The 115,343-nt window shown below is 64.6% G+C and carries 93 protein-coding genes and 4 pseudogenes (2 of these 97 only partly in view); 51 read left to right on the forward strand and 46 right to left on the reverse strand.

All coding sequences use genetic code 11. The features are described from left to right. Together bcsZ and bcsC are read left to right on the forward strand one after the other, a co-directional pair. Positions 1–794: the 3' portion of a cellulose synthase complex periplasmic endoglucanase BcsZ gene (gene bcsZ, locus V3314_RS14195; RefSeq protein ID WP_338459145.1), read on the forward strand. It extends 322 nt beyond the left edge of the window; 794 of the gene's 1,116 nt are visible here — the last part of the coding sequence; the start codon falls outside the window, past its left edge; its stop codon occupies positions 792–794. Further along, the gene (gene bcsC, locus V3314_RS14200) at positions 782–4,300 is read left to right on the forward strand and encodes a cellulose synthase complex outer membrane protein BcsC (protein ID WP_196188202.1); all 3,519 of its coding nucleotides are present in this window, start codon (positions 782–784) and stop codon (positions 4,298–4,300) included. Before bcsZ ends, bcsC begins: the two co-directional genes overlap by 13 nt. A 58-nt stretch (positions 4,301–4,358) precedes the next feature. On the opposite strand, the gene V3314_RS14205 is transcribed toward bcsC, so the two are convergent. Beyond that, complete coding sequence (locus tag V3314_RS14205) at positions 4,359–5,276, reverse strand: LysR family transcriptional regulator (protein ID WP_046613933.1); 918 nt, start codon at positions 5,274–5,276, stop codon at positions 4,359–4,361. A gap of 120 nt (positions 5,277–5,396) precedes the next feature. Here V3314_RS14205 and V3314_RS14210 point away from each other — a divergent pair, with 120 nt between their 5' ends. From V3314_RS14210 to dapA, 10 genes and pseudogenes are all read left to right on the forward strand, one after another. After that, complete coding sequence (locus V3314_RS14210; protein WP_046613932.1) at positions 5,397–6,155, forward strand: 5-oxoprolinase subunit PxpA; 759 nt, start codon at positions 5,397–5,399, stop codon at positions 6,153–6,155. Positions 6,156–6,245: 90 nt separating this feature from the next. Beyond that, complete coding sequence (locus V3314_RS14215) at positions 6,246–7,133, forward strand: allophanate hydrolase subunit 1 (protein WP_135002071.1); 888 nt, start codon at positions 6,246–6,248, stop codon at positions 7,131–7,133. Then, the gene (locus tag V3314_RS14220; protein WP_046613930.1) at positions 7,130–8,101 is read left to right on the forward strand and encodes a biotin-dependent carboxyltransferase family protein; all 972 of its coding nucleotides are present in this window, start codon (positions 7,130–7,132) and stop codon (positions 8,099–8,101) included. Before V3314_RS14215 ends, V3314_RS14220 begins: the two co-directional genes overlap by 4 nt. Positions 8,102–8,321: 220 nt before the next feature. Continuing rightward, entirely contained in the window at positions 8,322–9,194 is an 873-nt protein-coding gene (gene icmH, locus V3314_RS14225; RefSeq protein ID WP_196173385.1) for a type IVB secretion system protein IcmH/DotU, read from the forward strand. A gap of 14 nt (positions 9,195–9,208) precedes the next feature. Beyond that, on the forward strand, positions 9,209–11,287 hold the full coding sequence (gene tssI / locus V3314_RS14230; protein WP_338459148.1) for a type VI secretion system tip protein TssI/VgrG: 2,079 nt from the start codon (positions 9,209–9,211) through the stop codon (positions 11,285–11,287). Further along, a complete protein-coding gene (locus tag V3314_RS14235; protein ID WP_153670594.1) occupies positions 11,287–12,210 on the forward strand; it encodes a hypothetical protein in 924 nt (307 codons plus the stop codon). The genes tssI and V3314_RS14235 overlap by 1 nt, the downstream gene beginning before the upstream one ends. Then, positions 12,207–12,500, forward strand: a pseudogene (locus V3314_RS14240) (toxin VasX); the annotation flags it as partial. The gene V3314_RS14235 and the pseudogene V3314_RS14240, both read left to right, overlap by 4 nt. Before the next feature lie 124 nt (positions 12,501–12,624). Next, positions 12,625–13,443: a DUF6708 domain-containing protein gene (locus V3314_RS14245; protein ID WP_338459149.1), complete on the forward strand. Its 819-nt coding sequence runs from the start codon at positions 12,625–12,627 to the stop codon at positions 13,441–13,443. Next, the gene (locus V3314_RS14250; protein WP_046613925.1) at positions 13,440–13,697 is read left to right on the forward strand and encodes a PAAR domain-containing protein; all 258 of its coding nucleotides are present in this window, start codon (positions 13,440–13,442) and stop codon (positions 13,695–13,697) included. Before V3314_RS14245 ends, V3314_RS14250 begins: the two co-directional genes overlap by 4 nt. Positions 13,698–14,084: 387 nt before the next feature. Then, entirely contained in the window at positions 14,085–14,951 is an 867-nt protein-coding gene (gene dapA, locus V3314_RS14255; protein WP_135002067.1) for a 4-hydroxy-tetrahydrodipicolinate synthase, read from the forward strand. A gap of 201 nt (positions 14,952–15,152) precedes the next feature. Here dapA and V3314_RS14260 read toward each other — a convergent pair whose 3' ends face one another. After that, complete coding sequence (locus V3314_RS14260) at positions 15,153–16,892, reverse strand: NAD(P)H dependent flavin oxidoreductase family protein (RefSeq protein WP_338460317.1); 1,740 nt, start codon at positions 16,890–16,892, stop codon at positions 15,153–15,155. A 15-nt stretch (positions 16,893–16,907) separates the two neighbouring features. Between V3314_RS14260 and V3314_RS14265 the strand changes: the two genes are divergently transcribed. After that, positions 16,908–18,407, forward strand: a complete 1,500-nt coding sequence (locus V3314_RS14265) for a PLP-dependent aminotransferase family protein (protein WP_046613922.1) — start codon at positions 16,908–16,910, stop codon at positions 18,405–18,407. Positions 18,408–18,621: 214 nt separating this feature from the next. On the opposite strand, the gene V3314_RS14270 is transcribed toward V3314_RS14265, so the two are convergent. The 3 genes from V3314_RS14270 to argC form a co-directional block, all read right to left on the reverse strand. Continuing rightward, a protein-coding gene (locus tag V3314_RS14270; protein ID WP_235431436.1) for an IS3 family transposase occupies positions 18,622–19,973 on the reverse strand; the annotation gives its coding sequence in 2 pieces (ribosomal slippage) (positions 18,622–19,496 and positions 19,496–19,973; 1,353 coding nt in all). 104 nt (positions 19,974–20,077) lie between these two features. After that, positions 20,078–20,764: a GNAT family N-acetyltransferase gene (locus tag V3314_RS14275; RefSeq protein ID WP_046615464.1), complete on the reverse strand. Its 687-nt coding sequence runs from the start codon at positions 20,762–20,764 to the stop codon at positions 20,078–20,080. A gap of 79 nt (positions 20,765–20,843) precedes the next feature. After that, positions 20,844–21,785, reverse strand: coding sequence for an N-acetyl-gamma-glutamyl-phosphate reductase (argC, locus tag V3314_RS14280; RefSeq protein WP_338459150.1), 942 nt, complete (start codon positions 21,783–21,785; stop codon positions 20,844–20,846). A 107-nt stretch (positions 21,786–21,892) separates the two neighbouring features. Here argC and V3314_RS14285 point away from each other — a divergent pair, with 107 nt between their 5' ends. Further along, positions 21,893–22,774 carry a LysR family transcriptional regulator gene (locus tag V3314_RS14285; RefSeq protein WP_046615462.1) on the forward strand — a complete coding sequence of 294 codons (882 nt, stop codon included), beginning with the start codon at positions 21,893–21,895 and terminating at the stop codon, positions 22,772–22,774. A 117-nt stretch (positions 22,775–22,891) separates the two neighbouring features. Here the strand turns inward: V3314_RS14285 and V3314_RS14290 are convergent. Further along, a pseudogene (locus V3314_RS14290) lies at positions 22,892–23,097 on the reverse strand (4-oxalocrotonate tautomerase family protein). Positions 23,098–23,113: 16 nt separating this feature from the next. Continuing rightward, positions 23,114–23,242 (reverse strand): annotated as a pseudogene (locus V3314_RS14295) (3-oxoacyl-ACP reductase); the annotation flags it as partial. Positions 23,243–23,358: 116 nt separating this feature from the next. On the opposite strand from V3314_RS14295, the gene V3314_RS14300 reads away from it, so the two are divergent. Continuing rightward, complete coding sequence (locus V3314_RS14300) at positions 23,359–23,631, forward strand: hypothetical protein (RefSeq protein ID WP_046615461.1); 273 nt, start codon at positions 23,359–23,361, stop codon at positions 23,629–23,631. 119 nt (positions 23,632–23,750) lie between these two features. Here V3314_RS14300 and V3314_RS14305 read toward each other — a convergent pair whose 3' ends face one another. After that, complete coding sequence (locus V3314_RS14305; RefSeq protein WP_338459151.1) at positions 23,751–24,401, reverse strand: TIGR04211 family SH3 domain-containing protein; 651 nt, start codon at positions 24,399–24,401, stop codon at positions 23,751–23,753. 205 nt (positions 24,402–24,606) lie between these two features. Here V3314_RS14305 and V3314_RS14310 point away from each other — a divergent pair, with 205 nt between their 5' ends. Then, positions 24,607–25,086: a VOC family protein gene (locus tag V3314_RS14310; protein ID WP_015270715.1), complete on the forward strand. Its 480-nt coding sequence runs from the start codon at positions 24,607–24,609 to the stop codon at positions 25,084–25,086. Positions 25,087–25,152: 66 nt separating this feature from the next. Here the strand turns inward: V3314_RS14310 and V3314_RS14315 are convergent, their stop codons facing one another. After that, the gene (locus V3314_RS14315; protein ID WP_046615459.1) at positions 25,153–26,901 is read right to left on the reverse strand and encodes a BCCT family transporter; all 1,749 of its coding nucleotides are present in this window, start codon (positions 26,899–26,901) and stop codon (positions 25,153–25,155) included. 317 nt (positions 26,902–27,218) lie between these two features. Here V3314_RS14315 and V3314_RS14320 point away from each other — a divergent pair, with 317 nt between their 5' ends. From V3314_RS14320 to V3314_RS14335, 4 genes are all read left to right on the forward strand, one after another. Next, positions 27,219–27,536 carry a hypothetical protein gene (locus V3314_RS14320; RefSeq protein ID WP_046615458.1) on the forward strand — a complete coding sequence of 106 codons (318 nt, stop codon included), beginning with the start codon at positions 27,219–27,221 and terminating at the stop codon, positions 27,534–27,536. 8 nt (positions 27,537–27,544) lie between these two features. Next, positions 27,545–27,745, forward strand: coding sequence for a DUF1289 domain-containing protein (locus tag V3314_RS14325; protein ID WP_012271937.1), 201 nt, complete (start codon positions 27,545–27,547; stop codon positions 27,743–27,745). Positions 27,746–27,795: 50 nt separating this feature from the next. After that, on the forward strand, positions 27,796–28,437 hold the full coding sequence (locus V3314_RS14330; RefSeq protein ID WP_025338811.1) for a LysE family translocator: 642 nt from the start codon (positions 27,796–27,798) through the stop codon (positions 28,435–28,437). A 167-nt stretch (positions 28,438–28,604) separates the two neighbouring features. Further along, positions 28,605–29,393, forward strand: coding sequence for a transporter substrate-binding domain-containing protein (locus V3314_RS14335; RefSeq protein ID WP_135003101.1), 789 nt, complete (start codon positions 28,605–28,607; stop codon positions 29,391–29,393). A gap of 21 nt (positions 29,394–29,414) precedes the next feature. Here V3314_RS14335 and V3314_RS14340 read toward each other — a convergent pair whose 3' ends face one another. The 4 genes from V3314_RS14340 to V3314_RS14355 form a co-directional block, all read right to left on the reverse strand. Continuing rightward, positions 29,415–30,434 carry an XdhC family protein gene (locus V3314_RS14340; protein ID WP_046615456.1) on the reverse strand — a complete coding sequence of 340 codons (1,020 nt, stop codon included), beginning with the start codon at positions 30,432–30,434 and terminating at the stop codon, positions 29,415–29,417. 146 nt (positions 30,435–30,580) lie between these two features. Beyond that, a complete protein-coding gene (locus V3314_RS14345) occupies positions 30,581–31,924 on the reverse strand; it encodes a cytochrome c (RefSeq protein ID WP_338459153.1) in 1,344 nt (447 codons plus the stop codon). A gap of 17 nt (positions 31,925–31,941) precedes the next feature. Further along, positions 31,942–34,191 (reverse strand): molybdopterin cofactor-binding domain-containing protein, encoded by a 2,250-nt coding sequence (locus V3314_RS14350; RefSeq protein ID WP_046615454.1) that lies wholly within the window; start codon positions 34,189–34,191, stop codon positions 31,942–31,944. After that, positions 34,191–34,646 carry a (2Fe-2S)-binding protein gene (locus V3314_RS14355; RefSeq protein ID WP_338459155.1) on the reverse strand — a complete coding sequence of 152 codons (456 nt, stop codon included), beginning with the start codon at positions 34,644–34,646 and terminating at the stop codon, positions 34,191–34,193. The genes V3314_RS14350 and V3314_RS14355 overlap by 1 nt, the downstream gene beginning before the upstream one ends. A 384-nt stretch (positions 34,647–35,030) precedes the next feature. Between V3314_RS14355 and V3314_RS14360 the strand changes: the two genes are divergently transcribed. Next, positions 35,031–37,220, forward strand: a complete 2,190-nt coding sequence (locus tag V3314_RS14360; protein ID WP_085599080.1) for an OsmC domain/YcaO domain-containing protein — start codon at positions 35,031–35,033, stop codon at positions 37,218–37,220. A gap of 288 nt (positions 37,221–37,508) precedes the next feature. Next, on the forward strand, positions 37,509–38,321 hold the full coding sequence (locus V3314_RS14365; RefSeq protein ID WP_338459156.1) for a class I SAM-dependent methyltransferase: 813 nt from the start codon (positions 37,509–37,511) through the stop codon (positions 38,319–38,321). A gap of 58 nt (positions 38,322–38,379) precedes the next feature. Here V3314_RS14365 and V3314_RS14370 read toward each other — a convergent pair whose 3' ends face one another. Then, positions 38,380–38,679 carry a hypothetical protein gene (locus V3314_RS14370; protein ID WP_108479861.1) on the reverse strand — a complete coding sequence of 100 codons (300 nt, stop codon included), beginning with the start codon at positions 38,677–38,679 and terminating at the stop codon, positions 38,380–38,382. A 164-nt stretch (positions 38,680–38,843) separates the two neighbouring features. On the opposite strand from V3314_RS14370, the gene V3314_RS14375 reads away from it, so the two are divergent. Next, positions 38,844–39,272: a DUF2231 domain-containing protein gene (locus V3314_RS14375; protein ID WP_108479860.1), complete on the forward strand. Its 429-nt coding sequence runs from the start codon at positions 38,844–38,846 to the stop codon at positions 39,270–39,272. Continuing rightward, the gene (locus tag V3314_RS14380) at positions 39,269–40,561 is read left to right on the forward strand and encodes a sorbosone dehydrogenase family protein (RefSeq protein WP_108479859.1); all 1,293 of its coding nucleotides are present in this window, start codon (positions 39,269–39,271) and stop codon (positions 40,559–40,561) included. The genes V3314_RS14375 and V3314_RS14380 overlap by 4 nt, the downstream gene beginning before the upstream one ends. Before the next feature lie 47 nt (positions 40,562–40,608). On the opposite strand, the gene V3314_RS14385 is transcribed toward V3314_RS14380, so the two are convergent. Continuing rightward, positions 40,609–42,741, reverse strand: a complete 2,133-nt coding sequence (locus V3314_RS14385; protein WP_338459157.1) for a TonB-dependent siderophore receptor — start codon at positions 42,739–42,741, stop codon at positions 40,609–40,611. 227 nt (positions 42,742–42,968) lie between these two features. Between V3314_RS14385 and V3314_RS14390 the strand changes: the two genes are divergently transcribed. Both V3314_RS14390 and V3314_RS14395 read left to right on the forward strand, forming a co-directional pair. Further along, on the forward strand, positions 42,969–43,550 hold the full coding sequence (locus tag V3314_RS14390) for a hypothetical protein (RefSeq protein ID WP_046615446.1): 582 nt from the start codon (positions 42,969–42,971) through the stop codon (positions 43,548–43,550). A 291-nt stretch (positions 43,551–43,841) separates the two neighbouring features. Then, entirely contained in the window at positions 43,842–44,360 is a 519-nt protein-coding gene (locus V3314_RS14395) for a DMT family transporter (protein ID WP_046615445.1), read from the forward strand. Here the strand turns inward: V3314_RS14395 and V3314_RS14400 are convergent, their stop codons facing one another. Next, positions 44,361–45,269, reverse strand: a complete 909-nt coding sequence (locus V3314_RS14400; RefSeq protein ID WP_338459158.1) for a LysR family transcriptional regulator — start codon at positions 45,267–45,269, stop codon at positions 44,361–44,363. 254 nt (positions 45,270–45,523) lie between these two features. Here V3314_RS14400 and V3314_RS14405 point away from each other — a divergent pair, with 254 nt between their 5' ends. Both V3314_RS14405 and V3314_RS14410 read left to right on the forward strand, forming a co-directional pair. After that, entirely contained in the window at positions 45,524–46,738 is a 1,215-nt protein-coding gene (locus V3314_RS14405) for a YeeE/YedE family protein (RefSeq protein WP_338459159.1), read from the forward strand. A gap of 175 nt (positions 46,739–46,913) precedes the next feature. Continuing rightward, positions 46,914–47,262 (forward strand): annotated as a pseudogene (locus tag V3314_RS14410) (hypothetical protein); the annotation flags it as partial. 169 nt (positions 47,263–47,431) lie between these two features. Here the strand turns inward: V3314_RS14410 and V3314_RS14415 are convergent. Beyond that, entirely contained in the window at positions 47,432–47,761 is a 330-nt protein-coding gene (locus V3314_RS14415; RefSeq protein WP_023660807.1) for a hypothetical protein, read from the reverse strand. A 203-nt stretch (positions 47,762–47,964) separates the two neighbouring features. On the opposite strand from V3314_RS14415, the gene V3314_RS14420 reads away from it, so the two are divergent. After that, positions 47,965–48,714 carry a FadR/GntR family transcriptional regulator gene (locus V3314_RS14420; protein ID WP_046615442.1) on the forward strand — a complete coding sequence of 250 codons (750 nt, stop codon included), beginning with the start codon at positions 47,965–47,967 and terminating at the stop codon, positions 48,712–48,714. A 169-nt stretch (positions 48,715–48,883) separates the two neighbouring features. On the opposite strand, the gene V3314_RS14425 is transcribed toward V3314_RS14420, so the two are convergent. The 11 genes from V3314_RS14425 to V3314_RS14475 all read right to left on the reverse strand — a co-directional run bounded on the left by V3314_RS14425 (position 48,884) and on the right by V3314_RS14475 (position 61,676). Then, the gene (locus V3314_RS14425; protein WP_046615441.1) at positions 48,884–50,464 is read right to left on the reverse strand and encodes an aldehyde dehydrogenase (NADP(+)); all 1,581 of its coding nucleotides are present in this window, start codon (positions 50,462–50,464) and stop codon (positions 48,884–48,886) included. 167 nt (positions 50,465–50,631) lie between these two features. Then, complete coding sequence (gene garD / locus V3314_RS14430; RefSeq protein ID WP_338459160.1) at positions 50,632–52,185, reverse strand: galactarate dehydratase; 1,554 nt, start codon at positions 52,183–52,185, stop codon at positions 50,632–50,634. A gap of 78 nt (positions 52,186–52,263) precedes the next feature. After that, a complete protein-coding gene (locus V3314_RS14435) occupies positions 52,264–53,625 on the reverse strand; it encodes an MFS transporter (RefSeq protein WP_046615439.1) in 1,362 nt (453 codons plus the stop codon). A 102-nt stretch (positions 53,626–53,727) separates the two neighbouring features. Beyond that, positions 53,728–54,639: a 5-dehydro-4-deoxyglucarate dehydratase gene (kdgD, locus tag V3314_RS14440; protein WP_338459161.1), complete on the reverse strand. Its 912-nt coding sequence runs from the start codon at positions 54,637–54,639 to the stop codon at positions 53,728–53,730. A gap of 451 nt (positions 54,640–55,090) precedes the next feature. Beyond that, positions 55,091–55,900 (reverse strand): type 1 glutamine amidotransferase, encoded by an 810-nt coding sequence (locus V3314_RS14445; RefSeq protein ID WP_046615437.1) that lies wholly within the window; start codon positions 55,898–55,900, stop codon positions 55,091–55,093. A gap of 490 nt (positions 55,901–56,390) precedes the next feature. Further along, complete coding sequence (locus V3314_RS14450) at positions 56,391–57,173, reverse strand: amino acid ABC transporter ATP-binding protein (protein WP_046615436.1); 783 nt, start codon at positions 57,171–57,173, stop codon at positions 56,391–56,393. A gap of 22 nt (positions 57,174–57,195) precedes the next feature. After that, positions 57,196–58,440, reverse strand: a complete 1,245-nt coding sequence (locus V3314_RS14455) for an FAD-binding oxidoreductase (protein WP_046615435.1) — start codon at positions 58,438–58,440, stop codon at positions 57,196–57,198. A 16-nt stretch (positions 58,441–58,456) separates the two neighbouring features. Then, on the reverse strand, positions 58,457–59,167 hold the full coding sequence (locus V3314_RS14460; protein ID WP_025338833.1) for an ABC transporter permease subunit: 711 nt from the start codon (positions 59,165–59,167) through the stop codon (positions 58,457–58,459). Further along, positions 59,164–59,883 (reverse strand): ABC transporter permease subunit, encoded by a 720-nt coding sequence (locus V3314_RS14465; RefSeq protein ID WP_046615434.1) that lies wholly within the window; start codon positions 59,881–59,883, stop codon positions 59,164–59,166. The genes V3314_RS14460 and V3314_RS14465 overlap by 4 nt, the downstream gene beginning before the upstream one ends. Positions 59,884–60,028: 145 nt before the next feature. Then, positions 60,029–60,781 carry a transporter substrate-binding domain-containing protein gene (locus V3314_RS14470; protein WP_046615433.1) on the reverse strand — a complete coding sequence of 251 codons (753 nt, stop codon included), beginning with the start codon at positions 60,779–60,781 and terminating at the stop codon, positions 60,029–60,031. A gap of 22 nt (positions 60,782–60,803) precedes the next feature. Next, positions 60,804–61,676 carry a MurR/RpiR family transcriptional regulator gene (locus V3314_RS14475; protein ID WP_046615432.1) on the reverse strand — a complete coding sequence of 291 codons (873 nt, stop codon included), beginning with the start codon at positions 61,674–61,676 and terminating at the stop codon, positions 60,804–60,806. 143 nt (positions 61,677–61,819) lie between these two features. On the opposite strand from V3314_RS14475, the gene V3314_RS14480 reads away from it, so the two are divergent. The 9 genes from V3314_RS14480 (at position 61,820) to V3314_RS14520 (ending at position 78,286) form a co-directional block, all read left to right on the forward strand. Further along, the gene (locus tag V3314_RS14480) at positions 61,820–62,845 is read left to right on the forward strand and encodes an Ldh family oxidoreductase (RefSeq protein WP_085599050.1); all 1,026 of its coding nucleotides are present in this window, start codon (positions 61,820–61,822) and stop codon (positions 62,843–62,845) included. 233 nt (positions 62,846–63,078) lie between these two features. Further along, entirely contained in the window at positions 63,079–64,275 is a 1,197-nt protein-coding gene (locus V3314_RS14485) for an amino acid aminotransferase (RefSeq protein WP_046615430.1), read from the forward strand. 346 nt (positions 64,276–64,621) lie between these two features. Continuing rightward, the gene (locus tag V3314_RS14490) at positions 64,622–65,902 is read left to right on the forward strand and encodes a serine/threonine transporter (protein WP_046615429.1); all 1,281 of its coding nucleotides are present in this window, start codon (positions 64,622–64,624) and stop codon (positions 65,900–65,902) included. A 164-nt stretch (positions 65,903–66,066) separates the two neighbouring features. Beyond that, on the forward strand, positions 66,067–66,567 hold the full coding sequence (tpx, locus tag V3314_RS14495; protein ID WP_046615428.1) for a thiol peroxidase: 501 nt from the start codon (positions 66,067–66,069) through the stop codon (positions 66,565–66,567). A 349-nt stretch (positions 66,568–66,916) separates the two neighbouring features. Continuing rightward, the gene (locus V3314_RS14500; RefSeq protein WP_046615427.1) at positions 66,917–68,239 is read left to right on the forward strand and encodes an MdtA/MuxA family multidrug efflux RND transporter periplasmic adaptor subunit; all 1,323 of its coding nucleotides are present in this window, start codon (positions 66,917–66,919) and stop codon (positions 68,237–68,239) included. Next, complete coding sequence (locus V3314_RS14505; RefSeq protein ID WP_338459162.1) at positions 68,236–71,334, forward strand: MdtB/MuxB family multidrug efflux RND transporter permease subunit; 3,099 nt, start codon at positions 68,236–68,238, stop codon at positions 71,332–71,334. The genes V3314_RS14500 and V3314_RS14505 overlap by 4 nt, the downstream gene beginning before the upstream one ends. Further along, on the forward strand, positions 71,331–74,438 hold the full coding sequence (locus V3314_RS14510) for an efflux RND transporter permease subunit (protein ID WP_046615424.1): 3,108 nt from the start codon (positions 71,331–71,333) through the stop codon (positions 74,436–74,438). Before V3314_RS14505 ends, V3314_RS14510 begins: the two co-directional genes overlap by 4 nt. Further along, entirely contained in the window at positions 74,435–75,922 is a 1,488-nt protein-coding gene (locus V3314_RS14515; protein WP_046615423.1) for an efflux transporter outer membrane subunit, read from the forward strand. Before V3314_RS14510 ends, V3314_RS14515 begins: the two co-directional genes overlap by 4 nt. Positions 75,923–76,195: 273 nt before the next feature. Beyond that, positions 76,196–78,286 carry an EAL domain-containing protein gene (locus tag V3314_RS14520; RefSeq protein WP_135002760.1) on the forward strand — a complete coding sequence of 697 codons (2,091 nt, stop codon included), beginning with the start codon at positions 76,196–76,198 and terminating at the stop codon, positions 78,284–78,286. Here V3314_RS14520 and V3314_RS14525 read toward each other — a convergent pair. After that, positions 78,283–78,543 (reverse strand): DUF1652 domain-containing protein, encoded by a 261-nt coding sequence (locus V3314_RS14525; RefSeq protein WP_046615421.1) that lies wholly within the window; start codon positions 78,541–78,543, stop codon positions 78,283–78,285. The genes V3314_RS14520 and V3314_RS14525 overlap by 4 nt on opposite strands. Positions 78,544–78,817: 274 nt before the next feature. Beyond that, complete coding sequence (locus tag V3314_RS14530) at positions 78,818–79,465, reverse strand: DUF1345 domain-containing protein (protein WP_046615420.1); 648 nt, start codon at positions 79,463–79,465, stop codon at positions 78,818–78,820. Between the two features lie 324 nt (positions 79,466–79,789). On the opposite strand from V3314_RS14530, the gene pgm reads away from it, so the two are divergent. From pgm to V3314_RS14550, 4 genes are all read left to right on the forward strand, one after another. Continuing rightward, positions 79,790–81,427 (forward strand): phosphoglucomutase (alpha-D-glucose-1,6-bisphosphate-dependent), encoded by a 1,638-nt coding sequence (gene pgm / locus V3314_RS14535; RefSeq protein WP_046615419.1) that lies wholly within the window; start codon positions 79,790–79,792, stop codon positions 81,425–81,427. A gap of 79 nt (positions 81,428–81,506) precedes the next feature. Then, positions 81,507–82,016, forward strand: a complete 510-nt coding sequence (locus tag V3314_RS14540; RefSeq protein WP_046615418.1) for a sigma-70 family RNA polymerase sigma factor — start codon at positions 81,507–81,509, stop codon at positions 82,014–82,016. Further along, positions 82,016–82,960, forward strand: a complete 945-nt coding sequence (locus tag V3314_RS14545) for a FecR domain-containing protein (protein ID WP_046615417.1) — start codon at positions 82,016–82,018, stop codon at positions 82,958–82,960. Before V3314_RS14540 ends, V3314_RS14545 begins: the two co-directional genes overlap by 1 nt. A gap of 66 nt (positions 82,961–83,026) precedes the next feature. Next, the gene (locus tag V3314_RS14550; RefSeq protein ID WP_338459164.1) at positions 83,027–85,432 is read left to right on the forward strand and encodes a TonB-dependent receptor; all 2,406 of its coding nucleotides are present in this window, start codon (positions 83,027–83,029) and stop codon (positions 85,430–85,432) included. Between the two features lie 158 nt (positions 85,433–85,590). On the opposite strand, the gene V3314_RS14555 is transcribed toward V3314_RS14550, so the two are convergent. Both V3314_RS14555 and V3314_RS14560 read right to left on the reverse strand, forming a co-directional pair. Further along, positions 85,591–86,007 (reverse strand): RidA family protein, encoded by a 417-nt coding sequence (locus V3314_RS14555; protein ID WP_015270679.1) that lies wholly within the window; start codon positions 86,005–86,007, stop codon positions 85,591–85,593. After that, a complete protein-coding gene (locus tag V3314_RS14560) occupies positions 86,007–87,326 on the reverse strand; it encodes an NAD(P)/FAD-dependent oxidoreductase (protein ID WP_046615415.1) in 1,320 nt (439 codons plus the stop codon). The genes V3314_RS14555 and V3314_RS14560 overlap by 1 nt, the downstream gene beginning before the upstream one ends. Positions 87,327–87,697: 371 nt before the next feature. Between V3314_RS14560 and V3314_RS14565 the strand changes: the two genes are divergently transcribed. After that, positions 87,698–88,375, forward strand: coding sequence for a DUF1028 domain-containing protein (locus V3314_RS14565; protein WP_046615414.1), 678 nt, complete (start codon positions 87,698–87,700; stop codon positions 88,373–88,375). Continuing rightward, positions 88,368–89,528 (forward strand): acetylornithine deacetylase, encoded by a 1,161-nt coding sequence (gene argE, locus V3314_RS14570; RefSeq protein WP_085599027.1) that lies wholly within the window; start codon positions 88,368–88,370, stop codon positions 89,526–89,528. The genes V3314_RS14565 and argE overlap by 8 nt, the downstream gene beginning before the upstream one ends. Before the next feature lie 123 nt (positions 89,529–89,651). Here the strand turns inward: argE and V3314_RS14575 are convergent, their stop codons facing one another. The 3 genes from V3314_RS14575 to V3314_RS14585 all read right to left on the reverse strand — a co-directional run bounded on the left by V3314_RS14575 (position 89,652) and on the right by V3314_RS14585 (position 94,023). Continuing rightward, positions 89,652–90,920 (reverse strand): carbohydrate porin, encoded by a 1,269-nt coding sequence (locus tag V3314_RS14575; protein ID WP_046615412.1) that lies wholly within the window; start codon positions 90,918–90,920, stop codon positions 89,652–89,654. A gap of 128 nt (positions 90,921–91,048) precedes the next feature. Further along, on the reverse strand, positions 91,049–93,466 hold the full coding sequence (locus tag V3314_RS14580; protein WP_196174426.1) for a glucose/quinate/shikimate family membrane-bound PQQ-dependent dehydrogenase: 2,418 nt from the start codon (positions 93,464–93,466) through the stop codon (positions 91,049–91,051). 206 nt (positions 93,467–93,672) lie between these two features. Further along, positions 93,673–94,023 (reverse strand): cupin domain-containing protein, encoded by a 351-nt coding sequence (locus V3314_RS14585; RefSeq protein WP_338459165.1) that lies wholly within the window; start codon positions 94,021–94,023, stop codon positions 93,673–93,675. A gap of 117 nt (positions 94,024–94,140) precedes the next feature. On the opposite strand from V3314_RS14585, the gene V3314_RS14590 reads away from it, so the two are divergent. Together V3314_RS14590 and V3314_RS14595 are read left to right on the forward strand one after the other, a co-directional pair. Next, complete coding sequence (locus V3314_RS14590) at positions 94,141–95,046, forward strand: LysR family transcriptional regulator (protein ID WP_085599021.1); 906 nt, start codon at positions 94,141–94,143, stop codon at positions 95,044–95,046. 105 nt (positions 95,047–95,151) lie between these two features. Continuing rightward, positions 95,152–96,351: an MFS transporter gene (locus V3314_RS14595; protein ID WP_046615408.1), complete on the forward strand. Its 1,200-nt coding sequence runs from the start codon at positions 95,152–95,154 to the stop codon at positions 96,349–96,351. Between the two features lie 57 nt (positions 96,352–96,408). Here the strand turns inward: V3314_RS14595 and V3314_RS14600 are convergent, their stop codons facing one another. Continuing rightward, the gene (locus V3314_RS14600; protein ID WP_046615407.1) at positions 96,409–97,020 is read right to left on the reverse strand and encodes a LysE family transporter; all 612 of its coding nucleotides are present in this window, start codon (positions 97,018–97,020) and stop codon (positions 96,409–96,411) included. 104 nt (positions 97,021–97,124) lie between these two features. On the opposite strand from V3314_RS14600, the gene V3314_RS14605 reads away from it, so the two are divergent. Beyond that, positions 97,125–98,099 (forward strand): helix-turn-helix domain-containing protein, encoded by a 975-nt coding sequence (locus V3314_RS14605; RefSeq protein ID WP_338459166.1) that lies wholly within the window; start codon positions 97,125–97,127, stop codon positions 98,097–98,099. Positions 98,100–98,250: 151 nt separating this feature from the next. Here V3314_RS14605 and V3314_RS14610 read toward each other — a convergent pair whose 3' ends face one another. The 7 genes from V3314_RS14610 to V3314_RS14640 all read right to left on the reverse strand — a co-directional run bounded on the left by V3314_RS14610 (position 98,251) and on the right by V3314_RS14640 (position 106,271). Further along, on the reverse strand, positions 98,251–99,102 hold the full coding sequence (locus V3314_RS14610) for a CAP domain-containing protein (protein ID WP_025338862.1): 852 nt from the start codon (positions 99,100–99,102) through the stop codon (positions 98,251–98,253). Positions 99,103–99,322: 220 nt separating this feature from the next. Further along, a complete protein-coding gene (locus V3314_RS14615; RefSeq protein ID WP_338459168.1) occupies positions 99,323–99,934 on the reverse strand; it encodes a cell wall hydrolase in 612 nt (203 codons plus the stop codon). 35 nt (positions 99,935–99,969) lie between these two features. Next, complete coding sequence (locus V3314_RS14620; protein ID WP_046615404.1) at positions 99,970–100,887, reverse strand: AEC family transporter; 918 nt, start codon at positions 100,885–100,887, stop codon at positions 99,970–99,972. 250 nt (positions 100,888–101,137) lie between these two features. Beyond that, positions 101,138–102,001: a LysR family transcriptional regulator gene (locus V3314_RS14625; RefSeq protein ID WP_046615403.1), complete on the reverse strand. Its 864-nt coding sequence runs from the start codon at positions 101,999–102,001 to the stop codon at positions 101,138–101,140. A gap of 158 nt (positions 102,002–102,159) precedes the next feature. Next, positions 102,160–103,008, reverse strand: a complete 849-nt coding sequence (locus tag V3314_RS14630; RefSeq protein ID WP_046615402.1) for an ABC transporter permease subunit — start codon at positions 103,006–103,008, stop codon at positions 102,160–102,162. Then, positions 103,005–104,021: an ABC transporter substrate-binding protein gene (locus V3314_RS14635; RefSeq protein WP_046615401.1), complete on the reverse strand. Its 1,017-nt coding sequence runs from the start codon at positions 104,019–104,021 to the stop codon at positions 103,005–103,007. Before V3314_RS14635 ends, V3314_RS14630 begins: the two co-directional genes overlap by 4 nt. A gap of 105 nt (positions 104,022–104,126) precedes the next feature. Next, complete coding sequence (locus tag V3314_RS14640; protein ID WP_046615400.1) at positions 104,127–106,271, reverse strand: methyl-accepting chemotaxis protein; 2,145 nt, start codon at positions 106,269–106,271, stop codon at positions 104,127–104,129. 260 nt (positions 106,272–106,531) lie between these two features. Between V3314_RS14640 and V3314_RS14645 the strand changes: the two genes are divergently transcribed. Then, a complete protein-coding gene (locus V3314_RS14645) occupies positions 106,532–107,851 on the forward strand; it encodes a Na+/H+ antiporter family protein (protein WP_046615399.1) in 1,320 nt (439 codons plus the stop codon). A 10-nt stretch (positions 107,852–107,861) separates the two neighbouring features. On the opposite strand, the gene V3314_RS14650 is transcribed toward V3314_RS14645, so the two are convergent. The 3 genes from V3314_RS14650 to V3314_RS14660 form a co-directional block, all read right to left on the reverse strand. Next, positions 107,862–108,869, reverse strand: coding sequence for a FecR family protein (locus tag V3314_RS14650; protein ID WP_338459169.1), 1,008 nt, complete (start codon positions 108,867–108,869; stop codon positions 107,862–107,864). Positions 108,870–109,138: 269 nt separating this feature from the next. Next, positions 109,139–110,908, reverse strand: coding sequence for an acyl-CoA dehydrogenase C-terminal domain-containing protein (locus tag V3314_RS14655; protein WP_046615397.1), 1,770 nt, complete (start codon positions 110,906–110,908; stop codon positions 109,139–109,141). Positions 110,909–111,043: 135 nt separating this feature from the next. Next, positions 111,044–112,666 carry an acyl-CoA synthetase gene (locus V3314_RS14660; RefSeq protein ID WP_046615396.1) on the reverse strand — a complete coding sequence of 541 codons (1,623 nt, stop codon included), beginning with the start codon at positions 112,664–112,666 and terminating at the stop codon, positions 111,044–111,046. A 193-nt stretch (positions 112,667–112,859) separates the two neighbouring features. Between V3314_RS14660 and V3314_RS14665 the strand changes: the two genes are divergently transcribed. The 3 genes from V3314_RS14665 to V3314_RS14675 form a co-directional block, all read left to right on the forward strand. Continuing rightward, entirely contained in the window at positions 112,860–114,266 is a 1,407-nt protein-coding gene (locus tag V3314_RS14665) for an ATP-binding protein (protein WP_108481535.1), read from the forward strand. A gap of 6 nt (positions 114,267–114,272) precedes the next feature. Then, the gene (locus V3314_RS14670) at positions 114,273–114,911 is read left to right on the forward strand and encodes a response regulator (RefSeq protein ID WP_046615394.1); all 639 of its coding nucleotides are present in this window, start codon (positions 114,273–114,275) and stop codon (positions 114,909–114,911) included. Positions 114,912–115,137: 226 nt separating this feature from the next. Further along, positions 115,138–115,343, forward strand: the 5' end (the start) of a protein-coding gene (locus tag V3314_RS14675; protein ID WP_112252549.1) for a MarR family transcriptional regulator. The gene runs 268 nt beyond the window's last position; the window shows 206 of its 474 coding nt (coding positions 1–206); the start codon lies at positions 115,138–115,140; the stop codon falls past the right edge of the window.

Here is a 115,343-nt window from a genome sequence, read left to right on the forward strand (position 1 = left end):
AGGTGCTGGATGCCAACAACGCCAGCGATGCCGACCTGTGGATTGCCTACAGCCTGCTTGAAGCCGGGCGCCTGTGGGACGAGCCGGCCTACACGCAACTGGGTCAGCGCCTGCTGTGGCGTATCGCCGCGCAGACCGTGCGCAAGCTGCCGGGCCTGGGGGTGATGCTGCTGCCGGGGGACTACGGCTTCGAGGATGCCCGCGGTGCCCGCTTGAATCCCAGCTATTTGCCGCTGCAGTTGTTCGATCGCTTCAGCCTGGTCGACCCGTTGTGGGGCGAGCTGGCGGCCAACACGCGGCGTCTGTGGCTGGCTTCGTCGCCAAAGGGCTTTGCCCCGGACTGGCTGCTGTGGACGCCCGCCGGTGAACTGGCTGCGGACCCGCAACATGGCAGTGAAGGTGACTACGACGCCATCCGCGTCTACCTATGGGTCGGCATGCTGGCCAAGGACGCGGCGCAGCGCGCCGAACTGGTGGCCCATTATGCCCCGATGGCGGCATTGACCACGCGCCAGGGGCTGCCGCCAGAGCATGTGGATGCGCACAGCGGTGTTGCCAGTGGCCATGGCCCGGCAGGTTTCTCCGCGGCGCTGCTGCCGTTGCTGGCAGCAGCGCCGGAGCACGTCGCGGGCCTGGCGGCCCAGCGTCAGCGCCTGCGCGATCAGCCAGTCGAAGCCAAGGCCTATTACAGCCAGGTGCTGGCGCTGTTTGGCCAAGGCTGGGACCAAGGCCGTTACCGTTTCGACTCGCGTGGCCGCCTGTTGCCGGCCTGGAGCGCGCCATGCAGCGAATGATCGGTGTGCTGATGCTGGCGGCAGTGACCTGCCAGGCCACCGCGCAACCCAAGGATGCCGATGAACAGCGCCAATGGCTGCTGGACCAGGTGCGTCGTGGCGAGGCGCTGCATCGTGATGACCTGGTGCGCGATGCACTGGGGCGGTTGCAATTGCTCGAGCCGCGCAACCCGGATGTGTTGCTGGCGGCCCTGAGCCTGGCATTGCGCGAAAAGAACAGTACCGATGCCGAGCAGTTGAGCGACCGGATCAGCGCTATCGCGCCTGGCAGTCTGCAGGCTCGCCAGGCCAGGCGCCTGCTCGAGCTGCAGCAGCCTGAGCGCGTGCGGCAATTGCAGCAGGCTCGCCTGCTGGCGGTCACCGGGCGCAATGAAGAGGCGCTGGCGGCCTATGAACAGTTGTTCGCTGGTGAACCGCCAAGCCTGGAATTGGCCCTGGACTACTGGCGCGTGCGCGGCAACCTCCCGGGCCAGCGCCCCGAGGCGATCAGGCAGTTGCAGCAGCTGGACCGGCAGTACCCCGGCAGTGCCGGGTTGCGCCAGACCCTCGCCGGCTGGCTGTTCGCCGAAAATCGCGACCGTGAAGCCTTGGCCTTGCTCGACCAGCTGTCGCGCGACCCCGGCGCACGGGATGCCGCTGCCCAGCGTGAGTTCGATTACCTGTCCGGGCAAGCGGTGAGCGCCGCCAGCGCGGCGGCCTGGCAAGCGTTTCTCCAGCGTTACCCGGCCTCACCGTTGCAGGCGCAGGCCAGCGAGACTCTGCAACAGCAGCGCAAACTGCTGGCCGACCCGTCCTGGCAGGCTGGCCGACGGGGCTTGGCATTGCTCGACAAGGGCCGCAACGCTGAAGCCGAAGCACAACTGCGTCGGGCGCTGCGCCAGTATCCGGATGATGCCAGCCTGCAGGGGGCACTGGGCTATGCGTTGATGCGCCAGAGCCGCTACGAAGACGCCAATGCGGCGTTCCGGGCGGCAAGTGCCAAGGAACAGGACACTTACTGGATCAGCCAGTGGAAGGACCTGGAGTCGTCCAGCCAGTATTGGGCCCTGCTCGGCAAAGGGGAGCGGGCACTGCAGGCGAAAGACCTGCGCGCGGCCCGCGCCTTCTACCAGCAGGCTCGCCAGCAGCGCCCGAAAGAGGAATACGCCCTGCTGGGCCTGGCGGATGTCTCGCTGGCCGAGGGCGATACCGCTGCCGCCGAGCGGCAATTCCTGCAGGTTCGGCGCATGGCACCGGATAACGAAAGTGCCGTGCGCGGCCTGGTGCGTGTGTACCAGGCGCAATCGCCCGACAAGGCGCGGGCGTACCTCGACAGCCTGCCGCTTCGGCAGCAGGCACAGTTCGCCAGCCTGCGCCGCAGCCTGGAACTCGCACGCCTGCGCCAACAAGGTGACCAGGCCATGCAGCGTGAGGACTGGGCGGCGGCCAGCCAGGTGCTGGGCCAGGCCACGGCCTTGGCACCCGATGAGCCATGGCTGGTCTATCAGCTGGCCAACAGCTTGCGTCACCTGGGGCGCACCGCCGAAGCCGATGCGGCATTCGCCAGGATCGTACAGCACCAGCCGGGCGATCCATCTACCCGTTATGCCCATGGCCTGTTCCTGGAGTCCAGTGACCGCGATGCGCTGGCTTTGGACAGCCTGGGCGCGGTGCCGCAGGGGGCCTGGAACGCTGACATGCATGCGCTGGAGCAGCGTATCCGCCGCCGCATGACCCTGGCTTCGGCACAGCAGCTGCAGGCACAAGGCCGTACGGCTGAAGCGACCCGCCTGCTCGAGGCCGGCCTGGCGCGTGGCGAAGGCAGCACCGATGACCTGATGCTGCTGGCTGACTGGGCGGCGGCCAATGGTGAGCCTGGCAAGGCGCGCGGTTATTACCAGCGCGTGCTCGCCGTGCAGCCTGGGCAACCCCAGGCGCGCCTGGGCGTGATCGAAAGCGCGGTGGCCGAAGGCAACCTGGCACAGGCCCGGCACATGCTGGCTGTGCAGGTGCCGCAACTGGCTGCCGATGACAGCAACGCCCAGCGGCGCCTGGCAGCTGTCTGGGTGGCCTTGGGCGAACACGACCAGGCGGCAAGAATGCTCGACCAGATCGCAGCGCAGCAGGCTCGCCCCGATCCCTTGTTGCGGCGCGACGCTGCCCGCCTGGTGGCGCAGGATGACCCGCAACGGGCGCTGGACCTTTACGCTGCAGCGATGGCCGATGCGCAGTTGCTCCAGCGTACTGCCGTGTCGCCACGAGACGACCGTGCACTGACGCTGGCCAGCCGGGAGCAGGATGACGACGACTGGCTGGCACGCAGCCTGCGCAGCGACGTCGATGCGCTGTATCGCCAGCGCAATACCCATGTGACGCTGATGCACGACTACGGTTGGCGCGAGGACGACGGTACGCCGGGCACGTCCGAATTGAGTACCCAGTCGACGTTGCTGCACGTCGATACCCCTTGGCAGGACGGCACCGCCTTTGCGCGGGTGGAGCGCATCGGCATGGATGCGGGCTCGTTCGAGCAGAACGACCAAAGGGGTTATACCCCGGATTTCGGTAGCTGCCAGTTTGTTGGCCGCACCGCCGACGGGAAGTCGCTCCCCGCCTGCGATGGTGGTTCGCAGACGGCGGACGGCAGCGTGCTGGCGCTGGGTTGGCAGGGCAGCCGCTGGGCCTTTGATCTGGGAACCACTCAGGGTTACGCCATCAACAACTGGTTGGGTGGCGCGACGGTCAATGGCGACCTCGGTCAGGTCGGCTGGTCGCTGACCGCTTCGCGGCGGCCGATGAGCAACTCGCTCTTGTCCTTTGCCGGGGCACGTGACCCGCGTACGGGCGTGCGCTGGGGCGGGGTCACGGCCAATGGCGCCACGCTCGGCCTGAGCTGGGACCAGGGCGGTGACAATGGCGTCTGGGCCAGCCTCGGGCACCACTGGCTGTATGGCGAGAACGTCGCCGACAACCAGCGCACCCGAGCCATGGCCGGCTGGTACCACCGCGTGGTGGAAAAAGCCGATGAGCGTGTGCGCGTGGGCCTTACGCTGATGCACTGGCGTCACGACAAGGACCTGGGCGGCTACAGCCTGGGGCAGGGCGGCTATTACAGCCCGCAGCGCTACACATCGGTTGGCGTGCCGGTCAGCTATGCCTGGCGCAACTACGACTGGTCGGTGTTGCTGGAAGGCTCTGTCAGCTGGTCCCAGGCCCACAGCGGCCGTAGCCGCCTGTACCCGGATGCGCACGTCAACCGCAAGGTGCTGGCCCAGTATGACGTTGGCTCCAATATCGATGCCATGAACGACGCCAGCGACAGCAGCGGCCTGGGCTACCGCCTGCGCGGGCTGTTCGAACGGCGCCTGAGCGACCATTGGGTGTTGGGCGCCGGCTTCGACTGGCAGCACAGTGATGACTATGCGCCTAGCCATGGCATGCTCTACCTGCGCTACCTGTTCGAGCCGTGGCGGGGCAACCTGGCGCTGCCGGTGACACCGCTGGAGCCCTATAGCGAGTGGCGTTGATTTCGAATGCAGGCGCTGTGTGTGGGTTTGCCCGTGAAGGCCCAGGCCTGCAGGGCGGTCAGCGCCGTGCCGACAATTGCTGCGGCGCCAGGAATGCACCATGGAAGTAATTGCGCACAGCCTGCATTGCCGGGCTGAACGCTCGTTCCCGGTGCCAGGCCAACCCAACGCTCATCGGTGTCACCGGGTCGCTGATGGTCACTGTCTCGATACGCTTGCCCTCCAGCGACCAGGGCCGGTGCACCAGGTCCGACAGGATCGCCACACCGCTGCCATTGGCGACCATGCTGCGCACGGCCTCCACCGAACTGGTCCGCACCCGTACTTGCGGCCGCTGACCGGCCTGTTCCCAATAGCGCATGGCGCTTTGCTCGGCCTCATCCACGGTCAGCAGGATGAACGGCTCGCAGGCCACGTCGGCCAGGCTTACCGCCGAGCGCTCGCAGAGCGGATGATGGCCAGGCAGCCACAGTCGGCGTTCGGAGTTGAACAGGGTTTCCGAGACGATGTCCGGGTGGGTGAGGTTGGCGGTGAGCACCACTGCCATGTCGAAACGCCCCTCCAGCAACCCTTGCTCGATGGCGCTGCGCTCCTGCTCGTACAGCTCCAGGGTCACGTCCGGGTGCCAGTGTTCCAGCCGTTGCAGGTGATGCGGCAGGAAGTAGCCGATCACCGTATAACTGGCCGCCAGGCGCAGCAGGCCACTGGCGCGAACATCCGGCAGCGGGCTGTTCAGCGCATCGTCCACGCTGCGCAGAATCACGTAGGCGCGGTTCAGGAAGTGGCGGCCGGCCTCGGTCAGGCTCATGCCCTGGGCCGAGCGCTGGAACAGCAGCACACCGAGCATCGCCTCCAGCTCCTTGATCGCCGTGGTGACCGCAGACTGCGAAATGTTCAGGTGGATTGCCGCCTGGGAAATCTGGCCGATCTCGGCGGTGGCGACGAAGTAGCGGACCTGGCGCAGGGTCAGTGACACGGTAGGCTCCTGGTGTATCTGATTTTCAGAAGACACCCTATCTGTTTATAGATCTTCCCAAGGGGGTGCGGAGAATCTAACGTGGCTTGCATGCGGTCACAAGCGCCAGGAGAGACAATCATGCAGGTGGTGGATTTCAACTCGGACATGGGTGAGGGCTTTGGCCCGTGGACCATTGGCGATGGCGTCGACAACGAGCTGATGGGCTACATCAGCACGGCCAACATCGCCACCGGCTTCCATGCCGGTGACCCCGGCACCATGCGCCGTACCGTCGAACGGGCCAAGGCCCTGGGCGTCGCAGTGGGGGCGCACCCTGGGTTCCGCGACCTGGTCGGCTTCGGTCGCCGGCACATCAATGCCCCGGCCCAGGAACTGGTCGACGACATGCTCTACCAGCTCGGTGCCCTGCGGGAAATTGCCCGCGCCCAAGGTGTGCACCTGCAGCACATCAAGCCGCACGGTGCGCTGTACATGCATCTGGCACGTGACGAGGAAGCTGCACGGCTGCTGGTGGAAAACCTGCGGGTGATCGAGCCGGAGCTGCTGCTGTACTGCATGCCCGGTTCGGTGATCTGCCGGATTGCCCAGGAACTTGGCCAGCCGGTAATTCGAGAGTTCTACGCCGACCGCGAGTACGACCTGAGCGGGTCGATCGTGTTCACCCGCAACGTGCGGGGCCATGAGCCCGGGGCGGTCGCCGATCGGGTGTTGCGGGCTTGTCAGCAAGGCGTGGTGCGCACGGTCGAGGGGCAGGACCTGGCCATCGAATTCGATTCCATCTGCCTGCACAGCGATACCCCGGGGGCGCTCGACCTGGTCGAGGCCACGCGCCAGGCGCTGGACGCTGCCGGTATCGTGGTGCGTGCGCCACGCTGAATCCGTGGGGCATCCGGCAGGTATACGCCGGAGCCCGTGCAATTTGCTTTCGCCTGCCTTTCTATAAAGATTCCAAGAAAAGGAACAGTCATGGCCGAACCGCTCGCTACAACCCCTATCCGCTATAGCTTTGGCGCCGACGAGCACCTGTTTGCCGAAGTCAGCGAGAGCATGTCGCTGCAGGCCTTTTTCAAGGGCATGGCCGTCACCCGCGCGGTGGAGCGGCTGGCCCTGGACGGGGTGCTGGATGTGTGCCTGGCCAACGCCTCGTTCCAGATCCGCTTCGACCCGGACCGTATCGCGCCGCAGGCGCTGCTGGAGGCGGTGCGCGGTGCCGAAGCGCAGGCGGTGGCCGAGCGCTCGTTGCAGACGCGGATCATCGAGATTCCAGTGCTGTACAACGACCCCTGGACCCATGAAACGCTGATGCGTTTTCGTGACCGCCATCAGGACCCGGGCAGCACCGACCTGGAGTACGCCGCGCGGATCAACGGCCTGACCGATGTCGAGGCGTTCATTGCCGCGCACAGCGGCGCGCCGTGGTTCGTGTCGATGGTCGGGTTCGTTGCCGGCCTGCCGTTCATGTTCCAGATGGTCGAGCGCGAGCGGCAACTGCAGGTGCCCAAGTACCTGCGCCCACGTACGGACACCCCCAAGCTCACCCTTGGCCATGGTGGCTGTTTCGGTTGCATCTATTCGGTGCGCGGGGCAGGCGGCTACCAGATGTTCGGCGTCACCCCGGCACCGATCTACGACCCGCAGCAGACACTGAACTACCTGAAGGAGCACATGGTGTTCTTCCGCCCGGGAGACATCGTGCAGTTCAAGCCAATCGACCGCCGCACCTACGACCAGGCGGTGGCGGATGTCGAGGAAGGCCGCTTCGACCTGCGCATTCGCCCGGTGGAATTCTCCCTGGATGCGTTCCTCGCCGACCCGGTCGGCTATCCACGGACCCTGCAGGAGGTGCTGGCATGATCAAGGTACTCAAACCCGGCCTGGCTACTTCGGTGCAGGACCTGGGCCGTGAAGGCTACTACCACCTGGGCATCCCGCCGTCCGGCGCCCTCGACCAGTACGCCCTGAGGGCGGCCAACCACCTGGTGGGCAACCCGGCCGGCGCCGCCGGCCTCGAATGTGCCCTGGTGGGGCCGGAGCTGGAGTTCCAGCAGGATACGCTGGTGGCGGTTTGCGGTGCGCAGATGCCGGCCTTGCTCGATGGCCGTGAGCAACGCCCGGATACGGCGTTTGCCGTACGTGCCGGGCAGGTGTTGCGTTTCGGCTTCCCTACCGCAGGTGCCCGGGCCTACCTGGCGGTGGCCGGCGGTATCGATGTACCCGAGGTGCTCGGCAGCCGTTCCACCTATGCGTTGGGTGCATTGGGTGGCTTGCATGGGCGCAAGCTGATGGCGGGTGACCTGTTGCCGGTCGGCGTACCCAGCGGCAAGACCCGTGCCGGCGCGAGCCTGCCCATGGCCCTGCGCCAGGCCTTGGGCGGCGAGGTGGTGCTACGGGTGGTGCCGGGGCTGTATTTTCACCGCCTGACCAAGGCTGCCGCGCAAAGCTTTTTCACCGAAGCCTGGACGGTAGGCTCCGAGGCCGACCGTATCGGCTATCGCTACAAGGGCGGCAGTGCCCTGAGCTTCCAGCCACGTGAGCAGCCGTTCGGGGCCGGCTCGGACCCGTCGAACATCGTCGACAGCTGCTACCCGATCGGTTCGATCCAGGTACCCGCGGGGTTGGAGCCGATCATCCTGCACCGTGACGCGGTGTCGGGTGGCGGCTACGCCATGATCGGCACGGTAATCAGTGCCGACCTGGACCTGATCGGGCAGATGCAGCCCAACCAGCAGGCGCGGTTCCTGGAAGTCAGTCTGGAGGACGCACTGGAAGCCCGGCGCTCCTACAAGAAGAAGCTGGGCTTTCTGGCCAGGTTGTTTGGCTGATTGATCTTTTGCAGCGCTGCGCCACCCACGCAAAGGCTGGCGCGGTCGTTGCGCCGGCGGCCTTGTATCGCGAAAGGGCCCCAGATACCGGCATCACAGCGTTCAGACAAGCCAAAAGGAGACAATTCCTACAGCGTTTTGGGACGCCCCACGCTCCTCGAAGAATTGATTCCCCGATAGTGTTCATGTCTTCAGCCTACTGGAAGACAAGGACCTCTTCATGCCCGGCCCATCTGCTGTTCATCCTGGAAAATTCCAGGCCGCCAACGCTGCCCATGACGTAACCGAAAGCAGCCTGCATGCCATGCTCGATGTCCCGGCGGGCTCCGATTCACTCTATCTGCCCGGTCAAGGCAGGCGCGCAGATCACGAGGGTTATCCGGCCGACCCGGGCTTCCAGCTACGCGGCGGCTTCGCCAACCTGATGCTCGACGCGGCCAACCCGCTGTTCGGCCTGGTCATTCGACTGCGTACGCTGGATGACCTGCCCAACATCGAACAGGTGCACAAGGCCCTGCAGACCCAGGTCAGCGCCATCCGCGAGGAAATACAGCAGCACGGTTATTCCGCCGTGCACCTGGAAGTCTATTCCTATGCCTTGTGCCTTTATCTGGACGAGGCCGTGATGAGCCGCCCCTGGGGGAACAATTCGTGCTGGAGCCACGAACCGCTGCTCAGCATCTTCCACGACGAAACCCAGGGCGGCGAGAAGATCTTCGTGTTGCTGGAGCGGTTGATGCAGTCGCCCGAGGAGTTCCAGGATGTGCTGGAGTTCCTGTACTTCTGCTTCTGTCTGGGCCTGAAGGGCAAGTACGCCCTGGACCCGAAGTGCGATGAAATCATCAATGCCCTGATTTCGCGCATGCACAAGGTCATTCGTGAACTGCGCGGCCCCACGCCGGAATTCCCGGGCGATCCCTATACCAACGTGGTCCACCGTCCCTACCGCATGCGGCGCCGGGAATGGCCCTGGTGGAGCCCGTTGGTGATCTCCGCCATCGCCATGGTCTGCGCCTACTGCTTCTACAGCTACCGCCTGAACTTGATCACCGCCGAGGTGCTGGAATCGCTCAACGGCATCTTGCAGCAGTAGCGGGAGGGATACGCATGCCTAGCCAATCCGACTTGCGCTTCACCTTCCAGCCGCTGGCTGGCCAGATTGACTTCGAGGTGGTTTCGTTCGAACTCGACGAAATGATCAGCTCACCGTTTCAGCTGAAACTGGAATTGATCAGTTTTGAAGACGAGGTCGACTTCGGCCAGTTGCTCGACAAACCGGTGCTGTTCACGATCTGGCGCGGTGAGCGCCCCCTGCGCTATGTGCACGGCCTGGTCAGCAGCTTCAGCCAGGGTGAGACAGGGTTCTGTCGCACCCGTTACCGCGCCTTGGTCGAGCCCGTGCTGGCCCGCGCCGGCTTGCGTTCGAACTGGCGCATCTTCCAGCACAAGACCGTGCCGCAGATTCTTGAATTGATGCTCAAGCGCCAGGGCATTGCCCGTTTCGAAATTAAGAGCATGGGCGAGCATCAGGTGCGCGAGTTCTGCGTACAGGCCGGTGAAACGGACCTCGACTTCATCGCCCGGCTGGCGGGTGAAGAGGGTTTTGTCTATCGCTTCGAACACACGCCGAAACAACACCAGCTGGTCATCACCGACCGACTTCTGGCACTGGGGCAGATCAGCCGAAGCGCGCTCAAGGCCAACGACGAAGATGAAGACTTCTTCGACGAAGACGACATCGGCCCCGACCAGGTGCTGTACCGCGCCAACAGCGGTGGCGACCAGGCCAGTCCTTGCCTGCGCCGCCTGCGTTACAGCGAGCAGGTGCGCACCGCACGCCAGGTGCAGCGGGACTACACCTTCACCAACCCGCAGTACCGGCAGGAACACCGCGCAGGTGACAGTAGCATCACCCATCAGTCCCGGGACTATGAGCGCTTCGACTACCCCGGCCGCTACAAGCGCGATGCGGTCGGAGTGCCCTTCACCGCCACCCGCCTGACGGGCCTGCGCCATGACGCCCGTATTGCCGAAGTCGAGGGTGACGATGTACGGCTGCAACCAGGCCTGAGCTTCACCCTTGTCGAACACCCGCGCAACGACCTCAACGCCCATTGGCGCGTGATGCGCGTGCATCACCAGGGCAGCCAGTTCACCAGCCTGCAAGAAGAAGCTGCCGAAGCTGCACAAGGAACGCGCTATTCGCAGGAAGCCGTGCTGGTGCCTGGCCGGATCGAATGGCGTCCGGCACCGTTGCCCAAGCCACGCATCGACGGCCCGCACATGGCCACGGTCGTCGGACCACCCGGGGAAGAGATCTACTGCGACGAGTGGGGCCGGGTCAAGGTGAGCTTCCCCTGGGACCGGGAGAGCGAAAACAACGAGTTCAGCTCCTGCTGGGTGCGCGTGTCACAAGGTTGGGCAGGCGGCAGCTGGGGCTCGATGGCCATCCCGCGCATCGGCCAGGACGTGATCATCCAGTACGTCAACGCCGACCCCGACCAGCCGATGATCACCGGGCGTACCTATTGCGGCGACCAGCTGCCGCCCTACGACCTGCCCGAACACAAGACCCGCATGACCATCAAGAGCCAGACCCACAAGGGTGATGGCTTCAACGAGCTGCGCTTCGAGGACGAACTCGGCAAGGAAGAAGTGTTCATCCATGCCCAGCGGGACCAGAACAATGTAGTCGGCAATGATGAGACCACGCGGGTGGGACGTAATCGTGTCGAGCAGGTCGGCAATGATGAGCACTTGAACATCGGCCATGACTTCCGCCAGGAAACCGGGGGTGACCATACCCAGCTCATTGGGCAAACCTGCAACGTAGACATCAAGCATGACTTTATCGAGAAAGTAGGCAACGACCGTAGCGAATCAACAGGGGCCAATCACCAGGCCGTTGTCGGAAAGGATGCCGAGCTTGTCGTCAAAGGTGCGCAAAAGGTCACCGTCGGGCAGGGCATTGAGCAACATACGACGATCTATCAGCTGCGCGCCAGTGAGCGCATCGAGTTCAGAACTGCGGGCGGCAGCATTGTGCTGGATGAGCAGGGCATCACCATCAACGGGCTCAAGCTCGACCTGCTGGGGCAAACCAGCGCGGCTGCGTCCGGGGCTGGAAACAGCCAGCCACTCTCGCTTGTGGCTGATACCAGCAAAAAGTGCGAGGCCAAGGTCTGATGCGCACTGACAACCTGGCCAGGCTCATCGAAAGCCATCATGGGGCGCACCTGTACTGCCATGTGCTGATAGACCCGCTTGCGACTGCTCACAATGGCGACCACGCCGTGCTTGCCCAGTTGCGCAATGCCCTGGGTGAGCATGCATTGACCCGTGTGCACCGGGACGACCTGGCCCATGCCCCTCAACTGCATCCCGTACTGGCCTGCCTGGCTTCGCCCGGCACGGTCCCCAGTCGCTGCCTGCTGGAACTCACGGCCCGAGCAGCGCAAAAGGCGTTGTTTCAGCAACGGCGTTACCTGTGTGGCTGGCTGTTCAGTGAGGCGCCTTCGGTCGCTGTCGCGTCCCATCTCACGGCCTTGTGTCGGCTACCCGATTCCCATCGGGAGTTTGGCTGCTACCCGGTCTACGAACCCGTCCGTCTGGAGTTGCTCGCAGCGGTGTTCGAGCGGCTCGAACAAGGCCCATGGTGGCCGATCAGTGACTGGTTGTTCCTGAGTAGCGGGGGGCGGTTGGCAAGCCTGAAAGGGCAGGGCGGGCAGCGTCACCCTTTGCCGGCGCCTGCGCGGCGAATACAGGATGACGTCGGGCTGATCGAGCGTGTGCTGGCTATCTGGCGAGTGTTGCGGGCGGGTTCGCGCCGCGTCAATCAGTGCCAGATCCCACCTTTTGCAGCGGTGCGCGCTTCGAACCATATCGATGATGCACGCCGGTTGGGCTTGAGCGAGATGGAGGACATCGTGGCTTTCGCTCTCCATCACCTGTGCATTCACCCAAGGCTGCATACCGTACCTGTGGTAGGCGAAATGATCGACGCAGCGGCCAGAGGCCAGGCGCCTCTTGCCGCGTTGCTTGCCCGCTACTCCGAGGCGCAATGGCGCCACCTGATCGAATGCCTGCCGAAATCCGAGAGTCGCTCATGACCATCAGTCAACGTATCGCCCTCGCGATCGCCGAAGCCGGGCTCCCGCACGACCAGTGCATGTCCTGCGAGCGCCAGGGCCTGCCGATCCTGCCGCTGCGCCGCGCCCTGGTGCCGGATACCCGCCCCGAGTGTGTTTTCACCGTCGCGGATAACCGGCATATCTCGACAATGATCGGCTTGCGCACCTTGCGTATGGGCTACCTGTATGTCCTGCTCGACCAGCAGGTCTGGCATGCCTATGCCGTCAGCGAGCAGGGCCACCTGCGCCGCTTCAACCCTTACGAGCCGCCTCGGACGGTAATGACCGGTCCCAATTGGCTATCTCAGGCCTTATAGAACTCATGCCGACAATTGGAGCGCACTCCATTGTCGCAGCAACATTGCTGGTGATGTACATGTAACCGGAGGGCAAATGACGACGCATGAGCCAAGAGTGCTAATGAGACGTGCGCCAGCCTGGCGCTACGATCTACCGAGCGCCCACGAAGCACCCACATCTCTCTTGAATTTGAACGATATTAATCCGCCGCCAAACCATGCTGATGATGTATACATGGAGTTGCCTCGATCTACAGTCCGTCTACGAGGTGTATTGGCCTTGCTTGGCATTCCGACGCTGCTGTTCTTGTTTTTTGTAGCTGTACAAGTGTATTGGGGTCTCATTGATTACAGTCAGGCCTTCGATTGGATTATGAAGCTAATCTTGATACTCGGGCCTCTAATCTGCGTATGGGTCGTCTTTTCATTTGTCCGGCTAGACTTGGCACTTCCACGAGACGAACCAATACGTTTTAATCGCTTGCGTCGAAAGATCTATGTTTATCAATTCAGATGCAACTACCTCTTCATGTTCAGCCGCAAACACTGGGGCGTCAAACCTGTCGCCTACAATTGGGACGACGTAACCGCCGAAGTCTACCGAGTCTACGCCCCCGGCTACGGTGGGCTGATCGAAAACGTCATGCTGTCGGTTCGCAACCCGGACACCGACGAAGTCATCGAACGCGTGTTATTCACCCACGACCTCTACCACGGAGAAGCCTACTGGGCTATCGCCCGGCTATTCATGCAGCAAGGCCCCGAAGCCCTGCCGAAATTCGTGCACCCACCCCGCGACTGGAACGATGACGATGGCCTCAGCCACATGCACTGCCTGGCGCCGAAGGTTGATTGGCCTCAGGAAATGGACCGTGAATCGCGTACTGGGCCATCAGAAGGAGAAGCTCAATGAACCCTGTCGTACTTGTAGGTCATCGACATGTCTGCCCGCTACATGGCACCAACCAGGTAGAAAGCGGCAGTGCCACGTACACCTTCAATGGCAGGGCGGTTGCCAGGGTGGGGGATCGGACCACGTGCGGCGCCGTGATCGAAAGTGGGGCTGAGCATTTCCTGATCGAAGGCGCGGCCGTGGCGCGTAAAGGTGACAGGACGGATCACGGGGGTGTGCTGGACGAGGGCGATGCCGGGTGGCTGCTGGATTGATCAAATGCCTCTTGTGCAAGATCGGACCTGCAGGGTACGTGCACCGCTTGGGAATTCACTTCCCTGGGCAAAAGCGCAGCCCAATGGGTTGGCGATCTCGGTGTTGACACCGGGTACGCCGCGCCACCATTATCCAGCCATATCCACGCAACGGGCTTGCCGGCATGTCCATTTCCAACCACGCCATTTTCGCTTCGGGCTTCATCGCCCAGGCAGGCGCGTGCGTTGCCGTTGCCAAGAAATCCAAGAAACAGCCGCTCATCTGACCGAGGCGCGCTGTCTCGTCAGGTGGGCTGACGAGACAGAAGGCGCCAGGTATCCCTGCCAGACCACTTCGACTCTTCGCCCTGCTGACGCTGACTTTCGGTCAACATCAGGAGTTTTTGCATGTCGAATTTCCGTGGTATCTGGATCGCCCTCGTCACACCAATGCGCGCCAATGAAATCGACTTCGCCGCCCTGGAAAAGCTGGTGAAGAAGCTGCTCGAAGAGGGTGTGGCCGGTTTTGTGGTATGCGGTACTACGGGCGAGGCAGCGGCGCTGTCCAAGGCCGAGCAACTGGCCATGCTGGATGCCGTGCTGGCCTGGGTGGAGCCGGGCAGGGTGGTGATGGGCCTGTCGGGCTACAACCTGCGCGAGCTGTTGGCCTTCCAGGCTGAAATCCAGCGGCGCGACATTGGCGGGCTGCTGGTCCCTGCACCGTGCTACATCCGGCCTTCGCAGGCCGGCATCGAGGCGTTCTTCAGCACCGTGGCGGATGCCGCCAGCGTGCCGGTGATCGTCTACGACATCCCCTACCGCACCGGGGTACGCATCGAGCGTGAAACCCTGCGCCGCATCGTGCGCCACCCGCGCATCGCGGCGGTGAAGGACTGCAGCGGCGACAGCGAGACCACCATGGCCCTGATCCAGGACGGCCACGCCCAGGTGCTGGCCGGTGAGGACGCGCAGATCTTCAACAACCTGTGCCTGGGTGGTGCAGGGGCCATTTCGGCTTCGGCGCATGTAGGCGCCGCCCTGTACGTGCGCATGCTGCAGCAGGTCGACCATGGCGACTGGTTAGCCGCGCGCGGCACGTTCTACCAGTTGCTGCCGTGGATGAAGATGGCCTTTGCCGAGCCGAACCCGGCTGTGGTCAAGGCGGCCTTGCAGCTACAGGGGCTGATGAGCGACGAACTGCGCGAGCCCATGCAGCCGTGCACCGAGATGACCCGGGGCAAGCTGCAAGGCGTGCTGGATTCGCTCGGTGCTTGAGATAGAAGGGCATATGACTCATTGAATCAGCAGGGCCCCTGTGGGAGCGGCTTTAGCCGCAAACACCGGCGCAGCCGGTGCCATGCAGCGCGTTGGATTCTTCGCGGCTAAAGCCGCTCCCACAGGGTATGCGGATCGCTTGCGAATTCCGTTCTCTACTCGACAGCGCAGCCCAAAGGGCTAGCCAGGGCCTTGCTGAATCTATGAGAGCGGCCTGGCCTCGCCAATCAGGATGTCTTCGAAAAACGCTCCGACCGGCTCGCTAGGGTGGCACAGCTGGATCTCCAGCACCCACACCACTTCGCTCGGGACGATTTCCACCTCGGCCAGTTTGTCCTGCCCATACAGCACGTGCGGGAAGTCGGCGATGCGATGCCCGGCCAGATTGCGCTCCAGCTGCCAGCCTTTTGCCTGGGCACTGCGCTCGGCGAAGTCGTACAGCTCGCGCCCGGTCAGGCCATGGCCCCAGGCCTGGCGGGTTTCGTCGAACACTTCATGCAGTGCCTTGACGCAGGCGTGGTGCAGCTCGTGCTGGCCGAACACGAAGGTGTCGCCATAGTCGCCTTCATAGCCATCCCATACCGGGCCGACATCGACCACGACGATATCCGTGTTACGTAATACACGTTGCAGATCAATGCCTTGGCGCGGCGTGCGCACGGTGTCGTCGCCAAAGCGGATGTAGGTCGGGTGCCAGGTGTGCGATGCGCCCATCGCCTGCAAGGTTTGCGCGGCCATCTCCAGCGCCTGGGCGGTGGTCATGCCGACTTTCAGCTGGCTGGCGATAGCCGTCACGGCCCGTACCGACTGCTCGCGGGCAGCGAGCATGCCGTCCAGCGAGTAGCGCGGGCCGACTTTTTCCAGGTCCGGGTGCAATGGGCTGGCTGTTGAAGCCTCGGGCGCCTGTGCGCCGCTGGCAACGAAAGCCTCCGCGACAAAACGATGGGGCTGCAGGCCTGCTGCGAGGCACTGCTCGCGAACCTGGCTGATCATCGTGACATTGCCGCAGGCATAGACCTGGGTGTCGGCCCAGCGATGGGCCTGGGCCAGCGCCACCTGCTGCACGCGTGCTTGGTCCGACAGCACCGGGTGCCAGCGAAAGTGAGCGTGTGCACGGCTGGCCTGCTCGAGAAACTCACGGTCATAGAAGTCGGCGTCCGATCTGCAGCCCCAGTACAACGTGACCTCGGCATCACCTGCCAGGGCGGTCAGCAGCAATGGCTTGATGCCGGCGTAACCTGTGCCAGTGGCGAACAGCACCAGGGGCCGCTGGTCCTCGTGCTGCCAGGTGCAGGCGCCCACCGGCCCTTCAAGTTTCAAGGTGTCACCTGCTTGCAGGGTTGGCAGCAGGCGTTCGGTAAACAGGCCGCCGCTTACCTTGCGGATGTGAAACACCAGTTGCCCTTGGTCCTGGGCAGGGAGGTTGGCGATGGAAAAACAGCGGCTATCACCGTTGTCGAGCCGAAAGCGTACGTATTGGCCAGCCCTTGCCGCCAACGGCTGTGCAGGCTGCAGCACCAGTTCGATGATATCGGCGCTCAGTTCGCGTTTGCCATGAACCTGCGCGTGGATTTCCAGCGCCTGGGTTTCCAGGGACCAGCCGGGGATCTCCAGGCGCATGTCGCTGCAGGCATGGCTCTGGCACAGCAACATTTCGTCGGCGGCGAGGGGGTAGCAGGGCGCGGGCATGTCTGCCGTCCGCTGCTTGTGCCGATACTGCCCTGCCACCACCTTGACCTTGCAAGACCCGCAGGCGCCGCGGCGGCAGGAGAAGGGCACCGGCAGGCCGCTGGCGAGCATGGCATCGAGCAGCAGCTCCTGGCTGGCGTCGAAGGTTTTGCCCGAGGGCGACAATTCAATCACGTGGCGGTTCTGCATGGGCACCTCGGGGCAAGTGGAGGTTCGATTGTTGCTATAGTCCAGGACCAGTAGAACCTCCAGTTTCGGTTAATTCACATGGTCCAGCTTCGCAAATGGCAGCCACTGCTCAAGCTCGACGGGGCGCAGCCGCAGGCTTCGTACAGGCAGATCGTCGAGGGTCTGGTAGCCGCGATCTCCGAGGGCCGCCTGCGCCCCGGCACGCCGTTGCCCGGCACGCGGGAAATGGCGCAACTGCTGAACGTCAACCGCAAGACGGTGATCCTCGCCTACGAGGAAGCCGAGACCAAAGGCTGGCTGGAAAGCGTGCAGCGCCGTGGCACCTTCGTCAGTCGGCAGCTGGCGGCTGGTACGCTGGCCGAGCCCGATGCAGCGCAGCCCTTTGCCCTGGTGCTAGAGGAGGAGCCTGCCGTTGCCTACTTCGCGGCCAACGAACAGGCTGCCGCGCAGCAGGATCGGCCTGGTGCGCTGTTCTTCGACAACGGCGCCTGTGACCACCGCCTGCTGCCGCAGACCGTTCTGCACCGTTATTACCGTAATGCCTTGCGCAACAGCTTTGCCGCCAACACCGTGCGCCATGGCAGCGCGTGCAGCAGCCACTCCCTGCGCAGCGCCTTGGCCGACATGCTGCGGAACAATCGCAGCCTGAACGTTGGCGCCGAGCATATCTGCCTGACCCAGGGCGTGCAGATGTCGCTGTACCTGGTGGCCAGCGTGCTGCTCAAGCCCGGTGACGTTGTGCTGGTCGAACGCCTGAGCTATCCGCCCGCGTGGGAGATCTTCCGCCAGCTGGGCGCCCGGCTGGTGACCGTGGACCTGGATGACGAGGGCTGCCGGGTCGAGCAGATCGATGCACTTTGCCGGCTGCACCAGGTGCGCATGCTGTACATCACTCCCCATCACCAGTTCCCGACCACGGTCAGCCTGCCTGCCGGGCGCCGGCAGCAGTTGCTGGAGCTGGCGCGGCAGCACGACTTTTGCGTGGTCGAGGAAGACTACGACCATGAGTACCACTTCGCCGGTCGGCCTTACCTGCCGTTGGCCAGCGACCGTCAGCAGCGGCACGTGATCTACATTGGCTCATTGTCCAAGTCCCTGGGCAGTACGTTCCGTTGCAGTTTCATCGTGGCGCCGGCGGAGGTGGCCGCGGCGCTCGAACGCAGGGCGACGCTGACCCTGGGGCAGGGCGATGCGGTGATGCAGCAGATGCTGGCGGACTTGATCAATGATGGCGAGCTGAAGAAGCACTTGCGTCGGGTTAACCGGGAGTATCGCCGACGTCGAGAGACCCTGTTGGCTTGCTTGCGCGATGCCTTTGGCGAGCAGGTAACCGTGCGCGAGCCGGAAGGTGGGCTGGCGCTGTGGGTGAGGTTTGCTGACGGAATCGATGTGGATCAGTTGGTTGGCAAGGCGTTGGAGTTGGACCTGGTGGTACGCAGCGGCCGGCAGTTTTCGCCGTTTGGTCATGCGGAAAATGCCTTGCGCCTTGGTTTCGCCTCGCTGGACATGGATGAAATCCGGCTGGCTACACAACGTTTGGCGCAAGCGGCGAAGGCGATTGCAACATCGGTCCCGTAGGCGCGACGGTGTTGCTCAAGCTCTCAAAGCTGGATCGCCCAGCCCTTGGGGCTGCGCTGTCGAGTAGAGAACTGAATTCGCAAGCGGTCCGCGTACCCTGTGGGAGCGGCTTCAGCCGCGAAGAATCCAACGCGCTGCATGGCACCGGCTGCGCCGGTGTTCGCGGCTAAAGCCGCTCCCACAGGATGGACTGCCCCCGAAAAGTTGGACAGTTTTAGCCAGTAGCCTGAGTCCTGTAGCTGACAGGGCTCAGGCCATTGAGTTTCAGCCTGATGCGATCATGGTTGTAATAATGGATGTACTCCTCCAGGCCAGCCTTCAGCTCTTCGACGCTTTCAAAGCGCTTCAGGTAGAAGAACTCTGACTTCAGTGTGCTGAAGAAGCTTTCCATCGCCGCATTATCCAGACAATTACCCTTGCGAGACATGCTCTGCTTCACACCGCGCGCTGCGAGCTTATGGCGGTATTGGGGCTGCTGGTAATGCCATCCTTGATCTGAGTGGATCACTAGCTTGGGCTTTTCACCCAACCCATCGAGCGCCTTTTCCAGCATGTTCCCGACCAAGCCATAGGTCGGCCGGCAAGCTGTTTCATAGGCGATGATCTCACCGTTGTACAAGTCCATCATGGGCGACAGGTAGAGCTTTTGCTGGGCCACTTTGAACTCAGTGACATCGGTCACCCACTTCTGGTTGGGGCGTTGCGCGACGAAATTACGCTCCAGCAAATTCATGGCCACCTTGCCGACAATGCCGCGATAGGATCGATACTTCTTCGGGCGTACAACGGACTGCAAACCAAGCTCAGCCATCAACCGTTCAATGACCTTCTTGTTGACCAAGGTTCCCTGGTTCCTGATGGCAAGGGCAATTCGGCGGTAGCCATACAGCCCTTTCTCCTCGTGATAGACACGCTGCACCAACTCCTTGAGCGAAGCGTGCCTGTCCGGCTTTTGCTGGCACTTGACCTGGTAATAAAAGGTACTGCGTGCCAACCCCACCATCTGCAAGAGGTCAAGCAGCGGATATTTATGTCTGAATTTGCAGACGATCAGGGCTTTTTCGTCCGTGTTCGCTCCTTCTCCTCTCGCAGAGCCTTTAACTCCTTTAGGACATCATTCTCCATGCGCAGATACTCGAGCTCGCTCAACAACTGCTCACGAGATTTCTCTGCGTCATTGGTGTCTGTCGGCTTGATGGGCTTAATTTTCTTCGGCACGGCTGATTTTCTTTGTTTGGCGAGAGTGGCTACAGGACTGCCACTGTAGTGCTGCCGCAGCCAAATGCCTATCTGTGAGGACTGTCCAAGGCCAAAGTGCGCCGCTGTTTGGCGCAAGGACAGACGATGCTCAAGCATGTACTTGAGCACCCGTCGCTTGAATTCCTCGGTGTAGCGGCGACCATGCGAGCGAGGGCTGAGGCTGGCATCGACTTGGTAGCCAGCAACCCAGCGCCGAAGTAGGCTGAAATCGATGCCAAAGTGTTGTGCCACCTTGCGAAAGCCCCGGTTGCCCTCTAGGTAAGCGGTGATAGCCGTGAGCTTGAACTGCTCTGTGTATTTACCCATAGATCCCCCAAAGGGTTGGATTGGTGTCCAACTTCTTGGGGGCAGTCCAGTTTGGCTTTGTGAAATCCTGTGGGAGCGGGCGAGCCCGCGAACAGGCCCTTGGATCAATGCACGGTCTTGCGCTGCCGTACACACTCCTGGGCTTGAGCGGTCAGTTCGTCCAGCCGCTCATCCCGCATCTGTTCCGCTTCGATCATCGCATCTTCACCCTGCTGGTTGAGCAGGTAGGTATGGATCTGCATCACTTCCGCCGTCTGGTAGATCGGCGCAATATCCAGCCGCCCGATCAGCGCGCCGCTAGCCCGCCCGGTACTGCTCATCAGTACCTGCGGCCCATTGGCAGCCACCACCTGCATGCCCATCGCCTCGAACCACGGTACCTGGCTGGCGAAGGCATTCAGCTCGACGCAGGCATGGCGTGCCTGCAGGTCGCCCAGCAGGGCGCGGGCGATGCCCTGGCGACGATGGCTGGCGCGCACGGCGAGGAAGGCCAGGGCGCACGCCTGGTCATCGTCCTCGGCCGGCAGTGACAGGGCGAACCCCAGCAATTGGTCCGGTGCCTCGGCATCCAGCGCCAGGGTCAGCGTCACGGCCAGGCCGCGGGTGCCGTCCAGTGCTTGCAGGTACTGGTGCACCTCCATGCCGACGCCATACTGGTACAGCGGGTACAGCGGGTTGTCGGCGCTGATGGCGACACTGCTCAGTTCGCCGACATTGTGGATCACCAGTTCGCGGATCTGGTTCTGGAAAGATTCAGGCGGCACGCTGTCGAGGCGGCTCAGGATGAACATCGGGGTGCGGGCTCCGGCGGGTGGATGGACGGCCCGCGCCGTGCGGGCGCGGGCTGCACAGTCTAACCGGTTTTGCCGATCAGCCTTGTACCTGCAATGCACCGAGCATCAGGTCGAGGTTCTGCACCGCCGCACCGGAGGCACCTTTGCCAAGGTTGTCGAACACTGCGGTCAGCAGCACCTGGCCATGCTCGGGGTTGGCGTAAAGCGCCAGGCGCAGGTCGTTGCTGTCGTTCAACGCCTCGGGGTCGAGGTTCGGCGCTGCGCCGTGCTGGTGCAGGGGCATCAGCTGGACATGGCGGGCACCCTGGTATTGCTGCTGCAGGCAGGCCTGCAGCTGTTCGGCACTGACCTGGCCGGGCAGCAGGCGCAACTGCAGCGGGATGCTCAGCACGATGCCTTGGCGGTAGGCACCGTAGCCGGGCATGAACATCGGCCGCGCCGACAGCCCGGCGTGCTGCTGGATTTCCGGCACGTGCTTGTGTGCCAGCTCCAGGCCGTAAAGTTGCAGGGCCGGGGTTTTGCCGGCGGCGGGCTGTTCATGCCGTTCGACTGCGGCGCGGCCACCGCCGGAATAGCCGGAGATGGCGTGGATGTTCAGCGGGTAATCCGCTGGCAGCAGGCCGGCCTTGACCAGTGGGCGCAGCAGGGCGATGGCGCCGGTGGGATAGCAGCCGGGGTTGCTGACGCGCTTGCTGTGCGCGATGCGCTCGGCTTGCTGCTCGTCAAGCTCCGGCAGGCCATAGACCCAGCCTGGGCTGGTACGGTGCGCGGAGCTTGCGTCGATCACCCGCACCTGCGGGTTGTGGATCGCCGCCACGGCCTCGCGGGCAGCATCGTCGGGCAGGCACAGCAGGGCGATGTCGGCATTGTTGATTGCCTCGTGGCGGCGGTGCGGGTCTTTGCGCTCGGCTTCGGGCAGGGTCAGCAGGCGCAGATCGCTGCGGCCTTGCAGGCGGGCATGGATCTGCAGGCCGGTGGTGCCTTGGTCACCGTCGATGAAGACAACAGGGGTGTGCATGGTCAAAATCCGATCGGGGAGGGATGGCCTATGCTCGCTTGTGGCTCTGGTAAAGAAAATTTGAATATGATGATCGAGATATTCATCTTTCCTGAACGAGTTGGCCCATGCGCGAAATCAGCCTCGATCGCCTCCGAACCCTGGTGGTCATTTCAGACCTGGGCTCCTTTGCCGAAGCCGCCCGCCAGCTCAACCTGGCACCGCCCACCATCAGCCTGCACGTGGCCGAGCTGGAGGCGCGCATCGGCGCCTCGTTGCTTACCCGCACCCGCGGCCAGGTGCGGCCCACGGTCATTGGCGAAACCCTGCTGGCCCGTGCCCGCCGCCTGCTGGCCGACGCCGACCTGGCGCTGGATGAAGTGCGCCGGCAGGTCGAGGGCCTGACGGGCCGGGTGCGCCTGGGTGCCTCCACCGGCGCCATCGCCCACCTGCTGCCGCAGGCGCTGGAGCACTTGCGCACGGTGCACCCGGGGATCGATGTGCAGGTACAGGTGCTGACCTCCCAGGCCTCGTTGGCGCGCTTGCGCGAGGGCACGCTGGATATCGGCCTGGTGGCCTTGCCGCAGGTGGCCGGCAAAGGGCTTGCGGTTACGCCCTGGCGGCGTGACCCGATCCTGGCCTACGTGCCGGCCGACTGGCAGCCACCGGCCAGGGTCACGCCGGCCTGGCTGGCGCAGCGGGCGTTGATCCTCAACGACAGCAGCACCCAGCTTTCGCGGGTGACCGGCGAGTGGTTCGCGGCAGCGGGGTTGTACCCCGAGCCGCGAATCGAGCTGAACTACAACGATGCGATCAAGAGCCTGGTCGGGGCCGGGTATGGGGCGACGTTGCTGCCGCAGGAGGGGGAGGCGGCCGAGCTGGACCGGCGCATTGCCCGCCGGCCGCTGCGGCCGGGGTTGTGGCGGCAACTGGGCATTGCCTGCCGGGAAGGGCATGTGGAGCGTGCCACGGGGTATGTGTTGCAGGCGTTGGAGCGGTTGCGCCAGTGAGGGCCCTGGGGGCTGCTTTGCAGCCCTTTCGCGACACAAGGCCGCTCCTACAAGGGAACGCGACCTCTTGTAGGAGCGGCCTTGTGTCGCGAAAGGGCCGCGCAGCGGCCCCAGGCTTCAACCCCGCTCTCGGGCCCGCACCGCGGTCACCGTCTCCCCACCAGCCCCCGGTTATCGGTCGGCACCTCTCCGATCACCACGAAGGTACTGGCCGGCGGCTTGCCCGGCACCTGCTGCAGCATGCGGGTCGTCTGTTCGATCAGCTGGCGCTTGTGCTCGGCGCTCACGCCTTCATCGGTCACGCGAATGTGGACATAAGCTATGGTTCTCGCGCCTCTGTCAATGCCAGGTGCCAGCGGTGTTGCCGCCATCCACCGGCAGGATCACGCCGCTGACGAAGCGTGAGTCGGCCAGGTACAACACTGCGTCCACGACATCCTGTGGCGAGCCGGTGCGGCCACTGGGGAGGGGGTAGGGTCCCCGGGTTGAACCGAGGCGCCGGGGCATATGGCCGGCTATGCTGTTTGCTGCGTCGAGCCAATGTCATCTCGACGACCCCTTCAGGTTTTCCAGGAGAACGCTCCATGAAATCCACGAAATGCATACCCTTGCTGGTGATTGCCTCGGTCCTCAGTTTTGCCGCGCACGCAGACCCGGCGAGCAACTGTGCGGCCAAGATCAAGGAACTTGAAGATTTCGACAAGGCCAGTGGCCAGGCAATGCATGGCGGCATGGCCCATGACTTCAAAGTCCACCTGCAAAATGCCAAGGATGCCCAGAGCAAGGGTGATATGACCCAGTGTCAGGCCTCGGCGGACCTGGCCAAGACTATCTACAACAAGGCGCGTAGCAGGTAAGCCCTTCCTGGCCTCTTCGCGGTTAAACCCGCTCCCACAGCATCTCCAGCAGGCTCAACGCCAGCGCCGTACCTGTGGGAGCGGTTTTACCCGCGAAGAGACCAGCGCAGGAAGACCAGTCAGAACCAGCGATCGTTCTTCCTGCGCCCACGGGTCAGCGCCGGCAGGATCAGCCCCGCCAGCAAGCCCGCGCCGGCGATGCTGCCGCCATACACCATGTAGCGCATCATCACCTGCTTGTTCTCGTCCCCCAGGCGGGCCTGGGTATCGCGCAGCTGCGACTGGGTCTGGTCGAGCTGTTCGTTCAGCGCCTTGTTGCGCGCCTCCAGTTCGTCGATCAGTTTCTTGCGTGAGTCCAGGGTTTCCTGCATGCCCTGTACGCGGTTTTTCCAGCTGTCGTCGATGTTCTTCAACTGCCCGGTCAGGTCCGCGACCTGGGCATCGAGCTGCGGCAGGCGCTCGCTCTGGCCTGGCACCGACTGCAGATCGTTGCTGAGGATCCAGACCACATCGCCGTTCTGCCCGCGCACCTGGCTGTAGTTGCCTTGGCTGCCGATCAGGGTCAGCTTCTGCCCGGACTTGAGCGTGCCGACAATGCGGTGGCCATCAGTGGGGCCGCTGCGCACGTAGGTGCTCAGGCTGTCGCTGACCCAGCGTGCATCGCTGGCAGGCTCTTCGGCGTGTACCGGTGCGGCAAGGGCCACCAAGGTGGCGATCAGGCCGCCGCGCAGGGCAGTGAGGGCGGAAGCATTCGGGCGGGAATCGGGCATGTTGGGTCTTCGCTGAAACAGGACAAAAGTAGGCCCGGTGACTGGGCCGATGAACCGGTCGGTGGGTTGACCGTCAGCGAAAGACCGTTTTTTTGTAAGCAGGTTCACTACCTAATGTCGGAAATGTCTGCAGGATGTTGCAAGGCTTCAACCGGCGACTGTGAGACTAGACTCAAAGGCTCACACCCTTTCATGGAACAAGACCATGACAGCCAAGAACACAATCTGCCTCTGGTACGACAACGACGCCGAGGAGGCCGCGAACTTTTACGCCAGCGTCTTCCCTGACACGACAGTGATAGCGGTGCATCAGGCACCTGCTGATTATCCATCCGGGAAACAGGGTGACGTGATTACCGTGGAGTTCAGCGTCATGGGTATTCCCTGCGTGGGCCTCAACGGAGGCAAGGCCTTCACGCATTGCGAGGCGTTTTCATTCCAGGTCAGCACCGAGGACCAGGCCGAGACCGACCGCTTGTGGGATGCCATTGTCGGCAACGGCGGGGAGGCCAGCGTCTGCGGCTGGTGCAAGGATAAATGGGGGATTTCGTGGCAGATCACCCCGCGCATCCTCATCGAAGCCATCGGCCACCCCGACCGGGCGGCGGCCAAGCGGGCGTTCGACGCCATGATGCAGATGGGCAAGATCGATGTGGCCAGGATAGAGGCGGCGTTGAAGGGCTGACCACGGCAGTGAAGGCATCTTGATCGGGGACTGCGCAGCAGCCCCCGATTCCACAAACTTGCCAGGTCAGTTGCCGGTCACTTCGGCCTCTGCCGACGCCGGCTTGGTCGAAGTTTTCTTCTCCTGCACCACGATGTAGAACTCTTCGCCATGCTTCACCGCGCCATACAGCACGGCCTTCTCGATCAGTTCGTTGCCGCGCAGGTGGCGCAGCATCATCGGGTCCTTGCGCAGGTCGCGGTACAGCGCCAGGCACAGCAGCACCATCACCACCACGAACGGCAGGGCCACGACGATGGTCAGGTTCTGCAGGCCGGTCAGCGCCTCGCCGGGGTCGCGCGGGTCGCCAATCGCCAGCATGATTGCCGCAACAGTACCGGTCAGTGCGCCCCAGAAGATCACTGTACGTCGCGATGGCGTGGTGGTGCCATGCTCCGACAGCGTGCCCATCACCAGCGAGGCCGCATCGGCACCGGAGACGAAGAAGATGCCCACCAGCACCATCACCAGCACCGATGTCACCGAGGCCAGCGGGTAGCTTTCCAGCAACTGGTACAGCGCGTGGTTGCTGTTGACCGCACCGTTGGCCAGCTGGAAGGCGCCTTCACGCAGGGCGTCGATACTCGCGCCGCCAAAGATGGTGAACCACACCAGGCTGACCAGGCTCGGTACCAGCAGCACCCCGGTAACGAACTGGCGGATGGTGCGGCCGCGGCTGATGCGGGCGATGAACATGCCCACGAACGGCGTCCAGGAAATCCACCAGGCCCAGTAGAACACGGTCCAGCCGGCCAGCCAGCTGTTCATCTGCTCGCCGCCGCTGGCGTTGGTGCGGGCCATCATTTCCGGCAGCATCTTGACGTAGATGCCGATCGAGGTTGGCAGCAGGTTGAGCATCAGCAGGGTCGGGCCGACGATGAACACGAACAACGCCAGCACCAGCGCCAGTACCATGTTGGTGTTGGACAGCCACTGGATGCCCTTGCCGATGCCCGACACCGCCGAGGTGACGAAGGCAATGGTCAGCAGGGTGATGATCGAGATGTAGAACAGCTTGCCGGGGCTTTCGATCCAGCCGTTGTATTCCAGGCCACCGGCGATCTGCAGCGCGCCCAGGCCCAGCGAGGCTGCCGAGCCGAACAGCGTGGCGAAGATCGCCATCATGTCTATCAGGCGGCCGAGCGGGCCGTTGGCATGCTTGCCGATCAACGGCCGGAAGGCGGCGGAAATCAGCTGCGAGCGGCCGCGACGGAAGGTGCCATAGGCAATCACCAGGCCGACGATGGCGTACATGGCCCAGGGGTGCAGCGTCCAGTGGAACAGCGTGGTGGCCATGGCCACCTGCATCGCTTCACTGGACTGCCCGGTGGCCGTCCCTGGCGGTGGCGACACATAGTGCGAAAGCGGTTCGGCAACGCCGAAGAACATCAGACCGATGCCCATGCCGGCGCTGAACATCATCGCCACCCACGACACCGTACGGAATTCCGGCTGTTCGCCATCACGGCCCAGCGGGACCCGGCCGTAACGGCTGGCGGCCAGCCACAACACGAACACCACGAACAGCGTGGAGGTAAGCACGAAGAACCAGCCGAAGTTGAGAATGACCCAGGATTGCGCGCTGGAGGCGCTGGTGGCGAGGCTGGCCTGGTTGAGGAAGCCCCAGAGGACGAAAGCGATAGCCAGGAGGCTGGTGAAACCAAAGACGATCCAGTCGAGCTTGCCCTCGAAACGCCGGTCCTGGCGTGCTTCTGCGGTTTTCGAGGGGTCCGTCACGCCAAGGTCGAGCGTTTCGGTGATGTGTTCCTTTGCCATGAATGATGAGGCCCCTTTCTGGCTTACCTGCTGGTGCAGGCTTGTAGTTTTGTGTGGGCTACCGAGTTCGATGACTGCCTCGGCGGGGAGATTGCTGGCTGGATTATCCTGCGCGCGAAACGGCGGCTCCTGTCCCGATTACGCCCCGGGGCGTCCATTGCGCGACCTGCCAACTACTTTTAGTTCTGGGGGCGATGGCCCTTTCTGCTTCGCGTTCTGGTAACCTGATGGGCATTCCCCGGGCCTGCACATCCGAGCACCGTAGAAGCGTTGCTGCTTGTAGGCCTGGCCGTACCAGGAAACGGAGATTCGTCCAAATGGCCACTGACCGTGTGAGCCTGATTCATTTCGATAAATTGAGCATGAGCCCTGCCGCTGCCGATCGGTTCCAGAAAGCCCTCGACGCGCTGGAAGCGCTCAAGCTGCAGGACCGTTACGTGTATCTCATCGCTCCTTATCTGGGTGACATCGCTGACGCCTCCGACCCCGAGCAACTGGCCACCGCCCTGGAACAGGGCTTGCGCGTGGTCGACGAGCTGCTGGCTGCCAGGTCGGTCAGCAAGGTCAAGGCCGAAGAAGTGTGCCAGGTGTTCCACCGCGCCGCTGAGCGCGCGCAGGCAGAAATGCCTGGCTGAGTGGCGGCATGGCCAAAGACATCGACAACCCCTGCGTCTCGCTGTGCCAGCTCAACAGCGAGTTGTGCGTGAGCTGCGGTCGCACCCGTGACGAAATCCGCAAATGGCGGGGCATGAAGCGCCCCGAGAAGATGGCCACCGTGCAGCGGGCGGCAACGCGGATGAAGGCTATCGCCAAGAAGGCGGCCAAGCGGCAGAATGCCGACTGAACCTGCGCACCCTGCGCGCGGCCTTTCCTGATTGTCTGACGAGCCTGAAAATGGATTCTCACTCGCTGTTTGCCTTTACCCTGGTCGCTGCCATCGCGATCGCCAGCCCCGGCCCTGCCACCCTCATGGCCATCAACAACAGCCTGGCCCATGGCCAGCGCAGCGCGATCTGGTCGTCGCTGGGCAATGGCTCGGGCCTGTTCTGCCTTTCGGCAGCTGCCATGCTGGGGCTTGGCGCGCTGTTGGCCAGTTCCGAAATGCTGTTCAACGCCGTGAAGATCCTGGGGGCGGGCTACCTGTTCTACCTGGGGGCGCGGCAATTGCTGAAAAAGAGCCCGATGCTGGCGCAGGGCGCCGCAGAGGGTGTGGCCAAGGTCCGGCCCACGCCGCTGAAGCTCTACAAGTCGGCCTTCCTCACGGCAGTGACCAACCCCAAGGCGACCATGTTCTTCACCGCACTGTTCCCGCAGTTCATCGACCAAGGTGCGGCGTTGCTGCCGCAGTTCCTGATCCTGACCGGAATATTCGTTGCGTTGTCGCTGGTTTCGCTGAGCCTGTATGCCGCATTGGCGGCGCGGGCCAAGGGCGTGCTGACCCGGCCGTCGTTGTCGCGCTGGGTGAGCCGGGTGGTGGGCACCACCTTTATCGGTTTTGGTGCGGCGATCCTGGCGATGCGCCGGCAGGGGGCCTGAAGTACGAGGGGCGCTCCCCGCTGGCCGATAAATGGCCAACCTGATGGCCATGCATGGTCCAGACTGTCTACAGCACGCACAGAGGGGTGCTGCAGTCGACCACAGGATGTGGCAGCCTTTGGCCACCGCTCCAGGTCTGCGGAGGTCACATGTGCCGAGGGTTGTCGATGATCGAGCGCTGCTTTCGCCACGCTTTGCTGTTATTGCCGTGCCTGCTGCTGCCGCTGGTGGCGGTAGCGCACGAGGAATGCCGGCGGCTGACTGCCACCGGTAACCCGGAATACCCCCCCTACCTGTGGCGCGATCCGCAAAACCCCCAGCAACTGATCGGTGCCAATGCCGACCTGCTCAAGTATCTGGCCAAGCAATTGGGGTTGGAAATCGAGGTGGTCTACGGCGGGCCGTGGTCGCGCGCCCAGGAAGAGGTACGCACGGGCCGGATCGACCTGATGGCCGGGTATTTCCTGACCAAGGTCCGCCAGCAACAGATGGACTTCATCACCCCGGCATTTCTGCATACACCCAGCGTTATCTGGGTGCGCCAGGACAATGCCTTTGCCTACCGGCAATGGGCCGACCTGAAGGGCCGCAAAGGTGGCACGCTGGTCAACAACAGCCACGGCCAGCAGTTCGACGACTACGCCAGGACCAACCTCACCCTCGAAGCGGTACCTGGTGCCAGGCAGGCATTCGAGAAGTTGATGCACAAGCGCAGCGATTATGTGGTGTACGAGCAGTATCCCGGCTTGGCGCTGGCGCGCACATTGGGGATTGCCGACACTTTGCAGGTGCTGGAACCACCGATATCCAGCGAAGGGTTGTATCTGGCGCTGTCGCATGATTCGCCCTGCAACCAGCCGCAGCTGCGTGAGGCACTGGCGAAGGAGATGGAAAAGATCGTTGCCGGTGCGTTGCCGGAGCAACTGCTGCAGCAAAACCTGGAGCGTTGGCAATAAATAGCAGCCTGGTATGCGCTCCTACAGGGAGCGGGCCAGCTGTTCGGCTTCCTTGGCCCGGGTCACACTGACTGCGCCGGGCAGGGTGACATCGTTCTTCGCAGCGAGGATCTCGGCCATGACGCTGACGGCAATCTCGGCCGGGGTCTTGCTACCGATATAGATGCCGATAGGACCGTGCAGGCGCTGCAACGACGCTTCGCTTTCGCCAAAGTGTTCGATCAGCCGCTCGCGGCGCAGCTGGCTGTTGCGCCGTGAGCCGATGGCACCGATATAGAACGCCGGGCTGTGCAGGGCTTCGAGCAAGGCCAGGTCGTCCAGCTTGGGGTCGTGGCTGACGGCAACGATTGCGCTGCGCAGGTCCGGGGCGAAGGCGCGGACCACGTCGTCCGGCATGCCGGCCAGGTGGTTGACGCCGGCAACGTTCCAGCCTGCCGTGTACTCGGGGCGCGGATCGCACAGTGAAACGCTGAAGCCATTGAACAGGGCCATGGTCGCCAGGTATTCGGCCAGCGCGCCGGCACCGATCAGCAGCAGGCGATAGCCGGGGCCCAGGGTGCTGAGCATGTGCCGGCCATCGAAACTGAACAGTTCGGGCGTGGTGGTGGCGGTAAGGTTGGTCTCCCCGCTGCGCAGGTCAAGCCCACGGCGTACCAGATTGCCGCCGTCGAGGTCGGCGAGCAGTTGCTCCAGGTGTTGCAGCGACGGGGCGAATTCCAGCACCAGTTCGAGGGTGCCGCCACAGGGCAGGCCGAAGCGGTGCGCCTCGTCGGCACTGACGCCATAGCGCACCACCTGAGGCAGGCCGCCGGGCATGCCGGGGCCGCCGTAGGCATTGGTATAGCGGTGAATGAGGTCGTCCTCGATGCAGCCGCCAGAGACACTGCCGACCACACGGCCGTCGCTGCGCAGGGCCATCATCGAGCCGACCGGGCGGGGGGAGGAGCCCCAGGTGCGGGCGACTGTAGCCAGCAAGGTGCGGTGGCCGGCGGCGAGCCAGTCTCGGGTGGTGCGCAGGACCAGCAGGTCGATGCTTTCCATGGGTACTCCATTAAACCTGATGTTGGCTGGGCCGGCTTCTTCGCGGGCTTGCCCGCTCCCACAGGGACCCCACAGTCCTGAAGGGCGGCGCCATACCTGTGGGAGCGAGCATGCCCGCGAAGAGGCCGGTACAGGCACTACCCATTTCAGCGCATGTGCAAAATGATCGGGCTACTGCTGGCCGGGTCGGTATGCCCACGCAACTTGCCCACCGCCTGCGCATTCACCGCGCCACCATGGTTCCCCCAGGCACTGCGCACGAAACCCAGCACATCGGCAATTTCCTGGTCACTCAATTGCTCACGGAAGGCCGGCATGCGATACGCATCGGGCAACCCGGCCGTCACCACCCGCTGCGAACCATTGAGGGTGATATTGATCGCCGAGGCGTCTTCCTTGGCCAGTGCCGAAGTAGCGCCTGCCAAAGGTGGCATCCATTCGGCCTGGCCCTTGCCATCCAGGCCGTGGCACGACGCACAGCGGGTTACATAGGTATGCCCCCCAGGGCTGTCGAGCAGCGCGGCCGTCGTTTCGGCCTGGTACTGCCACGGCGCACCGTCGCGTTGCGGGTCGCCGGGCAGCGACTTCAGGTAGCGGGCGATGGCGGCCAGGTCGTCGTCACTCATGAATTGCGTGGAGTTGTTGAATGCCTCGGTCATCGAGCCGAATACCACCGCATGCCGATTGCGGCCGGTCTTGAGGAACTGCGCGATCTCGGCCTCGCTCCAGCGACCCAGCCCGGTGTTGGGGTCGGCACGCAGGCTCGGTGCATACCAGCCATCGAGCAGGGCACCAGCGAGGAATGGCTTGCCGCTGTCATCCAGGGCCTTTTCGTTGAAGGCCAGGCCGCGCGGCGTATGGCAGCTGCCACAGTGGCCAGGGCCCTGGACGATGTAGGCACCGCGGTTCCACTGCGCATCCTGCCCGGCCTGATCGGCGTACGGAGCGGTGGCGGCGAACAGGCCGTTCCACATCGCAATGGGCCAGCGCCAGTTCAGCGGCCAGGGAATGTCGCTGGCAAGGTTGGCTTGCTGCACGGGTTGCACGCCGTGCATGAAGAAGGCATACAGCGCCTTTACATCGTCATCGCTCAACTTGGCGTAGGACGGGTAGGGCATGGCCGGATACAGCCGCCGGCCACCAGGCGCGACGCCCTGGCGCACGGCACGGTCGAAGTCGGCCAGGCTGTAGCCACCGATGCCGGTGTCGCGGTCGGGGGTGATATTGGTGGCGTGAATCGCCCCCAGCGGGGTGGCCATTTCCAGCCCGCCGGCGAACGGTTTGCCGTCCGGCAGGCTGTGGCAGGCCACGCAGTCGCTGAGGCGGGCCACGTACTCGCCACGGCTGATCAGCGCCGGGTCGGCAGTGGTGGCCTGCACATCGGCAAATGGCGAGGCGGGCTCGCGGGTGACGTACCAGGCCAGCAGGCCTGCCGCGACCAGGCACGGCAGCGCCAGCCAGCCAGCAGTTCTTGCGAAACGATGGGTCATGGGGCGTCCTTGTCTGCTCAGCTGAAGGTATGGCGGCTCAATGGCAGGCTGCGCACGCGCTGGCCGGTGAGCTGCGCGACTGCGTTGGCCACCGCCGGTGCCACTGCGGGCAACGGTGGCTCGCCGATGCCGCCCATCTTCGCCCCGCTTTCGACAATGCGCACGTGTACCCTGGCCATGCGCGACGGCGGCAGGATCGGGTACAGGTCGTAGTTGCGCGCGCGCGGCTTGCCATCCACGTACACCGCTTCTTCCAGCAGTGTCTGCGACAGGCCCAGGGCGACGGCGCCGTTGACCTGATGCTCGATGATCGCCGGGTTGACGATGCTGCCCGGGTCGATGGCCTGCCAGATGTCGTGCACCTTGACCTGGCCATTCTCGATCGACACCTCGGCAATGACCGCTGCCTCCGAGCCGAACGGCGAGGCCATGGCCACGCCACGCGCCCGCTTGCTGCCATCCTCGGCGGTGAACGGCCCACGCTTCCAGCCGCCGGAAAGCTCTGCGACGGCCTGCAACAGGTTGGTCAGGCGCTGGTTGTCGCGCAGCAGGTGCAGGCGCAGTTCGAACGGGTCCTTGCCGCCTTTGTCGGCCAGCTCGTCGAGGAACGATTCATAGAAGAAGTCGTTCAGCGAGTTGCCCACCGAGCGCCAGTAGCCGAGCATGGCCGGGCCTTTTACATAGATCTGCGCGATGCGCTTGTTGGCGATGGCGTAGGACTTGCCCGACAGCCCTTCGAGCGCGGTAGGGTCGAGTTTTTCGCCTTGCTTGCCAGCGATGGCTTCGGTCGGGCCTTCGGTGGCGCTCACTGCTTCGAGGGCCACCGGCAGGCCATCGGCATCCAGCCCGGCGCGGAACTTGACCACGGCGACCGGGCGCAACACATCGCGGAGAAATTCCTCTTCGCGGCTCCAGATGAGTTTCACCGGCCGGCCGACCGCCTTGGCCAAGGCAATGGCCTGTGGATAGGGATTGGCCGAGTCGTACAGGAAGTGGCGGCCAAAGAAACCGCCCAGCAACGGCGAATGCAGGGTGATCTGCGCCGGGGCCAGGCCGGTGCGTTTGGCAATGTCGTCACGGAACATGTCCGGCGCCTGGTTGGGCAGCCACACTTCCAGGCTGCCGTCCGGGTTGAAGCGCGCCAGTGCCGACGGCGGCTCCAGCTGTGCGTGGTTGAGGTACTGGTTGTGATAGGTTGCTTCGACCCGGGTCTTGGCACTGGCCAGCATGCCGGCTACGTCGCCCTGGTTTTCGTCGTCGCGCGCCGGGCCCGTGACCGTGGCCAGGTGCTCGCGCCAACCATCGCTGGAGAAATCGGCCGGCATCGGCCGTACCGGGCTGTCGGCCGCGGGCTCCTTCCAGTCCACCTGGATGGCTTCGACCGCGCGCTTGGCGTGCCACCAGCGTTCGGCAACCACCGCCACGGCACCCGGCAGCTGATGCACCGAATGCACGCCTTTCATGGCCTTGACCTGGTCTTCGTTGCGCAGGCTGCCGACGGTCATGCCCAGGCGTGGTGCGTGCTGCACGGCGGCGTGGAGCATGCCGTCGACCTTGATGTCGATGCTGTATACGGCCTTGCCGGTGGACTTGTCGTAGGCATCCAGGCGACGTACCGGTTTGCCGATCCAGCGAAACTGGCTGGGGTCGCGCAGCTTGACGCTGGCTGGGTCCGGTACTGGCAGGTCCATGGCGCGCCCGGCCAGTTCACCGTAGGGAATGGAGCGGCCAGTCGTGGTATGTACCACATGGCCCGGCGTGGTGGAGAGTTCTTCGACCGGCACGCCCAGCTGCTCGGCGCCCGCCTGCAGCAGCATGGCCCGGGCGAGGGCGCCCAGGCGGCGCATGGTCGGGTAGCTCATGCGCACCGACATGCTGCCGCCGGTGATGCGCATGCCGTTCTCCATCACTACATAGGCTTCGCCGGGCGGCGCGCTGTCGACCACGAAATTGGCCGGGTCGACGTCCAGCTCTTCACCCACGATCTGCGCCATGGCGGTGAAGGGGCCTTGGCCACCTTCCATGAACGGGCTGAGCAGGCGCACTTTGCCGTCCGGTCGGATCTCCAGAAACGCCGGCACCTGCGTGCCGCGCTCCGGGGTTGCGGCGGCGGCTGCCTGCACGCGGGCCGACCCCATGGGCAGGCCGAAACCCAGTACCAGGGCACCGACAGCCGTGCCGGCAAGAAAGCGCCGACGCGACAGGTTGACCGTTTCGCCCAGTTGCAGCCTGAGCAGTTCGGCGGGGGTATCGACTGGTGTGTTCATCAGGCCTTCTCCCCTTGGGCCAGCTCATGCATGGCGGCATGGATGGCGTTGTAGGTGCCGCAGCGGCACAGGTTGACCATGGCGGCCTCGATCTGGGCGTCACTGGGCTTGGGCGTGTGCTTGAGCAGCGCCGTGGCCGCCATTACCTGGCCGGACTGGCAGTAGCCGCACTGGGCCACCTGGTGCTCGACCCAGGCTGCGACCACGCGTTTGCCGACGGCATCGGCCTCGATCGCCTCGATGGTGGTCACTTCGCGCCCGACCACGCCGGCCACCGGGGTGACGCAGGCGCGCACCACGTTGCCGTCCACCAGCACCGAACAGGCGCCGCACTGGGCCAGGCCGCAGCCATACTTGGTGCCGGTCAGCCCCAGTTCGTCGCGGATCACCCACAGCAGGGGCGTATCGGCGTCTGCCTCGACCTGGTAGGTCTTCTGGTTGATGCGTAGTTCCATGGTTCACCTGCCCGTCAACGGTTGCTGTCGCTTGGTTTCTTCTGATCGGGGAATACGGTGCTCCCCAGTGCAGAAACGCTAGCACAGCGGGGTGACCGCTGGTCTGTTGGCGGGCGCAGGTTCAGAGGATCAGGCAAGCAATTCGGTGAAATGCGCAAGCGGCGATGTGCGCTATCGCCTGTAGGAGCGGCCTTGTGTCGCGATGGGGCGCGCAGCGGCCCCAGGGCAGCATGCAGTATTGTAAGGGGCCGCTTTGCGGCCCATCGCGACACAAGGCCGCTCCTACAAGAAAGCGCATTTGGAGGTGAAGAGGACTTCCGCAGCGAAAACCCGGATAATGCCGGCCAATTTCGTTTTGCACGCTTAAATCACGGTAATCCCCGCATGGAAATCAAGGTCAATTTTCTCGACAATCTCCGTCTCGAAGCCAAGTTCGACGACTTCACGGTGATCGCCGACCAACCGATTCGCTACAAGGGTGATGGCTCGGCCCCGGGGCCGTTCGACTATTTCCTGGCGTCTTCGGCCTTGTGCGCGGCTTACTTCGTCAAGCTGTACTGCCAGACCCGCGACATCCCCACCGAAAACATCCGCCTGTCGCAGAACAACATCGTCGACCCGGAAAACCGCTACAACCAGGTCTTCAAGATCCAGGTCGAGTTGCCCGAGGACATTTCCGAGAAGGACCGCCAAGGCATCCTGCGCTCCATCGACCGCTGCACGGTGAAGAAGGTGGTGCAGACCGGCCCCGAGTTCGTGATCGAAGTGGTCGACAACCTCGATGCCGATGCCCAGGGCCTGCTGATGCCGGTGGCGGACACCAGCACCTATATCCCCGGCAAGGACCTGCCGCTGGAGCAGACCATCGCCAACATGTCGGGCATCCTCGCCGGGCTGGGGATGAAGATCGAGATCGCCTCGTGGCGCAACATCGTGCCCAACGTGTGGTCGCTGCATGTGCGCGACGCCCAGTCGCCGATGTGCTTCACCAACGGCAAGGGTGCGACCAAGGAGGCCGCGCTGGCCTCGGCGCTGGGCGAGTTCATCGAGCGGCTGAACTGCAACTTCTTCTACAACGATCAGTTCTGGGGCGAGGACCTGGCCAACGCGTCGTTCGTGCACTACCCGAACGAGCAGTGGTTCAAACCCGGCCCGCGCGATGCGCTGCCGGCCGAGATCCTCGATGAGCACTGCCTGGCAATCTACAACCCGGACGGCGAGCTGCGTGGCTCGCACCTGTACGACACCAACTCGGGCAACACCGCGCGCGGCATCTGCTCGTTGCCATTCGTGCGCCAGTCCGACCAGCAGGTGGTGTACTTCCCGTCCAACCTGATCGAGAACCTGTTCCTCAGCAACGGCATGAGTGCCGGCAACACCCTGGCCGAGGCGCAGGTGCAGTGCCTGTCGGAAATCTTCGAGCGCGCCGTGAAGCGCGAAATCCTCGAAGGCGAGCTGTGCCTGCCAGATGTGCCGCAGGAGGTGCTGGCCAAGTACCCGGCCATCGTCGCCGGCATCCAGGGCCTGGAAGAGCAGGGCTTCCCGGTGCTGGTCAAGGATGCGTCGCTGGGTGGCGAGTTCCCGGTAATGTGCGTGACCTTGATGAACCCGCGCACCGGCGGCGTGTTCGCTTCTTTCGGCGCCCACCCGAGCCTGGAAGTGGCGCTGGAGCGCAGCCTCACCGAACTGCTTCAGGGCCGCAGCTTCGAAGGTTTGAACGACCTGCCGCAACCGACCTTCGAAAGCCACGCGCTGACCGAACCGAACAACTTCGTCGAGCACTTCATCGATTCCAGTGGCGTGGTGTCGTGGCGCTTCTTCAGCGCCAAGGCCGACTTCGAGTTCGTCGAGTGGGACTTCTCCGGCCACGGCGAGGATTCCAACGTGCAGGAAGCCGCGACCCTGTTCGGCATCCTCGAGGACCTGGGCAAGGAAGTGTACATGGCCGTGTACGACAACCTTGGCGCCACCGCCTGCCGCATCCTGGTACCGGGTTATTCGGAGATCTACCCGGTCGAGGACCTGATCTGGGACAACACCAACCGCGCCCTGTCGTTCCGCGCCGACATCCTCAACCTGCACAGCCTGGACAACCGTTCCCTCAAGCTGCTGCTCAAGCGCTTGGACAACTGCGATGTGGATGACTACACCACCATCACCACGCTGATCGGCGTGGAGTTCGACGAGAACACGGTGTGGGGCCAGCTGACCATTCTCGAGTTGAAGCTGCTCATCTGCCTGGCGGTACAGCGCTTCGAGGACGCCAAGGAGCTGGTCGAGGCGTTCCTGCAGTTCAACGACAACACCGTCGAGCGCGGCCTGTTCTACCAGGCGCTGAACGTGGTGCTGGAAGTGCTGCTGGACGACGAACTGGAAATGGACGATTACGAAGCCAACTTCCGCCGCATGTTCGGTAACCCGCGCATGGACGCGGTGCTGGGCTCGGTGAACGGCAGCGTGCGCTTCCATGGCCTGACCCCGACCAGCATGAAGCTCGAAGGCCTCGATCGCCACCTGCGCCTGATCGAAAGCTACAAGAAGCTGCATGCGGCGCGGGCCAAGTTCGCCGGATAGCCGCAGCGCTCCAACCGCTATCTTGTACTGTCCGTTCTGGCCCAATCGCCGGCAAGCCAGCTCCCACAGGGATAGCACAGCCCTTGAGGCCAGTGCTGTCGAAGTGGGAGTTGGCTTGCCGGCGATTGGGCCGGTAGCCTTCATATAGCGCTTTGTTCTTGTCGCTATCCCCAATCTGTCTTGCCGCTTCGCCTGCCAGGCGCGTAGCGTTTTGCTCCCATCCCCTCGATCCATGGCGCGTTGACCGCCAGAAGGACCTCGGCCGCGCACAACAAGAAGGCGCAGACCATGAGCACTCCTTTGGATACCAATGCCATCAAAGCCCGCCAGCAAGCCGCGTGGGCCAGTGGCGACTACGCGGTAATCGGCACCACCCTGCAACTGGTTGGCGAGCGCCTGGCCGAAGCCTGTGACCTGCGCTGGGACGAGCAGGTGCTGGATGTCGCCGCCGGCAACGGCAATGCCACCCTTGCTGCTGCCCGGCGCGGCTGCCGTGTCACCTCCACCGACTATGTGCCCGAGCTGCTCAAGCGCGGTGAAGAACGCGCGCGGGCCGAGCACCTCAATGTGCTGTTCCAGACCGCCGATGCCGAAGCGCTGCCGTTTGCCGATGGCACTTTCGATGCGGTGCTGTCCACTTTCGGCGTGATGTTCGCCCCCGACCAGGCCCAGGCCGCGCGTGAATTGAGCCGGGTGTGCCGGCCCGGTGGCCGGATCGGCCTGGCCAACTGGACCCCGCAAGGGTTCGTCGGCCAGATGTTCAAGACCCTCGGGCGGCATGTACCGCCACCAGCCGGGGCTCTGCCGCCTTCACGCTGGGGTGATGAAGAACAGTTGCGCGAGATGTTCGAGGGGGCGCTGGGCGAATTGAAGGTCAGCCGCCAGCACTTCAACTTCCGCTATCGCTCGGCAGCGCATTTCATCGAGGTGTTCCGCACCTGGTACGGGCCGGTGCACAAGGCGTTTGCCTCGCTGGAACGGGAGGCGGCCGGGGCGCTGGAACGGGATCTGACTCAGCTGCTGGATGAACGCAATGTGGGCGGACCTAGGTCATTGGTGGTGCCCAGTGAATATCTGGAGGTGGTGATCATCCGGGGTTAGCAGGCGCTCCCTGGAAGCCTGTGCAGGTGGCGGCGGTGACAAGGCTGTTCAGGTTCTTTCAGTTTTTGCACTTGGCCATCACCACCTGGCATGTCCTGGGCGTACCTCCCGAGCGGCTGGCATAACGCATGCAGTTGTTCATTGACTTCTGCCGGGCAACGCTCAGGGTATTGCCCCAGGCCAGGCCGCCCTCGCCAGCCGTGGGCACGGCCTTGGCGAAACAATTGGAACCGATGGCTGGCGTAGCGTATCGGGCCTTGCCGGTTTTGCTGGAGCAGCCAGCGGTGAGCGCCAGGCTGAGAGCGAGCAGGGTAGGCAGAGCCCAGGACATGTCCGGACGAATCGGTTTTCTGCACATGTGATCACCTTCTGCACTGGGCGACGAATGCCTTGCAGGATATTTCATACCAGCGAAGCGGTGAACTATCGCGCCGTCAAGGGGCTCCTTTGCTAAGCGCACCCTGCGCTCACCTGATGGCACAAGCCCATCAGCCTTGGGTCACTGAATGAAAAGGAGGCACCGTGACCGCTTCTGACCATACCCTCTACCGCTGTACGCCCAGCCCGTTGCATGCCCTGTTGCTTGCGGGCAGTGTGCCGTTGTTTCTTGGCGCGCTGCTGAGCGATATCGCCTACTTCAAAAGCTACCAGATCCAATGGAGCAACTTCGCCGCCTGGTTGATCGCCGGTGGCCTGGTGTTCTGCGGGCTGGCACTGCTGTTTGCGCTGGCCAACCTGATCCGCGCCGAGCGCAAGGGCGGGCGCCCTGCACTGTACTTCATGCTGCTGTTGGCGGCCTGGGTGCTTGGGCTGATAAATGCCTTCGAGCATGCCAAGGACGCCTGGGCGGTGATGCCGTCAGGGCTGGTATTGTCGGTGATCGTGACCGTGCTCGCGGTAGTCGCCGCCTGGACCGGCTTGAGCAACCTGCGCTCGGGAGGTGCTGCATGAAGGCATTGCATGCATTGAGCCTGTTGAGCGTGGCGCTGCTGTTGAGTGCCTGCGGTGGTGATGGAGAGCCGACCCAGGCCCATGGCCCGGACCCGAAACTGCCCGAACCCCAGCGCGGTTTGCTGCCGAGCATGAAGATCGCCCAGCCTGTTGCCTGGGGTGAGCAGAAACCGACCGTGCCCGAGGGATACAGCGTCACGGCCATTGCCACTGACCTGCGTATTCCGCGGCAGAGCCTGGTGTTGCCCAATGGTGACATTCTGGTAGCCGAGGGCAGGGGTGGCAGCGCGGCCAAGCTCAAACCCAAGGATGTGATCGCCAGCCAGATCAAGGCCAAGGGCAACACCCAGGTCAAGGGTGGTAACCGCCTGACCCTTCTGCGCGATGCCGACGGGGATGGCACCTACGAGGTGCAGACCGTATTTGCGGAAAACCTCAATGCGCCTTATGGGCTGGCCTTTGCCAACGGCAAGTTGTATGTGGCCAACCAGGATGCGCTGGTGCGCTTCGACTACGAGGAGGGCCAGACCCAGGCAGGCGGCGCACCCACGAAGGTCACCGATTTGCCGGCCGAGATCAACCATCACTGGACCAAGTCACTGACGATCAGCCCGGACGGGCGTTACCTGTACGTGGGTATCGGCTCGAACAGCAATATCACCGAGCGTGGCATGGAAGTGGAAATCGATCGGGCAATGGTATGGCAGGTCGATGCCGAAACCGGTGCGCACCGCCCCTATGCCACGGGCTTGCGCAACCCTACCGCGCTGACAATCCAGCCGCAGACCGGGCAGTTATGGACGGTGGTCAACGAGCGCGACGAACTGGGCCCAGACCTGGTGCCGGACTATCTCACCTCGGTACGTGATGGAGGCTTCTATGGCTGGCCCTACAGCTACTGGGGGCAGAACGTGGATGAACGGGTGCGGCCGCAGAACCCGGACAAGGTGGCGACGGCAATCAAACCGGACTACAGCCTGGGCTCGCATGTGGCTGCATTGGGTGTCGCTTTCTCGATACCGGCCATGGGCGAGCGTTTCGCTGATGGTGTCTTCGTGGGCGAGCATGGCAGCTGGAACCGGCCCGACCCGGTGGGCTACAAGGTGGTCTTCGTACCCTTCAGCAATGGCAAGCCGGCCGGGCAACCAATCGACTTCGCTACAGGCTTCCGTGGCGAGGATGGCAAGACCCGAGGGCGGCCGGTGGGGGTGACGGTGGATCCCCGTGGTGCATTGATCATCGCCGACGACCTGGCCAACACAGTGTGGCGGGTGACGCGTGATCGCTGAGTGATCCACCTGGCTTGCGCGCTCCTGCCGAGGGGGCGCGCAGGGCTTCAGAAGCGGTAGTTGAAGCTGGCTTCCAGCGTACGCGGTGCGCCCGGAGTGATCAGGTCCACTGAACCGTGCGCGGAGGCATAGTAGTCACGGTCGAACACGTTCTTCAGGCGCAGCGCGGCATCCCATTGCGGCACGCTGTACAGCAGCGCGGCGTCGAAGGTGGTGTAGCCCGGCATCACCACCACGTTGTCGAGTGCGGTGTAGCGCTCGTCGACGTAGTTGGCGCCGGCGGCCACGCGCCATTGCGGGGTCAGGGTACGCACCAGCCAGACGTTGGCGCTGTTACGCGGCGTCAGGGTAGGGGTCTGGCCTTCGTTGGCAACGCCGTTGGTCTTGCTGTTGGACTTGGTGATCTCGGCATCCAGGTAGGCGTAGCCAGCGTAGATCTGCCACTTGTCCGTGAGCTGCCCGCTCACGGTGGCTTCGAAGCCGTCGGTACGCTGCTCGCCCGCCAGCACGGTCAGGTTGGGGTTGGCCGGGTCGGCGGTCTTCATGTTGGTGCGCTCGAGGCGGAATACCGCTGCGGTAAGCGACAGGCGGCTGTCGAGCAGGTCCCACTTGGCGCCGATTTCGTAGTTGGTGGTTTCTTCTGGTTCCAGGTGCTGGTTGGTCGGGCTGACCGCGAACACTTCGCCTGAAGGCTGGTAGCTGCGGCTCACCGACACATAGTAGGACTGGATGTTATCCGGCTGGTAGACCAGGCCGGCACGGGGGCTCCAGGTCTTGTCGGTACGGTCGAGGTCTACGTTCTGCGCGCGGTCGTCGTCGTACTCCTGGCCAAAGATGTCATAGCGCACGCCGACCAGGGCCTTCCAGTGCTCGTTCAACTCGATCATGTCCTGCACATAAAGGCCGGTGGTCTGCTGGAAGTTGGTGCCCTTGGACGACAGGTTGGCGGCGTGCTCCGGCACTGGCACCAGGGCGTCGCGGTACACCGGCACCTGGGCCACGTTGTTCTGGCTCAGCACCCGCTGGTGCTTGTCCTGGAAGCCCACTTCCACGCCATACAGCAGGTTGTGCTGCATGCCGGCAAGCTGCGCCTGTTGCTTGAGTTCGGTCTGGTTGAACATGCCGTACTCGTCGCGGGCGACGTTGCCACGGTTGAGCTTGACCAGCAGTTCGCCGTTAGGCGCGGTGACGAAGCGGGTGGGGCTGCTGTCGGCCAGGGTGTTGTTGCGATCCAGGTCGTAGCGGTAATAGCGGCTGGTGTTGGTCAGGGTGAAGTCGTCGTTGATGCGGTAGTCCAGGCTGGCAGTCAGCGAGAACACCTCGCTGCGGGCGTAGTCCTGGTCGGCATCGCCGGAGCCGAAGCGCTTGTCGCGGTCCACATCTACCGGGCGGTTGCCCAGCGCCGGGATGCCGAAGTCGATCAGGCGCTTGTCGTACAGGTAGGTGGCGCCCAGGTTCAGTTCCAGGTCGTCGGAGAGGCGGAAGTAGGCCGACGGCGCAATGGCCTTGCGGTCGATGTAGCCATCGTCGCGGAAGGTGTCGCTGTCTTCGAAGGCGCCGGTCACGCGGTAGGCCTGGTTGCTTTGCGGGTCGGCCCAGCCGGTGTCGAACTGGGTGCGGCGCTTGCCTTCGCTGTCGAAGCTCATGCCGACTTCGCGCTTGGGCGTGAAGCTCGGCTTCTTGCTGATGCTGTTGATCAGGCCGCCCGAAGAGCCACGGCCATACAGCACGGCAGCAGGGCCCTTGATCACCTCGACCCGCTCGATGTTGGAAAGGTCACGGAAGTACAGGGCGTCGTCGCGCACGCCGTCGATGTACATGTCGCCAATGGCGCTGAAGCCGCGAATGGTCACCTGGTCACGCTGGCCGTCGCCGTTGGACAGGCCGACGCCGGGCACGTTCTTCAGCACGTCTTCCATGGACTGCGCACCCTGGTCCTTGATCACGCTTTCAGGCACGACGTTGACGGTTTGCGGGATGTCGCGCAGCGGGGCGTCGATCTTCATGGCGCTGCGGCTTTCGCTGGACTTGTAGCTTTGCTGCTCGTAGGCGCTGGTGACAGCAGTGGCGGGCAAGGCGAGGGAACCCTGCGACTCAGGTTGGACAGCCGCGTGAACAGCAGGCACAACCAGCAGGCCCAGCATGGAAATGGACGCCGGGGCAACAGACTTTTTTGCCATTACAGGTGACTCTTTGTTGTATTTGGAGGTCACGAATAGTAATGATTTGTAAATGTAAAGCAAGTGTAAAGAGTTCGCATTTGCTATTGCAACGGTGCGAGTGGTGAGAAAGCGACAAAACGCGTCGCAAGGGGCAGGGGCCGGCAATGCGCCAGGCAAGGGCTATTCTTGTTGGCGCGTGAACATTTCACGCACCCATCCGGTCTTGATTACATGGAAGCAGGCCTATGAATCCAATTCGCTCTCTCGCTCGTGCTGTTGCCTTTGCCACCCTGGCGTCCGCCGCCAGCTTAACGGTGCAGGCTGCCGGTATTCCCATTGGTAGCGAGGCGCTGGAAAGCCATGTCACCACGCAGGTCACGGCCATCGACCTGGCCAGTCGCCAGGTCACGGTGAAAGGCCCTGACGCCAAGAAGGATGTGACCTTCCAGCTCACGGAAAAGGCCAAGGCACTGCCCAACCTCAAGGTGGGTGACCAGGTCGACATCTACGTGACCCGTGCGGTGGCCTATGTGCTCAATCCCGAGGTGGGCGGTGCACCGAAGGCGACTGAAGAGTCCGGTACCATTCGCGCCACGGCGGACAACCCCAACCCGGGCGGCGAGGCGTTCCGCCAGGTCAGGGTGACCTCGCAGATCAACAAGATCGACCTCGAGACGCATGAAGTGAGCCTGTTACCGCCTGAGGGCAAGCTGCAGGTGGTCAAGGTCGAGAACCCTGACCTGCAGGCACGCATGAAGAACCTCAGGGTCGGCCAGACGGTCGAGGCGATCTACACCGAAGTGCTGCGCGTCGAAACCTCGCGCTGACCATTCATTGGGGCAGGCTAAGGGTTGCCTGCCCATGGCATCGCCTTGCATTGATGCCTTTCAGCTAATCGATGGGGGCCGCCGTGCGCCCCATCGCCGGCAAGCCAGCTCCCATGGAACTGCACATGACTCATTGAATTGGCAGGGACTCTGTGGGAGCTGGCTTGCCGGTGATGGGCTGCGTGATCGTGTATCCATGGGGTGAATGAAGTACGTGCACACTTTCGATTTCCATGGATAAAGGGAAATTTCCGATCATCGCCTGAACATCTGTCACGAATGAGGACTGCCATGTTCAGCAAGACCCTGTGCCTTCTGGTACTTCCCTTTGCCCTGGCGTTGCTTGCCGGTGCCGTGCTGCCGTTCCAGGCTGCGGGTAATGCCGCCGTCGGCCGGGCGCTGGGGCATTGGTTGTGGGGCGCGTTCACGTCATTGACGGTGAGTTCGCTGGTAGTGATCGCCGCGCTGCTGATCCTCAGGGTGCCGGCGCCGGATATGGGCAAGGCCTTGCAGGGGCCCTGGTGGCTGTGGGTTGGTGGGGTACTGGGGGCGTTGTACGTGGCCGGTGCCGCGGCGCTCACCCCCAGGCTGGGTGCGGCGGGGTTCCTGGTACTGGTGGTGGCGGGGCAGATCATCACGGCGGTGGTCGCAGACCACTTCGGGGTGATGGGGTTGGGGGGCAAGCCGCTCAACCTGGCCAGGTTGGCGGGTGTGGTGCTGATCCTCTGCGGCGTGCTGCTGGTGCAGGGTAACTGGGCAGCAGGCACGCCGACCAGTGCCACTGCCGTGGTGAAGCAGCCGGAAGGCTGATCAGCGACCCGGCTGGCTGCACGCCCACACGGTTTCCCGCAGCCAGCGATGCCCGAGGTCGTCGTCCTTGCGACTATGCCAGGCTTGCTGGTAATCGAACGAAGGAATCGCCAGTGGCGGCTCGAACTGGCGCAATGTCTTGTGCTGGTGCAGCGAGCCCACCGCGCGGCTGGCCACTGTCAGGATCAGGTCGGTGCCGGCCAGCACCTCGACCGCCGCACTCCAGTGCGGCAAGGCCAGGGCAATCCGCCGACGCAGGCCCTGCGCGGCCAGGGCGCGCTCGATTTCATCGAAGGCATCCGGGTGCATGGCCATCAGCACATGCGGGCGGGCCAGCCAGTCGGCCAGGGCCAGGCCGCCGCTGGCCGGCAGCACCTGGCGGTCGGCAACGCTGATGAAGCTGTCGGTGAACAGCGGCTGCGCCGTGATGGCCTGTGGCAGGTCCGGGAAGATACCCAGGGCCAGGTCCAGTTCACCATCGAGCAACTGGGCCAGCATGGTTTCGCGGCTGGCCTGGCTGATGGCCAGGTCCACCCCGGGCGCGACATGGCGCAGGTGGCGCAGCAGGGGTGGCAGGATGATCCGCGAGGAATAGTCGGACAGCGAGAGCCTGAAGCGACGCTGGGCCTTGGCCGGCTCGAACTGTGGGGCGGCCAGCAGGCCGTTGAGGTTGCCCAGGGCGTCGTGCAACGGTTTGGCCAGCGATTGGGCGCGGGCGGTCAACGCCATGCGGCCGTTCTGGCGCACCAGCAAGGGGTCGTCGAAGTGCTTGCGCAACTGCGCCAGGGCGTGGCTTACCGCCGGTTGGCTGCGGTGCAGGCGCAGGGCGGCGCGAGTCACATGCTTTTCGCTCAGCAGGGCGTGCAGGGCGAGCAGCAGGTTGAGGTCGATCTTGCGTAGTTCATCCATGGTGCGAATGGTCTTGGTTGAGTCTGGCAGTTTTGATCAGCTTAACAAATGCCCAAGACCGCTTTTATGGAACGACACATGACTTATTGGTTTTAGTGAGGTTCTGTAGGAGCAGCCTTGTGCTGCGAAGAGGCCGGTACAGGCCATAGACAGGCGGCGTCAGTACCGGCCTCTTCGCAGCACAAGGCTGCTGCTACACGGCCAGTTGTTGGGGTTATACTCCCCACCCGTTTCACTGTTATCCGAGTATTCCGATGGGTCTTTCCGCAACCGCAACACCCGAGCCGCGTCGCCTGGGCGCCCCCTTGATCGCCTTGGCCCTGCTGTTGGCCGGTGCCTGGTTCCTCAACCTCAATGCCGGCTTCAAGCAGGTGCTGCTGCTGATCGTTGGCGCCGCGCTTGGCGTGACGCTGTATCACGCCGCCTTCGGCTTCACCTCGGCCTGGCGGGTGTTCATCAACGAGCGGCGCGGCGCGGGCCTGCGTGCGCAGATGGTCATGCTGGCCCTGGCCGTGCTGCTGTTCTTCCCGGCGCTGTCGGCCGGCAGCCTGTTCGGCAACCCGGTCAACGGCCTGGTGGCACCGGCGGGAGTGTCGGTGGTGTTCGGCGCGTTCATCTTTGGCATAGGCATGCAGCTGGGAGGCGGCTGTGCATCGGGTACGCTGTTCACCGTCGGTGGCGGCAATGCGCGCATGCTGGTGACCTTGCTGTTCTTCATCATCGGTTCGGTCACCGCCACCCACCACGCCGACTGGTGGTTCGCCTTGCCATCGTTCCCGGCCACCTCCATCGTGCAGGCGTGGGGTGTGGGGCCGGCGCTGCTGGCCAGCCTGGCGGTGTTCGGGCTGATCGGCTGGGCCACCGTGGTGCTGGAAAAGCGCCGGCACGGCGCGCTGGAAGCGCCTGCCAGCGGCGAACGCCAGGGCTTGCGCCGCTTGCTGCGCGGCCCATGGCCGTTAGTTTGGGGGGCCATCGCCCTGGCCTTGCTGAACTACGCCACTTTGGCGCTGGCGGGGCGGCCGTGGGGCATTACCTCGGCCTTCGCCTTGTGGGGGGCCAAGGCCCTCGATGGCCTGGGCGTTGATGTCGGCAGCTGGGTGTTCTGGCAGGCGCCGGCCAATGCCAAGGCGCTGGCCTCGCCGCTGTGGCAGGACATCACCACGGTGATGGACCTGGGGATCGTGCTGGGTGCGCTGCTGGCGGCAGGCCTGGCCGGCCGCTTTGCCCCAAGCCTGAAGATCCCGCTGGCGTCTCTGGTGGCCGCCATCATCGGTGGCTTGCTGCTGGGTTATGGTTCGCGCCTGGCCTATGGCTGCAACATCGGCGCGTACTTCAGTGGCATCGCCTCGGGTAGCGTGCACGGCTGGCTGTGGCTGGTGGCGGCCTATGCCGGCAACCTGATCGGTGTGCGCCTGCGTCCGCTGTTCTTTGCCGGCGAGCGTCGGCCTGTTGCGCTGAGCGGCTGCTGAAGCACTTAGCCAATTGCTGCAAGGGGTGCAGAAATCATCTGCATCCCGCCTGATTAGCCTGACTCGAACACCCATCCAGCAGGATTCGATCATGGCTACCCGCATCGTTCTCAACAGCACCGGCACTGCCGATGTCATGCAGCTTGAACACTTGTAAGCACAAGTCCCAGGGCCCGGCCAGGTCTGGCTGGTGGCCGATTTCGTGCTGGCCTACCTGCAGGTGGCGTTGGAGGCCGAATATGCCGATCGTTTCGTCGACCTGATCGGCGAGGGTTTCGACGCCGCCATCCGCATTGGCGAGCTGGCTGACAACCGGCGTTGGCATCCTGGCGGGAGGGGACTGGCTGATGGGCGAGGACCTCGCCGCCGGGCGCTTGGTGCGGGTGCTGCCGCAATGGCAGTTGGATGTGGCGGCAGGCATTTACCTGGTACGGCCGACTGCGCGCCTAAACACCGCCGCCCTGGTGGCTTTCAAGGCGTGGCCGGAAGCACGATTCGAGGCCGGCGCACCGTGGCGGCTATAGAATAACTAATTGAATCAGCAGGGACCCTGTGGGAGCGGCTTTAGCCGCGAACACCGGCGTAGCCGGTGCCATGCACCGCGTTGGATTCTTCGCGGCTAAAGCCGCTCCCACAGGGTACGCGGGCCGCTTGCGACAATACAGCCAAGGGCTGGGCAATGGTTTGAGAGCTTTATCGCCTTGCTACGGCATGCTGCACGCACTGCTCGTAATAGGTCTGCTTGATCGCTGCAGGCTTGAGCCGAGAGCGGCTGTTGTAGGTCTGTTCGGTAATACCGAAGGCGGTCATGCGCATCCACGGCTTGGGGAACTTGCGCGCCTGCAGCTTCTTGCGCGTGGCATACAGGGTTACCCCGGAAAGCTTGGCCTGCTGCGCCTCGGCGGCTATCTGCGCGCCCCAGCCGCAAGTGTGGCGATCGTTCTGGCTCAGCGCCCGTGCCTGGGCGCCGAAAGCGAGCGTGGCCAGCAGGCAGCCGGCCATCGTTGCTAGAAGTACTCGCATGTTGCTGTCCTAAGCATCTGAAGGAAAACGAAGTTTGCCTTCACAAGCAGGCACTGGGGGCCAGCAATTTGCCGCCAGACCATGGTCGCTCGCAATTGACTGGTGGCGTGCGAACCAGCGAATAAATACCGCACTGCGTGTATGTGATCGTACAACTGCTTGCGCTATGATGAGCGCTGTCTTTCAAGGTGAAATACAGGGCAATGACAGAGCAGCAGGTACAGGCAAAGACCCGGCGCAAGCCGCGCAGTCTGGCCCAGGAACTGGTCACGGTGCTGACCGAGCGCATTCGCAGCGGCCAGCTCAAGCGCGGCGACAAGCTGCCGACCGAATCGCAGATCATGGCCGAAGAGGGTGTCAGCCGCACGGTGGTGCGTGAAGCGATCTCGCGGCTGCAGGCCGCCGGGCAGGTCGAGACCCGCCACGGCATCGGCACTTTCGTTCTGGACGCGCCGGCCACGGGTGGTTTCCGTATCGACCCGGCGACCGTGGTCACTCTGCGTGAAGTACTGGCGGTGCTGGAATTGCGCATTGCCCTGGAGATCGAATCGGCGGGCCTGGCGGCGCAGCGGCGCAGCGATGAAGAGCTGGCCGGCATGCGTGCGGCGCTGGATGAACTCAACGAAGGGGCTGCCCACGCTACGGATGCGGTGTCGGCAGATTTCCAGTTCCACCTGCGCATTGCCCAGGCCAGCGGCAACCATTACTTCGCCGACATCATCAATCATCTGGGCACCAGCATCATTCCACGTACCCGGTTGAACTCGGCGCGGCTGGCCCGCGATGACCAGGCGCACTACATGAGCCGGCTGATGCACGAGCACGAGGCGATCTACGAAGCCATCGCCCGGCGTGATAGCGAAGGGGCGAAGATGGCCATGCGCATGCACCTGAGCAACAGCCGCGAGCGCTTGCGCCAGGCGCATGAGGAGGCCGAGGCGCAGGGGGCCTGAGGCCTTCGTCGCTTGTGCCGGCCTCTTCGCGGGCGCGCCCGCTCCCACAGGGATCACCTTATCTTGAGTGTGCAGCGATACTTGTGGGAGCGGGCGTGCCCGCGAAGAGGCCGGCACAGCCAAAAGAGAAGCCCCGCCATGTGCGGGGCTTTCTGGTTTCAAGGAGCGATCAGATCGCGCCCTCATTCCACTGGCCATTCACCAACCGGCGCAGCCCAAGCGGGTTGCCGTCGCGCAGTGCCTCGGGCAACAGCGCCTGCGGGTAGTTCTGGTAGCACACCGGCCGCAGGAAGCGGTCGATGGCCAGGGTGCCGACCGACGTGCCGCGCGCATCCGACGTGGCCGGGTAAGGCCCGCCATGCACCATCGCATCACACACCTCGACACCGGTCGGGTAGCCGTTGACCAGGATCCGCCCGACTTTCTCCTCCAGCAGCGGCACCAACCAGGCGAAGGCCTGCAGGTCTTCCGGCTCGCCGATCAGGGTCGCGGTCAGCTGGCCGCGCAGGCCGAGCAGGGCGGCGCGCAACTGGTCGTTGTCCTGCACTTCCACGGCAACGGTGGTCGGGCCGAACACTTCTTCCTGCAGCAGCGGGTCAGATTCCACCAGCAGGCGGGCATCGGCCTTGAACAGCTGGGCGCGCGCCTGGCTGCCTGCCTGCGTCTGGCCGGCCAGGTGCTCGATACCGGCATGGGCGTGCAGGTGCTCCAGGCCACCGACGTAGCTGCGCAGGCCACCTGCATTGAGCATGGTCTGGCCGGCCTGCTGGCTCAGGTGCTGGCCAAGCTCGGCCAGCAGTTGGCTGTACCGCGGCGACTGCAGGCCGATCACCAGGCCCGGGTTGGTGCAGAACTGGCCCGCGCCCAGGCACACCGAACCGGCCAGCTCACGGGCGATGGCTTCGCCACGCTTGGCCAGGGCAGCCGGCAGGATGATGACCGGGTTGATGCTGGACATCTCGGCGAACACCGGGATCGGCTGCGGGCGCTCGGCGGCCATGCGGCACAGGGCGTCACCGCCTTTCAGCGAGCCGGTGAAGCCGACCGCCTGGATGGCCGGGTGCTTGACCAGCCACTCGCCGACGCCGCCACCGAACACCATGTTGAACACGCCCTTGGGCATGCCAGTGCGCTCGGCGGCGCGCTGGATGGCGCAGCCGACCAGGTCGGCGGTGGCCATGTGGCCGCTGTGGGCCTTGAACACCACGGGGCAACCGGCGGCCAGGGCCGCGGCGGTATCGCCACCGGCGGTGGAGAAGGCCAGCGGGAAGTTGCTGGCGCCGAACACGGCGACCGGGCCGACGCCGATGCGCATCTGGCGCAGGTCCACGCGTGGCAGGGGCTGGCGCTCGGGCAGGGCCAGGTCGATGCGTGCACCGAGGAAGTCACCACGGCGCAGCACCTGGGCGAACAGGCGCATCTGGCCGCTGGTGCGGCCGCGCTCGCCCTGGATACGGGCGGGGGGCAGGGCGGTTTCACGGCAGACGATGGCGACGAAGGCGTCGTCCAGTTCGTCCAGCTCGGCGGCGATGGCGTCGAGGAATTCGGCGCGCCGCGCCGGGGCCAGCTGGCGGAATTCGGCGAAAGCGGCGGCGGCAGCCTTGGCGGCTTGGTCCACTTCGGCTTCGGTGGCCTGGGCGAAGCTGTAGGGCAGCGCCTCGCCGGTGCTGGCGTCCAGGCTCTGCAGGCGCTTCGGCCCAGCGGCGCTGCGCTGGCCGGCGATGAAGTTGTGGCCGAGGATTTCAGGCATGGGGTGCTCCTGTATGTTGAGAGAAAATCTGGCAGGTTGTCGCATGACCTGTGGGAGCGGGCGAGCCCGCGAAGCAGGCAACCCGGTGTATGGCACCGGCTGCGCCGGTGTTCGCGGGCATGCCCGCTCCCACAGGGACCGCGTTGCAATTGGGCAAGCCCTGGGCATCAGGTAATCGGTGCCGGGTTGAACAGGGTGATGTCGTTGTGCAGGCGATGCTGTTCGGCCCAGGTCTGCTTGCGGCCGCTGGCCACGTCCAGGTAGTAGTGGAACAGCTCCCAACCCAGTTCCTCGATGGTCGAGCGGCCGCTGGCGATGCGCCCGGCGTCGATGTCGATCAGGTCGGGCCAGCGCTGGGCCAGCTCGCTGCGGGTGCACACCTTGACCACCGGTGCCATGGCCAGGCCGTACGGGGTGCCGCGTCCTGTGGTGAACACATGCAGGTTCATGCCGGCAGCCAGTTGCAGGGTGCCGCAGACAAAGTCGCTGGCCGGGGTGGCGCAGAAGATCAGGCCTTTGCGGTTGACCCGCTCGCCCGGGCCGAGCACGCCCTGGATGGCGCCGCTACCAGACTTGACGATCGACCCCAGGGATTTTTCGACGATATTCGACAGGCCGCCTTTCTTGTTGCCCGGCGTGGTGTTGGCGCTGCGATCGGCGGCGCCTTGCTGCAGGTAGCGGTCGTACCAGTCCATTTCGCGCACCAGGGCATCTGCGACCTCCTGGTTTTCCGCCCGCGAGGTGAGCATGTAGATGGCGTCGCGCACTTCGGTTACCTCCGAGAACAGCACGGTGGCGCCAGCACGTACCAGCAGGTCGGCAGCGTAGCCCAGCGCCGGGTTGGCGGTGATGCCCGAGAAGGCATCGCTGCCCCCGCACTGCATACCCAGTATCAGTTCGCTGGCCGGCACGCTTTCGCGGCGGCGCTGGTCGAGTTTCTTCAGGCGGGTCTCGGCCAGTTCCATGATCTGCTCGATCATTTCCACAAAGCCCAGGCTGGCGTCCTGCAGGCGGTACAACCACGGGTCGCTGAGGTCCACCGACGGGTCGTTGTCGTGCATCACCTGGCCGGCCTGCAGCTTTTCGCAGCCAAGGCTGATGACCAGGGCCTCGCCGCCCAGGTTGGGGTTGCGCGCCAGGTTGCGCACCGTGCGGATCGGGATGTAGGCATCGCGCGCATTGATCGCCACGCCGCATCCATAGCTGTGGGTAATGGCCACCACGTCATCGACGTTGGGGTATTTGGGCAGCAATTCGCTGCGAATGCGCTTGACCGCATGCTCCAGCACGCCGGCCACGCACTGCACGGTGGTGGTGATGCCGAGGATGTTGCGGGTGCCGACGGTGCCGTCGGCGTTGCGGTAGCCTTCGAAAGTGAAGCCTTCGAGCGGCGGCAGCGGCTGCGGGACGGCGTCGCAGCGTGGCAGGCTGGCCAGCGCCGGGGCGGCCGGCATGGCCAGTTGGCTCTCCTGTACCCAGCTGCCCTGGCGCAGGTCTTCCAGCGCGTAGCCTATGATCTGCCCGTAGCGGCGCACCGGTTCGCCCTTGGCGATGGCTACGGTGGCCACCTTGTGGCTCTGTGGCACGCCTTCGACCAAGGTCAGGCCGTCGGCGAAGCGGGCGCCTTCGCCCAGGCCGCCATCGTTGACCACCACCACGACATTGTCGTCGTCGTGCAGGCGGACGTAGCGGGGCGAGTCGGAATGTTCGATCAACTGCATGTTCGGGCCCTACTTGTCAGGTTCTCAGGCTTTTGTACATCCGCCCACGGCGGGGGTGGCCGACGCGGGCGTGCTCACTCAGTGGCGCGAGCCGGCCAGTTCGCTGCCGGCCACTGGCTCGGTGTCAGGCTTTGGGCTTTCACGCAGCTCGATGCGCTTGATCGGGCCGACGATCACCAGGTAGCTGAATACCGCCACCAGGGCGTTGGCGCCGACATACACCAGGGCCCACTTGAACGAACCCGTGGCGCTGATGATGTAGCCGATCACGATCGGCGTGGTGATCGAGGCGATGTTGCCGAAGGTGTTGAACAGCCCGCCCGACAGACCGGCGATCTGTTTCGGCGAGGTGTCGGCGACCACCGCCCAGCCCAGCGCGCCGATGCCTTTGCCGAAGAACGCCAGGGTCATGAAGCCGACCACCATCCACTCGGCGTCGACGTAGTTGCAGAACACCATGGTGGTCGACAGCAGCAGGCCGCAGACGATCGGCAGCTTGCGGGAGAAGGTCAGCGAGTTGCCGCGGCGCAGCAGCCAGTCGGAAATCACCCCGCCCAGCACGCCACCGATGAAGCCGCAGACCGCCGGCAGCGAGGCGATGAAGCCGGCCTTGAGGATGGTCATGCCGCGCTCCTGCACCAGGTACACCGGGAACCAGGTGAGGAAGAAGTAGGTGATGGCGTTGATGCAGTACTGGCCCAGGTAAACGCCCAGCAGCATGCGGCTGGTCAGCAGTTGCTTGATGTAGCCCCATTTCGGGCCGTCGTTGCCGCGCTTCTGGTCCATGTCCACCAGGCCGCCGTTCTGCTCGATGTGTTCGAGTTCGCCTGGGCTGATGCGTGGGTGTTGGCGCGGGTTGTAGATGGTCTTCAGCCAGACCATGGAGAACACGATGCCCAGTGCGCCCATGACCACGAACACGTGCTCCCAGCCGAAGCTGAACACGATCCAGCCCATGATCGGTGCGAACAGTGCGGTAGCGAAGTACTGCGCCGAGTTGAAGATGGCCGATGCGGTGCCGCGTTCCTGGGTCGGGAACCAGGCCGCGACGATGCGCGCATTGCCCGGGAACGACGGGGCTTCGGCAAAACCGACCAGAAAGCGCAGGGTGAACAGCGTCACCACCGCCCAGGCCACCGGCAGGCCACCGACAAAGCCCTGCAGCAGGGTGAACAGCGACCAGGTGAAGATGCTGAAGGCGTAGACGTTCTTGGAACCAAAGCGATCGAGCAGCCAGCCACCAGGAATCTGGCCAGCCACGTATGCCCATCCGAAGGCGGAGAAGATGTAGCCGAGGGTCACGGCATCGATGCCGAGGTCTTTCTGCAGGCTGGAGCCCGCGATGGCAATGGTGGCGCGGTCAGCGTAGTTGATCGTGGTCACCAGAAACAGCATGAACAGGATCAGGTAGCGCACATGCGTCTTCTTCGTCGCTTGCATGCTGGTAGTACTCCCACTAGTTATTTTTGTGCGGGCTCACGAGTTGTAACCGGAGTGGGGCTGGCCCACTCCGGGCGCGGCATGGCAGGCCGCGGGCGGCGCTTACTGCGGGCCCATCTTGTCCATCAGCGCGGCGAGTTTTTCGTACTCGTCGGCGGTGAGGTCGGTAAGCGGAGTACGCACCGGGCCGGCGTCGTAACCGGCGATCCTGGCACCGGCCTTGACGATGCTCACGGCGTAGCCGGCCTTGCGGTTGCGGATGTCCAGGTACGGCAGGAAGAAGTCGTCGATCAGCTTGGCCACGGTGGCGTGGTCGTCACGGGCGATGGCGTTGTAGAAGTCCATGGCGGTCTTCGGCACGAAGTTGAACACGGCGGAGGAGTACACCGGCACGCCCAGGGCCTTGTAGGCAGCAGCATACACCTCGGCGGTCGGCAGGCCACCCAGGTAGCTGAAGCGGTCGCCCAGGCGGCGACGGATCGACACCATCAACTCGATGTCACCCAGGCCGTCCTTGTAGCCGATCAGGTTCGGGCAACGCTCAGCCAGTTTTTCCAGCAGGTCGGCGTTCAGGCGGCAGACGTTGCGGTTGTAGACGACTACGCCGATGTTTACCGATTTGCACACTGCTTCGACGTGGGCGGCGACGCCTTCCTGGCTGGCTTCGGTCAGGTAGTGCGGCAGCAGCAGCAGGCCCTTGGCACCCAGGCGCTCGGCTTCTTGCGCGTATTCGATGGCCTGGCGGGTGGAGCCGCCGACGCCGGCGAGGATGGGTACCGACCTGGCGCAGGTGTCGACGGCGGTCTTGATCACCTGGCTGTATTCGCTGGCGGCCAGGGAGAAGAACTCACCGGTGCCGCCGGCGGCGAACAGGGCGCTGGCGCCGTATGGGGCCAGCCATTCCAGGCGCTTGACGTAGCCAGCCGGGTTGAAGTCGCCCTGGGCGTTGAAGTCGGTGACCGGGAAAGACAGCAGGCCGTGGGAGAGGATGGATTTGAGTTCCTGTGGAGTCATTGTTGTTGGCATCCTGTGGCGCTTGGGTGAAGGGTGTTGTTTTGCGTTGGAGGTAAGTTATCGTACAACTTGTGCGATGACTAGTCCCTTTGGGAGATTTTTTTGTGGGAGGGGCGGAAGGAATGTTATTGCCTGTGCCGACCTCTTCGCGGGTAAACCCACTCCCACAGGGACCGCGTCGCGCTTGAAATTTGCGGAGATCCCTGTGGGAGCGGGTTTACCCGCGAAGAGGCCAGAACAGGCGACAACAACAGATGCACGAGACGCAGATGGCAGACCAATCGCGATCAGTCATCATATCTCTTGGTGAGGGTAGGAAAAAAAGATCGCGGAGACAGGCACAAGCCCGCCGCCCGTTTCCACGGGAAGTGTTCTGGGACCAGCAGAGGGTGACCGGGGAAAACGGGGGCGGCCTTGCGCCGCCCCGCGATCAAAGCAGAGGAAACTGGTTTCAGGCAGCGTGCTGGCGCTTGATCTGCGCCTTGCGCACCTGGGCCCGGCAAGCGTCACCGAAAGCCTGGAAAATCTTGATCGAATCCGGGTTCTTCGCCGCTTGCCACTCCGGGTGCCACTGCACGGCGAACAGGAACGGCGAGATGCTCGGGGCATGGATCGCCTCTACCAGGCCGTCTTCGGCGTGTGCGATGGCCTCGATGCCGGCGCCGAGCTTGTGCAGGCCTTGGCCATGCAGCGAGTTGACACGAATCTCGTCGGTACCCAGGGCGTCACGCAGCCAGCTGTCCGGCTTGATCTTCACACCATGCACCTGGGCGTATTGCACCTCGACCGGGTCTTCCGGGTTTTCCCGGTGGTCGTTGAAGCCAGGCTCGGCGTACACCTTCTGGTAGATGTCGCCACCCAGTGCCACGTTGATTTCCTGCATGCCACGGCAGATGCCGAAGATCGGCAGGCCACGCTTGATCGCGGCCTTGACCAGCGGGATGTCGAACAGGTCGCGGTTCTTGTCCTGGCCTTTGCCGGGGGTCTCGTTCTCCTGGCCGTACAGGGCCGGGTCGATGTTGCTGCCGGCGCCGGTCAGGTACACGCCGTCGGCCATGTCCAGATAGGTCTCGAGGTCTTCGATGCCGCAGCAGGTGGGCACCAGCACCGGGACGCAATCGGAAAACTCGACCAGCGGGGTGATGTATTTGTGGGTCATGACCTGGTAGTCATGGCCTTTGCGCTCTTGGCTGCCCATGGTCATCAGGACGACGGGTTTGCGCAGGGAGGGTTGCTTGTTGCCAATGTTGCTGTTGGACATATGTCACCTTGGGACAGGTTCGGCCTGTCGTTGTTGTGCAGGTGCACGGCGCGGGGCCATGGGTGCAACCTGTAGCCCCGAGCACTGCCGGCTCGTCGGAGGCGACGATTCCGGTCGGGGCCTGTAGATAGCTTGCCAGAGCCGTTCGATATGTCAAACGACGGAGCAGGGCTTGATGGCCGGGAATGCGCCGGTTTTTGGGGGCTGAAACCGATGCGGGCCTGTGGCGGCGTGGGTTTGGCGGGGGTTAAGGTCAATAATATTTAACGATGCAGTTGGGTCTTTGCAGCGGTGCAATGAAGGGCCGGCAGAGTCGCTCACTCCTTCGGCTGACGCGGAACCTGTAGGAGCGGCCTTGTGTCGCGAAAGGGCTGCAAAGCAGCCCCGGCAATTTGTGCACCTGCGCTGAAACCCTGGGGCTGCTGCGCAGCCCTTTCGCGACACAAGGCCGCTCCTACACAGATATCGCGCCAGCTTTCATCATTTTCAATCAGTGCAGTATCTGCGCCAGGAACGCCTTTGCCCGCTCTGTACGCGGTTGGTTGAAGAACACCTGCGGCGAGCTGTCTTCGATGATCTGCCCGCCCTCGAGGAACAACACCCGCTCGGCGACCTGGCGGGCAAAGCCCATTTCGTGGGTGACGCAGAGCATGGTCATGCCGGTGCCAGCCAGTTGCACCAGCACATCCAGCACTTCGGCGACCATCTCCGGGTCCAGCGCCGAGGTGGGCTCGTCGAACAGCATGATCCGCGGCTTCATGCACAGCGCCCGGGCGATCGCCACGCGCTGCTGCTGGCCGCCGGACAGCTGGCTGGGGTACTTGTGCGCCTGGCTTTCGATGCCGACCTTGCTCAGGTACATGCGCGCCCGCTCCTCGGCGTCCTTGCGCGACAACCCGCGCACGCTGGTGGGGGCCAGCAGGCAGTTGTCGAGCACGCTCATGTGCGGGAACAGGTTGAAGTGCTGGAACACCATGCCGATGTCGCTGCGCACCTGCGCCGCTTCGCGGGTGGTGGATGCCAGGTCGATGCCATCCACCTTGATGCTGCCCTGCTGGGCCACTTCCAGGCGGTTGATGCAACGGATCAAGGTCGACTTGCCCGAGCCGGACGGCCCGCACAGCACGATGCGTTCGCCTTCGCGCACCTGCAGGTCGATGTCGCGCAGCACGTGGAACGCGCCGTAGTGCTTGTTCAGGCCTTCGATGCGGATCAGCACCGGGCGCGGGTCGGGTTCGGGGGCAAGGGTGGCAAGGCTCAGTGGTGCGGTCATCTTGTTGTTCTCCCGCAGGGGTTCAGTCGAAACGGGTCGCGCTGTAGGGCGCGGGGTCGGTGAAGGGGCGTTCGCCGGTGACCAGCTCGGCCACCAGTCGGCCGCTGACCGGGCCCAGGGTGAGGCCGTGGTGGGCGTGGCCGAAGTTGAACCACAGCCCAGGGTGGCGCGGCGCCGGGCCTATCACCGGGCGCATGTCGGGCAGGCATGGGCGGCGGCCCAGCCAGGGGGTGTCGTCCAGGCGCTCGCCCAGGGCCGGGAACAGCTTGCGCGCCAGGGCTTCGCAGCGGCCCAGCTGGATCTGGTTGCCCGGTGCGCTGCTGGCATCGAACTCGATGCCGGTGGTCAGGCGCACGCCGCGGGCCATTGGCGCCAGCACGTAGCCGCCCTGGGTGTCGCAGATGGAATGCTCCAGTTGCGCACCGTCACGGGTACTGTAATGCATGTGGTAGCCACGCTTGATCGCCAGCGGGATCTGGTAGCCCAGGCCGCTGAACAGGTCGGCCGACTGCGGGCCCAGGCAGGCCACCACCTCGTTGGCGGTGATCGGACCGCGGCGGCTGTCGACCTGCCATTGGCCGTCGACCTGGCGCAGGCTGCGCGCATCGCCATGCAGGAACTGCCCGCCGCGCTGCGTGAACAGGGTGGCGTAGCCGCGGGTGAGGGCGCCGGGGTTGTTCACGGTCTTGGGGTCGAGCCAGTGGATACCGCCGACCACGCTGGCGTCCAGCTGGTGCTCGCGGGCCTGCAACTGCCCGCATTCGAGGATTTCGAACTGCAGGCCATACCGGCTCAGGCCCTTGGCGTCGGCCTTGGCCTGCTCGAACAGCGCCGGGTCACGGAACACTTCGATCCAGCCTTTGGCCTGCACCAGCCCTTCCAGGCCGGCGGCAGCGATCAGTGCGTCGTGCTCCTCGACGCAGCGCTGCACCAGCGGCAGCATGTCGGCGGCGGCCCCGGCCAGGCGCCCGGGGGCCGACTGGCGCCAGTAGCGCCACAGCCAGGGGGCGGCCTTGGGCAGGTGCAGCAGGCTGTAACGCACATCGGGCTGGCGGTTCAGGCCGTAGCGCAGCAGCGCGCCCAGTTGCCGGGGGAAGGCATAGGGGATCACGCTGGAGCGCTCGATCAGCCCGGCGTTGCCGTGGCTGGTGCCGCAACCCGGTTCGTCGCGGTCTATCAGGATCACCTGGCGCCCGCGGGCCTGCAGGTGCAGCGCGGTGCTGACGCCAACGATGCCGGCGCCGAGGACAAGGGTCTGGCAATGCATGGAACGTATCCTTCGGTCAGTTCAGGTGGCGGCCCAGGCGGGCTTCCAGGTGTTTCAGCAGGCGCCGCACCAGTTCGACGATCAGCAGGTAGAGCACGGCGGCCCACAGGTAGATCTGGAAGTCGAAACTGCGCGAGAAGGCCAGTTTGGTCACGCCCATCAGGTCGTAGATGGTCACCAGCGAGGCGATCGCGCTGGCCTTGATCATCAGGATCAGTTCGTTGCCCAGCGGGCCGATGGCCACCAGCAGCGACTGCGGCAGGATCACCTTGAAGAAGGTGGTCGAGCGCTTCAGGTTCAGCGCCCGCGCCGCCTCATGCTGCCCGGGCGCGACGGCCATCAGGCTGCCGCGGAAGATTTCGGCCTGGTAGGCGGCGGTGTTCAGGGTGAACGCCAGCAGGGTGCAGAACCACGCTTCGCGGAAGAACCACCACAGGCCGACGTCCTGCCAGAAGCCCTTGAGCGAGCCCAGGCCGTAATACAGCAGGAATAGTTGGGCCAGCAGCGGCGAGCCACGGAAGAAGTACACGTAGCCGGCGGCCATGCGCTGCAGCAGCAGGCTGCGCGACATGCGCGCCAGGGCCAGCAACAGGCCGAGCACGGCGCCCAGGCTGAAGGAAATCGCCACCAGCTTGGCCGTTACCAGCAGGCCATCGAGGAAGCGTGGGCCGTAGCGGTCGAGCAGGTCGGGGTCGAGGACCAGCGCCAGCAGTTGTTCGAAGCTCATGCGCGTGCTCCTTGCAGGTGGCGGTTGCTGCGCCGTTCGATGAAGGCGAACACGCGTCCGGAAATGGCGGCGAACAGCAGGTAGCCCAGGCAGGCCACGCCATAGAAGAACATCGGCTCCTTGGTCACGCTGACCGCCAGGTTGGTCTGGCGCATCAGGTCGACCAGCGAGATGGTGGATACCAGCGAGGTGTCCTTGAGCAGCGACAGCCAGTTGTTGGACAGGCCGGGCAGGGCGATGCGGGTCAGTTGCGGCAGCAGCACCTTGAAGAAGCCGGTGCGCTTGCTCAGGCCCAGCGCCGAGCAGGCTTCCAGCTGGCCCTTGGGCAGGGTCTTGAAGGCTGCCAGCCAGATCTCGCTGGAGAATGCGGCGAACACCAGGCTGAAGGCGATCATCGCGGCGAGGAAGGTATTGATCAGGAACTCACCCTGGTAGCCCAGGGCTGCGAGGATCTTCTGCGCGGCGATCTGGCAGCCGTAATAGATGATCAGCAGCGTCAGCAGTTCGGGCAGGCCACGGAACACGGTGGAGAAGGTGGTGGCCCATGCGCGCGGCAAGCGCTTGCGCGAGCGCGCTGCAAGGGCGACCACCAGGCCCAGCGGCAGGCCGATGGGCAGGCAGGCCAGGGCCAGGGAAACGGTGACCAGCGCGCCGGCCAGCAGCGCCTGGCCCCAGCCTCCACTGGCGAAGGACAGCAAGGACAATTGATCGAGCATGACGAACACCTTGTGTTGACCTTACCGGCCTCATCGCCGGCAAGCCGGCTCCCACAGGTACACCTCTGTTCTTCAGGTCAGTGAGCTACCTGTGGGAGCTGGCTTGCCGGCGATAGGGCCCGGTCAGGCAATGAGGCCTTGAAGGTCAGTTGTAGATATCGAAAGCGAAGTACTTGCTGGCGATCTTCTGGTAGGTGCCGTTGGCCACGATCTGTTGCAGCGCGGTGTTCAGGCGCTGGCGCAGGGCTTCGTCGTCCTTGCGCACGGCAATGGCGGCATCGGCCTTGGTGTCGGCCACGTCGCCGAGGATCTTGCAGCAGTCCCCGCCGTTCTTGGTCATCCACTCGTGCAGTGGAAACTTGTCGGCAATCACCCCGTCCAGGCGGCCGGCGGCCAGGTCGGCGTTGGCTTCGTCCATGGTCGGGTACAGCTTCACGTCGGCACCGGCCTTGGCGTAGACGTCTTCGGCGTAGATGGCCTGGGTGGAGGACGACTGGGCGCCAACGGTGTAGCCGTCGAAGTTGGTCTGGGCGTCGCTGATCTTGCTGTCCTTGGCCACGGCAACGGTCAGCGGGGTGCGGTAGTAGTGGTCGGTGAAGGCGATTTTCTTGCGCCGTTCTTCGGTGTTGATCATCGACGCGACCACTGCATCGTACTTGCGTGCCATCAGCGCCGGGATGATGCCTTCCCAGTCCTGGGCAACCAGGGTGCACTCGACTTTCATCTGCTCGCACAGGGCATGGGTGATGTCGATGTCGAAGCCGTGCAACTGGTTATTGGCGTCGACATAGTTGAAGGGCGGGTAGGCGCCCTCGGTGGCGAAGCGCAGGGTTTCGGCACTGGCGGCACCCGACAGCAGCAGGGCGCACGCACCCACCAAGGCCATGGTCTTGTTCATCTCGCACCTCATTGCACTCTTGCTATTGTTGTTTTCCCGTCGACCACGAGGTGTAGCCGACGAATTCATTATGTAGAGCGGCAGTTGCTTCCAAGCGTTTTTCAACATCCGGTCCGAGCTTCTTGCAGACCTCGTTGACCATCAGGTGCACCCACGACAGCATGGTCGAGGTGGACTCCCAGAACAGATTGAACTCGGTGGGGATGCGGAACACCTCGTCGGCGTTGGCATCGGCCCAGTCACAGAAGGGATCGGTCACCAGGGTGACCGCAATGCCAGCCTCGCGCGCCTTCTGGCACAACAGCAGGGCATGGCGGGAATAACGGCGGGCTTCGAACACCACCAGGGCGCTGTCTTCGGCGCGGCCCAGCAATACTTCGCCAAAGTGCCCGGCACTGATATCGACCAGCTGCACGCCGTCGCGCAGGTACTGCAGCAGGTGGCTCATGCACATGGCGATGCCACGCTCGGTCTGGAAGCCGGCAATGAAAACCCGCTGCTTGCTCGCCAGGCGCTGGGCGACGCTGTGCCAGGCACTGCTCTGGCGATACTCGTGCACGCGCACCAGTGCGGCGATCTCCAGCTCCAGGCTGCCGGCGTTGTCGCTGGCGTCCTGGTTCTGGCGGTAATCTTGCAGTCGGTCGCCCACCAGCCACGGGCCATCGCCCAGGTCGTTCTGCAGGTCTTGCTTCAACGCCTTGAGGTGGGCATAACCCAATGAGCGACAGAAACGGCCGACGCTGGATTCGCTGACGCCCAGCTTGACGGCAATGCTGGCCGAGGTCTGGAACGGCAGTTCATGCAGGTTGGCGAGCATGTAGGTGGCGATCTTGCGGCCCGAAGCAGCGGCCCCTTCGAGGCTGTTTTCCAGGCGTTGCTTGATCGGTTGGCTCATGCTGCGGCTCCAGGGGTAAGGCTTGCGAAAGAAAATGGCTGTTTTCTGTCATCAAGTCAACATTTGACAGATAGCTGTCACATGCAGGAAAGTTTTTGTCGTTGCAACGCTGTAGCCATTCCAATTCCAACAAGGAGCTTCAGATGTCCGCACCTTCCACCAGCACCGTCGTGCGTGTGCCTTTTACCGAGCTGCAGGCCCTGTTGCAGAGCATCTTCCAGCGCCATGGCTGCAGCGAAAGCGTGGCCCGGGTGCTGGCCCACAACTGCGCCAGCGCCCAACGCGATGGCGCCCATAGCCATGGGGTGTTTCGCATGCCTGGCTATGTTTCGACATTGGCCAGCGGCTGGGTCGATGGCCAGGCCACCCCGAAGGTCAGCGACGTGGCGCCCGGTCATGTTCGTGTCGATGCCGCAGGCGGCTTCGCCCAGCCGGCGCTGGCCGCAGCCCGTGAACTTCTGGTGGCCAAGGCACGCAACGCTGGCATCGCCGTGCTGGCGATCCACAACTCGCACCACTTCGCTGCGCTTTGGCCGGATGTGGAGCCATTCGCCGACGAAGGCCTGGTAGCCCTGAGCGTGGTCAACAGCATGACCTGCGTGGTGCCACACGGCGCCCGCAAGCCGCTGTTCGGCACCAACCCCATCGCTTTTGCCGCACCCTGCGCGGAACATGACCCGATCGTCTTCGACATGGCCACCAGCGCCATGGCCCATGGCGACGTGCAGATTGCCGCGCGCGCTGGCCAGCAATTGCCGGAGGGCATGGGGGTGGACGCCAATGGCGAGCCGACAACCGACCCCAAGGCGATTCTGGAAGGCGGCGCCTTGCTGCCATTTGGCGGGCACAAGGGCTCGGCCTTGTCGATGATGGTGGAGTTGCTGGCGGCGGCGCTGACCGGCGGGCATTTCTCCTGGGAGTTCGACTGGTCGGGGCACCCCGGGGCGAAGACGCCGTGGACCGGGCAGCTGATCATCGTCATCGACCCGAGCAAGGCCGAGGGCGAGCGGTTTGCCCAGCGCAGCCGCGAACTGGTCGAGCAGATGCAGGCGGTGGGGCTGACGCGCATGCCCGGCGAGCGGCGTTACCGCGAGCGCGAGGTGGCCGAGGAGGAGGGGGTGGCGGTGACCGAGCAGGAGCTGCAAGGCCTGAAAGAGCTGCTTGGCTGACCCGGCCCTATCACCGGCAAGCCAGCTCCCGCAGTACACCACAACCCTCAAGGCCTGTGTTGTACCGGTGGGAGCTGGCTTGCCGGCGATGAGGCCCTCACTGCCTGCACCAATCCCCAGCCATGCAATGTTGCATAGACAACCTTGCACAATAGTGGATGTTCCTGAGCCCGCACTCCGGGTATGCTCAGGGCTGCATTTTCGAACTGTCCTGATCCAAGGAGCTGCACGCTGTGTTCAAACATGTCGATGCCTATGCCGGCGACCCGATCCTCTCGTTGATGGAAACCTTCAAGGCCGACCCGCGCGCCGACAAGGTCAACCTGAGCATCGGCCTGTACTACGATGAGGCCGGCGTGGTGCCGCAACTGGCGGCTGTGGATGCGGTGGAAAAACGCATCGCCGGCCAGGACCACGAAGCCTCGCTGTACCTGCCGATGGAAGGCCTGGCCAGCTACCGCCAGGCGATCCAGGCGCTGCTGTTCGGTGCCGATCACCCGGCTGTTACCGGCGGGCGCGTGGCCACCGTGCAGACCGTGGGCGGTTCCGGCGCCCTCAAGGTCGGTGCCGACTTCCTCAAGCGCTACTTCCCGCAGTCCGAAGTCTGGGTCAGCAACCCGACCTGGGACAACCACCGCGCCATCTTCGAAGGCGCCGGCTTCAAGGTGCACACCTACCCGTACTTCGACCAGGCCACCCGTGGCGTGGACTTCGACGGCATGCTGGCCACCCTGCAGAATCTGCCGGCCAACAGTGTGGTGCTGCTGCACCCTTGCTGCCACAACCCCACCGGCGCCGATCTGGAACAGCACCAGTGGCAACAGGTGGTTGAAGTGGTCAAGGCACGCCAGCTGATTCCGTTCCTCGACATCGCCTACCAGGGCTTCGCCGAAGGCCTGGTGGAAGACGCCTACGCCATCCGCGAAATGGCCCGCGCCGGCGTCCCGTGCCTGGTCAGCAACTCGTTCTCGAAGATCTTCTCGCTGTACGGCGAGCGTGTTGGCGGCCTGTCGGTGGTCTGCGACGATGAAGCCACTACCCAGAGCGTGCTCGGCCAGCTCAAGGCTACTGTGCGTCGCAACTACTCCAGCCCGCCCAACTTCGGCGCCCAGCTGGTCGCTGGCGTACTCAGCGATGCCGCCCTCAATGCCCAATGGGCCGAGGAAGTCGAAGTGATGCGCAAGCGTATCCTCGACATGCGCCAGGCGCTGGTCGATGCCCTGGCCGTGCTGCTGCCAGGCCAGGACTTCCAGTTCTTCCTGCGCCAGCGCGGCATGTTCAGCTACACCGGCTTCAGCGTCGAGCAGGTGCGCCGTCTGCGTGACGAGTTCGGCGTATACCTGATCGACAGCGGCCGCGTATGCATGTCCGGCCTGCGCCCGGCCAACCTGCAACGGGTTGCCGAAGCTTTCGCCGCCGTCCAGAAGTAACACCGCACGGGGCCGCTTCTGTGGGGTGCGGCCTCTGTAGGAGCGGCCTTGTGTCGCGAAAGGGCCGCAAAGCGGCCCCGGCAATATTCGCGGCGAAGCTGCAAACGTTGGGGGCGCTGCGCACCCCTTTCGCGACACAAGGCCGCTCCTACACCTGTCAAATTCCTCCTGCAGCCCACCGGCATAACCCGCTTGTAAAGACAAGTGCAACCGCTCCTCGGAAAAGGGCTTCGCAAGTGCAACCTTTCCGTGCACAATCGCGCTCCCTTTTTCGGTTGAGTTGGGCGAAACGTCTATTTCGCCATTCTCAGCCTGTTGCAGTCTTGCGAGTGGAGCTTCACCCGGAATGAATGAGCAGGCCCCAAGCGTTGAACAACGCTTTGCAGAATCGACCCCCGCCACCCTCGGCAGTTGGTCGCGTCACGACACCACCTGGATGCTGGGCCTGTTCGGCACAGCGATCGGCGCCGGAACCCTGTTCCTGCCGATCAACGCCGGCCTTGGCGGCTTCTGGCCGTTGCTGATCCTGGCCATACTGGCCTTCCCGATGACCTATTTCGCTCACCGCGGGCTGACCCGTTTCGTCCTTTCCGGGCGCAATGACGGCGATATCACCGAGGTGGTCAAGGAACATTTCGGCATTACCGCCGGCGCCTCGATCACCGTGCTGTACTTCTTCGCGATCTTCCCGATCCTGCTTATCTATAGCGTGGCGCTGACCAACACCGTGTCCAGCTTCATGGAGCACCAGCTGCACATGCAGCCGCCGCCACGCGCCATCCTGTCGTTCGTGCTGATCCTCGGCCTGCTGGCCATCGTGCGCTGTGGGGAGCAGGCCACGGTCAAGGTCATGAGCCTGCTGGTCTACCCATTCATCGTCGCCCTGGCATTGCTGGGCCTGTACCTGGTCCCGCACTGGACCGGTGGCATCCTCGACAGCGCCACCCAGGTACCACCGGCCTCGGCCTTCCTGCACACCCTGTGGCTGGCGATTCCGGTGATGGTGTTCTCGTTCAACCACTCGCCGATCATCTCCGCCTTTGCCGTCGACCAGAAGCGCCGCTATGGCGAGCATGCCGATGAGCGTAGCGGCCAGATCCTGCGCCGTGCCCACCTGCTGATGGTGGTGATGGTGCTGTTCTTCGTGTTCAGCTGCGTGCTCACCCTGAGCAGCGCCCAGCTGGCCGAGGCCAAGGCGCAGAACCTGTCGATCCTGTCGTACCTGGCCAACCACTTCAGCAACCCGACCATCGCGTTCGCTGCACCGCTGATCGCCTTCGTGGCCATCGCCAAGTCGTTCCTCGGCCACTACATCGGCGCCAGCGAAGGCCTGAAGGGCATCATCACCAAGGCCGGCGCACGCCCGGGGGCCAAGACCCTGGACCGCGTGGTCGCCGCGCTGATGCTGGTGGTGTGCTGGATCGTCGCCACGCTCAACCCGAGCATCCTCGGCATGATCGAGTCGCTCGGTGGCCCGATCCTCGCGGTGCTACTGTTCCTGATGCCGATGTACGCCATTCGCCGCGTGCCATCCATGCGCAAGTACAGCGGTGCTGCCTCCAACGTGTTCGTGGTGGTAGTCGGCCTGGTTGCGCTGACCTCGGTGGTATACGGCCTGCTGGGCTGATACGCCATCTGCAACAGTAATGCCCGGGTCGCTTGTTGCCACCCGGGCATTTTTTTGTCCACAAGAATTGTCCGGCAACAGAACAATTTCACCTGCCCCATAGGCACCCGGCCGCCTTCATGCTTAACTCAGTGTCCTTTTCAAACCCGCATAAGGATTTCGTCATGGCTCAAGTGACTCTCAAAGGCAACCCGGTTCAGGTCAAAGGCGAACTGCCGAAAACCGGCGCCCAGGCTCCGGCTTTCTCCCTGGTAGGTGAAGGCCTGGCTGACAAGTCGCTGAAAGACTACGCCGGCAAGCGCAAGGTGCTGAACATCTTCCCGAGCGTCGATACTCCGACCTGTGCTACCTCCGTGCGCAAGTTCAATGCCCAGGCCAACGATGTGGCCAACACCGTGGTGCTGTGCATCTCCGCCGACCTGCCGTTCGCCCAGGCACGCTTCTGCGGCGCTGAAGGCCTGGACAACGTGAAGAACCTGTCGACCCTGCGTGGCCGCGAGTTCCTCGAAAACTACGGCGTGGCCATTGCCGATGGCCCGCTGGCCGGCCTGGCTGCCCGTGCCGTGGTGGTGCTGGACGAAAACGACAAGGTGCTGCACAGCGAGCTGGTTGGCGAAATCGCTGACGAGCCGAACTACGATGCAGCGCTGGCTGTGCTGAAGTAAGCGTTGTGTGGGGCAGGGCGGGCGTCTATCGCCTGTACCGGCCCCTTCGCGGGCTTGCCCGCTCCCACAGGGATGTCACAGGCTTTGAAACCTTTGCAGTACCTGTGGGAGCGGGCAAGCCCGCGAAGAGGCCGGCACAGGCAACCGAAACCTTTCAGCCCGCCACCTGCTCCAGGCAACACCCTGTAAACGGCCCGGAACACGTTCCGGGCCGTTTTCATTTAAAGTTCAAACCCTTGGCAACGTCAGGCAAAGGTAAACCTCTGGTAAAGGCGCTTTGCTAAAACGATGCCAGTGCTTATCGTTCATCCTCCCCAAGTCGTCATTCCGAACAAGGTTCGTTCAACCCATGCAAGCGTCCAATTCCCGTTCCCCTCGTCGCTGGCTCGTAGGCCTGCTGATCCTGCTGCTGGTGGCTGCACTGGCCTGGTGGCTGTGGCCCGCAGCAGCGCCTGCGCCTAAAGAAGCCGGTGGCGGGCGCGGTGGCAAGGGCACGGGCATGATGGGCGGGCGCCCAGGCTTCGGCGGCTCCAGCGACCCGGTGCCGGTACGCGTCGAGCCGGTACGGGTCGGCGACTTCCCGTTGTACTACAAGGCCCTGGGCACCGTCACTGCGACCAACACCGTCAACGTGCGCAGCCGTGTGGCTGGCGAGCTGGTCAAGATCCACTTCAAGGAAGGCCAGCAGGTCAAGGCCGGCGACCTGCTCGCCGAGATCGACCCGCGCCCGTATCGCATCGCCCTGCAACAGGCCGAAGGCACCCTGGCGCAGAACCAGGCGCAGCTGAAGAACGCCCAGGTCGACCTGGCCCGCTATAAAGGCCTGTACGCCGAAGACAGCATCGCCAAGCAAACCCTCGACACCGCCGAAGCGCAGGTGGCGCAGTTCCAGGGGCTGGTGAAGACCAACCAGGCGCAGGTCAACGACGCCCGCCTGAACCTCGATTTCACCCAGATCCGCGCGCCGATCAACGGCCGCGTGGGCCTGCGCCAGCTCGACCTGGGCAACCTGGTGGCGGCCAACGACACCACCGCGCTGGTGGTGATCACCCAGACCGAGCCGATCAGCGTTGCCTTCACCCTGCCGGAAACCGAGTTGAGCACCGTGCTGGAACGCTACCGCAGCGGCGCCAGCCTGCCGGTCGAAGCCTGGGACCGCAGTGACAGCAAGCTGCAGTCCACCGGCGTGCTGGGCAGCATCGACAACCAGATCGACACCACTACCGGCACACTCAAGTTCAAGGGCCGCTTCGAGAACAAGGACCTGGCCCTGTTCCCCAACCAGTTCGTCAACGTGCGCCTGCTGGCCGATACCCTCAAGCAGGTGACCATGGCCCCGTCGGCGGCCATCCAGTTCGGCAACGACGGCACCTTCGCCTATGTGGTCAACGACGAGAGCAAGGTGAATGTGCGCAAGCTCAAGGTAGGGGCCAGCGACGGCGAGAACAGCGTCATCCTCGAGGGCCTGAAGGCCGGCGACCGCCTGGTGCTGGAGGGCACCGACCGCCTGCGCGAAGGCACCAAGGTGGAAGTGGTCGAAGACAGCTCGCAGGTGCCGACCACCCCGGGCCAGCACCTGCAAGGCCAGGAAGCCAAGGGTTCGGCAAGCACTGGTGGCGTGCAACCCGCTGAAGCACAGCCTGGTAGCGCAGCAGGCAAGGCGGGCGCATGAACCTCTCGCGTCTGTTCATCCTGAGGCCGGTTGCCACCACGCTGAGCATGCTGGCTATCGTCCTGGCCGGCCTGATCGCCTACAAGCTGCTGCCGGTTTCCGCCTTGCCGCAGGTGGATTACCCGACCATCCGGGTCATGACCCTGTACCCCGGTGCCAGCCCACAGGTCATGACCAGCGCCGTTACCGCACCGCTTGAACGCCAGTTCGGCCAGATGCCGGGCCTGCAGCAGATGGCCTCGACCAGCTCCGGCGGCGCCTCGGTGCTGACCTTGCGCTTCAACCTCGACATGAACATGGACGTTGCCGAGCAGCAGGTGCAGGCCGCGATCAACGCCGCCAGCAACCTGTTGCCCAGCGACCTGCCGGCGCCACCGGTGTACAACAAGGTCAACCCGGCTGACACACCGGTGCTGACCCTGGCCATCTCCAGCAAGACCATGCCGCTGCCCAAGCTCAACGACCTGGTCGACACCCGCGTCGCCCAGAAGCTCGCGCAGATCAGCGGTGTGGGCATGGTCAGCATCGCCGGCGGCCAGCGCCAGGCGGTGCGGATCAAGGTCAACGTCGACGCCCTGGCCGCCAACGGGCTGAACCTGGAGGACGTACGCACGCTGATCGGCGCCTCCAACGTCAACCAGCCCAAGGGCAACTTCGACGGCCCGACCCGGGTGTCGATGCTCGATGCCAACGACCAGCTGCGTTCCCCTGAGGAATACGCCAACCTGATCCTGGCCTACAACAACGGTGCACCGCTGCGCCTGAAGGACGTGGCCGAAATCGTCGACGGCGCGGAAAACGAGCGCCTGGCCGCCTGGGCCAACGAAAACCACGCCGTGCTGCTGAACATCCAGCGCCAGCCGGGCGCCAACGTCATCGAAGTGGTCGACCGCATCAAGGCCCTGCTGCCGTCGATCACCGACAACCTGCCGGCCGGCCTTGATGTTTCGGTACTCACTGACCGCACTCAGACCATCCGCGCCGCGGTCAAGGACGTGCAGCACGAACTGCTGATCGCCATCGCCCTGGTGGTGATGGTCACGTTTGTCTTCCTGCGCCGTTTCAGCGCCACCCTCATTCCGTCGATCGCCGTGCCGTTGTCGCTGATTGGCACCTTCGGCGTGATGTACCTGGCCGGCTTCTCGGTCAACAACCTGACGCTGATGGCCCTGACCATCGCCACCGGTTTCGTGGTCGACGACGCCATCGTCATGCTGGAGAACATCTCCCGGCACATCGAGGAGGGCGAGACGCCCATGCAGGCGGCGCTCAAGGGCGCCCGGCAAATCGGCTTCACCCTGATCTCGCTGACCTTCTCGCTGATCGCGGTACTGATCCCGCTGCTGTTCATGGCCGATGTGGTCGGCCGCCTGTTCCGCGAGTTCGCCATCACCCTGGCGGTGGCCATCCTGATTTCCCTGGTGGTATCGCTGACCCTCACGCCGATGATGTGCGCGCGCCTGCTCAAGCGCGAGCCCAAGGAAGAGGAGCAGGGCCGTTTCTACCGCGCCAGTGGCGCCTGGATCGACTGGCTGATCAGGCACTACGGCAGCGCCCTGCTGTGGGTACTCAAGCGCCAGCCGCTGACGCTGCTGGTTGCCGTGGCCAGCCTGGCGCTCACCGTATTCCTGTACATGGTGGTGCCCAAGGGCTTCTTCCCGGTGCAGGACACCGGGGTGATCCAGGGCATTTCCGAAGCGCCGCAGTCCACCTCGTTCGCCGCCATGAGCGAACGCCAGCAAGCCCTGAGCAAGGTGATCCTGCAGGACCCTGCAGTGCAGAGCCTGTCGTCCTACATCGGTGTCGATGGCGACAACGCCACGCTCAACAGCGGCCGCCTGCTGATCAACCTCAAGCCCCATGGCGAGCGTGATGTCACGGCCACCGAGGTGATCAACCGCCTGCAGCCGCAAGTCGACCGGTTGGTGGGTATTCGCCTGTTCATGCAGCCGGTGCAGGACCTGAGCATCGAAGATCGGGTCAGCCGTACCCAGTACCAGTTCAGCCTGTCGTCGCCGGACGCCGACCTGCTGGCGCAATGGAGCGGCAAGCTGGTGCAGGCGCTGCAGCAGCGCCCGGAACTGGCCGACGTGGCCAGCGACCTGCAGGACAAGGGCCTGCAGGTGTACCTGGTGATCGACCGCGACATGGCCAGCCGCCTGGGCATCAGCGTGTCGCAGATCACCAACGCCCTGTACGACGCCTTCGGCCAGCGCCAGATCTCGACCATCTACACCCAGGCCAGCCAATACCGCGTGGTGCTGCAATCGCAGGATGCGGCGGTGATCGGCCCGCAGGCGCTGGAGTCGATCCACGTCAAGGCCACCGATGGCGGCCAGGTGCGCCTGTCGGCGCTGGCGCGCATCGAGCAGCGCCAGGCCCAGCTGGCCATTTCCCACATCGGCCAGTTCCCGGCGGTGACCCTGTCGTTCAACCTGGCCCACGGCGCTTCGCTGGGCGAGGCGGTGCAGGTGATCGAGCAGGTGCAGAAGGACATCGGCATGCCGCTGGGCGTGCAGACCCGCTTCCAGGGCGCGGCGGAGGCCTTCCAGGCATCGCTGTCGAGCACCTTGCTGTTGATCCTGGCGGCGGTGGTGACCATGTACATCGTGCTGGGCGTGCTGTACGAGAGCTACATCCACCCGGTTACCATTCTTTCGACCCTGCCGTCGGCGGCGGTCGGCGCCTTGCTGGCCTTGCTCATCAGCGGCAACGACCTGGGCATGATCGCCATCATCGGCATCATCCTGCTGATCGGCATCGTCAAGAAGAACGCGATCATGATGATCGACTTCGCTCTCGAGGCCGAGCGCCAGCAGGGCATGAGCCCGCGTGATGCCATCTACCAGGCGGCGCTGCTGCGCTTCCGGCCGATCCTGATGACCACCCTGGCCGCGCTGTTCGGCGCCGTGCCGCTGATGCTCGCCACCGGTTCAGGCGCCGAGCTGCGCCAGCCGCTGGGCCTGGTGATGGTGGGCGGGTTGCTGGTCAGCCAGGTGCTGACGTTGTTCACCACCCCGGTCATCTACCTGTATTTCGACCGCCTGGCCCGCCGCTGGCGCCCGGCCACTGACGTGAAGCAGGCCGAGGCATGAACCTGTCCGGTCCTTTCATCCGTCGCCCTGTGGCGACCATGCTGTTGAGCCTGGCGATCATGCTGCTGGGTGGGGTCAGCTTCGGCCTGCTGCCGGTGGCGCCGCTGCCACAGATGGACTTCCCGGTGATCGTGGTGTCGGCCAACCTGTCCGGCGCCAGCCCGGAAGTCATGGCCTCCACCGTGGCCACGCCGCTGGAGCGCAAGCTGGGCAGCATCGCCGGCGTGACCACCCTGACCAGCAGCTCCAACCAGGGCTCCACACGGGTGATCATCGGCTTCGAGATGGGCCGTGACATCGACGGTGCGGCGCGTGAGGTGCAGGCGGCGATCAACGCCACCCGCAACCTTCTGCCCAGCGGTATGCGCAGCATGCCCACCTACAAGAAGATCAACCCGTCACAGGCACCGATCATGGTGCTGTCACTGACCTCGGACGTGCTGCAGAAAGGCCAGCTGTACGACCTGGCAGATACCATCCTGTCGCAGAGCCTGGCCCAGGTGCCGGGGGTAGGGGAGGTGCAGATCGGCGGCAGTTCGCTGCCGGCGGTTCGCATTGCCGTCGAGCCGCAGTTGCTCAACCAGTACGGCCTGGCGCTGGATGAAGTGCGCACTGCGGTGTCCAACGCCAACCAGCGCCGGCCGATGGGCTTTGTCGAAGACGCCGAGCGCAACTGGCAGGTGCGTGCCAATGACCAGCTGGAAAGCGCCAAGGACTACGAGCCCGTGGTTATCCGCCAGCAGAACGGCACGATCCTGCGCCTGTCCGACGTGGCGACCATCACCGACGGCGTCGAGAACCGCTACAACAGCGGCTTCTTCAATGACCAGAGCGCGGTGCTGCTGGTGGTCAACCGCCAGACCGGCGCCAACATCATCGAAACGGTCGACCAGATCAAGGCGCAGCTGCCGGCCCTGCAGTCGTTGCTGCCGGCCAGCGTGCAACTGAACGTGGCCATGGACCGCTCGCCAGTGATCAAGGCCACCCTCAAGGAGGCCGAGCATACCCTGCTGATCGCCGTGGTGCTGGTGATCCTGGTGGTCTACCTGTTCCTCGGCAGCCTGCGGGCGTCGCTGATCCCCAGCCTGGCGGTGCCGGTGTCACTGGTGGGCACCTTCGCGGTCATGTACCTGTGCGGGTTCTCGCTCAACAACCTGTCGCTGATGGCGCTTATTCTTGCCACCGGCCTGGTGGTGGACGATGCCATCGTGGTGCTGGAGAACATCTCGCGGCACATCGAGGATGGCCAGCCGCCGATGAAAGCGGCCTTCCTAGGTGCCAAGGAAGTGGGTTTCACCTTGCTGTCAATGAACGTGTCGCTGGTGGCGGTGTTCGTCTCCATCCTGTTCATGGGCGGCATCGTGCGCAACCTGTTCCAGGAGTTCTCCATCACCCTGGCGGCGGCGATCATCGTGTCGCTGGTGGTGTCGCTGACCCTCACGCCGATGCTGTGTGCCCGCTGGCTCAAGCCGCAGCAGGCCGAGCAGACCCGCCTGCAGCGCTGGAGCGACCAGCTGCACCAGCGCATGGTCGATGCCTATGACCGCAGCCTGGGCTGGGCCTTGCGCCACAAGCGCCTGACGCTGATCAGCCTGGTGGCCACCATCGGCATCAACATCGCCCTTTATGTGGTGGTGCCCAAGACGCTGATGCCGCAGCAGGACACCGGCCAGCTGATGGGCTTCATCCGTGGCGACGACGGCCTGTCGTTCAGCGTGATGCAGCCGAAAATGGAAATCTACCGCCGCGCCTTGCTGGCCGACCCGGCGGTGCAGAGCGTTGCCGGCTTCATCGGCGGCAACAGCGGCACCAACAACGCCTTTGTGCTGGTGCGCCTGAAGCCGATCAGCGAGCGCAAGATCGATGCACAGAAGGTGATAGAACGCCTGCGCAAGGAAATGCCCAAGGTACCCGGTGGGCGCCTGTTCCTGATGGCCGACCAGGACCTGCAACTGGGCGGAGGGGGCCGTGACCAGACCTCTTCGCAGTACCTGTACTCCCTGCAGAGCGGTGACCTGACGGCGTTGCGCGAGTGGTTCCCGAAAGTGGTGGCGGCGCTGCGCACACTGCCGCAGCTGACTGCCATCGACGCCCGCGACGGTGCCGGTACCCAGCAGGTGACCCTGGTAGTCGACCGCGACCAGGCCAAGCGCCTGGGCATCGACATGGACATGGTCACCACGGTACTGAACAACGCCTACAGCCAGCGGCAGATCTCCACCATCTACGACAGCCTCAACCAGTACCAGGTAGTGCTGGAGATCAACCCGAAGTACGCCTGGGACCCGAGCACTCTCGAGCAGGTACAGGTGATTACCGCCGACGGTGCCCGTGTACCGTTGTCGACCATTGCCCACTACGAGAACAGCCTGGCCAACGACCGAGTCAGCCACGAAGGCCAGTTCGCCGCCGAAAGCATCGCCTTCGACGTCGCCGAAGGCTACAGCCCCGACCAGGCCATGGCGGCGCTTGAGCGTGCGGTGGCCAAGCTGGGCTTGCCCGAGGAAGTGATCGCCAAGCTCGGTGGTACCGCCGATGCCTTCGCCAAGACCCAGGAAGGCCAGCCGCTGATGATCCTTGGCGCCCTGGTGCTTGTCTATCTGGTGCTGGGCATTCTCTACGAAAGCTACATTCACCCGCTGACCATCCTCTCGACACTGCCCTCGGCCGGCGTCGGTGCCTTGCTGGCGTTGTACGTTACCGGCGGTGAGTTCAGCCTGATCTCGCTGTTGGGGCTGTTCTTGCTGATCGGCGTGGTGAAGAAGAACGCCATCCTGATGATCGACCTGGCCTTGCAGCTGGAGCGCCACCAGGGCCTGACACCGGAAGAGTCGATCCGCCGGGCCTGCCTGCTGCGCCTGCGGCCGATCCTGATGACGACCCTGGCGGCCATCCTCGGTGCGTTGCCGCTGCTGCTGAGCCGCGCCGAAGGCGCGGAAATGCGCCAGCCACTGGGCCTGACCATCATTGGCGGCCTGGTATTCAGCCAGATCCTCACCCTTTACACGACACCGGTGGTCTACCTGTACCTGGACCGCCTGCGTCACCGTTTCAACCGTTGGCGTGGCGTGCGCACCGACGCCGCCCTGGAAACCCCGCTATGACTTTTGCCCAGACCCCACTTCACCGCGCCCTGCAGACGCTGACCCGTGGGCGTGGCTCGCGCCTGCTCGGTGCCGGGTTGTGCGTCGCCCTGCTCAGCGCCTGCACCCTGAGCCCGGACTACCACCGCCCGGAGCTGAGCAGCACGGCGCAGTTCAAGCATGCCGAAGGCTGGACCCAGGCCACGCCGTCCGATGCCATCGCCCGCGGCGCCTGGTGGGAAATCTACGGCGATGCCGGGCTCAATGCGCTGGTCGAAGAGCTCAACCGCAGCAACCAGACCGTGGCGCAATCGGAGGCCCAGTACCGCCAGGCCCAGGCGCTGGTGCGCAGCAGCCGGGCGGCACTGTTCCCCAGCCTGGACCTGAGTGTCAGCAAGAACCGCTCGGCCCAGGGTACCGGCAGCTCCAGCTCGAGCCTGTCCAACAACAGCAGCGGCATTCGCAACACCTACAACGCCCAGCTCGGCGTCAGCTGGGAAATCGACCTGTGGGGCAAGTTGCGCGAAACCCTCAACGCCAACGAAGCCAGTGCCGAAGCCAGCCTGGCCGACCTGGCCTCGATCCGCCTCAGTCAGCAGTCGGAACTGGTGCAGAACTACCTGCAGCTTCGGGTGATCGACGAGCAGAAGCGCCTGTTGGAAGCCACCGTGGCAGCCTATGAGCGCTCGCTGCGGATGAACGAGAACCAGTACCGCGCCGGCGTCGCCGGCCCGGATGCGGTGGCCCAGGCGCGCACCCAGCTCAAGAGCACCCAGGCCGATCTGATCGACCTGGTCTGGCAGCGCGCCCAGTTCGAGAATGCCATTGCCGTGTTGCTGGGCAAGGCCCCGGCGGACTTCGCCCTGGCCGACAGCAAGGCCATTCCGGCGCTGCCGCAAATTCCGGTGGCCCTGCCTTCGCAGCTGCTTGAGCGACGCCCGGACATCGCTGCGGCCGAGCGCAACGTGATGGCTGCCAACGCCAACATCGGCGTGTCGCGGGCGGCGTACTTCCCGGACCTGAGCTTGAGCATGAGTGGCGGTTACTCCAGCAGCAGTTTCAGCAACTGGATCGAACTGCCCAACCGCTACTGGTCGGTGGGCCCGCAGCTGGCCCTCACATTGTTTGACGCGGGCAAGCGCAGTGCCGAGGTGGACCGCACGGTGGCGGTGTATGACCAGACCGTGGCGCAGTACCGCCAGACCGTGCTCGACGGCTTCAAGGAAGTGGAAAACCTGCTGGTGCAGTTGAAGGTTTATGGCGATGAGGCGGTGGTGCGCCAGGAGGCGCTGGATGCCGCTCGCGAGTCGCTGCGCCTGACCGAGAACCAGTACCGCGCCGGGCTGATCGGCTACCTGGATGTGGTCAACGTGCAGACCACGGCGCTGAGTAACGAGCGCAGTGTGTTGAACCTGCTGCAGGGGCGCCTGGTGGCAAGCGTGCAGCTGGTTGCCGCACTAGGTGGTGGTTGGGATGCCGGGCAAGCCTTCGCTGAGCAGGATTGAAGCGACCCGCAGACGCGTACCCCTGTAGGAGCAGCCTTGTGTCGCGATCGGGCCGCAGAGCAGCCCCAGAACTTTGTGTACAAGCACAGATCGCTGGGGCCGCTTCGCAGCCCGATCGCGACACAAGGCCGCTCCTACAGCTACCGCGCATCCGTCCAGGCCCTCGCAGGCTTTGGATCCATTCCCATTCGCAAAAACCCCGTGCGTTTCCCCTAAGCTTGAGTACAATCGTCAGCTTTTTCCGGGCCTCCCGTCCCGTCGCTGGAACTCTCAATGCTGACCGGTAGCTACTCCTCTTCGCTGGTGTTGATTTCGCTGTGCGTGGCGATCCTGGCGTCCTATACCGCCCTTGACCTGACCGGCCGCATCGCCACGGCCAAAGGCCGGGCTGCCTGCCTGTGGATGGGTGGTGGCGCGCTGGCCATGGGCATCGGTGTGTGGTCGATGCACTTCATCGGCATGCTCGCCTTCAGCCTGCCCATCGACCTTGGGTACGACCTTGCCCTGACCGCGTTTTCGTTGCTGATTGCCGTGTTGTCCTCGGGCTTTGCCTTGTGGCTGGTCAGCCAGCCGAGCCTGCCGTGGCAGCAGCTGGCGTTTGGCGCGCTGATCATGGGCGCAGGCATCGCCTTCATGCACTACACCGGCATGGCCGCGCTGCGCATGTTGCCGGGCATCGACTATGACCCGACGCTGTTCGGGGCCTCGCTGCTGATTGCCGTGGGCGCCTCGGCAGCGGCGTTGTGGATCGCCTTCAGGCTGCGCGCGCACACCCCTTATGTGCGGCAGATTCGCGGCCTGGCGGCGGTGGTGATGGGCTTCGCCATCGTCGGCATGCACTACACCGGCATGGCCGCGGCGAATTTCCCCGATGGCAGCTTCTGCGGTGCGCTGGTGGGGGGAGGCCTGCAAGGCGACGGCCTGGTCTACCTGGTGCTGATCACCACTTTGGCGGTACTGGCGGTGGCCTTGCTCACCTCGGTGCTGGACGCCCGCCTGGAGGCGCGCACCGCCGAGTTGGCCCGGTCGCTGACCCTGGCCAACCAGGAACTGACCCAGCTGGCCCTGCACGACACCCTCACCGACCTGCCCAACCGTACTTTGCTGGCTGACCGCATCGAGCAGGCCATCGCCAAGGTAGCGGAGCAGGGCGGCTGCTTTGCCCTGATGTTCATCGACCTGGACGGCTTCAAGCCAGTCAACGATGCCTTCGGTCACCACGTCGGCGACTTGCTGCTCAAAGCGGTGGCGACACGCCTGCGCGGGCACCTGCACAGCCAGGACACGCTGGCGCGCATCGGCGGCGACGAATTCGTGCTGCTGGTGCAGCTGCGCGAGCCGAACGATGCCATGGATGTGGCGGTCAAGCAGGTCAACCTGGTGTCACGGCCGTTCCGCGTGGCCGAGCATGACCTGCAGTTGACGGCGAGCCTGGGCATTGTCCTGTACCCGGGCAATGGCCAGGACCAGCACGAGCTGCTGCGCAATGCCGACGCCGCCATGTACCACGCCAAGAGCGCCGGCAAGAATGGCTACAGCTTCTTCGACGCGTCGATGAACAGCAACGCCCGCCAGCAATTGCAGCTATTGCAGGACCTGCGCCAGGCCCTGGAGCAGCGTCAGTTCCGCCTGCACTACCAGCCCAAGTTCGACGCCCAGAATTGCCAGCCGATCGGTGCCGAGGCCTTGCTGCGCTGGGAGCATCCGCAGCAGGGTCTGTTGCTGCCCGACCGTTTCATCGGCCTGGCGGAAAAGACCGGCCTGATCATTCCGATTGGCGAATGGGTGCTCATCGAGGCCTGCCGGCAGATGCGCCAGTGGCTGGACCAGGGGCACCACGGCTGGCGCATGGCGGTGAACCTGTCTGCCATCCAGTTCTGCCATGCCGGGCTGGTCGAGAGCGTGGCCCGGGCCCTGCAGCAGAACAGCCTGCCGGCCAACTGCCTGACCCTGGAAATTACCGAAACCACCGCCATGCACGACGCCGATGCCAGCCTGACGGTGCTGCAGCGGTTGTCCGACATGGGCGTGGACCTGTCCATCGATGACTTTGGCACCGGTTATTCCAGCCTGATGTACCTCAAACGCCTGCCGGCCAACGAGCTGAAGATCGACCGCGGTTTCGTGCGCGACCTGGAGCAGGACAGCGACGATGCGGCGATCGTTTCGGCAATCGTGGCGCTGGGCCAGGCGCTGGGCCTGCGTATCGTTGCTGAAGGGGTGGAGACTGACAGGCAGCAGGACTTCCTGACCCGCCTGGGCTGTGATTCGCTGCAAGGCTACCTGCTGGGCCAGCCGGTGCCGGCCGAGCAGTTCATGGGCAAGTTGCAGGCCATGCGCCAGGAAAGTACCGCAGTGGGCTAGACCGCGTCGCGCAAGGCGAAGGCGGGCATGAAGGTATCCATCTCCGCCTCGACGGCCTCGATGATGCGCTCTACATCGGCAGCGGCCATTATCGCCGAGCAGGGGATGCCGGCAATCGCCAGCAGGGTTTCGCCGGTGGCGCGGTCGAAAAGCCGCGCGACCATGCTGCGTGGCGCATCCATGCTGGCTTCGAAGCCCAGCGGGTGGAAATGCCAGCGCATCACCTGGCAGGCGTTGGGGAACGTCATCTTGTTCATGCCAGCCTCCTTGTCCGTACCTGGACGTGGTGAGCGGGTGGCCACATCGATGCGGCCGCCGGGAAGGTAACCATAGCACCTGTCATGGAGTATTCTCGGCGGTAAATACGACAAATTTGCTAACACATGACAGAGGTCACATCCTTGTCATGGACGGCATTTGCCTCAGGCCCGCGAGGCAAACGTTTTTCTGGCCCGCTGATGGCAGTTAAGCCGCCAGTTTCTGCCACTTTGATCGACATTACCGCACGATGTTTTCGGACGAGCGGTGCGATCAGCCGAGCAAGCCGGCAGCGATGTTGATGGTAAACCCCAGGATCGCCGTATTGAATACGAACCCTACCAGCGAATGCGCCAGCACCACCCGGCGCAGGCCACGGCCGGCGACCCCCACGTCGGAGGTTTGCACAGCCACGCTGATGGTGAACGAGAAGTAGTGGAAGTCCCAGTAATCGGGGTTGCGTTCGCCATCGGCGAAGCGCAGCGGCGGTTCGTGGTTTTGTCCGGTATAGAACAGCCGCGCGTAGTGCAGGCTGAAAATGCAGCCGATCAACAGCCAGGAGCCGGCCACGGTCAGGCCGGTATAGAGGTAATGCAGCGCCAGCGCCGTGCCTTGCAGGCCACGGCTGGACACCAGTTGCAGGGTGACGGCGGCGAGGCTGGCAATGGCGGCGATGCACACTGTGAGCAGGACCAGGCCGGCGTTTTCGTCTTCGACGCGGGCGACCTTGCGCACCTTTTCCGGGCTGGCGCTCCAGCTCAGGTAGAGCACAAGCAGCAGGTATAGCCACACGCCAAGGTTCCAGCCGGCGAGGATGTGCTGCACGCTGTCGCTGGCAGGGATCAGCCAGCCGCCGAGCAGGCCGACCACGGTGGCGATGCTCAGGCGCGGGTGGGTGTGGGTCAGGCGGTGGAAAGCCATGGGGTCTCGTTTTCGAGTGTATGGGTACCACTCTAGCCGGTCATTACAGAGATGAGGGACATGCGTGGGTCCATTGTGGGAGCGGGCGAGCCCGCGAAGCACGCACCGCGGTGGCTGGCAAGTACCCTGTGGGAGCGGCTTCAGCCGCGAAGAATCCAGCGCGGTGCATGGCACCGGCTGCGCCGGTGTTCGCGGCTAAAGCCGCTCCCACAGGGTATGTGCCGTGCGCTCACCGATTCTTTGCTGCCGCCCATCGCACAGCAAAGCAACTCTCAGTAAACTGCACACTCCAACACCAACATCCGTTGAACTCGAGGTTTCTGCATGACGCTCAGTCCTTTGGCAGGCAAGCCGGCTCCGGCCAGCGTGCTGGTCGATATTCCCCGACTGCTCACCGCCTACTACACCGGCCGCCCCGACGCTGCCGTGGCGGCCCAGCGGGTGGCCTTCGGCACCTCGGGGCATCGTGGCACTTCGCTTGAATTGAGCTTCAACGAGTACCACGTCCTGGCCATTACCCAGGCCATCTGCCTGTATCGCCAGGAGAAGGGCATCGATGGCCCGCTGTTCATCGGCGCCGACACCCACGCACTGTCGGCACCGGCTACCGCCAGCGCCCTGGAAGTGCTGGCGGCCAACGGCGTGCAGGTAATGCTGTCCAAGGACGACGAATACACGCCAACGCCTGCTGTTTCCCATGCCATCCTCTGCCACAACCGTGGCCGCGAGCAGGGCCTGGCCGACGGTATCGTCATCACTCCGTCGCACAACCCGCCGCAAAGCGGTGGCTTCAAGTACAACCCGCCCAACGGCGGCCCGGCCGACAGCGACGTCACCAAGTGGATCGAGGCCAAGGCCAACGAACTGCTGGCCGCTGGCCTGGCGGGCGTCAAGCGCATGGACCATGCCCAGGCGCTGCAGGCATCCACCACCCAGCGCCACGACTACGTGAGCAACTACGTGGCCGACCTGGAAAACGTCATCGACTTCGACGTCATCCGCGGCGCCAAGCTGCGCCTGGGCGTCGACCCGTTGGGCGGGGCAGGGGTGCGCTACTGGTCGGCGATCGCCGAGCATTACCAGCTGGACCTGGAAGTGGTGAATACCGAGGTCGACCCGACCTTCCGCTTCATGACCGTCGACTGGGACGGCCAGATCCGCATGGACCCGTCATCGCCATACGCCATGCAGGGCCTGATCGGCCTGCGCGAACGCTTCGACGTGGCCTTCGCCTGCGACCCGGACCACGACCGCCATGGCATCGTCACCCCGGATGGCCTGCTGCAGCCGAACAACTACCTGGCCGTAGCCATCGACTACCTGTATCGCCACCGCCCGCAATGGCGCAGCGATGCCGCCGTCGGCAAGACCGTGGTGTCCAGCGGCCTGATCGACCGCGTCACCAAGCGCCTGGACCGTGAGCTTTACGAAGTGCCGGTGGGATTCAAGTTCTTCGCCCAGGGCCTGTTCGACGGCACGCTGGGCTTTGGTGGCGAGGAAAGCGCGGGGGCTTCGTTCCTGCGCCGCGATGGCTCGGTCTGGGCCACTGACAAGGACGGGCTGATCCCGGCCTTGCTGGCTGCCGAGATGACCGCCCGCACCGGGCGCAACCCCAGCCAGGCCTACGCCGACCTGACCGAGGCGCTGGGCAAGCCTTTCGCCACCCGTGTCGAAGCCAAGGCCGATGCACGGCAGAAGGCTTTGCTGAGCAAGCTGGCGCCGGAGCAGGTGAAGTCGACCGAACTGGCGGGTGAGCCGATCGTGCAGATCCTCAGCCATGCGCCGGGTAACGGTCAGGCGATCGGCGGGCTGAAGGTGATGACCGCCAATGGCTGGTTCGCCGCGCGCCCCTCGGGCACCGAGGACATCTACAAGATCTACGCCGAAAGCTTCATCGATGAGGCGCACCTGCAGCGCCTGGTGCAGGAAGCGCAGGTACTGGTGGATGCGGCGATTGCCTGACAGGTAACAAACCGCTTGGTTCTGCGGCTCGGTGTAAATTAGAATTAATCTTATTTACGCCACCGCAGGGCCTTCCCCCATGATCGACGCCGCGCCGCCACCGGAGCATAGCCTGCCTGCCCTGTACCGGGAACATCGCGGCTGGCTGGAAACCTGGCTGCGGCGGCGCATGGGCAACGCCTGGGATGCCGCCGACCTCAGCCAGGATACCTTCCTGCGTATCCTGGCCAGCGCCCAGCCGCTGGCAGACATTCGTGAACCGCGTGCCTACCTGCTGACCGTGGGCAAGCGCCTGTTGAGCAACTTCCACCAGCGCCGCAGCCTGGAACAAGCCTACCTCGATGCACTGGCGCACTTGCCCGAGCAGCATGTGCCCTCGCCAGAGCAGCGTTGGCTGCTGCTGGAAACCCTGCAAGCCCTCGACGAGTTGCTCGACGGCCTCAGGGCGCCGGTACGCAAGGCCTTTCTCTGGAGCCAGCTGGAGGGCCTGGGCTATGCCGAGATCGGCAAGCGCCTGGGCGTTAGCGAGCGCTCGGTCAAACGCTACATGGCGCAGGCCTACGAGCATTGCCTGCTGGCCGAATTGTAATGACCAGCCATTCTCCCGAAACCCGCGAGGCATTGCGGGCCGCCGCGCGCTGGCTGGCGCTGGTGGACTCTGGCGCTGCCAGCGAGGGTGACCTGCAGTGCCTGGAGCAATGGCGCACCAGCAGCACCTTGCACGAACACGCCTGGCAAAAGGCACTGCTTTTGCGCCAACGCTTTTGCGCGCTACCCGGCGCAGTGGCCATGGCCACCCTGGACCGCCCGGATACCGGCCGCCGGGCTTTGCTCAAGCAGGCCCTGGGCGTGGCGGTATTGTTGCCAGCTGCCTGGCTGGCAAGCCGCGAACTGCCGCTGGAGGCCTGGGCCGCCGACATGCACACCGCGGTCGGGGAGCGCCGGCAGGTGCTGCTGAACGATGGCACATTCGTGCAGTTGAACACCGACAGTGCGGCGGATATCGACCTGGGCGCCCGTCACCTGACATTGTTGCGTGGCGAAGTGGCAGTCAGGTTGCCCGGCAATCCGAGCCTGACGCTGCGGGTGCCCTACGGCCAGGTCGCGCTGGATGCCGGCGAGGTGTGCCTGCGCCTGGTCGATCAGGCTTGCCGGGTATCGGTGCTCGAGGGCACGGCCAACCTGCAGCCGCGGCTCGGCCCGGCACTGCTGCTGCAGGCCGGGCAGCAGGCCAGCCTGCAAGTGGCCGGGGTTGGCCCTGTCACAGGGCTGGACGCCTGGCAGCTGGGCTGGCGCGAAGGCGTGCTGCGCCTGGAGGACCGCCCCTTGGGCGAGCTGCTGCACGAGCTGCGCAGGTACCGGCCCGGCGTGCTGCGCTGGGCGCCCGAACTGGAGGCCCTGCGCGTGACTGGCACGTTCCGCCTCGACGACACCGACCGGGTGCTGGCCTTGCTTGCCGCCAGCCTGCCGTTGCAGGTGCACACGCGCACGCGGTATTGGGTGAGCCTGGCCCCGCGAGAAAATCGCGCATGAGGCTGTCCCCTTTTTTTCACTCACCGGTCATTACCGGTAGGAGCAAATAAAGGGGAGCCTTGTTCAATGCCTGTTGTCATGACCTGCCGCCTGCGCCCACTGGCGCGTGCGGCACATCCGCTGTTCGCCATGAGCCTGTTGTTGTGTGCACCAGCCTGGGCCGATGAACCCGCCCGGCGCAGCTATCAGGTGCCGGCCGCAAGCCTGGGGGCGGCACTTACCCAGTTTGCCGACCAGGCCGGGGTCAGCCTGTCGCTGGACCCGCTGCTGGTCAACGGCCGGCAGAGCAAGGGCCTGTCCGGCAGCTACAGTGTCGACGAAGGCTTCACCCAACTGCTGCGCGGCAGCGGCCTGCAGTTGCTGCCGGTGGGCGAGGGCGCTTTCACGTTGATGCCGGCCACCCAGGCGGGTAGTGCGCTGGAAATCGCCCCGACCAGCATCGTCGGTGGCCTGGCCGCAGGCAACGAAACGCAACCCTATGCCGGTGGCCAGGTGGCCCGTCAGGGTTCACAGGGCCTGCTGGGTACGCGCGACTTCATGGAAACCCCGTTCAGCATCACCAGCTACACCAGCGAACTGGTGAAAAATCAGCAGGCGCGAACCTTGGGCGAGCTGATCGCCAGCGACCCATCGGTGCGCGCCACCAACCCGGCGGGTGGGCGCTTCGAGCAGTTCACCATTCGCGGCTTCAGCCTGTTCAACAGCGATGTGGCCTACAACGGCCTGTACGGCATCTTGCCGACCTACTCGATCGACATGGAAATGGCCGACCGGGTCGACATCATCAAAGGCCCCAGTCAGCTGATCAACGGTATTTCACCGCGAGGCAGTGTCGGCGGCGGCATCAATGTGCAGCCCAAGCGGGCCGGCGTCCAGCCGCTCACCGAGTTTACCGGCAGCCATGCCTCGGCGGGCCAGGCAGGCGGTGCGGTGGACATTGGCCGGCGCTTTGGCGAAGGCCAGCAGTTCGGCGTGCGTTTCAATGGCGTGAAACAGGCGGGCGACACCGAATGGGACCACCAGCGTGTCGAGCGCGAAATGGCGGTGCTGGGCCTGGACTTTCGTGGCGAGCGCCTGCGGCTTTCGGCAGACCTCGGCCATACCGAGCGCGACGCCGATGCACCGCAGGAGCGGGTGCTGGTCGGTGCCAATGCCAAGGTGCCGGATGCCAACGACGTACGCCACAACTACGCCCAGGCCTGGAGCAAGGCGCGCACCAACGACACCTTCGGTGCGCTGCATGCCGAGTACGATATCAGCGAGTCGCTGCTGGCCTATGGCGCGGTCGGCGCGCGCAAGAGCAACCATGACTTCCTGCGCCACAACGTGTCCATCAGCAACGATGCCGGCGACTTCACCGTGCAGCCGCGCGACTTCACCCGGGATGAAACCGTGCGTACCGCCATGGCCGGCGTGCGCAACTGGTTCCATACCGGGCCGGTCAGTCACGAACTGAACCTGGCCGCCACCTACTTCTACATGGACTTCACCAACGGCGGCGCCCGCTATGCCTCGGCGCCCAGCAACCTCTACCACCCGGTGGCCACGCCGACACCGGGCACACCAACCCGCATCGACCCCGAGGTGTACACGGAGAACCGGTTCTCCGGCGTGGCTCTGGCCGACACCCTGGGCTTCTTCGACGACCGCCTGCTGCTGACCTTGGGTGCGCGCTGGCAGCGGGTGCAAGTGGATGACTGGAGCGACGGCATCAAGGGGGATACCGCCTACGATGAAGAGAAGGTGTCGCCCTCGGGCGGCGTGCTGCTCAAGGTTACCGACCAGCTGTCGTTGTATGCCAACTACATGGAGGGCCTGAGCCAGGGCAAGATCGCGCCGTCGACATCGGTCAACGAAGACCAGATCTTCCCACCGTTCACCAGCCGCCAGGTCGAGGTGGGGGCCAAGTACGACCTGGGCCAGGTCGCCTTTACCGCCAGTGCCTTCCGCATCCGACAGCCCGCCTACGAAACCAACCCCACGTCGCGGGTGTTCGGCCCCAATGGCAAGCGCGACAACCGCGGTATCGAACTGAGCGTGTTCGGTGAACCCGTGCAAGGCGTGCGTGTGCTGGGTGGGATGATGTACATCGACAGTGAACTGACCGACACCATCGGTGGCGCCTACGATGGCAACCGCGCGCCGGCCACGCCCGAGTACAACGTCAACCTCGGCGCCGAATGGGACGTGCCTGGGGTGAACGGCCTGACCCTGACGGCGCGAGGCATCCACTCGAGCTCGCAGTACCTGGACCAGAACAACAGCAAGAAGATCGACGGTTGGGAGCGTTACGACCTGGGCGCGCGTTATGCGTTCAAGGTGGATGCCACCCAGATTACCTTGCGCGCCAGTGTCGAGAACGTGCTGGACGACCGCTACTGGAGTTCGGCCGGGGCCTCGGATGACAGCGAGCCGGGGCTGACGTTGTCCACGCCGCGTACCTGCCTGCTGTCGGCGACAGTGGGTTTCTAGCCCATTCTAAAAGCTGGCGCATTCCCTGTAGGAGCGGCCTTGTGTCGCGAAAGGGCCGCAACGCGGCCCCAGGATTGATGCGCAACAGTTGAAATTGCTGGGGCTGCTTTGCAGCCCTTTCGCGACACAAGGCCGCTCCTACAGGTTGAACCGATCGGTCAGACCGAATCAGGCACCACGGCGATCACGTCGATCTCCATCAGCCACTCGGCCTGGGCCAACCCGGCCACCACCAGCCCGGTGGAAATCGGGAACACCCCCTTGAGCCACTTGCCCACCTCCTTGTACACCGGCTCACGGAAGCGCGGGTCGGTGATGTAGGTGGTGGTCTTGACGATGTGCGACAGGTCCGAGCCGGCCTCTTCGAGCAGCTGCTTGACGTTCTTCATCGCCTGCTCGGCCTGGGCCCTTGGGTCACCCAGGCCCACCAGGTTGCCTTCGAAGTCGGTGCCGACCTGGCCGCGCACATAGATGGTGTTGCCGGCGCGCACCGCCTGGCACAGGTCGTTGTCCAGGGTCTGGTTGGGGTAGGTGGCCTTGGTGTTGAACATGCGGATGCGAGTATGGGTAGGCATCAGTGGGCTCCGAGGGTGCTGACGTTGCTGATCTTGGATTGTTGCTGCTCATCCGCCGCGCGTTGTTCGCGGTCGCGGTAGGCGGTATAGGTGCGTTGCGTGGCGATGTGACCGGCGACGTGCTTGGCGTCGTGCCACACGCCCCAGATGAACGACGAGCCACGGCGCGACAGCCACGGCAGGCCAAGGAAGTACACGCCCGGCTCGCGGGCCACGCCGCGTTGGTGCTGGGGCTTGCCGTTGGCGTCGAAGGTGTCTACCTGCAGCCAGCTGAAGTCGACACCGTAACCGGTCGCCCAGATGATGCTGGTGACGCCGGCCTTGGCCAGGTCCAGCTGCTGCAGCGGGTTGCGCATGCATTCAGGGTCGGCCAGGCGCTTGCGGGCTTCGGGCTCTTCCGGCAGGTCCAGGCCGTTGCGCTCGATGTAGGCATCGGCGGCATCCAGCAGGGCCAGGTAGTTTTCGTCGCCGCGGTTGATGTTCTCGACCAGGTTGTCCTGGAAGCGCGCCACGCCGTTTTCGAACGACTGGGTCAGGCCGACCAGGGTCATGCCCTGGTGGGCGAGGGCGCGGAAGTCCACGGTGTGGCCGCCACGTGCGCCACTGACGGCAATGGTCACGTGCTCGCGGCCAGGCTTGGCGATTTCCGCATCCCACTCACCCAGCACGCCCAGCCACCAGCAGAAGTCGCGGTTGCGGTAAGCGCGTGGCGGGCGATCGTGGGCGCCGACCGAGAGGTACACCTGGCGCCCGGCACGCATCAGTTCTTCGGCGATCTGCACGCCGGAGGAACCGGCGCCGACCACCAGCACAGCGCCTTCTGGCAACTGCTCGGGGTTGTAATAGGCCGCGGAATGGATCTGGTGCAGGTTGCCGTCTTTCGGTGCGATGGCCGGGATCACCGGCTTCTGGAACGGGCCGGTGGCGGCGACCACGCGGTTGGCGCGAATCACGCCTTCACTGGTTTCGATGGTAAAACCGGGACGGTCGCTGTTGCGCAGCACTTTCTTCACTTCGATGCCGGTGCGTACGGGCAGGTTGTACTTGCGTACGTACTGCTCGAAGTAGTCGGCCACCTGGTCCTTGCCGGCGAAGGCGTCGGCGTCGAGGTTGAATTCCAGCCCCGGGAAGCGGTCGTGCCAGACCGGGCCGTTGGCCACCAGCGAGTCCCAGCGGCCGGTGCGCCAGGCCTCGGCGATGCGCTTGCGCTCCAGCACCAGGTGCGGCACGCCAAGCTTGCTCAGGTGTTCGCTCATGGCCACGCCGGCCTGGCCGGCGCCGACGACGAGGGTGTCGATTTCGAGGTTGTTCAGTGTCATGTCCGAGCCCTTGTTCAGGCGGTTTTTGTCAGGTCGGTTTGGAGGACCGCCGTTGCCTGGGGCCAGACTAGGGATGCCGTGGAATTGGCGAAAATAGTATTTAGCTGGGGTTTGCCGATAAAACGGCGAAGACCCTGGATTCTGTGGCTTGCGAGTTGGACGCAAAGGGGCCGCGCGCTGTGCCGACAGGAATGGTTGGCCCGAAACAGATGTAGGAGCAGCCTTGTGCTGCGAAGCGCCGCGCGGGCGGCGCTCGATCTCAGCCACAACAAAGTTTTTTCCTGCCTAACCCCTCGGAAAAAGGTCGTTTCGCCGGCCGAAAGGTTCAACCCAGAATGCCGTGTATCGCACAGCACAACAGGAACCATGACATGACTTTTTCCATCATCGGTCGTTGCCAGGAAACCGGCCAGGTCGGTATCGCCATCAGCTCTTCAAGCATCGCAGTGGGCGCCCGCTGCCCGTGGGTGCGTGCCGGTGTGGGTGCGGTCGCCACCCAGAACATCACCTTGCCGGCGCTGGGCCCGCAGATTCTCGATGCCCTGGAACAGGGCCAGTTGCCGCCTGCCGCTGCGCTGGACCGTGTACTGAGCGCCAATGGCTGGAGCGAGTACCGCCAGCTCACGGTGATCGACAACCATGGCCAGGTGGCGCTGTTCACTGGCAAGGAAGCCTTGGGCACGCACTACGCCCTCGCCGGTGAGCAATGTGCGGCAGCAGGCAACCTGTTGGCCTCGACCCAGGTGATCGAGGCGATGGTGCAGGCCTTTGAACAGGCTGGCGGGCATCTGGCCGACCGCCTGCTGGCGGCCATGCACGCGGCGATGGCTGCAGGCGGCGAGGCGGGGCCGGTGCACTCGGCGGCGTTGAAGATTGCCGGCGAGCTGACCTGGCCGCTGGTGGACCTGCGCGTGGACTGGGCCGAGGCCGACCCGATCGCTGTACTCGATGGCCTGTGGCAGGCGTACCGGCCGCAGATGCAGGACTACGTCACCCGCGCCCTCAACCCAACTGCCGCGCCAAGCTACGGGGTGCCGGGCGATGAGTGAATTTGCCAGTCGCGCGCTGCTGGCCAGGCTGATCGGCTTTGCCACGGTCAGCCGGGATTCCAACCTCGAACTGATCGGCTTCATCCGCGACTACCTGGCCGAGCTGGGCGTGGAAAGCGAACTGTTCCATAACCCGGAAGGCACCAAGGCCAACCTGTTTGCCACCATCGGCCCCCGGGACGTTGGCGGCGTGGTGCTGTCCGGGCATACCGATGTGGTGCCGGTGGACGGCCAGGCCTGGACAGTCGAGCCGTTTGCCCTGAGTGAGCGCGACGGGCGTCTGTATGGTCGGGGCACGGCCGACATGAAGGGCTTCATCGCTTCGGTGCTGGCGGCTGTACCGGCGTTTCTCGCCCAGCCGTTGCGCATGCCGGTGCACCTGGCGTTCTCCTACGACGAGGAAGTCGGCTGCCTGGGGGTGCGCTCGATGCTGGCCGCGCTGGAGCAGCGTCCGCACAAGCCACGGCTGTGCCTGATTGGCGAGCCCACCGAACTCAAGCCGGTGCTGGGGCACAAGGGCAAGCTGGCGATGCGTTGCCAGGTGCATGGCGCGGCCTGCCACTCGGCGTATGCGCCGTATGGGGTGAATGCCATCGAGTATGCGGCGAAGCTGATCGGCAAGCTGGGTGATATCGGTGATGCCCTGGCGTTGCCGGAGCATCACGACAAGCGCTTCGACCCACCGTTCTCGACTGTGCAGACTGGTGTGATCAAAGGGGGCAGGGCGCTGAACATCGTGCCGGCGGAATGCGAATTCGATTTCGAAGTGCGGGCCTTGCCGGGGTTCGAGGCGCAGGCAGTGGCCGACCAGTTGCAAACCTATGCCGAGGCCGAATTGCTGCCGCGCATGCGCAAGGTCAATGCCGCCAGCGCCATTCGCTTGCAGCCGTTGAGTGCGTATCCGGGGCTGGCCACCCCAGCGGATAGCGAGGCGGCTCGCCTGGTGGCGTTGCTCAGTGGTTCGGATAAGTTCGGTACGGTGGCGTTTGGTACCGAAGGTGGGCTGTTCGAACAGGCAGGCATCCCGACTGTGGTGTGTGGGCCTGGGAGCATGGACCAAGGGCACAAGCCGGATGAGTTCGTCAGTGTCGAGCAGTTGCGGGGGTGTGATGCCATGTTGCTGAGGTTGGTGGATTACCTCAGGCAGGGTTGATTGCGCTGGCCTCTTCGCGGGCACGCCCGCTCCCACAGGTACAGCACCGCCAGGACAGCCGGCGATATACCTGTAGGAGCGGGCGTGCCCGCGAAGGGCTGCAGAGCAGCCCCAATCAAGATTTCAGAAGGTAGCCTTGACCTGCAGGCCAACCACCAGCGCGTTGTCGATATCCTTCCCGGAGAACGCACCCGGTTCGATGATGTACTGCACATCCGGGCGCAGGTTCAGCCACGGCGTGGCCTGGTAGCCGTAGCTCAGCTCGACCAGCTGCTCGGCGCTGTCGATATCGGGGAACTGCTCCCCGGCATTGAACGCGGCATCTTCCAGCACGTCGCGGCTACGCGGGTTGGGCACGGCACGGCCATAGCCCAGCGCCACGGTATCCTTCGGGCGGCCTGCGAACGGCTTGTACAGCACCACGCCAGCGCCATACCACTTGGTGAACGGCGAGGCGGCCTTGCTCGACGCCGAGTACTGGCCGAAGGCATGCAGGCTGCGGCCCGGCAAGCCCTGGTCGTTCCACACGGCCTGGTCGACCAGCAGGTAGTGGCCGCCGCGGCCGGACACTTCCTCGTCGCTGCCGATGCGCTTCACATCGGAGCTGTCGTAGTAGTAGCCCAGTTTGTACTCGCCGGGCAGCTCGCCCTGCAGCTTGTACACCAGCTCTACCGGTACCACGGTGCCGGTGGTGTGCTTGGGACCCAGGTGCCAGGCGCGGCTGGAATTGCCGTTGCTTTCCGGGTCGACGTTGAACGCCGCCACACGCAGCTGCCAGGACGGCGACAGGTCGTACTTCACCCGCACGCCCAGGTGGGCATTGGGGTAATTGGTCCAGCCACTGCCGCCAGACATGTTCAGCGGGTGGCCGCAGAAGCCGGCGTTCATGAAGTTGCACAGGATGCCACTGTCCAGGCCGCCGAGGTCGTTGCCCATGGCCATGTAGCCGAGCTTGACGTTGAGTGCCGGGGTGAACAGGGTGCGCTCGTAGCTCAGCTCGGTCAGGCGGGTGTACAGGCCGCCGAAGTTTTCCTGGATCGGCAGCCGGTTGCCCACCAGGTCTTCCGAGGCGCTGTTGCCGCGGCGGTCGTTGATGGTCAGCTGGACCTTGCCACCGTTGTCCAGGCCGTACAGTTTCGACAGGTCGAACTGCACACCCAGTTTCAGGTTTTGCGAGTAGCGCGCCGAGCGGTGCAGGCCACCGTGGGCGTTGTAGGCGGTTTCGCCGCTGTAGTCGCCGGTGAACTTGACGCCGTCTTCTTCCAGCTGGTGACGCAGGCCGCCCCAGTCACCGGTCAGGGTGCTGCGGGTCATCAGGTCGCCGTCGGCCAGGGCGGTGCTGCTGGCCAGGGCCAGCAGCAGGGTGGGGGTGATGCGAATTGCGGATGGCATTGCTGAATCTCGGGTTGTCTTCTAAGGCCTCTTCGCGGGTGAGCCCGCTCCCACAGGATTTTCACTGCCCTTGCAAACGGTGCAGTTCCTGTAGGAGCGGGTTTACCCGCGAAGGGGGCGACGCGGTGTTACGGCAAGGCGTAAGAAATCACGTAGTCGCCACGGTCAGTCGACTGGCGCGCGCCGCCAGCCGTGATCACCACGTACTGCTTGCCGGTCTTCGGCGAGACGTAGGTCATCGGGCCGCCCTGGCTGCCAACTGGCAGGCGGGCCTTCCAGATTTCGTTGCCGTTGCTGCTGTCGTAGGCGCGCAGGTAGAAGTCCTGGGTACCGGCGATGAACACCAGGCCACCCTGGGTCGACAGGGTGCCGCCAAGGGTCGGCAGGCCGATCTTGATCGGCAGGTGCATGCGGATGCCCAGCGGGCCGGTGTCCTCGACGGTACCCACCGGTACCTGCCACGCCACCTGGCGGGTCTTCATGTCGATGGCGGTCAGGGTGCCGAATGGCGGCGCCTGGCACGGAATGCCGGCCACCGACAGGAAGCGGTTCTTGTTCACCGCATACGGGGTGCCCTTGAGCGGTACTGCGCCCATGCCGGTGTTCAGCGCTTCGCCTCCGGAAGCGGCACTGCCTTTGTTCTGCGACGGGATCATCTGGATCCACAGGCCCAGGCGCATGTCGTTGACGAAGATGAAACCATGTACCGGGTCGGTGGAGATGCTGCCCCAGTTCATGCCACCCAGCGAACCCGGGAAGCTCAGCGACAGGTCGGTGCCCGGCGCGGTGTACAGGCCGTCGTAGCGCATTTTCTTGAAGTCGATGCGGCACAGCAGCTGGTCGTACGGGGTTGCGCCCCACATGTCCGATTCGGTCAGGGTCTGCGCGCCGATCTGCGGCATGCCCACCGACTTCGGCTGGGTTGGCGAGTATGGCTCGTTGGGGATGTTGCCTGGCTTGACCGGTACTTCGTCGACCTGGGTCAGCGGCTTGCCGGTGGCGCGGTCGAGCACGTAGATCTGCCCGGCCTTGGTGCCGATTACCACTGCAGGTACCGACTGGCCGTCGTCCTTGGTGAAATCGATCAGGCTCGGCTGCATCGGCAGGTCGAAGTCCCACAGGTCGTTGTGCACGGTCTGGAACACCCACTTCTGGTTGCCGGTGGTGGCGTCCAGGGCCAGTATCGAAGCGCCATAGGTGTGGTCCAGCTTGCTGCGTTCGACACCGTAGATGTCGGTGGACGACGAGCCCATCGGCAGGAACACGGTATTCATCGCCGGGTCGTAGGACATCGGGGCCCAGCTGTTGGGGGTGCTGCGCACATAGGTGCTGTCACCCTGCGGCGCCTGGCGATCTTCCGGGTTGCCGGGGTCGAAGGCCCAGCGCATTTCACCCGTGATCACGTCGAAACCACGGATCACGCCGCCTGGCATGTCGGTCTGGACGTTGTCGGCGATGCGGCCGCCGACCACCACGGTGGTACCGGCCATCAGAGGTGCCGAGGACAGCTGGTAGTAGGAGTCCGGCACATCCCCCAGGCCGGCCTTGAGGTCGACCTGGCCGTTGTTGCCGAAGCCCTGGCAGAACTCGCCGTTATCGGCGTCGACGGCAATCAGGCGGCCATCGATGGTGTTGGTCAGCAGGCGACGCTGGCAGTTGGCACCGGCCGGTACGCTGACCGCGGTGATTGGCGAGCTGTTCGGCTGGGTCGGCTGGGCGATGGCGGCAGTGGCGTCGAAGTAGGCCATGCCACGGCAACGCTGCCAGACCTTGGACTGGGCGTTGATCGCGTTCTTCCAAAGCTCCTTGCCGGTGTCGGCATCGAGGGCGATCAGGTTGTTGTGCGGGGTGCAGATGAACACCTTGTTGCCGACCTGCAGCGGGGTCAGCTGGTCTTCGGCACCGTTGCCGTCGCTGAGCGCCACGTCACCGGTGTGGTAGGTCCAGGCTACCTTCAGCTTGTTGACGTTGTCGCGGTTGATCTGGTCCAGCGCGGCGAAGCGGCTGCCACCTTCGGTGTTGCCGTAGTGGGCCCAGTCCTTCTGCGCCTTGTCGGCTTCGACCGGGGTCATGCCCGGGCCTTTGCCGGTGGGGGCGACACTTGGGTGGGCGACGAACATGTTGCCGGCGGCGATCACCAGCAGCACGGCCATCACCCCGGCAACGCCATAGGCACCGCGGCCGGCGCTGGCGCCATTGGCACGGGCCAGCAGCGGGTAGACCAGCGCCACCACCATGCCGATTGCGCCGAACATGAACAGGCGCGAGAACAGCGGCCAGAACACCAGGCCAGCATCGATCAGCGCCCAGATGGCAGTGCCGACCAGAAATGCCGCGTACAGCCAGGCGCCAGCCGGTTTGCGGCGAGCGATGAGGACGCCGGCGATGGCCATGGCCAGGCCGCCGATCAGGAAGTACCAGGAACCGCCCAGGCCGGCCAGCTTGACGCCGCCCGCAGCCAGGAGGAGGCCGAGCAGGGCGATGATCACGCCCAGGCCGACCAGGATGATGTTTGTGGCGCCAGAGGCGCGCGGGGTTTCTTTCATGCCAGGGATCTCAGCAGGTGGAATGCGCGCAGTGTAATCTCTTAGCTTGCTAATTAACAAGTTGGTACATAATTTTGTGGGGCGGATTGTCGCAGGGCTGAACTGTGCAATGTGTGGCTAAAAGTCTAGATCATGCGTTTAAAAATGCAGTAAACAAGATGTTCATGTCGGGTGGGTGACCCGCGTTCGGTTTTCAATGACCGGATTTACGCCGGCCACGGAGTACTGCTGCTGTAGAACACCGCGAGCCAGATGGTGGCGGTGCCGGGGGCGGTCCATTCCACGCGGTGGCGGTAATGCGGTGGGATGTCCAGGCAATCGCCCGGCGCCAGCAGGCGGGTGTGGCTCTCGTGCTCGAAGCGCAGGCCGGCGGCACCACTGAGCAGCACGATCCATTCGCCTTCGGCCTGGTCGTACCAGAAATCGGGCGGGCTGGCCTGGCCGCTGGAGACGATACGTTCCACGCGCAAGCCCGGGCGGCTGAGCAGTTGGTCGACCCATTCGGCGCTGGTGGGATCGCAAGGGGGAAGGGCAGTCAGCAGGTTGGTCGGGATCATGGAAAACCTCGTTTGAAAGGGGGTGGTTCCACTATGGACGCAATTGCCGTATGCCGCGCTTCTTGACCGGCCCGGCTGTTTGTAAGAACTTTCCGGGATTTGGAAGACGGGCAACAAATGGACAAACTCCTGGCGATGAAGATGTTCGTGGCCACCGTCGATGCCCAGGGCTTTTCTGCTGCCGCACGCCGGCTCGGGCTGGCGACATCGTCGGTGACGCGCCTGGTCGATGCGCTGGAAGCGGCGTTGGGCGCCACCTTGCTCAACCGCTCCACCCGCCAGGTCAGCCTGACCGAGGCCGGCGCCCGGTATTACCAGCGCGCGCGGGGTATTTTCGAGGCCCTGGACGAGGCCGATGCCAGTGTCGCCGACCGGGGCGAGGAGCCTGTCGGTGTGCTGCGGCTGTGCTTGCCGGTGGAGTTCGGCAGGCGGGTCATCGCCCCGCACCTTGGGCCGTTTTTGGCGCAACATCCGGCTCTGGAGCTGGACATCGACCTCAGCGACCGCCTGGATGACCTGCTTGACGGGCGCTATGACCTGTCGATCCGCCTGGGCGACCCCTCGCCCAATGACGAGCTGGTATGCCGCCAGTTGGGGCGCTTCCAGCGCTGGCTGGTGGCCAGCCCGGGCTATCTGGCCGGGCGAGACGCGCTGGAGCATCCGCGGCAGTTGCTCGGGCACGCCTGCCTGCGCTTTCGCTACGGGCAGAAAGGGCGCCCCTGGCGCCTGGCCCGTGGGCAGGACAGTCTGGAACTGGATGTGAGCGGGCCGTTGCGCAGTGCCAATGCCGACATGCTGCGCGAAACCGCACTGGCGGGCAGCGGCATCGCGCTGCTCGCCGACTGGCTGGTGCAAGAGGATGTGGCGGCCGGGCGCCTTCAGCGGCTGTTCCCCGATTGGCAGGCCAGCCCCGGCGCTGCCAATGACAGCATCAACGCCCTGTACCTGCCCAACCATCGTGGTTCGCGGCGGGTGAATGCCTTTATCGACTTTTGCGAAAACCTGTTGCAGCGCAGCACCTAGTGTTGCGCAGTGTGCAAAGCCCTGTTGCGCCAGCGCTGGATTCTCGCCTGAAGAACGTCTGGGTATGGTGGCCAGCATATTCCAGCCATTGCCGAGGACACTCGCATGAACCCTTCCCTTGCCGCGGCGCAGCCTGCAGCCACCGGCCTCAGCCGGGCCTTGGTCGCCCTGCTGGCTTTCTGCTGCGGCGCCATCGTCGCCAATATCTACTACGCCCAGCCCATCGTTGGCCTGATCGCCCCGGACCTGGGGCTGTCCACCGAGCATGCCAGCCTGATCGTTTCACTCACACAGCTGGGCTATGCCCTGGGCCTGCTGTTGCTGGTTCCACTGGCCGACCTGTTGGAGAACCGCCGCTTGATGGTGGCTACCGCCGTGCTGGCCTGCGTCAGCCTGCTGCTGGCGGGTACCAGCAGCAGCGGCCAAGGCCAGCTGTTCCTCGGCTACGCGCTGCTGATCGGTTTCAGTTCCGTGGCGGTGCAGATGCTCATCCCGCTGGCCGCGCACCTGGCGCCGGAGCAGCAGCGTGGGCGGGTGGTCGGCAACATCATGGGCGGCCTGCTGCTGGGTATCCTGCTGGCGCGGCCGTTGTCCAGCCTGGTGGCCGACTACTTCGGCTGGCGTGCGGTGTTCATTGGCGCTGCCGGGGTGATGCTGGCGATCATCCTGCTGCTGGCCCTGACCTTGCCGCGGCGGGTGCCCGAGCACAAGGCCAGCTATGCCGGCCTGATGCTGTCGCTGCTCACGTTGCTGCGCCGTTATCCCTTGCTGCGCCAGCGCTCGCTTTACCAGGCGTTGATGTTCGCGGCGTTCAGCCTTTACTGGACGGCGGTGCCGATGGCCCTGGCAACCGAGCATGGCCTGTCGCAGAGCCAGATCGCGGTATTCGCCCTGGTGGGCGCGGTGGGCGCCGTTGCCGCACCCATGGCCGGCCGCCTGGCCGATGCCGGGCATGCCCGGGCCGGTTCACTGCTGGCGTTGTTGCTGGCGCCAGCGGCACTGTTGCTGGGGCTGACAGTGCCGGGCTACAGCGTGATCGGCCTGGGCCTGACCGGCGTGCTGCTGGATTTTGCGGTGCAGATGAACATGGTCATCGGCCAGCGTGAAGTGTACGCGCTGGACCCGGCCAGCCGCGGGCGGCTGAACGCGGTGTACATGACCAGCATCTTCCTGGGTGGGGCGCTGGGTTCGGCGGTAGCCAGTGCGGTGTTCAGCCAGTTTGGCTGGCAGGGTGTGGCGCTGGTGGGGGCGGGGTTGCCGGGGGTGGCCTTGGTCATCTTCATGGCCAAAGCGCGCCGGGGTTGAATGCGAGCTCACAGGTTGTCGCGATCCCTGTAGGAGCGCGACAGCCTTTGCGTAGTGCTACCGCCCAAGCGGCAACGCCACACCAATCAAGGCAAACAGGCTGCCGCAGCAGCGATTGAAGCCCTTGCCGCCCCTGGCCAGCCATGGCCGGATGCGAAACGCCAGGCGTGCCAACAGGTATTCGACCAGGAACTCGACGCTGGCAAAGGTTGCCGCCATCACCACGAACTGCAGCAGCAAACCTCGCTGCGGGTCGATGAACTGCGGCAGGAAAGCGCCGTAGAACAGCAGCACCTTGGGGTTGGCCATGGCCGACAGCAAGCCCTGGCGGAACAGCCCGGCATTGCCCGGCCGCGCGTTTTGCGCAGTCAGTTCCAGGTGCAGGCCCGGGCTGCGCCACAGTTGGATACCCAGCCAGATCAAATAGGCACCACCCACCCATTTGAGCACGCTCAGCACCGAGGCCGAGGCCTGCAGCAGCGCGCTGAGGCCGAACATGGCAAGGGCGATCAGGGCGCTGAAGCCAAACACTCCGCCGACGATGGTGAACAACGTCCTGCGTGCGCCATACAGGGCACCATGGGTCAGGGCCAGCAAGCTGTTGGGGCCTGGGGTCAGCGACAGGCCGATGCTGGCCAGCAGGTAGATGAGCCAGGTTTCGAGTGCCATGGTGGGAACGCCTTGTTGATCGGGAGGGCGCCAGTCTATGGCGTCGGCTTTGGTCAGAAATAGTATGATCTGGACATCTGATAGTTTTTTCTGGACGCAATGCCATGCTGCCCGATATCCGCTTGCTGATCTTGCCATTACCGGATTTCGCCCTGCTGCCGTTCGGCGCCTTTCTCGACAAGTTGCGTTTCAGCGCCGACGACGAGGACTACAGCCAGCAGCGCTACTGCAGCTGGACCGTGGCAGGGCTGACCCTCGACCCGGTGCCGTCGAGCAGTGGCGCGGTGGTGCAGGTCGAGGCCGTCGCTGGCCAGCTCGAGCTGGCCAGTTTCGACTACCTGGTGGTGTTCGGCGGGCGCAACGCCATGGCCACTGCCGCGCTGGCGCCTCGCTACCGGCCCTTGCTCAGGCAGGCCGGCAAGGCTGGCGTCAAGCTGGTGGGGGTCGACAACGGTGCTTTCCTGTTGGCCGCCTGCGGGTTGCTGCAGGGCCACAAGGTAGTGGTGCACTGGCGCCACGAAGCCGAATTCCGCGCAGCCTTCCCGCATTTGCAGGTGCTGAGTGAGCAGCTGTATTGCATCGACGGTAGCCGCATCACCTGCGCTGGCGGCACCGCGGCCATCGACCTGGCCGTCGCGCTGTTGTCACGGGCCTGCGGGCGGGCCCGGGCGCTCAAGGGCCTGGCCGACATGCTGGTGGATGAAACCCGCGATAGCCGCCATGCCTTGCGCTCGCTGGAGCTGGGGGCCGGGCAGGGGCGGCAGGTGCAGCGCGCCCAGGCGTTGATGCGTCATCACCTGGGTTCGCCATTGACCACGGAGCAGTTGGCGGCGGAGCTGGGCATCAGCCGGCGCCAGCTGGACCGGCAGTTTCACGCCAGCCACGGCATGAGCGCCAAGGCCTGGTGGCTGGAGATGCGCCTGCAACAGGCGCGCTGGCGCTTGCTCAATTCCAGCCACAGCCTGGCGCAGATTGCCGATGAAGTGGGCCTGGGCGATGCCAGTTACCTGGGCAAGTGCGTGCGGCGGCGGTTCGGTTGCACGGCCCAAGCGTTGCGTGACGGCAATATCTCGCCCTGAAGCCCGGCGCGCACTCTGTAGGAGCGGCCTTGTGTCGCGAAAGGGGTGCGAAGCGCCCTCGGTATCTTGGCATCAATGCAAAACTGCCGGGACCGCTTTGCGGCCCTTTCGCGACACAAGGCCGCTCCTACATAAAGCGCGTCAGCCGGGTCTACTGCGGCGTCCCGAACAACCCTGTCCAGTAAATCCCCGCATCACTCTTCGGGTCCACCGCATATGCAGCGCCCAGCTCACGGAAGTCCGGGTTCATCAGCGTCGCGCAGTGCCCTGGGCTATCGAGCCAGCCATCGACCACCTTGCGCGCGGTGTCACGCCCGGCGGCGATGTTTTCGCCGATCTGCTGATACAGGTAGCCGGCCAGCTCTGCCCGGTCACCGGGGGTGCGGCCATCCTTGTCGATGTGGTCGAAGAAGTTCTGGTTGGCCATGGCCCGGGTGTGGTTGGCAGCAACCCCGGCCAGCACCGTGCTCCAGCTCAGCGCGGGGGCGGCGGCGAAAGGCTGGCCACCACATTGGCGCGGCACCTTGCGCGCGGCGTTGATCTCCTGCAGCACCTTCTGCCCCTCGGCCTGCCAGTCGCCCAGGCGGCCACTGAGCAGCGGCCGGGCCAGCACGATGCGCCAGTCGCGGCCTTCCTGGCTGACGCCGATATCGACGAACTGTGGGTCGAGCACCACCTGGCAGAAGCTTTCTTCGATGGCATGCATGGCAGCGCGCGCATCGCGCGGCCCCGACAGGCTGATGGCCTGCACATTGACCATCGGGTAGGCGGCGCGGGTCATGGCCTGCTGCAGGTCGCGCGTACCCTCTGGCGACAGCGCCAGGCGGGTATCGCTGTTGAGCGGCGGCAGCTCCAACGACGCTTCGCCACCGCAGGGCTGGGCCTTGCTGCGGTAGACGTTGATCGAATCGATCAGTTGCGCCTCTTCGCCGGTGGCAGCCAGTGCCCCGGCCGAAACGACCAGGCCCAGCGACAAGGCGGCAACGGATGACAGGACGCGCATGTGGATCTCCCTATGACTGGCAGCGTCGTGGTTTGCGCTGCTCATCCTACACAAGCCCGCGGCTTTTGGCCCGGGATCGTGCAAAGCAATGAAAACGCCGGCATTCGATGCTGGCGCCACAAGGGGGAGTAGACCACTGATCATCGGAAAAGTGCGGACAGTTGGTAATCATTCCTATCAAACCGCAGTTGTCAGCCCGTTTGCCGGCGCCCGCTGGGTATCAGCGCGCCACCGCCTGGTTCGGTTTGTAGAATAGAAAATGCCTGGTCTGCGCCGTCCGGCGGTAGGCTTTGGCCCAGTCCGGGCGCACATTGCGATCATGGAAGTACAAGGCACCCCCGGTACGGTCTTTCAACTGCTGGTTGAGCGCCTTGCGCGCAATCTCCTTGGCAATGTCGTAGCGTTGCGCTTCTTCGACCTGGTCCGGGCGCCCGTCGCACCACCAGGAGAACTGGCAGGCCTTGCTTTCAACACCCTGCTTGACCACGCCACAGATGGTATGCGGGAAGCCATCGTGGCCCAGGCGGTTGAGCACGACGTTGGCCACGGCGGCCATGTCTTCGGCGTCGGCACCCTTGGCTTCCCAGTAGATGGTGCGGGCCAGGCAGGTGATGCTGTCATCCAGCGGCGCCTGGCCGGCCGGGTCCACTGCCTGCGCTTCGCCCGGCGTGAGGGTCTCGGCCTTTTTCGGGGGTGGTGTGTCATTCACCACTTTTTCCTCGAGCACCTCGGCCTTGTCCTCGGCGACGGCAGCCTTGGCCGGGGCGGCCGCGTGCAAGGGGCCTGCGAGCAGGGCCGAAACCAGGCCGATCACCATCCACGAAAAGCGCATGATGCAAGCTCCCGAACTGTGGGCTGGTTCACAGTCTAGCCAAGCGCAAGCATCAGCACCAAAGGCAGGGTGGCGGCGGCCAACACGGTCTGCAGGGCGATGATGGTGGCCATCAGCGGTGCGTTACCGCCCATTTGCCGAGCCATCACATAGGAAGACGACGCAGTCGGCAGTGCCTGGAAAAGCACCGCCACCACCGCTGCCTGGCCACCCAGGCCAAGCAGGCGACACAAGCCCCAGGTGGTCAGCGGCATGACCAGGAACTTGAATGCCGACGCCGCCATCAGCGGGCGCACCTGCTGGCCCAGGCGGGCACCACCCAGGGCTGCGCCGACGCACAGCAGGCCCAGCGGCAGTGCGGCCTGGCCCAGGGCCTTGACCGTGGGTTCGATACCCGCTGGCAAGCCCAGCCCGCTGACGCGCAGCAGCAAGCCGCCAGCGCAACCGACGATCAAGGGGTTGGCGAAAATGGCCCGCAGCACCGTGGCCGGTGAGCTATGGCGGGCACTGAAGCGGGCGAACACCAGCACGCAAAGCAGGTTGACCAGTGGCACGATGGCGGCGTTGGCCACTGCCGCCAGGGCGATGCCGGCGCTGCCGTAGATACCCGCTGCAAGGGTGGCGCCGATGTAGTTGTTGAAGCGGATGCCGCCCTGGAACACCGAGGTGAAGTCGGCACCGTCGTGGCTCATTGCGCCCTGGTACAGCATCAGCAGCACAGCCCCGGCCAGGGTCGAGAGCATCAGCACGCCGACCATGCCCAGCACCGGTACGCCATCGAGGTTGGCAGTGGCCAGGCCGTGGAGGAACAGCGACGGCAGCAGTAGGTAATAGCTCAGGCGCTCGGCGCCGGGCCAGAAGTTATCGGCGAGGAAGCCGCGCAGGCGCAGGAAAGTGCCCAGGGCAATCAGCAGAATGATCGGCAGCAGGGTAGTCAGCAGCAGGTGGAGCATGATCGACGTTCCGTGGTCGGGTACGGGGCACAGATTACTGGTGCGGATCGATCTGTAAAAACGTTGTTTTCTGCACTAACCATTGAGGAGAAATGCATGATTGAAGTCGACATGGCTCTTGTAGAAGCGGCCTTGTGTCGCGAAAGGGGTGCGAAGCGCCCCCAGGATATCGGCATCGCCACAAAATTGCCGGGGCCGCTTTGCGGCCCTTTCGCGACACAAGGCCGCTCCTACAAGGCCCTGCGAACCTTCACGCCTCCAGCGCAGTCTTCAGCACCGCGCTCAAATGCCGCCGCTGGCTCTTCTCATGCTCCAGCAACACCACCCGCCGGGTCAGCTGCGGGTCGCCAAATGGCAGGCAGGTGGCCGGTGGCAAGCGTTGCAGGTCGTCATCGGCCATGGGGATGATTGCCACGCCCAGGCCCATCACCGCCATGCGCGCCAGCGCTTCCTGGCTGTCCAGCTCCATCTGCTCGCTCACCTGCAAATGCTGCCGACGCAGTTCCTGTTCGATTTGTCGTCCGGCCCAGGCACGCTTGTCGAAACGCAGGAACGGCTGGCTGGCCAGCAACTGCGCCACGCTTTGCCCGGCCAGGTCGGGGCTGGCGATGGCCCAGAAGCGATCTTCGAACAACGGCGTGAAGTCCAGGCTTTGCGGGTAGGGGCTGACCGGCTCGGTGGTGATCGCCGCATCGAGTTCGCCGTCTTCCACCCGCCGTGCCAGTTCCGCCGACATGCCGGAGGCCACGCTGATGTGCAGCTGTGGGTGGTGCGCCTTGATCCACACCAGTGCCTTGGGCAGGCGTCGCGCCAGCACCGTGTGGATCGCCCCCAGGCGCAGGCGGCCGCGCAGGCTCGGGCCGCTGGCCAGGGCGTCGGCCAGTTCGTCATAGCTAGCCAGGATGGTCTCGGCGCGGGCCACCGCCAACTGGCCGGCTTCGGTCAGCGACACCTGCCTGCGGCTGCGGTCGAACAAGGTCACCTGCAGTTCGTCTTCGAGGGTCTTGATGTGCAGGCTCACCGCCGAAGGGGTGAGGCTGAGCAGGTCGGCGGCACGGGCGAAGGTGCCGTGGCGGGCGATGGTCACCAGGGTGCGCAGGGCTTTGAGGGACATGCGGTTGAGGTCCGGTTTCAAGCTGACAGGGCTGCATTGTCAGGCTCGGCCCTATCGCCGGCAAGCCAGCTCCCACAGGTACTCCGCCGGCGGTGGCCATTGTGGCAACCTGTGGGAGCTGGCTTGCCGGCGATAGGGCCGGAGCAGGCAGCACTGTTTCAACGTGCACCACGCCCATAGGCCTGGCTGATCCGGTCGATCACCATGGCCAGGGCGACGATCGCCAGCCCGGCCTCGACGCCCTGGCCGACATTCAGGGTCTGGATCCCCGACAGCACATCCTCGCCCAGCCCGCGGGCCCCGATCATCGAAGCCACCACCACCATCGACAGGGCCATCATCACCGACTGGTTGAGCCCGGCCATGATGCTCGGCAGCGCCAGCGGCAGGGCGATGCGCCGCAACCGCTGCCAGCGGCTGGCCCCCAGGCCATGGGCGGCTTGCAGCAGCGAAGGGTCGATCTGGCTCAGGCCCAGTTCGGTCAGCCGTACCAGCGGTGGCAGGGCATAGATCAGCGTGGCGAACACGGCGGGCACCTTGCCCAGGCCGAACAGCATCAGCACCGGGATCAGGTAAACGAAGGCCGGCAAGGTCTGCATCACATCCAGTACCGGCAACAGCAACCGCTTCGCCAGTGGCCGGGCAGCCAGCAGGATGCCCAGCGGCACGCCCACCAGCACGCAGAGGCCGGTACTGACCAACACCAACGCCATGGTCTGCAGCAGTTTGTCCCACAACCCGAGCATGCCGATCAGGGCCAGCAACGCCACCAGTACCGCGCTGCGCAGCACGCTGCGGCTGGCATGCCAGGCCAGCAGGCCGACCAGCAACAGCAGCAGCCACCATGGCAGCAGGCGCAGCAAGGTTTCCAGGCCGACCAGCAGTTGCAGCAACTGGTCCGAGACGCTGCGCAGGTGATCGCCGTAATGCAGCACCAGCCAGTCGACCAGCCGGTTGATGCTGTCGGCAAAGGAAAATTGCAGGGCTTGGGGGAAGCCGCCGCTCACAGGCTGGCCTCGACCTTGGCGGCAATGTCCGCAGGCAACCAGGCTTTCCACACCTTGCGGTTGTCGCGCAGGAAGGTGAGGGCAGCGTCACGGGGCGGCGTGCGCTTTTCGCTCATGTTGGCCAGTGCCTGGTTCAGTCGGTCGATGGGCAGGTCGACCCGCTCGAACGCGCTCACCAACTCCGGGTAACCCTCGCGAAAGGCCTTGGATACGCCAATCGACAATTTGGCTGGCAGCGAACTGCTGCCCTTGGGCTCGGGGTTGCCGGCATCGGTGAGGGTGGCCCAGGCCTGGGCATCGAACGGTGGCTCTTGCAGGCGTATGAGTTTGTATCGCCCCATCAAAGGGGTCGGGTTCCAGTAGTAGAACAGCACCGGTTGGCCACGGCGGATGGCCGAGCCGATTTCGGCATCCATTGCAGCCCCGGAGCCGCTGCGGAAGTTGGTATAGAGATCATTCAGCCCGTAGGCCTTGAGTTTCTGGCTGTTGACGGTTTCGGATGTCCAGCCGCTGGGGCTATTCAGAAAACGCCCTTTGCCGGGTGACTCGGGGTCGCGGAACACCTGCGAATAACGCTGGAGGTCCTCGACGCTGCGCAGTTCAGGCGCCACGGGTTTCAGCTTGCGTGCGGCATCGCCCTCGATCACGTAGGCTGGCACCCACCAGCCTTCCTCGGCGTTCTTGACCGTGTCGCCCAACGCGAACACTTGGCCGGCCTGTTCTGCCTTGACCCAGGCGGGGCTGCGCCCGGCCCACTCCTCGGCGATTACCTGCAGGTCGTTGCGCGCCAGGGCCACTTCCATGCTGACGGTGCTGCCGGGCACGGTATCGGTGGTGTAGCCGTAGCCACGCTCCACGATCAGCCGCAGGATCTCGGTGGTGAGGGCGCCGCTTTCCCAGCCTATGGCACCAAAGCGGATGGGCTCGCTGCGTTCTGCCGAGGCGGCGCTGTCGGTGCTGGCCAGGCCTACGGCGAGCAGCAGGCCGGCCAGCAACGTCGGGATCTTTTTCATGGGGCCTCTTGGAGTGGCGCTACTGAGTTGCCGCAAGTGTAGACGACCGGCTCCAGGCCCGGCAGGAAGGCCGCTGCACGCGATTGGCAGCGGCCTGCAGACGGCTCAGACGCGGAATTGGTCCATCAGCGCCTGTTGCTGGTTGGCCAGGCTGTTCAGCGACTGGCTGACCCGCGCCGACTCGTTGGCCTGCCCCGACAGCGACTCGGTGACATCCCGGATGGTTGCCACGTTGCTGTTGATTTCCTCCGCCACCGCGCTCTGTTCCTCGGCGGCCGAAGCGATCTGCAGGTTCATGTCGGTGATCACCGTCACTGCCTGGCCGATGCGCTGCAGCGCGGTGACGGCCTGGCCAACCTGCTGCACGCCGCCCTGGGCCTGGCGGTGGCTGTTGTCCATGGCACCGACCACTTCGCGGGTGCCGTTCTGCAAGGCCTCGATAACCTGGCGGGTTTCTTCCACCGATTCCTGGGTCCGCTGGGCCAGGTTGCGCACCTCGTCCGCGACCACGGCAAAGCCGCGGCCGGCTTCACCGGCGCGGGCCGCCTCGATGGCGGCGTTCAGCGCCAGCAGGTTGGTCTGTTCGGCGATCGAGCGGATCACCTCCAGCACCGAACCGATCTTCTCGCTGTTCTGCGCCAGGCCCTGTACCTCGGCCATGGCGTTGCTCATGTCGGCGGCCAGGGCATCGATGCTGTGGGTGGTGCGGTCGATCACCGCCAGGCCTTCGCGGGTGGCCTGGTCGGCGTCGCGGGCGGCCTGCGCGGCCTGGGCGGCGCTGCGGGCGACGTCCTGGGCGGTGGCACTCATCTCGTGCGAGGCAGTGGCCACCTGGTCGACCTGGCGGTACTGCTGCTCCATGCCAGCGCTGGTCTGGGTGGCAATTGCCGAAGACTGGTCAGCGGTGCCACGGGCTGCCTGCACCGAGCGTTTGACCTCGGCGATGGTCGGCTGCAGCTTGTCGAGGAAACGGTTGAACCAGCCGGCCAGTTCGCCCAGTTCGTCCTGCTTCTGATAGGTCAGGCGGCGGGTCAGGTCACCTTCGCCGCTGGCGATGTCCTTGAGCATGCTTGCCACGCCGAGGATCGGCCGGGTAACGCCACGGGCCATCAGCCACACCATCAGCAGGCCGGCAACCGCCGCCGCCAGGCCCAGGCCAAGTTCCAGCAGGGTGCCGCTGGTGTTCAGCGCGTCCAGTTCCTGTTTCAGCGCTTCGGCCGGCCCGGTCAGGGCGTTTTCCGGCACATCCAGCAGCACGCCCCAGGGCTGGGCATCCGGGATCGGCCGGAACGCGGCCAGCACTTTCAGGCGCTGCTGGCCGTGCACGATGGTCATCTTGCCGTCGGCCAGCTTGCGCACCAGTTCGGCACCTTTGGCGGTATCGACCTGGTCGAAGCGCTGGGCCAGCTTGCTGGCATCGGCGCTGTAGCCGGCCAGCAGGCCGACCGGGCTGAGAATGCCGACCGTGGTGCGGCCTTCGTACAGGCTGCGGCTGGCCTCCTGGCTCAGGGCCTGCAGGCTGTTGAGGTTGATGTCGATGGACAGGGTGGCGATCACCTTGCCGTCGACTGCCAGGGGGAAGACGATGCTGGTCATCAGCACCTGCTGGCCATCGATGTCGTAGAAGTAGGGCTCCACCACGCACACCTTGCCGGATGTGCGCGGGCACACCCACCAGGTATTGGCAGGCTGGCCGCTGGGGCCGATCTCGGTGTTGGCCATGTCATGCTCGGGCAGGGCCATGGCCGTCAGCTGGCCGACACGTGGCTGCGACCAGTACAGGGCGAAGCGCCCGGTTTCGTTGCTGCCCAGTTCGGCCTTGCCGACAAACAGGCTGTCCTTGTTGTCCAGGGCGTTGGGCTCGAATACCAGCGACAGGCCGAGCAGCTCGGGGTTGGCCTGCAGGGCGGCGCGCACCTGGCGGGTCATGTCCTCGCGCAGGTCGAAGGCATCGAGAAAGCGCTTTTCCGCCTGCTCGCGCAGGAACAGCACCTGGCGGGCGAAACCGGCGCCGTACTGGTAGGCGTCCATGAACTGGCGGCGGATGTTCAGCGCCTGCACCTCGCCCTGCGACTCGATGCGCGACTGCGCCGACTCGGTCAGCATCTGCATGCTGCTGGCCTTGACCAGGTCCGAGCTGTGGTCCATGCGGTACAGCGACAGGCCGACGAGCAGGGTGACGATGCCGGCCAGGCAGAGACCGGCGAGCAGGGTGATCTTCCACTGGATGGAAAGTTGTCGCAAAGGCATGGGGTGGGTCCCTTTTTTTGGACAGTAAGGGTTATGGCTTTGGGGCTGGGCGGCGCTCGATCTCACAGGCGAAAGAAATCTCCAGCCAGGCATCTCCCAGCCTTCCCACCCTATCGGCCCATCCCATTTTTTCTTTATTCAAACATTCAATTTAAATTTCCGCCCTCTGTGTAATCCGCCGCAACATGGCGCTTTTGACATCTGCTGCTCACTGCTTCACAGTGCGCGCTTTTTTTCTGTCGCAATGAGGTAAGCCAACCATGAATGCAGTGATCGCCGCGGTCGGCATCATGCTGATACTCAGCCTGTCCCGCGTGCACGTGGTCATCGCCCTGATCATCGGGGCCCTGGCCGGTGGGCTGGTGGGCGGCCTGGGTATCGAGGGTACGCTCAAGGCCTTCAACGGCGGCCTCGGTGGCGGGGCCACGGTGGCCCTGTCCTATGCACTGCTGGGCGCCTTTGCCGTGGCCATCGCCAAGTCCGGCCTGGCCCATGCCCTGGCCGACCGCGCCCTGGCCATGATCGACCGCCAGGGTCATGCCAATGGCGGCAAGGTCAAATGGTTGCTGGTCGGCCTGATGCTGGTGGTGGCGGTGTCGTCGCAGAACATCCTGCCTATCCACATTGCCTTCATCCCCTTGCTGGTGCCGCCGCTGCTGTACGTGCTGACCCGCCTGCGCATCGACCGCCGCCTGATCGCCTGCGTGATCACCTTCGGCCTGATCACCCCGTACATGTTCCTGCCGGTGGGCTTTGGCAACATCTTCCTCAACGAAATCCTGCTGGCCAACGTTGCCCGCGCGGGTGTCGACGTGAGTGGCGTGAATGTCACCCACGCCATGGCCATCCCGGCGGCCGGCATGCTGGCCGGCCTGTTGCTGGCGGTATTCATCAGTTACCGCAAGAAGCGTGACTACGACCTGGCGCGCATCGAGCAGGTGGAGCAGGTGAGCGTGCAGTACAACCCGCTGACCCTGCTGGTGGCCGGGTTGGCGATTGCCTCGGCGTTCATCATCCAGTTGTGGCTGGATTCGATGATCATCGGCGCGATGGTCGGCTTCCTGATCTTTTCGCTGTCGGGCATCGTGCGCTGGAAGGACACTGACGACCTGTTCACCGAAGGCATGAAGATGATGGCCATGATCGGCTTCATCATGATTGCCGCCTCGGGCTTTGCCGATGTGATGAAGGCCACCGGTGAGGTGAACAGCCTGGTGGAAACCTCGGCGCAGTGGATCGACCACAGCAAGGGCATCGGTGCCTTGCTGATGCTGCTGGTGGGCCTGTTGGTGACCATGGGCATCGGCTCGTCGTTCTCCACCGTGCCGATCCTGGCCGCGATCTTCGTGCCGCTGTGCGTGCAGCTGGGCTTCGACCCGCTGGCCACCGTGTGCATCGTTGGTACCGCCGGCGCCCTGGGTGACGCCGGCTCGCCTGCCTCGGACTCGACCCTGGGCCCGACCTCGGGGTTGAACGTGGATGGCCAGCACCACCATATCTGGGACACCGTGGTGCCCACCTTCATCCACTACAACCTGCCACTGCTGGCGTTCGGCTGGCTGGCGGCGATGACGCTGTAGGGGGAGGGCGTCAGCCCTTGTCGGGCGGCGGCGAGATGCGGTTGAGCACGGTGCTGCCGTCCTTGCTGCGGGTCAGGTAGACCGGCAGCACCTTGGGCAGGTTGTTGACCAGGCGCCCCACCTCGCGGGTGTTGTAGATGCCGCTGATGCGGATGCGGCCGGTACTGGCGTCGGCCAGCAGCAGCGGCGCAGCGAGGTATCGGTTGATTATCGGCAGGGCCTGTTCCAGGCTCAGGTTGTCGAGCACCAGCTTGCCGTCGCGCCAGGCCAGGCTGTTGCCGTAGTCGTCGCTCTGCTCCAGTTGCGGCTCGAAGTCGCCCTTGTGATAACTGGCCTGCATCCCCGGGCCCAGGCGGTAGCCACCGGCGCTGCCGTCGCTGGATACCAGCACCGAACCTTCCACCAAGGTGACCTTGACCTGGTCCTGGTACTTCCACACGTTGAACTGGGTGCCGGTAACGCGGGTCTGGCCACGACCGGCATGCACGATGAACGGGTGGCTGCTGTCGTGTTGCACCTTGAAGAACGCCTCGCCACGCTTGAGCGTGACCTGGCGCTGGTCCTTGTAGTTGAGGTAGGTGAGCTCGGTGTTGAGGTTGAGCTGCACCGTGCTGCCGTCGCTCAGCTGCACGGTCTGCATGTGCGCACCGGCTTCGAAGTGCTGATAGTGATTGGGTAGCCAGCCTTGTTCCCAGCCCACCCAGCCGGCCAGCGGCAGCACCGCCAGGGCGATCGCGGCAGCGGATGCCAGCGGCCGCCAGTTGCGCGGGCGTGCGGCCTTTTGCACGGGCGGGTTGAAGTCGATGACGGTTGCATTGCGCGGCAGCAGGTCGGCGGTTTGCCAGATTTCCAGCATCGCCTGGTATTCCTCGGCATGCCGGGGGTCGGCCGCCAGCCAGCGAGCGAACGCCTCGCGCTCTGTCACCGTGCAATCTTCGGCGTGCAGGCGCATGCACCAGTGCGCGGCGGCGTCGGTGATGGCATCGTCTGGGCTGGGATTGAGGCGGTCGTGGTTCATTGCGGCTCCGGGTTTTGCGCATTCTACCCTTGCTGGAGGGCTCCCGAGAACCGAGGTAATGGCGAATGACTATCAGTTGAGCCGGTTTTCGTCGGATTGGTGATGGTTTTCCAGCGTTTGAGAACCCTTCGCGCAGGCAAAACAATGGCTGAAATCGTTGGGGCTGCCTTGCAGCCCATCGCGACACAAGGCCGCTCCTACATGGAATCGCGTTCCCCTGTAGGAGCGGCCTTGTGTCGCGATGGGGCGCAAAGCGCCCCCATGGCCTCTCAGAACTGCGCCGCCTCCAAACCATAGAGGCTGCCACTTCCCGCCCGAATACTCGCCTCCAGCCCCAACCCCCGCGGCAGAACCCGCTGGAAGAAGAACTCCGCACACGCAAGCTTGGCCCCATGAAATGCGGCATCTTCGTCACGCCTGGCCAACGCCACCGCCGCCATCCGCGCCCACATGTAGGCATACGCCGTCAGCCCGAACAGCTGCAGGTATTCCACCGCCACTGCGCTGACCAGGTTGGCATCCTCGCTGGCCCGCGCCCGCAGCCAGGCGCTGGTGGCCTCCAGCCGCGCCAGGCTCGCTTGCAGGGCATCACGGTGCAATGGCGCATCCACGCTGAAGGCCCGCACCTCGGCGGCAAAGCTGGCCAGCGCCCGGCCACCGTCAGCCAGCACCTTGCGCCCGAGCAGGTCGAGGGCCTGGATGCCATTGGTGCCTTCATAGATCTGCGCAATGCGTACGTCGCGCACCCGCTGCTCCTGGCCCCATTCGCGGATGTAGCCATGGCCGCCGTACACCTGCTGGCCGAGTACGCAGCTTTCCAGGCCGTTGTCGGTGAAGAACGCCTTGGCCACCGGCGTCAGCAGCGCCACCAGGCGCTGAGCATGTTCGCGCTCGCCAGCGTCTTCAGCGTAGCGCGCCAGGTCCAGTTGCTGGCCGACGTAGGCGGCAAACGCCCGCCCACCTTCGGTGAGGGTGCGCATGGTCAGCAGCATGCGCCGCACATCGCCGTGGTGAATGATCGGGTCGGCAGCCTTGTCCTGTGCCTGCGGGCCGCTGGCGGCGCGGCTTTGCAGGCGTTCGTTGGCGTAGCGGGCGGCGCTCTGGTAGGACGCCTCGGCACAGCCGATGCCCTGGATGCCGATGGACAGGCGCTCGTAGTTCATCATGGTGAACATCGCCGCCAGGCCCTTGTTCGGCTCGCCCACCAGGTAACCGACGGCACTGTCGAAGTTCATCACGCAGGTGGCCGAGGCCTTGATGCCCATCTTGTGTTCGATCGAGCCGCAATGGGCGGCGTTGCGCGCCCCCAGGCGGCCATCGGCCTCGACCAGGTACTTGGGCACCAGGAACAGCGAGATGCCCTTGGCACCGGTGGGTGCATCCGGCAGCTTGGCCAGCACCAGGTGGACGATGTTCTCGGTCAGGTCCTGTTCGCCGCCGGTAATGAAGATCTTGCTGCCGCTGATGCGATAGCTGCCGTCTGCCTGGGGTTCGGCGCGGCTGCGGATCAGCCCCAGGTCGGTACCAGCATGGGGTTCGGTGAGGCACATGGTGCCGGCCCAGCGGCCCTCGTACAGGGGCGGCAGGTAGGTGGCCTTGAGCGTTTCGCTGGCGTGGGCGTCGATCGCCAGGCAACTGCCGGCGCTCAACGCCGAATACAGGCTGAAGCTGCAGTCGGCGGCATAGAGCATTTCCTCGAACAGCACCCCGAGCATTTTCGGCATGCCCATGCCGCCATGTTCGGGGTTGCCGCCCAGGCCGACCCAACCGCCTTCGCGGTAGGTGTGCCAGGCCTCGCGGAAGCCGTCAGGGGTGGTGACTTCGCCTGCGGCGAAGCGCACGCCTTGCTCGTCACCGTTGCGGCTGATCGGGGCAATCAGCTGGCCGGTGACTTTGGCTGCTTCCTCGAGGATGGCATCGGCGGTATCGGCGTCGATGCGCTCGGCCAGGGCTGGCAGGCGGGCCCACAGGGCCGGGGCGTTGAACACATCATGCAGGACGAAGCGCATGTCGCGCAGGGGGGCTGTGTAGGTGGTCATCGGGGGCTCTTGGAATAAGGGAAACATGGGCTGGCCTCTTCGCGGGCACGCCCGCTCCCACAGGTCAAGCACAGGGTTCGAGGCCGGTGCGGTCCCTGTGGGAGCGGGCATGCCCGCGAAGAGGCCACCACTGGATCAGAGGGCTTTGGCCCGGTCGCGCAGCACGTACTTCTGGATCTTGCCGGTGGAGGTCTTGGGCAGTTCGCCAAACACCACGGTCTTTGGCACCTTGAACCCGGCCAGGTGCTCGCGGCACCAGCTGGTGATGTCGGCTTCGCGGGTGTCTTCGCGGCCCGGCTTGAGGGCAATGAAGGCGCACGGGGTTTCCCCCCATTTTTCATCCGGACGCGCCACCACCGCGGCTTCCAGTACCGCCGGATGCTTGTACAGGGCATCCTCGACCTCGATGGTGGAGATGTTCTCACCACCGGAAATGATGATGTCCTTGAGCCGGTCCTTGATCTCGACATAGCCGTCGGCGTGCCAAACGGCCAGGTCACCTGTGTGGAACCAGCCGCCACGGAAGGCTTCGACGGTGGCTTCGGGGTTCTTCAGGTAGCCCTTCATCACCGTATTGCCGCGCATGAAGATCTCGCCAAGGGTATTGCCGTCGCGCGGCACCGGCTCGAGGGTTTGCGGGTCGGCGACCATCAGGCCGTCGAGGGTCGGGTAGCGCACGCCCTGGCGGGACTTGATCCGCGCGCGCTCTTCCAGCGCCAGTTCATCCCATTCGTCATGCCAGGCACACACGGTCACCGGGCCGTAGACTTCGGTCAGGCCGTAGGTGTGGGTGACCCGGATGCCCATCTCTTCCACGGCGCCGATGACCTTGGCGGGGGGCGCGGCGCCGGCGACCATGGCCTGCACCGGGTGCTCGATGGCCGCCTGGGCCGCCTCAGGCATGTTGACCAGGGCGTTGAGTACGATCGGCGCGCCGCACAGGTGGCTGACCCGGTGCTCGCGGATCAGGGTCAGGATCTTCTGCGGGTCGACCCGGCGCAGGAACACATGGGTGCCGGCCAGCGCGGTGATGGTCCATGGGTAGCACCAGCCGTTGCAGTGGAACATCGGCAGGGTCCACAGGTACACCGGGCGATGGCCCATGCCCCAGACCATCTGGTTGCCCAGGGCGTTCAGGTAAGCGCCACGGTGGTGGTAGACCACGCCCTTGGGGTTGCCGGTGGTGCCGGAGGTGTAGTTGAGCGAGATCGCCTGCCACTCGTCATCGGGCCACTCCCAGGCAAAGTCCGGGTCGCCCTCGGCGAGGAACGCCTCATAATCCAGTTCGCTGACCGCACGGCCTTCGCCATACTCCGGGTCATCCACATCCACCACCAATGGCGGGTGCTCGAGCAAGGCCAGGGCCGCCTCGATGACCGTGTGGAACTCGCGGTCGGTGATCAGCACCTTGGCCTCGCCATGCTGCAGCATGAAGGCGATGGCTTCGGCATCCAGGCGGACGTTCAGGGTGTTGAGCACGGCGCCGGTCATGGGCACGCCAAAATGGGCTTCGAGCATGGCCGGAATGTTGGGCAGCATCACCGCCACGGTGTCGCCACGACCGATACCCCGGCCCACCAGGGCGCTGGCCAGGCGTCGGCAGCGTTGGTAGGTCTGCTGCCAGTTGCGGCGGATGGCACCATGCACTACCGCCGGATAGTCGCCGTATACGGCAGCGGTGCGTTCGATGAAACTCAGCGGAGTGAGCGCGACATGGTTGACGGCAGCGGGCATCAGGCCCTGGGCATAGATCGACATGCGGTAATCCTGTAGGGGAGGCAGGCACAACCTGTGCGCTTGACCCCCGGTGGCTGATTGTTAGCTCTGTTCAGGGTGCAGGGACGCGGACGGTGGGCCGCTCCCTTGTCGCAGTTTTACGCGAGTCGCTATGGTATTAGGAATATCGACTATAGCAATATAGTAAAACTACTATAACAACGAGCCGCCTACCGTGGACAACACTGCCTATCCCTTGCTCGCCAAGGACCCACAACCCAGCCTGATGCTGGCTGGCGACGCCAGGCCGTTGGCACTCAACCCGGCACTGCAGGCCTGGGTCGATGAAGGCCCGGCACTGGCCAGCTGGCTGCCGGGCAACTGCACCGCCCTGGTGCGCGCCTGCCTGCGCCAGCGCCGGGCGATCGCCGATGTCGAGGTGCAAGTCGGCGAACGCATCGTGCTGTGGAGCTTCATCCCTGACGACCAGGGCCAGCAGGTGCTGGCGCGTTGCCGCGACGCCAGCGACGAGCGCCATGGCGCACGCGAGGCCAGCCGCGCCCGGCGTCTGTACCGGCTGATCATCGAGAACACCACCGATCTGATCTCCCGGCACAGCCCTGACGGCCGTTTCCTCGATGCCTCGCCGGCGGCATTCCGCCTGCTTGGCCTGTGGCCCGAGCAACTGCGCGGCATGGCCGTGCATACCTTGCTGCACCCACGCGAGCGCCGCCAGGTGCTGCGCCAGGCCGCCGCCGCCCTGGACCAGGACGGCTACCACACCATGACCTGCCGCGTGCGCCAGGCCGCAGGCGGCTACCGCTGGTTCGAAATCGCCAGCCGGGCCATCCGCGAAACCTACACCGGCGCGGTGGTGGAGGTGGTCAGCGTGTCTCGCGACATCACCCTGCGCATCGAAGCCCAGGAAAGCCTGGCGCACAGTGCCCGGTTGGCCACCTTGGGCGAGCTGGCTTCGGGCATTGCCCACGAGATCAACCAGCCGTTGGCTGCAGTGGTCAACTACGCCAACGCCAGCCAGCGCTACCTGCAGGGCCTGGAGCGTGACCCGCAGGCCCGCGAGCGGGTGGGACAGGGCCTGCAGCGCATCAGCGAACAGGCCACCCATGCCGCCGAAGTGATCCGCCGCCTGCGCGCCTTCCTGCGCAAGGGGCCACGCCGCCTGCAGGCGCTGGACGTGGCCGAGGTGGCCGGCGAAGCCATGCGCCTGTGCGCCTGGGAGGCCGCACGTGACCAGGTGGTGGTCGAGCTGCGCATGAGCGCGCAGCTGCCCTTGGTGTATGCCGACCGGGTACTGCTGGAGCAGGTGCTGTTGAACCTGCTGCGCAACGCCATCGATGCCAACCGCGAGCAGCATGGCGAGCGGCCGTCACGTATCCTGCTTGGCGCTGCGCGCGATGGCGATGGCGTGCTGGTCGAGGTGGCCGACCAGGGCCCGGGCGTGGCGCCCGAGCGCCTGGATGAAATCTTCACGCCGTTCACCACCAGCAAAGCCGACGGCCTGGGTCTTGGCCTGAGCATGAGCCGCAGCCTGATCGAGGGCTTTGGCGGCAACCTGTGGGCGCGAGCCGGTGACAATGGTGGTCTGGTACTGTGCTGCCGCCTGGCGGTCAGCAGGGGATAAGGGGAGATGGCGGTGCAAGCGAAAGTGTATGTGGTGGATGACGACCAGGGTATGCGGGACTCCACGGTGTGGCTGCTGCAGTCGGTGGGCTTGCAGGCCTTGCCGTTCGCCGGTGGGCAGGCGTTTCTCGACGCCTGCGTCGACGATGGGCCGGCTTGCGTGCTGCTGGATGTGCGCATGCCCGGGCTGGGCGGGTTGGCGGTGCAGCAGGCGATGCGCGAGCGTGGCCTGGGGTTGCCGGTGATCTTCGTCAGCGGCCATGCCGATGTGCCGATCGTGGTGCGGGCATTCAAGGCCGGCGCCTGCGACTTCATCGAAAAGCCCTACAACGACCAGTTGCTGCTCGACAGCGTACAGGCCGCGCTGGAGAACGCCGGGCGGGCACGCCAGGACGACCAGGCGCTGGCCCGGGTGCAGGCGCGCATCGACGGCCTGACCCCGCGCGAGCGCGATGTGTTCGTGCCGTTGGCCCAAGGGTTGAGCAACCGCGAGATTGCCGAGCGGCTGGGGGTGAGCGTGAAGACGGTGGACCTGTACCGGGGGCGAGTGATGAAGCGGTTGCAGGCCGATAGCCTGGCGGAGTTGGTGGGCATGGCCATAGCCTGCGGGGCGGTGGAGGCATTGGGCCTGCGATTGCGGCAGTGACAGCAGTCACAGTTCCCTGTGGGAGCGGGCGTGCCCGCGAAGCAGGCACCGCGGAGGATGGCACGGGCTTCGCCCGTGTTCGCGGGCATGCCCGCTCCCACAAGGGCGCGCAGGTTTTCAGGTGTGCTTAAGCAATTCATGAAATTTTCCATAGCAACCTAATCAAAGCTTTGACATTCACTGCCTAGGCAGTAATATTTTTACACAATTAATCGAGCAGTCTCCGATGGCCCATTTCTCCCCCGAAAACTTCCAGACCTGCGCCATCGGCATGCTGCTTGGCCGTGCGGCGATCCTCAAGGACCGCATTCTCGACTGGCACCTCGAATCGGAAGGCGTCACCGCCGCGCAGTTCAAGGTGCTGATCATCGTCACCCAGTACCAGGTGGACACCCCGGCCGAACTGTGCCGTTACCTGGGCCTGGACAGCGG

It is taken from the genome of Pseudomonas sp. TE3-3-F2023 (assembly GCF_036784815.1).
In the GTDB taxonomy this organism is placed as follows: domain Bacteria; phylum Pseudomonadota; class Gammaproteobacteria; order Pseudomonadales; family Pseudomonadaceae; genus Aquipseudomonas; species Aquipseudomonas pudica.

Bases quoted from the DNA above. Each gene is read 5' to 3' on its own strand.
- bcsC (WP_196188202.1), top strand. From the start codon at position 782: ATGCAGCGAATGATCGGTGTGCTGATGCTGGCGGCAGTGACCTGCCAG.
- V3314_RS14210 (WP_046613932.1), top strand. From the start codon at position 5,397: ATGCAGGTGGTGGATTTCAACTCGGACATGGGTGAGGGCTTTGGCCCG.
- V3314_RS14215 (WP_135002071.1), top strand. From the start codon at position 6,246: ATGGCCGAACCGCTCGCTACAACCCCTATCCGCTATAGCTTTGGCGCC.
- V3314_RS14220 (WP_046613930.1), top strand. From the start codon at position 7,130: ATGATCAAGGTACTCAAACCCGGCCTGGCTACTTCGGTGCAGGACCTG.
- icmH (WP_196173385.1), top strand. From the start codon at position 8,322: ATGCCCGGCCCATCTGCTGTTCATCCTGGAAAATTCCAGGCCGCCAAC.
- tssI (WP_338459148.1), top strand. From the start codon at position 9,209: ATGCCTAGCCAATCCGACTTGCGCTTCACCTTCCAGCCGCTGGCTGGC.
- V3314_RS14235 (WP_153670594.1), top strand. From the start codon at position 11,287: ATGCGCACTGACAACCTGGCCAGGCTCATCGAAAGCCATCATGGGGCG.
- V3314_RS14245 (WP_338459149.1), top strand. From the start codon at position 12,625: ATGACGACGCATGAGCCAAGAGTGCTAATGAGACGTGCGCCAGCCTGG.
- V3314_RS14250 (WP_046613925.1), top strand. From the start codon at position 13,440: ATGAACCCTGTCGTACTTGTAGGTCATCGACATGTCTGCCCGCTACAT.
- dapA (WP_135002067.1), top strand. From the start codon at position 14,085: ATGTCGAATTTCCGTGGTATCTGGATCGCCCTCGTCACACCAATGCGC.
- V3314_RS14265 (WP_046613922.1), top strand. From the start codon at position 16,908: ATGGTCCAGCTTCGCAAATGGCAGCCACTGCTCAAGCTCGACGGGGCG.
- V3314_RS14275 (WP_046615464.1), bottom strand. From the start codon at position 20,764: ATGTTCATCCTGAGCCGCCTCGACAGCGTGCCGCCTGAATCTTTCCAG.
- argC (WP_338459150.1), bottom strand. From the start codon at position 21,785: ATGCACACCCCTGTTGTCTTCATCGACGGTGACCAAGGCACCACCGGC.
- V3314_RS14285 (WP_046615462.1), top strand. From the start codon at position 21,893: ATGCGCGAAATCAGCCTCGATCGCCTCCGAACCCTGGTGGTCATTTCA.
- V3314_RS14300 (WP_046615461.1), top strand. From the start codon at position 23,359: ATGAAATCCACGAAATGCATACCCTTGCTGGTGATTGCCTCGGTCCTC.
- V3314_RS14305 (WP_338459151.1), bottom strand. From the start codon at position 24,401: ATGCCCGATTCCCGCCCGAATGCTTCCGCCCTCACTGCCCTGCGCGGC.
- V3314_RS14310 (WP_015270715.1), top strand. From the start codon at position 24,607: ATGACAGCCAAGAACACAATCTGCCTCTGGTACGACAACGACGCCGAG.
- V3314_RS14315 (WP_046615459.1), bottom strand. From the start codon at position 26,901: ATGGCAAAGGAACACATCACCGAAACGCTCGACCTTGGCGTGACGGAC.
- V3314_RS14320 (WP_046615458.1), top strand. From the start codon at position 27,219: ATGGCCACTGACCGTGTGAGCCTGATTCATTTCGATAAATTGAGCATG.
- V3314_RS14325 (WP_012271937.1), top strand. From the start codon at position 27,545: ATGGCCAAAGACATCGACAACCCCTGCGTCTCGCTGTGCCAGCTCAAC.
- V3314_RS14330 (WP_025338811.1), top strand. From the start codon at position 27,796: ATGGATTCTCACTCGCTGTTTGCCTTTACCCTGGTCGCTGCCATCGCG.
- V3314_RS14335 (WP_135003101.1), top strand. From the start codon at position 28,605: ATGATCGAGCGCTGCTTTCGCCACGCTTTGCTGTTATTGCCGTGCCTG.
- V3314_RS14340 (WP_046615456.1), bottom strand. From the start codon at position 30,434: ATGGAAAGCATCGACCTGCTGGTCCTGCGCACCACCCGAGACTGGCTC.
- V3314_RS14345 (WP_338459153.1), bottom strand. From the start codon at position 31,924: ATGACCCATCGTTTCGCAAGAACTGCTGGCTGGCTGGCGCTGCCGTGC.
- V3314_RS14350 (WP_046615454.1), bottom strand. From the start codon at position 34,191: ATGAACACACCAGTCGATACCCCCGCCGAACTGCTCAGGCTGCAACTG.
- V3314_RS14355 (WP_338459155.1), bottom strand. From the start codon at position 34,646: ATGGAACTACGCATCAACCAGAAGACCTACCAGGTCGAGGCAGACGCC.
- V3314_RS14360 (WP_085599080.1), top strand. From the start codon at position 35,031: ATGGAAATCAAGGTCAATTTTCTCGACAATCTCCGTCTCGAAGCCAAG.
- V3314_RS14365 (WP_338459156.1), top strand. From the start codon at position 37,509: ATGAGCACTCCTTTGGATACCAATGCCATCAAAGCCCGCCAGCAAGCC.
- V3314_RS14370 (WP_108479861.1), bottom strand. From the start codon at position 38,679: ATGTGCAGAAAACCGATTCGTCCGGACATGTCCTGGGCTCTGCCTACC.
- V3314_RS14380 (WP_108479859.1), top strand. From the start codon at position 39,269: ATGAAGGCATTGCATGCATTGAGCCTGTTGAGCGTGGCGCTGCTGTTG.
- V3314_RS14385 (WP_338459157.1), bottom strand. From the start codon at position 42,741: ATGGCAAAAAAGTCTGTTGCCCCGGCGTCCATTTCCATGCTGGGCCTG.
- V3314_RS14390 (WP_046615446.1), top strand. From the start codon at position 42,969: ATGAATCCAATTCGCTCTCTCGCTCGTGCTGTTGCCTTTGCCACCCTG.
- V3314_RS14395 (WP_046615445.1), top strand. From the start codon at position 43,842: ATGTTCAGCAAGACCCTGTGCCTTCTGGTACTTCCCTTTGCCCTGGCG.
- V3314_RS14400 (WP_338459158.1), bottom strand. From the start codon at position 45,269: ATGGATGAACTACGCAAGATCGACCTCAACCTGCTGCTCGCCCTGCAC.
- V3314_RS14405 (WP_338459159.1), top strand. From the start codon at position 45,524: ATGGGTCTTTCCGCAACCGCAACACCCGAGCCGCGTCGCCTGGGCGCC.
- V3314_RS14415 (WP_023660807.1), bottom strand. From the start codon at position 47,761: ATGCGAGTACTTCTAGCAACGATGGCCGGCTGCCTGCTGGCCACGCTC.
- V3314_RS14420 (WP_046615442.1), top strand. From the start codon at position 47,965: ATGACAGAGCAGCAGGTACAGGCAAAGACCCGGCGCAAGCCGCGCAGT.
- V3314_RS14425 (WP_046615441.1), bottom strand. From the start codon at position 50,464: ATGCCTGAAATCCTCGGCCACAACTTCATCGCCGGCCAGCGCAGCGCC.
- garD (WP_338459160.1), bottom strand. From the start codon at position 52,185: ATGCAGTTGATCGAACATTCCGACTCGCCCCGCTACGTCCGCCTGCAC.
- V3314_RS14435 (WP_046615439.1), bottom strand. From the start codon at position 53,625: ATGCAAGCGACGAAGAAGACGCATGTGCGCTACCTGATCCTGTTCATG.
- kdgD (WP_338459161.1), bottom strand. From the start codon at position 54,639: ATGACTCCACAGGAACTCAAATCCATCCTCTCCCACGGCCTGCTGTCT.
- V3314_RS14445 (WP_046615437.1), bottom strand. From the start codon at position 55,900: ATGTCCAACAGCAACATTGGCAACAAGCAACCCTCCCTGCGCAAACCC.
- V3314_RS14450 (WP_046615436.1), bottom strand. From the start codon at position 57,173: ATGACCGCACCACTGAGCCTTGCCACCCTTGCCCCCGAACCCGACCCG.
- V3314_RS14455 (WP_046615435.1), bottom strand. From the start codon at position 58,440: ATGCATTGCCAGACCCTTGTCCTCGGCGCCGGCATCGTTGGCGTCAGC.
- V3314_RS14460 (WP_025338833.1), bottom strand. From the start codon at position 59,167: ATGAGCTTCGAACAACTGCTGGCGCTGGTCCTCGACCCCGACCTGCTC.
- V3314_RS14465 (WP_046615434.1), bottom strand. From the start codon at position 59,883: ATGCTCGATCAATTGTCCTTGCTGTCCTTCGCCAGTGGAGGCTGGGGC.
- V3314_RS14470 (WP_046615433.1), bottom strand. From the start codon at position 60,781: ATGAACAAGACCATGGCCTTGGTGGGTGCGTGCGCCCTGCTGCTGTCG.
- V3314_RS14475 (WP_046615432.1), bottom strand. From the start codon at position 61,676: ATGAGCCAACCGATCAAGCAACGCCTGGAAAACAGCCTCGAAGGGGCC.
- V3314_RS14480 (WP_085599050.1), top strand. From the start codon at position 61,820: ATGTCCGCACCTTCCACCAGCACCGTCGTGCGTGTGCCTTTTACCGAG.
- V3314_RS14490 (WP_046615429.1), top strand. From the start codon at position 64,622: ATGAATGAGCAGGCCCCAAGCGTTGAACAACGCTTTGCAGAATCGACC.
- tpx (WP_046615428.1), top strand. From the start codon at position 66,067: ATGGCTCAAGTGACTCTCAAAGGCAACCCGGTTCAGGTCAAAGGCGAA.
- V3314_RS14500 (WP_046615427.1), top strand. From the start codon at position 66,917: ATGCAAGCGTCCAATTCCCGTTCCCCTCGTCGCTGGCTCGTAGGCCTG.
- V3314_RS14505 (WP_338459162.1), top strand. From the start codon at position 68,236: ATGAACCTCTCGCGTCTGTTCATCCTGAGGCCGGTTGCCACCACGCTG.
- V3314_RS14510 (WP_046615424.1), top strand. From the start codon at position 71,331: ATGAACCTGTCCGGTCCTTTCATCCGTCGCCCTGTGGCGACCATGCTG.
- V3314_RS14515 (WP_046615423.1), top strand. From the start codon at position 74,435: ATGACTTTTGCCCAGACCCCACTTCACCGCGCCCTGCAGACGCTGACC.
- V3314_RS14520 (WP_135002760.1), top strand. From the start codon at position 76,196: ATGCTGACCGGTAGCTACTCCTCTTCGCTGGTGTTGATTTCGCTGTGC.
- V3314_RS14525 (WP_046615421.1), bottom strand. From the start codon at position 78,543: ATGAACAAGATGACGTTCCCCAACGCCTGCCAGGTGATGCGCTGGCAT.
- V3314_RS14530 (WP_046615420.1), bottom strand. From the start codon at position 79,465: ATGGCTTTCCACCGCCTGACCCACACCCACCCGCGCCTGAGCATCGCC.
- pgm (WP_046615419.1), top strand. From the start codon at position 79,790: ATGACGCTCAGTCCTTTGGCAGGCAAGCCGGCTCCGGCCAGCGTGCTG.
- V3314_RS14540 (WP_046615418.1), top strand. From the start codon at position 81,507: ATGATCGACGCCGCGCCGCCACCGGAGCATAGCCTGCCTGCCCTGTAC.
- V3314_RS14545 (WP_046615417.1), top strand. From the start codon at position 82,016: ATGACCAGCCATTCTCCCGAAACCCGCGAGGCATTGCGGGCCGCCGCG.
- V3314_RS14550 (WP_338459164.1), top strand. From the start codon at position 83,027: ATGCCTGTTGTCATGACCTGCCGCCTGCGCCCACTGGCGCGTGCGGCA.
- V3314_RS14555 (WP_015270679.1), bottom strand. From the start codon at position 86,007: ATGCCTACCCATACTCGCATCCGCATGTTCAACACCAAGGCCACCTAC.
- V3314_RS14560 (WP_046615415.1), bottom strand. From the start codon at position 87,326: ATGACACTGAACAACCTCGAAATCGACACCCTCGTCGTCGGCGCCGGC.
- V3314_RS14565 (WP_046615414.1), top strand. From the start codon at position 87,698: ATGACTTTTTCCATCATCGGTCGTTGCCAGGAAACCGGCCAGGTCGGT.
- argE (WP_085599027.1), top strand. From the start codon at position 88,368: ATGAGTGAATTTGCCAGTCGCGCGCTGCTGGCCAGGCTGATCGGCTTT.
- V3314_RS14575 (WP_046615412.1), bottom strand. From the start codon at position 90,920: ATGCCATCCGCAATTCGCATCACCCCCACCCTGCTGCTGGCCCTGGCC.
- V3314_RS14580 (WP_196174426.1), bottom strand. From the start codon at position 93,466: ATGAAAGAAACCCCGCGCGCCTCTGGCGCCACAAACATCATCCTGGTC.
- V3314_RS14585 (WP_338459165.1), bottom strand. From the start codon at position 94,023: ATGATCCCGACCAACCTGCTGACTGCCCTTCCCCCTTGCGATCCCACC.
- V3314_RS14590 (WP_085599021.1), top strand. From the start codon at position 94,141: ATGGACAAACTCCTGGCGATGAAGATGTTCGTGGCCACCGTCGATGCC.
- V3314_RS14595 (WP_046615408.1), top strand. From the start codon at position 95,152: ATGAACCCTTCCCTTGCCGCGGCGCAGCCTGCAGCCACCGGCCTCAGC.
- V3314_RS14600 (WP_046615407.1), bottom strand. From the start codon at position 97,020: ATGGCACTCGAAACCTGGCTCATCTACCTGCTGGCCAGCATCGGCCTG.
- V3314_RS14605 (WP_338459166.1), top strand. From the start codon at position 97,125: ATGCTGCCCGATATCCGCTTGCTGATCTTGCCATTACCGGATTTCGCC.
- V3314_RS14610 (WP_025338862.1), bottom strand. From the start codon at position 99,102: ATGCGCGTCCTGTCATCCGTTGCCGCCTTGTCGCTGGGCCTGGTCGTT.
- V3314_RS14615 (WP_338459168.1), bottom strand. From the start codon at position 99,934: ATGCGCTTTTCGTGGATGGTGATCGGCCTGGTTTCGGCCCTGCTCGCA.
- V3314_RS14620 (WP_046615404.1), bottom strand. From the start codon at position 100,887: ATGCTCCACCTGCTGCTGACTACCCTGCTGCCGATCATTCTGCTGATT.
- V3314_RS14625 (WP_046615403.1), bottom strand. From the start codon at position 102,001: ATGTCCCTCAAAGCCCTGCGCACCCTGGTGACCATCGCCCGCCACGGC.
- V3314_RS14635 (WP_046615401.1), bottom strand. From the start codon at position 104,021: ATGAAAAAGATCCCGACGTTGCTGGCCGGCCTGCTGCTCGCCGTAGGC.
- V3314_RS14640 (WP_046615400.1), bottom strand. From the start codon at position 106,271: ATGCCTTTGCGACAACTTTCCATCCAGTGGAAGATCACCCTGCTCGCC.
- V3314_RS14645 (WP_046615399.1), top strand. From the start codon at position 106,532: ATGAATGCAGTGATCGCCGCGGTCGGCATCATGCTGATACTCAGCCTG.
- V3314_RS14650 (WP_338459169.1), bottom strand. From the start codon at position 108,869: ATGAACCACGACCGCCTCAATCCCAGCCCAGACGATGCCATCACCGAC.
- V3314_RS14655 (WP_046615397.1), bottom strand. From the start codon at position 110,908: ATGACCACCTACACAGCCCCCCTGCGCGACATGCGCTTCGTCCTGCAT.
- V3314_RS14660 (WP_046615396.1), bottom strand. From the start codon at position 112,666: ATGTCGATCTATGCCCAGGGCCTGATGCCCGCTGCCGTCAACCATGTC.
- V3314_RS14670 (WP_046615394.1), top strand. From the start codon at position 114,273: ATGGCGGTGCAAGCGAAAGTGTATGTGGTGGATGACGACCAGGGTATG.